This is a genomic window from Streptomyces sp. NPDC020875 (assembly GCF_040641415.1).
Taxonomy (GTDB): domain Bacteria; phylum Actinomycetota; class Actinomycetes; order Streptomycetales; family Streptomycetaceae; genus Streptomyces.
Window position 1 is genome coordinate 1 of the sequence record NZ_JBFADP010000039.1, and the last position, 86919, is coordinate 86919.

The 86919-nt window shown below is 73.1% G+C and carries 65 protein-coding genes; 42 read left to right on the forward strand and 23 right to left on the reverse strand.

The window, feature by feature from the left end; genetic code table 11:
• Positions 1 to 131: 131 nt before the first annotated feature.
• On the reverse strand, positions 132 to 665 hold the full coding sequence (locus AB0G74_RS22470) for a DUF6584 family protein (RefSeq protein ID WP_361148951.1): 534 nt from the start codon (positions 663 to 665) through the stop codon (positions 132 to 134).
• A 128-nt stretch (positions 666 to 793) separates the two neighbouring features.
• A complete protein-coding gene (locus AB0G74_RS22475; protein ID WP_361148953.1) occupies positions 794 to 1861 on the reverse strand; it encodes a protein kinase family protein in 1068 nt (355 codons plus the stop codon).
• Between the two features lie 360 nt (positions 1862 to 2221).
• On the opposite strand from AB0G74_RS22475, the gene fxlM reads away from it, so the two are divergent.
• The 4 genes from fxlM (at position 2222) to AB0G74_RS22495 (ending at position 7960) form a co-directional block, all read left to right on the forward strand.
• On the forward strand, positions 2222 to 3418 hold the full coding sequence (fxlM, locus tag AB0G74_RS22480; RefSeq protein ID WP_361148957.1) for a methyltransferase, FxLD system: 1197 nt from the start codon (positions 2222 to 2224) through the stop codon (positions 3416 to 3418).
• Between the two features lie 91 nt (positions 3419 to 3509).
• On the forward strand, positions 3510 to 3710 hold the full coding sequence (locus AB0G74_RS22485) for a hypothetical protein (RefSeq protein WP_361148960.1): 201 nt from the start codon (positions 3510 to 3512) through the stop codon (positions 3708 to 3710).
• An 82-nt stretch (positions 3711 to 3792) separates the two neighbouring features.
• Positions 3793 to 6672, forward strand: coding sequence for a lantibiotic dehydratase (locus AB0G74_RS22490; RefSeq protein ID WP_361148963.1), 2880 nt, complete (start codon positions 3793 to 3795; stop codon positions 6670 to 6672).
• Complete coding sequence (locus AB0G74_RS22495; protein ID WP_361148966.1) at positions 6665 to 7960, forward strand: lanthionine synthetase LanC family protein; 1296 nt, start codon at positions 6665 to 6667, stop codon at positions 7958 to 7960. The genes AB0G74_RS22490 and AB0G74_RS22495 overlap by 8 nt, the downstream gene beginning before the upstream one ends.
• A 16-nt stretch (positions 7961 to 7976) precedes the next feature.
• Here AB0G74_RS22495 and AB0G74_RS22500 read toward each other — a convergent pair whose 3' ends face one another.
• Both AB0G74_RS22500 and coaA read right to left on the reverse strand, forming a co-directional pair.
• The gene (locus AB0G74_RS22500; RefSeq protein ID WP_361148968.1) at positions 7977 to 8912 is read right to left on the reverse strand and encodes a DUF389 domain-containing protein; all 936 of its coding nucleotides are present in this window, start codon (positions 8910 to 8912) and stop codon (positions 7977 to 7979) included.
• A gap of 29 nt (positions 8913 to 8941) precedes the next feature.
• Positions 8942 to 9934 carry a type I pantothenate kinase gene (gene coaA / locus AB0G74_RS22505; protein ID WP_358823857.1) on the reverse strand — a complete coding sequence of 331 codons (993 nt, stop codon included), beginning with the start codon at positions 9932 to 9934 and terminating at the stop codon, positions 8942 to 8944.
• Between the two features lie 221 nt (positions 9935 to 10155).
• On the opposite strand from coaA, the gene glmS reads away from it, so the two are divergent.
• The 4 genes from glmS to AB0G74_RS22525 all read left to right on the forward strand — a co-directional run bounded on the left by glmS (position 10156) and on the right by AB0G74_RS22525 (position 15082).
• On the forward strand, positions 10156 to 12003 hold the full coding sequence (gene glmS, locus AB0G74_RS22510; protein ID WP_361148972.1) for a glutamine--fructose-6-phosphate transaminase (isomerizing): 1848 nt from the start codon (positions 10156 to 10158) through the stop codon (positions 12001 to 12003).
• Between the two features lie 11 nt (positions 12004 to 12014).
• Positions 12015 to 12383 (forward strand): holo-ACP synthase, encoded by a 369-nt coding sequence (locus tag AB0G74_RS22515; protein WP_361149096.1) that lies wholly within the window; start codon positions 12015 to 12017, stop codon positions 12381 to 12383.
• Positions 12384 to 12587: 204 nt separating this feature from the next.
• Positions 12588 to 13742, forward strand: coding sequence for a UDP-N-acetylglucosamine 2-epimerase (non-hydrolyzing) (gene wecB, locus AB0G74_RS22520; RefSeq protein WP_361148975.1), 1155 nt, complete (start codon positions 12588 to 12590; stop codon positions 13740 to 13742).
• Positions 13739 to 15082, forward strand: coding sequence for a glycosyltransferase (locus tag AB0G74_RS22525; RefSeq protein ID WP_361148978.1), 1344 nt, complete (start codon positions 13739 to 13741; stop codon positions 15080 to 15082). The genes wecB and AB0G74_RS22525 overlap by 4 nt, the downstream gene beginning before the upstream one ends.
• Positions 15083 to 15297: 215 nt before the next feature.
• Here the strand turns inward: AB0G74_RS22525 and AB0G74_RS22530 are convergent, their stop codons facing one another.
• Together AB0G74_RS22530 and AB0G74_RS22535 are read right to left on the reverse strand one after the other, a co-directional pair.
• On the reverse strand, positions 15298 to 17439 hold the full coding sequence (locus AB0G74_RS22530; protein WP_361148981.1) for an endoglucanase: 2142 nt from the start codon (positions 17437 to 17439) through the stop codon (positions 15298 to 15300).
• A 3-nt stretch (positions 17440 to 17442) separates the two neighbouring features.
• Entirely contained in the window at positions 17443 to 18033 is a 591-nt protein-coding gene (locus AB0G74_RS22535) for a hypothetical protein (protein ID WP_361148983.1), read from the reverse strand.
• A gap of 811 nt (positions 18034 to 18844) precedes the next feature.
• Here AB0G74_RS22535 and AB0G74_RS22540 point away from each other — a divergent pair.
• The 5 genes from AB0G74_RS22540 (at position 18845) to AB0G74_RS22560 (ending at position 24737) form a co-directional block, all read left to right on the forward strand.
• On the forward strand, positions 18845 to 20320 hold the full coding sequence (locus AB0G74_RS22540; RefSeq protein ID WP_361148986.1) for an NAD(P)H-hydrate dehydratase: 1476 nt from the start codon (positions 18845 to 18847) through the stop codon (positions 20318 to 20320).
• A 662-nt stretch (positions 20321 to 20982) separates the two neighbouring features.
• Complete coding sequence (alr, locus tag AB0G74_RS22545; RefSeq protein ID WP_361148989.1) at positions 20983 to 22218, forward strand: alanine racemase; 1236 nt, start codon at positions 20983 to 20985, stop codon at positions 22216 to 22218.
• A 154-nt stretch (positions 22219 to 22372) separates the two neighbouring features.
• Positions 22373 to 23596 (forward strand): alpha/beta hydrolase, encoded by a 1224-nt coding sequence (locus AB0G74_RS22550; RefSeq protein ID WP_361148992.1) that lies wholly within the window; start codon positions 22373 to 22375, stop codon positions 23594 to 23596.
• Positions 23571 to 24092 (forward strand): tRNA (adenosine(37)-N6)-threonylcarbamoyltransferase complex ATPase subunit type 1 TsaE, encoded by a 522-nt coding sequence (gene tsaE / locus AB0G74_RS22555; RefSeq protein WP_361148995.1) that lies wholly within the window; start codon positions 23571 to 23573, stop codon positions 24090 to 24092. Before AB0G74_RS22550 ends, tsaE begins: the two co-directional genes overlap by 26 nt.
• A 387-nt stretch (positions 24093 to 24479) precedes the next feature.
• On the forward strand, positions 24480 to 24737 hold the full coding sequence (locus AB0G74_RS22560) for a hypothetical protein (protein WP_361148998.1): 258 nt from the start codon (positions 24480 to 24482) through the stop codon (positions 24735 to 24737).
• A 132-nt stretch (positions 24738 to 24869) separates the two neighbouring features.
• Here the strand turns inward: AB0G74_RS22560 and AB0G74_RS22565 are convergent, their stop codons facing one another.
• On the reverse strand, positions 24870 to 25415 hold the full coding sequence (locus AB0G74_RS22565; RefSeq protein ID WP_361149001.1) for a hypothetical protein: 546 nt from the start codon (positions 25413 to 25415) through the stop codon (positions 24870 to 24872).
• Positions 25416 to 25704: 289 nt separating this feature from the next.
• Here AB0G74_RS22565 and tsaB point away from each other — a divergent pair, with 289 nt between their 5' ends.
• From tsaB to AB0G74_RS22600, 7 genes are all read left to right on the forward strand, one after another.
• On the forward strand, positions 25705 to 26394 hold the full coding sequence (gene tsaB / locus AB0G74_RS22570) for a tRNA (adenosine(37)-N6)-threonylcarbamoyltransferase complex dimerization subunit type 1 TsaB (protein ID WP_361149004.1): 690 nt from the start codon (positions 25705 to 25707) through the stop codon (positions 26392 to 26394).
• 155 nt (positions 26395 to 26549) lie between these two features.
• Entirely contained in the window at positions 26550 to 27014 is a 465-nt protein-coding gene (rimI, locus tag AB0G74_RS22575) for a ribosomal protein S18-alanine N-acetyltransferase (protein WP_361149098.1), read from the forward strand.
• Complete coding sequence (gene tsaD / locus AB0G74_RS22580) at positions 27015 to 28160, forward strand: tRNA (adenosine(37)-N6)-threonylcarbamoyltransferase complex transferase subunit TsaD (protein WP_361149006.1); 1146 nt, start codon at positions 27015 to 27017, stop codon at positions 28158 to 28160. It abuts the gene before it with no gap.
• A gap of 28 nt (positions 28161 to 28188) precedes the next feature.
• A complete protein-coding gene (locus AB0G74_RS22585) occupies positions 28189 to 28497 on the forward strand; it encodes a hypothetical protein (RefSeq protein WP_361149009.1) in 309 nt (102 codons plus the stop codon).
• 154 nt (positions 28498 to 28651) lie between these two features.
• Complete coding sequence (locus AB0G74_RS22590; RefSeq protein WP_361149012.1) at positions 28652 to 29020, forward strand: YciI family protein; 369 nt, start codon at positions 28652 to 28654, stop codon at positions 29018 to 29020.
• 96 nt (positions 29021 to 29116) lie between these two features.
• A complete protein-coding gene (locus AB0G74_RS22595; protein WP_361149014.1) occupies positions 29117 to 30427 on the forward strand; it encodes an RNA polymerase sigma factor in 1311 nt (436 codons plus the stop codon).
• Positions 30428 to 30960: 533 nt separating this feature from the next.
• Positions 30961 to 31611, forward strand: coding sequence for a hypothetical protein (locus AB0G74_RS22600; RefSeq protein WP_361149017.1), 651 nt, complete (start codon positions 30961 to 30963; stop codon positions 31609 to 31611).
• Positions 31612 to 31666: 55 nt separating this feature from the next.
• Here AB0G74_RS22600 and AB0G74_RS22605 read toward each other — a convergent pair whose 3' ends face one another.
• Positions 31667 to 32932, reverse strand: coding sequence for a methyltransferase domain-containing protein (locus AB0G74_RS22605; protein ID WP_361149101.1), 1266 nt, complete (start codon positions 32930 to 32932; stop codon positions 31667 to 31669).
• A gap of 120 nt (positions 32933 to 33052) precedes the next feature.
• On the opposite strand from AB0G74_RS22605, the gene AB0G74_RS22610 reads away from it, so the two are divergent.
• From AB0G74_RS22610 to groL, 3 genes are all read left to right on the forward strand, one after another.
• The gene (locus AB0G74_RS22610) at positions 33053 to 34105 is read left to right on the forward strand and encodes a polysaccharide deacetylase family protein (protein WP_361149020.1); all 1053 of its coding nucleotides are present in this window, start codon (positions 33053 to 33055) and stop codon (positions 34103 to 34105) included.
• Positions 34106 to 34399: 294 nt separating this feature from the next.
• Positions 34400 to 34708 (forward strand): co-chaperone GroES, encoded by a 309-nt coding sequence (gene groES / locus AB0G74_RS22615; RefSeq protein WP_004955293.1) that lies wholly within the window; start codon positions 34400 to 34402, stop codon positions 34706 to 34708.
• A gap of 119 nt (positions 34709 to 34827) precedes the next feature.
• Positions 34828 to 36453 (forward strand): chaperonin GroEL, encoded by a 1626-nt coding sequence (gene groL, locus AB0G74_RS22620; RefSeq protein ID WP_361149023.1) that lies wholly within the window; start codon positions 34828 to 34830, stop codon positions 36451 to 36453.
• Between the two features lie 517 nt (positions 36454 to 36970).
• Here groL and AB0G74_RS22625 read toward each other — a convergent pair.
• The 3 genes from AB0G74_RS22625 to AB0G74_RS22635 form a co-directional block, all read right to left on the reverse strand.
• Positions 36971 to 37957: a hydroxyacid dehydrogenase gene (locus AB0G74_RS22625; protein ID WP_361149103.1), complete on the reverse strand. Its 987-nt coding sequence runs from the start codon at positions 37955 to 37957 to the stop codon at positions 36971 to 36973.
• A 106-nt stretch (positions 37958 to 38063) separates the two neighbouring features.
• Positions 38064 to 38837 carry an SDR family oxidoreductase gene (locus AB0G74_RS22630; protein ID WP_358823875.1) on the reverse strand — a complete coding sequence of 258 codons (774 nt, stop codon included), beginning with the start codon at positions 38835 to 38837 and terminating at the stop codon, positions 38064 to 38066.
• A gap of 188 nt (positions 38838 to 39025) precedes the next feature.
• Entirely contained in the window at positions 39026 to 39718 is a 693-nt protein-coding gene (locus AB0G74_RS22635; RefSeq protein WP_361149028.1) for an MOSC domain-containing protein, read from the reverse strand.
• 79 nt (positions 39719 to 39797) lie between these two features.
• Between AB0G74_RS22635 and AB0G74_RS22640 the strand changes: the two genes are divergently transcribed.
• Positions 39798 to 40775, forward strand: coding sequence for a LysR family transcriptional regulator (locus AB0G74_RS22640; RefSeq protein WP_361149031.1), 978 nt, complete (start codon positions 39798 to 39800; stop codon positions 40773 to 40775).
• 243 nt (positions 40776 to 41018) lie between these two features.
• Here AB0G74_RS22640 and AB0G74_RS22645 read toward each other — a convergent pair whose 3' ends face one another.
• Positions 41019 to 41348 (reverse strand): WhiB family transcriptional regulator, encoded by a 330-nt coding sequence (locus AB0G74_RS22645; RefSeq protein WP_361149033.1) that lies wholly within the window; start codon positions 41346 to 41348, stop codon positions 41019 to 41021.
• A 415-nt stretch (positions 41349 to 41763) separates the two neighbouring features.
• On the opposite strand from AB0G74_RS22645, the gene AB0G74_RS22650 reads away from it, so the two are divergent.
• The 4 genes from AB0G74_RS22650 (at position 41764) to AB0G74_RS22665 (ending at position 46371) form a co-directional block, all read left to right on the forward strand.
• Entirely contained in the window at positions 41764 to 42375 is a 612-nt protein-coding gene (locus AB0G74_RS22650) for a response regulator transcription factor (RefSeq protein WP_003948568.1), read from the forward strand.
• 273 nt (positions 42376 to 42648) lie between these two features.
• The gene (locus AB0G74_RS22655) at positions 42649 to 43224 is read left to right on the forward strand and encodes a sigma-70 family RNA polymerase sigma factor (protein WP_358823879.1); all 576 of its coding nucleotides are present in this window, start codon (positions 42649 to 42651) and stop codon (positions 43222 to 43224) included.
• Positions 43225 to 43594: 370 nt separating this feature from the next.
• Positions 43595 to 45097, forward strand: coding sequence for an IMP dehydrogenase (gene guaB, locus AB0G74_RS22660; RefSeq protein ID WP_361149037.1), 1503 nt, complete (start codon positions 43595 to 43597; stop codon positions 45095 to 45097).
• Between the two features lie 149 nt (positions 45098 to 45246).
• Positions 45247 to 46371 carry a GuaB3 family IMP dehydrogenase-related protein gene (locus AB0G74_RS22665; protein WP_358823881.1) on the forward strand — a complete coding sequence of 375 codons (1125 nt, stop codon included), beginning with the start codon at positions 45247 to 45249 and terminating at the stop codon, positions 46369 to 46371.
• A gap of 330 nt (positions 46372 to 46701) precedes the next feature.
• Here AB0G74_RS22665 and AB0G74_RS22670 read toward each other — a convergent pair whose 3' ends face one another.
• Positions 46702 to 47925, reverse strand: coding sequence for a nucleotide sugar dehydrogenase (locus AB0G74_RS22670; RefSeq protein WP_361149040.1), 1224 nt, complete (start codon positions 47923 to 47925; stop codon positions 46702 to 46704).
• 424 nt (positions 47926 to 48349) lie between these two features.
• Between AB0G74_RS22670 and AB0G74_RS22675 the strand changes: the two genes are divergently transcribed.
• The 5 genes from AB0G74_RS22675 to AB0G74_RS22695 all read left to right on the forward strand — a co-directional run bounded on the left by AB0G74_RS22675 (position 48350) and on the right by AB0G74_RS22695 (position 60659).
• Positions 48350 to 50056, forward strand: coding sequence for a glycerol-3-phosphate dehydrogenase/oxidase (locus tag AB0G74_RS22675; protein WP_361149042.1), 1707 nt, complete (start codon positions 48350 to 48352; stop codon positions 50054 to 50056).
• Positions 50057 to 50529: 473 nt separating this feature from the next.
• Positions 50530 to 53037: a protein kinase gene (locus AB0G74_RS22680; RefSeq protein WP_361149045.1), complete on the forward strand. Its 2508-nt coding sequence runs from the start codon at positions 50530 to 50532 to the stop codon at positions 53035 to 53037.
• 217 nt (positions 53038 to 53254) lie between these two features.
• Entirely contained in the window at positions 53255 to 56224 is a 2970-nt protein-coding gene (locus AB0G74_RS22685) for a protein kinase (RefSeq protein ID WP_361149047.1), read from the forward strand.
• A 258-nt stretch (positions 56225 to 56482) separates the two neighbouring features.
• Positions 56483 to 58690: a protein kinase gene (locus AB0G74_RS22690; protein ID WP_361149050.1), complete on the forward strand. Its 2208-nt coding sequence runs from the start codon at positions 56483 to 56485 to the stop codon at positions 58688 to 58690.
• Between the two features lie 118 nt (positions 58691 to 58808).
• Entirely contained in the window at positions 58809 to 60659 is a 1851-nt protein-coding gene (locus tag AB0G74_RS22695; protein ID WP_361149052.1) for a serine/threonine-protein kinase, read from the forward strand.
• A 153-nt stretch (positions 60660 to 60812) separates the two neighbouring features.
• Here AB0G74_RS22695 and AB0G74_RS22700 read toward each other — a convergent pair whose 3' ends face one another.
• Positions 60813 to 61283, reverse strand: a complete 471-nt coding sequence (locus AB0G74_RS22700) for an NUDIX domain-containing protein (RefSeq protein ID WP_361149055.1) — start codon at positions 61281 to 61283, stop codon at positions 60813 to 60815.
• A gap of 38 nt (positions 61284 to 61321) precedes the next feature.
• Complete coding sequence (locus AB0G74_RS22705; protein ID WP_361149057.1) at positions 61322 to 62155, reverse strand: serine protease; 834 nt, start codon at positions 62153 to 62155, stop codon at positions 61322 to 61324.
• A 459-nt stretch (positions 62156 to 62614) separates the two neighbouring features.
• Between AB0G74_RS22705 and AB0G74_RS22710 the strand changes: the two genes are divergently transcribed.
• Both AB0G74_RS22710 and AB0G74_RS22715 read left to right on the forward strand, forming a co-directional pair.
• On the forward strand, positions 62615 to 64231 hold the full coding sequence (locus AB0G74_RS22710; protein WP_361149059.1) for a succinic semialdehyde dehydrogenase: 1617 nt from the start codon (positions 62615 to 62617) through the stop codon (positions 64229 to 64231).
• Between the two features lie 153 nt (positions 64232 to 64384).
• Positions 64385 to 66385, forward strand: coding sequence for a GMC oxidoreductase (locus AB0G74_RS22715; RefSeq protein WP_361149061.1), 2001 nt, complete (start codon positions 64385 to 64387; stop codon positions 66383 to 66385).
• Between the two features lie 204 nt (positions 66386 to 66589).
• On the opposite strand, the gene AB0G74_RS22720 is transcribed toward AB0G74_RS22715, so the two are convergent.
• Together AB0G74_RS22720 and AB0G74_RS22725 are read right to left on the reverse strand one after the other, a co-directional pair.
• Positions 66590 to 67738 carry an LPXTG cell wall anchor domain-containing protein gene (locus tag AB0G74_RS22720; RefSeq protein WP_361149064.1) on the reverse strand — a complete coding sequence of 383 codons (1149 nt, stop codon included), beginning with the start codon at positions 67736 to 67738 and terminating at the stop codon, positions 66590 to 66592.
• 1030 nt (positions 67739 to 68768) lie between these two features.
• Complete coding sequence (locus AB0G74_RS22725) at positions 68769 to 69140, reverse strand: chorismate mutase (protein ID WP_361149066.1); 372 nt, start codon at positions 69138 to 69140, stop codon at positions 68769 to 68771.
• Between the two features lie 502 nt (positions 69141 to 69642).
• On the opposite strand from AB0G74_RS22725, the gene guaA reads away from it, so the two are divergent.
• Complete coding sequence (gene guaA, locus AB0G74_RS22730; RefSeq protein WP_361149068.1) at positions 69643 to 71229, forward strand: glutamine-hydrolyzing GMP synthase; 1587 nt, start codon at positions 69643 to 69645, stop codon at positions 71227 to 71229.
• A 308-nt stretch (positions 71230 to 71537) separates the two neighbouring features.
• A complete protein-coding gene (locus tag AB0G74_RS22735) occupies positions 71538 to 72131 on the forward strand; it encodes a DoxX family protein (RefSeq protein ID WP_361149071.1) in 594 nt (197 codons plus the stop codon).
• Here the strand turns inward: AB0G74_RS22735 and AB0G74_RS22740 are convergent.
• Both AB0G74_RS22740 and AB0G74_RS22745 read right to left on the reverse strand, forming a co-directional pair.
• Entirely contained in the window at positions 72038 to 72433 is a 396-nt protein-coding gene (locus AB0G74_RS22740) for a hypothetical protein (protein ID WP_361149074.1), read from the reverse strand. The genes AB0G74_RS22735 and AB0G74_RS22740 overlap by 94 nt on opposite strands.
• Complete coding sequence (locus tag AB0G74_RS22745; protein WP_361149077.1) at positions 72420 to 74195, reverse strand: PspC domain-containing protein; 1776 nt, start codon at positions 74193 to 74195, stop codon at positions 72420 to 72422. The genes AB0G74_RS22740 and AB0G74_RS22745 overlap by 14 nt, the downstream gene beginning before the upstream one ends.
• A 209-nt stretch (positions 74196 to 74404) precedes the next feature.
• Here AB0G74_RS22745 and AB0G74_RS22750 point away from each other — a divergent pair, with 209 nt between their 5' ends.
• Both AB0G74_RS22750 and AB0G74_RS22755 read left to right on the forward strand, forming a co-directional pair.
• Complete coding sequence (locus AB0G74_RS22750; protein WP_361149081.1) at positions 74405 to 75721, forward strand: PspC domain-containing protein; 1317 nt, start codon at positions 74405 to 74407, stop codon at positions 75719 to 75721.
• Positions 75718 to 76434: a response regulator transcription factor gene (locus AB0G74_RS22755; RefSeq protein WP_361149083.1), complete on the forward strand. Its 717-nt coding sequence runs from the start codon at positions 75718 to 75720 to the stop codon at positions 76432 to 76434. Before AB0G74_RS22750 ends, AB0G74_RS22755 begins: the two co-directional genes overlap by 4 nt.
• A gap of 40 nt (positions 76435 to 76474) precedes the next feature.
• Here the strand turns inward: AB0G74_RS22755 and AB0G74_RS22760 are convergent, their stop codons facing one another.
• Complete coding sequence (locus AB0G74_RS22760) at positions 76475 to 77572, reverse strand: NlpC/P60 family protein (RefSeq protein ID WP_361149106.1); 1098 nt, start codon at positions 77570 to 77572, stop codon at positions 76475 to 76477.
• A gap of 267 nt (positions 77573 to 77839) precedes the next feature.
• On the opposite strand from AB0G74_RS22760, the gene AB0G74_RS22765 reads away from it, so the two are divergent.
• On the forward strand, positions 77840 to 78193 hold the full coding sequence (locus AB0G74_RS22765; RefSeq protein ID WP_361149086.1) for a hypothetical protein: 354 nt from the start codon (positions 77840 to 77842) through the stop codon (positions 78191 to 78193).
• 169 nt (positions 78194 to 78362) lie between these two features.
• Positions 78363 to 80840 carry a DNA helicase PcrA gene (gene pcrA, locus AB0G74_RS22770; RefSeq protein ID WP_361149089.1) on the forward strand — a complete coding sequence of 826 codons (2478 nt, stop codon included), beginning with the start codon at positions 78363 to 78365 and terminating at the stop codon, positions 80838 to 80840.
• A gap of 59 nt (positions 80841 to 80899) precedes the next feature.
• Here the strand turns inward: pcrA and AB0G74_RS22775 are convergent, their stop codons facing one another.
• Entirely contained in the window at positions 80900 to 82426 is a 1527-nt protein-coding gene (locus AB0G74_RS22775) for a peptidoglycan DD-metalloendopeptidase family protein (protein ID WP_361149092.1), read from the reverse strand.
• 280 nt (positions 82427 to 82706) lie between these two features.
• Positions 82707 to 83546, reverse strand: a complete 840-nt coding sequence (locus AB0G74_RS22780) for an alpha/beta fold hydrolase (RefSeq protein WP_361149108.1) — start codon at positions 83544 to 83546, stop codon at positions 82707 to 82709.
• A gap of 405 nt (positions 83547 to 83951) precedes the next feature.
• Between AB0G74_RS22780 and AB0G74_RS22785 the strand changes: the two genes are divergently transcribed.
• Entirely contained in the window at positions 83952 to 84362 is a 411-nt protein-coding gene (locus AB0G74_RS22785; protein WP_361149094.1) for a cobalamin B12-binding domain-containing protein, read from the forward strand.
• Positions 84363 to 85197: 835 nt separating this feature from the next.
• Here AB0G74_RS22785 and AB0G74_RS22790 read toward each other — a convergent pair.
• Entirely contained in the window at positions 85198 to 86811 is a 1614-nt protein-coding gene (locus tag AB0G74_RS22790; RefSeq protein ID WP_361149111.1) for a DUF5691 domain-containing protein, read from the reverse strand.
• Positions 86812 to 86919: the final 108 nt, after the last annotated feature.

Consider the following 86919-nt stretch of genomic DNA (forward strand, 5'->3'; position numbering starts at 1 on the left):
AAGCCCCCATCGCCGATCACTACTTGTTTGAGTGTAGTCAAGACTTGTCCTCTCCCGATCTGCCCGGGGCCCGCCCGTTGCCCCCGGGGTTACCCCCGGTCCGCCGGGGGGCACGGGTGTGTCCGGGGCGGTCAGAGTACGGAGATGAAGCCGAGCACCATGAACATCACCGCCGCGGCGGCGCCCGCCAGGCAGCCGAGCCCCATGACGATGTCGGCGGCCGTGTCCTTCCAGGTCCGCGGCGCTTCTTGGGACTCGTCGCACTCGTCGTCCTCGTCCAGTTCCCGGACGGATTCCCAGTCGACGTCCCGCCCGACCGCGTCGGAGCAGGCCGCCCGGACGGCCGTGAGCTGTTCCCAGGCGAACTCGGAGTGGGTGTCCGACTCGGGTCCGCGCCAGCCGAGTGCCCGCATCCGCCGGACCGCGCTGTGGTAGCGCGCTTCGAACGCGGCGGTCTCCTCGGGGTCGCGGTCCGCTTCGAGATACATCCAGCGGCCCGCCTCGGCCGGGTCCCCGTAGAGCCGGTAGACCTCGGCCAGCCGTCGCCGCGGCACCGGATCGCCGGGGTAGGACGACACCAGTCCGCGCAGCCGCTGCCGGGCCATCGGTATCCGCCCGGCGGCGAGGTCGGCGTCGACACGGGCAAGGGTCTCTCTCAGGGCCATGCGTGCATGATCGGACAGCGGGGCGACGGCCGTCGAACCGGTTTCCGGTCCGGCCCCGGTCCGGCTCAGCGGCCCGGCCCTGGTCCGGCCCCTGCCCGGCCTCGGTCCGGTCCCGGCCCCTGCCCGGCTCAGGGGGCCCGGAGCGCCCGGCCGATCTCCTCGGCCGGGTACGGGGTCTCCCGGCTCTCGTCCGTCAGCCTGCCGTGGAACTCGGTGACGACGGCCGCGACCCGCGCGTGCCGGACGATCGCGGACCGGGCGGCCTCGGGCCCCGGCGGTGGTACGGCCCCGTCGGCACAGGCCCGGATCAGGGCCTCGCGCTCCGGCCGCCGGTATCCGTAGACGGCGGTGATCAGCCAGTTCACCAGATAGCTCAGGGCGTACGCCGGGTCGTGGTCGCGGTGCCGGGCGGCGAAGTCGCGTTCGGCGGGGGAGAGGTCGAAGCCGGTGGAGAGGGCGAGCCCGAAGTCGGTGAAGTACAGCCGCCGGCCGTCGGTGAGGACATTGCCGAAGTGGCCGTCGAAGTGCAGCAGCCCCAGCTCGTTCATGGCCCGTACCCCGGCGGTCAGTCGCTCTTCCACGGACCGTACGGCGGCGTCCGCCGCGCCCGGACCGGCCGCGATCCGCTCGGACAGCCAGTCGTGCAGGGTCCCCGGCAGCCGCTTCAGGAACAGTACGAGACTCGCGGGGGAACCCCGCAGCCCCTCGATCCGCCGCCGGATCCCGGCCCCGCCGCCCCAGTACGCCACGGCCCTTTCGACATCGGCGAGTTCACCGGGCAGCGGCGCGGGATCCCCCGGCACTACCCGCCAGTGGTAGAGCAGCGGAAAGCCGTCATGGTCCCCGGCCAGCACCCGGTCGGTGGCCATCCGGTGCGCGGCCAGCTCCCGCCACGCCCCGAACCCCGGACTGCCGGGCATCCCGACCCCGTAATGGCAGTACGCGGGCAGCCCGAACACATCGGCGGTCGAGTACCGGTGTTCCGGCGCCAGCTCGTCGGCGGTGAGGGGTACGCGCTTGACGAAGACGGCCGTCCCGCCGACGTCCAGCACCCCCGCGGCACCCCCGATCCCCGCCCCCAGCGGCACAACCCCCGCCAGCACCTCCCCGAGCCGCCGCTCCCCGACCGCCGCGAGCCACCCGGCGACCTTCTCGTACGCGCCCAGCCGCGCGCCGCGGTCCGGTCCGGCGTCCATCGTGACTGTCCCTCCTCGGACGGGATGTCCGCGAACTGTACGCGAGCGGGGGATATCACGGTCCCCTCCTCGATCGCCGAGCCGGAGTACGGCACATCGGACGACGACGATCCCCGCCGCGCCCGCGCGAGGAACCTCACCGATCAGCGAGTCGAATTTCTCTTCGATTCTCGGGGCGCCGTCCGTGCGGTCCGGGTCGTGCCGGAGCCGTCCCGGGAGGTCGGGGCGGGTGCCCGGGGGCGTCGGCGCCCGCCGGGCCTTCGCGCGTCCGGGGGATTCGGCGCGCCGCTCCTCGACCCGGCGCTAACGGAATGTCAGGATGGGATAACTCGCCCTGCTTCCAAGGGTGTTGGAGGAGTGTTGGGTATCGGGTCGACGGCCGCGGAACTGCATGCGGGCCTGGTCGAGGAGTTACGGAAGAGCGGCAGGATCACCACTCCGGAGGTGGCGGACGCCTTCGCCGCGGTACCGCGGCATCTGTTCGTCCCCGGGATACCGCTGAAGGAGGCGTACCGCGACGACGCTGTCTTCACCAAGCGCGCCCCGGACGGCACCCCGCTCAGCTCCGTCTCCGCCCCCTGGCTGGTGGCCACCATGCTGGAACGTCTTGACGCGGCCCCCGGCGACCGGGTGCTGGAGATCGGCTCCGGCGGCTACAACGCGGCCCTGCTCTCCCGCATCGTCGGGGAGAAGGGCGAGGTGACCAGCCTGGACATCGATCCCGAAGTGATCGACCGGGCGGAGTCGGCGCTGCGGTCCGCCGGAGTCGACGAGGTCCGGCTGCTGACCGGTGACGGCACCCTGGCGGTGCCGGACGGCGGGCCGTACGACCGGACCGTCGTCACCGTCCAGGCCACCTCGATCGCCCTGGCATGGCTGGAGCAGTTGACGGCCGACGGCCGACTGGTGGTCCCGCTCAGGCTTCGGGGCCTCGGGCGGCTGCTGACCTTCGTCCGGGCGGGCGACCACTGGGTCGGCGACGGCTGGGACCTGTGCGGATTCGTCCGGATGCGCGGCCCGGCCGCCCTCGATCCGATGGCGACCACCCCGCTGGGCGAAGGAGTGCGGCTGCGATGGGACGGTGGCCCTCCGCCCGACGCGGACGCTCTCACGACAGCCCTGGTGGGTGAGCGGCACGAGGTGTGGACGGGGGTGACCGTCGGGGTCACCGAGGGCACCCGGCCCGTCGTCGATCTGTGGCTGGCGACCGTGCTGGACGTCTTCGGGCGGCTGCATACGACCGGAACGGCCCCGGCCGGAGTCCGGGCGCTGCCCGGCGGCTCGCCCGCGACCTGGGACGGCACCGGGCTGGCCCATCTGACGATGCGTCCGGCCGACCCGGGGGCTTCCCGCTTCGAGTACGGCGTCGTCCGGTACGGCGGCGACGCCTCCACGGCGGTGGAGTTCGCCCACCAATTACGGATCTGGGACCGCGATCACCGAGACGGACCCGGGCCCGTCCTGCGGATCTTCCCGCGGGGCGGGCCCGAGTGCGCCGCCCGCGTCTGCCGCCTCCTGGACCGCCCGGGCCCGGCCATGGTGCTGGCCTGGCCGTGAGGGCGTGACCGGACAGCCCGACGAGACCCCCGGACCGGCCGGGTCCGGGTGAGCCACCACCTTCGACGACGCAGGAAGGAGGTTGACCGAGATGAGCACGGATTCGACGCTGTCGGCAGAGCTGGCGGAGGTCTTTCGGCTCGACGCGGCCCACGTCGATCTGACGCTGATCCGGGACGGCTTCGCCGAGACCGACGGCGACGACGCGGACGGCGACACCACCGGCGACGGCTGCGGCCCGTCCCCGCCGCAGGGCCCGACCACGGGGTGCCTGTTCCCCGGCGCCCGGTGACCCGATGACGAACCGGCGGTAGACCGGGGCGGTACGGCCCAAGGGCTGTACCGCCCCGGAACCTTGGTGCCAGGGGGGTTTGATGGGAGTGTTCGGGTTCGGTCCGGTGGCCATGGGCCGGGTGCCGCTGACGGCGGCCGAAGGCGGCCCGCCCGACCCGGCGGGGCTCTTCGCGGAGGGGCTGCTGCTGGCCTCCCGGGCGACGGCGGACGCGGCCGGGTCGGACCGGGCCGCCATCACCCGTACCGCCTACGCGATCAGGGCCCGGACCCGGACCACCCCGCATGGCGTGTGGTGCGCGGTCGCCCCCGTCGTACTGGCCGACGGCCCGTCGCTGCTCCGGCTCGGTACGGACCACCGGCCGGTGAGCACCCCGGCTCCGCTCTGGCTCCGGCGCTGCGCCGACCGGCTGCTGGACGAACCGGAGGTGCTCGACCGGCTGGAGCTCACCACCAACAATCTGGCGGTGCGCCGCGGTGAACGGTTCGAGGCCGAGTACCCGGCGCCCGGCCGGGGGCGGCTCGGGAGCGTCCGGGCGACGGACCTGTCCCGGTGGCTGCTCGCCCACTGTGCCGACGGCGCCCCCGGCGGCGCCGTGATCGAGGCGATCACGGCCCGCTACCCCGGCGCCGACCCGGGCGCCGCCCGGGAAGCCGTCCTCCGGATGATCCGTACCGGACTGCTGCTCACCGATTTTCTGCCCCGGGATCCTCGTGACGACCCGCTCGCCCGGCTGCTGGCGAGGGTCCCCTACACCGCGGGCCCCCGCCCGGCCCTCGTCCGGCTGAGTCGCGCCCTGGCGCACGCCGACCGCCACCCGCCCGGCGCCGCCCGCCGGACGGCGCTGCTGCTCGCCGCCCGGCGGCTGGCCGACCGGCTCCACTTCGTCGACCGGCCGTTCGCCGTGGACACCGTGGCCGACGCCGGGCTCCGGCTGCCCGCCGATATCGGCCGCAGAGCGGCCGAGGCCGCGGAGGCGCTGTGGCGCGTCGGCGACCGGCCGCCCCCGCTGGGCGACTGGTGGGCCCGGTTCACCGGCGTCTACGGGTACCAGCGGGCCGTACCGCTGCTGGAGGCCGTCGACCCGGTGGCGGGCATCGGCCCACCCGGGCCAGCCGACGCGCTGGCCGCGCGCTCGGACTCCGGTGAACGGCGCGAGCGGGTCCTCGCCCGCCTGCTCGCGGAGGCGTGCGCCGACGGATGGGCCGATGTGGAGCTGACCGAGGCGAGGATCCGGGATCTGGCGGTTCCGGGCGACGGCGAGCCGCCGCGTACCGCCGAGATCCACGTCCAGGTCCTGGCCTCGGCGGCCGGCTCCTTCCGGCTCGTCGTCGGCCGCCACTCCGCCCAGACCGCGGGATCGGCGGCCGGACGGTTCGCCGCCCTCCTGCCCGGTCCGGCGCCCGGCCCGGTCGCCGGAAACGGGACCGGGGACGCTCCGGTGGTCGCGGAGATCGTCTCCGTGCCCGCCACGGCGGAGACCGCGGGGCTCGCCGTGGAGACCGGTTTCGCGCCCTACCGGATCCCCCTCGGCGTGCCACCCCGGGACGGCGACCTCCACCCCCGCGACCTGGTGATCGTTCCCGGCGGCGGAGGACGTCCGCTGCTGTGGTCCACCGCACTGGGGCGGCCGGTCCTGCCCGTACTGTTCAGCCGGATCACCCGCGAACTGCTGCCCGCGCCCGCCCGGCTGCTCCATCTGCTGGGCCATGCCGCCGAGCGCCCCTGGCACACCTGGTCCTGGGGGCGGGCCGAAGTGTTTCCGTACACGCCCCGGGTCACCTTCCGGGGAACCGTTCTCGCGCCCCGGCGCTGGCTGCTCCCCGACGAACTGATCGCCGCCGCGGCCCGTCGGGCGGCCTGGCACGGCCGGTTCGCCGACTGGCTCTCCGCCGTACGACCGCCGCTGCCCGGCGAGGTCGTCGCCGAGGAGTCCGACCGGCGGCTCCCCCTGCGGACCGCCGACCCGACGCACCGGGAGATTCTGCGCCGGGCCGTGCTGCGCGGGGCCCGCGCGCTGGCGGAGAGCTTCGGGACCGGCGCCGGGGAACCTCCCGTCACCGGACCCGGCGGCGGCCGTCACCTCCTGGAACTCGTGATCCCGCTCCACCGGTCGGCGCCCGCCGCGCCCGCGAGCCTCGATCCGCGGATCGCCGTACGGCCGCGCCGGGACGACCTCAGGCCGCCGGGATCGGAGTGGCTTTCGGCCGCCCTCGCCGTCCCCGCCCGGCACCAGGACGCGGCCCTGCGGCGGCTGCCCGCGGCCCCCGCCACCGCGCGGATGTACTGGCTCCGGTACCGGACCCCGGCCCTCGGGGACCAGCTGCGGCTGCGCTACCGCGCGACCCCCGGCACGCTCCGGGAGATCCGGGACGACCTCGTCTCCTGGAGCACCGACCTGGTCGACCAAGGGCTCAGCGCCGGGCATCTGCACCACGAGCCGTACGTCCGGGAGACCGCGCGCTACGGCGGACCCGGCGCCGTCGACGCCGCGGAGGACGTCTTCGCCGCCGACAGCGCCCTGGCGCTCGCCCTGCTGGCGACCGACCCGCCCGAAGGCGCGGCGGACCACCGGATACCGATCGCCGCCGCCGGGGCCGCGGCGATCGCCCTGGCCGTCGCCGCCCCCGGATCCGGTGCCGGGACAGCTGCCGGAGCCGTACGCGAGGCCGTTCGCCGGGCCCTCCGCGGCTCCCCGCTCACCCGCGCGGAACGCCGCGAACGGGACCGGCTCCGCCCGGCCGTACGGAATTACCGGGTGCCGTCCCGGATCGCCGGGGCGTGGGCGGCCCGGAGCGGCGCGCTCGTCGCCTACGGCGATGTCCTGCCCATCCCCGAGATCGCCGCACGCTGCGCGTCCGATCTCGTCCACCTCAGCTGCAACCGGCTGGTGGGCACCGACCCGGGACGGGAACGGATCGTCAGATCCCTGGCGACCGATCTGCTGTACGCCCATGGCTGACGCCGTTCGCCAGGTCGAGCGGACCGTCCGCGCCGTGGCCGACGCGGACCGGCTCGTCGCGGATCTCGGCCCCGGCCGGGCCGCCACCCTCAGCCACGGCCTGCCCGGTACGGCCGTACTGCTGGCGACCCTGTCGGCCGGGGACCCGGGCCTCGCCCGCCGGGCGGAACACCACTGGGAGACCGCGGCCCGGCTGCTGCGGGGCCGGGCGCCGGACGGGATCCACAGCGGGCCGGGGGCGCTGGCCGCGTCCGTCGTCGTCGGCGGGGCATATCTGCGCCGCGAACCGGCCGCCCTCGGCCCGGCGACGAGGTGGCTCACGGCCCGGGCCGAAGGGCTCGCCCGCCATCAGCGAAGACGGCTGGACGCCGGGGGCCGGGGAGCGCCCTGGGGGGTGTACGACACGGTCAAGGGGCTCTCCGGAATCGGCCGGGTCCTCCTCGCGGCGCGTACGGCCGGCCGTACGGCCGCCGCACCCGGGCTGACGGCCGCGCTGACCACCCTCACCGGCTTGATCATCCCGTCCGGGGGCGGCCTGCCCGGCTGGTGGCTGCCCGCCGAGGACCATCGGCTGCCCCTCGCCGGGGGCCCGCCGCCGTCCGGCGCCGCGACCACCGGTATCGCCCACGGAATCGCCGGTCCGCTCGCGCTGCTCTCCCTCGCCGCCGAAGCCGGACACACCGTCCCGGGTCAGACGGCAGCGGTCCGTACAGCCGCCGACTGGCTGCTGACCTGGTCCGACCGGGTCCACGGCTGCCCCGCCCATATCAGCGGTGACGCGCTCCGACGGCCGCCCGACGCCCGGCGGCTCGCCGCCGCGCCCGGCCGACGCCACGCCTGGTGTTACGGTGCCGCCGGAATCGGCGCCGCTCTGGCCCACGCGGGCCGGGCCCTGTCGGACGCCGGGCTGGTCCGGGCCGGTCGGGACACGGTCGCCGCGATCGGCCGGTGGCCCGAGGAGCGCTGGGACACCGAGGGCCCCGGACTCTGTCACGGCAGCGCCGGAATCCTCCAGGCCGCGCGGCGTGCGGGTACGACGGGCCTGGCCCGCCGGGCTCTGCGGCTGACCCCGGAACTGCTGACCCCGGAACCTTCGGCCTCCGTGCCGTCGGTCTCGGCGCCGCCCGGTGAGCCCGGCGGTGGAACGGACCCTGCGGATGCTCCGGGCGGGCCCGCCGGGATCGGCTTCCTCGGCGGGGCGACGGGGGCGGTCTGCGCGCTCGCCGACGCCGAAGGGCTGCTGCCAGCCCCGCATACCGCTTGGGACGCGCTGCTGTTGCTGAGCTGACCGGTCCGCTACGGCCTCAGGGCTTCGCCCGCTTCTTCTGGCGGGTCCAGAAGAGTTTCTGGGCGAGCAGGGTCAGGGTGCCCGCCGTCATGATGCCGAGGAGGTTGAGCAGGAGCTGTTCCGTGGAGCCCCATGCCTGGCGGTACTCGTCGAAGGAGAAGGCGACCGCCGCGTTGGCCGCCGCCGGGATCGTGGTGACCGAGATGGCGACGCCGACGAGGGCGCCGGATTTGGCGGAGGTGAGGGAGAGGGTGCCCGCGACGCCCGCGAGGATGGCGACGACGAAGGAGAACTCGTCGGGCTGGTAGATGAAGTTGGTGTTGGGGCGGGGGGCTTCGAGGGCCGCCGCGTCGAAGAGCTCGAACCAGGTCATCAGATGGCTGAAGCCGACGGTGACGGACATCGCGGTGGCGAAGCCGATCAGCAGGGCCAGCAGGGAGCGGGCCGCCAGGCGGGGCGCGCGGCGGATCAGGGCGGTGGAGAGGCCCGCCAGGGGGCCGAACTCGGGGCCGACCGCCATCGCGCCGACGATCAGGATCGCGTTGTCGAGGACCACACCGCAGGCGGCGATCATCATGGCCAGCGACATGAAGGCCAGATAGGTGGCGGAGAGGGTCGACTCCTCGTGGGTGGCGTCCTCCAGGTGGTCCCAGAGGACCGCGTCGGCGCTCTCGCCGGGGGCCTCGTGTTCGGCCTGGTCGGCGCGGCGGGAGACGGAGAGGTCGATGTTCTCGACGGCGATGCAGCCGGTCTCGTCGATACCGAGTTCCCGCAGGTCGGCGATCAGCTCGTCGGCGGCTTCCCGGGCCACGTCGCAGAGGACCAGATCGCCGGCCGGGTCCCGGGCGGCGCCCGGCAGGACGACCAGGTGGGCGGTGCCGACCGCGGCTTCGAGCAGTCGGGTGACGTCGGCCGTGCGGTCGGCGGGGGTGATCAGTCGCAGATGCAGCACGCCGGGCGGCTCCCCACGGTCCGGGACGGTCAGAGTTTGCGCAGGGAGAGCCGTCGCACCTTGTGGTCGGGGCCCTTGCGTACCACCAGGGTGGCACGGCCGCGGGTCGGAGCCACGTTCTGCAGGAGGTTCGGCTTGTTGACGGTGCGCCAGGTGGTGCGGGCGTACTCCATCGCCTCCTCCTCGGTGACCTCGGTGTACTTGCGGAAGTACGAGGACGGGTCCCGGAACGCGGTCTCCCGGAGCTGCCGGAACCGGTTCAGATACCAGGTCTCGATGTCCTCGGGGCGGGCGTCGACGTAGACCGAGAAGTCGAAGTAGTCGGCGAGCGCGACCCGGGTCCGGCCGTCCTGGCCGGGGAGGGCGGGCTGGAGGACGTTGATGCCCTCCACGATGAGGATGTCGGGACGGCGTACCACCAGCCGCTCGCCGGGCACGATGTCGTAGATCAGATGCGAGTAGACGGGGGCGGTGACCTCGTCCTTGCCCGCCTTGATGTCGGCGACGAACCTGGTCAGCGCCCGGCGGTCGTACGACTCCGGGAACCCCTTGCGGGACATCAGGTCCCGGGCCTTCAGCTCCTTCATCGGCAGCAGGAAGCCGTCGGTGGTGACCCGCTCCACCCGGGGGTGTTCGGGCCAGCGGGCCAGCAGGGCCTGGAGCAGCCGGGCGACCGTCGACTTGCCGACCGCGACCGAGCCCGCGACCCCTATGACGAAGGGTGTGCCGCGCTGGGGGACCTGGCCGCCGCCGGTGTCGCCGAGGAAGGTGTTCAGGGCTCCGCGGAGTTCGCCGGTGGCCTTGACGTAGAGGTTCAGCAGCCGGGAGAGCGGCAGGTAGACGTCCCGTACCTCGTCCAGGTCGATCACGTCCCCGAGGCCGCGCAGCCGCTCGACCTCGTCGGCGGTGAGCGGTAGCGGGGTCTTGTCGCGCAGCGCGCTCCACTCCGCCCGGGTGAGGTCGACGTACGGGGTGGCGTCGGCGGCCTTGCGGTGGGTGTTCCGTGGCGGCGTCGTGATCACAGGCCCATTGTCGGTGCCGGGCGGCGGAAGCGGGCCGTGGGGTCCGTCACGCGGGTGGTGGCAGGGGTGATAACAGGGGTCGGGCAGGGGTGCCCCTGGTGTTCTCGGTGCTTCCGGTGCTGAGGGGGCTAGTGGGGTCCGTGCGGGCCGGGCGGGTGGCGTGCCGCCGGGCGGCGGGTGGTGTGGTCGCGGTACGGCCCCGGCGCCGTACAGTGCGGCATATGTGCGGAATCGTGGGATATGTCGGAGGTCAGTCGGCGCTGGACGTCGTGGTCGCCGGCCTCAAGCGGCTGGAGTACCGCGGCTACGACTCCGCCGGGGTCGCCGTACTCGCCGACGGGGGCATCGCCGCCGCCCGGAAGGCCGGAAAGCTGGTCAATCTGGAGAAGGCGCTGGTCGACCGGCCCCTGCCGACCGGATCCACCGGGATCGGGCACACCCGCTGGGCCACCCACGGCGGCCCCACCGACGCCAACGCGCATCCGCACCTCGACAACGCGGGCCGGGTCGCCGTCGTCCACAACGGGATCATCGAGAACTTCGCCGCCCTCCGGGCCGAGCTGGCGGACCGCGGCCACCGGCTGGACTCCGAGACCGATACCGAGGTCGTCGCCCATCTCCTCGCCGAGTCCTTCTCCTCCTGCGGCGATCTCGCCGATGCGACACGGCTCGTCTGCCGGCGGCTCGAAGGCGCGTTCACCCTGGTCGCGGTCCATGCCGACCAGCCCGGTACCGTCGTCGGCGCCCGGCGGAACTCGCCCCTGGTCGTCGGGGTCGGCGAGGAGGAGTCCTTTCTCGCCTCCGATGTCTCCGCCTTCATCGCGTACACCCGCTCCGCGATCGAACTGGGCCAGGACCAGGTCGTGGAGGTACGCCGGGACGGCATCACCGTCACCGGCTTCGACGGCGCCCCGGCCGAGGTCCGCCCGTACCACGTCGACTGGGACGTGTCGGCGGCCGAGAAGGGCGGCTACGCCTCCTTCATGCTCAAGGAGATCGCCGAGCAGCCGCGGGCCGTCGCCGACACCCTGCTGGGCCGGGTGGACGCCGACGGGTCCCTGACCCTGGACGAGGTCCGGATCCCGGTACCCGAGCTGCGGGCGGTGGAGAAGGTCGTGGTCGTCGCCTGCGGGACGGCGTTCCACGCGGGTCTGATCGCCAAGTACGCGATCGAACACTGGACCAGGATCCCCTGCGAGGTCGAACTCGCGAGCGAGTTCCGTTACCGGGACCCGATCCTCGACCGGCGGTCCCTGGTGATCGCGATCTCCCAGTCCGGGGAGACCATGGACACCCTGATGGCGGTCCGGCACGCCCGGGAGCAGGGCGCGAAGGTCCTCGCGGTCTGCAATACGAACGGCTCCACCATTCCGCGCGAGTCGGACGCCGTGCTCTACACCCATGCCGGTCCCGAGGTCGCCGTCGCCTCCACCAAGGCGTTCCTCACCCAGCTCGTCGCCTGCTATCTGGTCGCCCTCTATCTGGGGCAGGCGCGCGGTACGACCTGGGGCGACGAGATCCGGGCGGTCATCCGCGACCTGGCCGGGATCCCGGCCGCGCTCGACCGCGTACTGGAGACCACGGAGCCGGTACGCGCCCTCGCCCGCTCCCTGGCCGGTCAGGACACCGTCCTCTTCCTGGGCCGCCATGTCGGCTATCCGGTCGCTCTGGAGGGCGCGCTCAAGCTGAAGGAACTGGCCTATATGCATGCCGAGGGCTTCGCCGCCGGTGAGCTGAAGCACGGCCCGATCGCCCTGGTGGAAGCCGGGCTGCCGGTGGTCGTCGTGGTGCCGTCGCCCCGCGGCCGGTCGGTGCTCCACGGGAAGATCGTCTCCAATATCCAGGAGATCAGGGCGCGCGGGGCGCGGACCGTGGTGATCGCGGAGGAGGGCGACGAGGCGGTGGTCCCGTACGCGGATCATCTGGTCCGCATCCCGGCCGTCCCGACCCTGCTCCAGCCGCTGGTCGCTACGGTTCCGTTGCAGGTGTTCGCCTGTGAGCTGGCCACGGCCCGGGGCAACGAGGTCGACCAGCCGCGCAATCTGGCCAAGTCCGTGACCGTGGAGTAGTGAGTCAACAGATGATCATCGGGGTGGGGATCGACGTCGCCGAGATCGACCGGTTCGCGGCGTCGCTGCGGCGTACGCCGGCGATGGCCCGGCGGCTCTTCCTGGAACGCGAGCTGCTGCTGCCCAGCGGTGAGCGGCGGGGGTACGCGTCCCTCGCGGCCAGGTTCGCCGCGAAGGAGGCGGTGGCGAAGGCGCTGGGTGCTCCGCCGGGTCTCCAGTGGACGGACGCGGAGATCTGCGTCGAGTCCGACGGGCGGCCCCGGCTGGAGGTCTACGGCACGGTGGCGGCGCGCGCGACGGCGCTTGGGGTGCGTTCCTGGCATATCTCCCTCAGTCATGACGCGGGTGTGGCGTCGGCGGTGGCGATCGCGGAGGGGTGACGGAGGCGGAGGGGTGACGGGGGAGGGGTGATCGCGGAGGGGCGGCGGGGTGACGCGATGACCGGGTAAGTAAGCGGTCCTATGCGGTCTGTCGCATGGCGATCCATGGCAAATCGGGCAATACGTGAGACATATCTATCAAATACGCTTTGCCCAGCCTTTAACTGCAAAACCTGGTCATCGCGCTCCTTAGTGTTGTATGCCATGAGCACGCTCCCTTCCCGCAGTGTCGCCGTCGTCCTCGGCACCCGCCCCGAACTGGTCAAACTCGCCGAACTGATCCGGCTGCTGGGCCCCGCCGCCCGGATCCTCCACACCGGCCAGCACTACGACCCGGAGCTGTCCGGCGGATTCCTCGACGAACTGCGTTTGCCCGAGCCGGAGTTCCTCCCCGGTGTCGGCGGCCGGTCGCGTGCCGTCCAGGTCGGAGCCGCCCTGGCGGCGCTCGACACGAACTTCGAGGCCGCGCCGCCGCTCGCCGTCGTCGTCCAGGGCGACACCAACGCGGCCCTGTCGGGCGCCCTGGCCGCCAACGCCCGTGAGCTGCCCCTGCTCCATGTCGAGGCCGGGCTGCGCAGCCACGACCGGGCGATGCCCGAGGAGCACAACCGCGTCATGATCGACCGGCTGGCCGACGTCCTCTGCGCGCCCACCCCCGGGAACCGGGAGCTGCTGCTGGCCGAGGGGATCGCGCCGGAGCGGATCGAGGTCACCGGCAATACCGTCGTCGAGGCGGTACGCGACCACCTTCCGCCGCCGCGTGAGCGGGCCGCCCTGCTGGCCGGACACGGTCTGACCGCCGACGGATACGTCCTGGCCACCGTCCACCGGCCGGAGAACACCGACGACATCGCCGCCCTCACCGCGGTCCTTGGCGAGCTGGCCCGGCTCGGCGAGGAGCTGCCCGTGGTCCTCCCGCTCCACCCCCGCACCCGCGCCCGGATCGCCGCGGCCGGTCTGGACCCGCTGCTCGAAACGGTGACCGTCCTGCCGCCGAGCGGGTACGGCACCTTCCTCGCCCTGGCCCGCCACGCCGCCGTCATCGTCTCCGACTCCGGGGGCGTCCAGGAGGAGACCACCGTCCTCGGCCGACCGCTGGTCGTGGTCCGCCGCTCCACCGAGCGACCCGAGGCGCTGGCGGACTTCGCCGAACTGACCCCGCCCGGACCGGGCATCACCACCGCCGCCCGGCGCAGGCTCGCCGAGGGCGCCGACGGTCTGCGCCGGCTCGCCGCTCTGCCCAGCCCCTACGGGGACGGCGGCGCGTCCCTGCGGATAGCCGGGCTGGTCGAGACCGCCGCGCGGGCCGGACGTACCGCCGGAGACCACAGCTCCGTACCGGCCGGGGCGGCGGCGTGAGCACCAGCCATCTCTTCTACGTCTTCCCCTTCCTCCTCCTCGCCTGCTTCTTCGTCTACTGGGCCGGATCCCGTACCGCGTACGCGCGCCGCCGCCCCGCGCCGAAGGGCGACCCCGCCGCCTTCGACTGGCACTTCTTCGTGCCGTGCCGCGACGAGGAGGCCGTCATCGCCACCACGGTCACCCGGCTGCGTACCGACTTCCCCACGGCCCGGGTCCGGGTCGTCGACGACGCCAGCGACGATCTCACCGCCCCGATCGTGGCCCATCTGGCCGAACGGGACCCGGACGTCCGGCTGGTCTCCCGCCGCCGCCCCGACGCCAGGACCGGCAAGGGCGCCGCGCTCAACGCCGCCTACGCGGCGCTGAACCGTGAACTCGACGGCACCGCCACCGACCGCGGCCGGGTGATCGTCTGTGTCGTCGATGCCGACGGCCGGCTCTCGCCCGACGCGCTCGACCGGGTCAGCGGCCCGGACGGCTTCGCCGACCCGGATACCGGCGGTGTCCAGATCGGCGTCCGGATGCGGAACGCCGAGGACCGGCGTCCCCTCGCCCACCGGGGGCGGCTCGCCAACGCCTACGCCCGGCTCCTGATCCGGATGCAGGACATGGAGTTCGCCACCTCCAACACCGGGATGCAGCTGCTGCGCCGCCGGACCGGCTCGGTCGGCCTGGGCGGCAACGGGCAGTTCACCCGGCTGACCGCGCTCGACCGGGTCGCCGTCGCCGAAGGCGGCAGGCCCTGGCAGCACGACGCGCTGCTGGAGGACTACGAGCTGGGTCTCCAGATGCGTCTCACCGGGCACCGGGTCACCCATCTCCACGACACCTGGGTGACCCAGGAGGCGCTGCCCCACACCCGTCGTTTCCTCGCCCAGCGCACCCGCTGGGCCCAGGGCAACATCCAGTGCGTCCGTTACACGGGCCGGATCGTCGCCTCGCGGCACTACCGGCCGTCGGGGGTACTCGAAGCCCTCTACACCTTCTTCCAGCCGATCGCCCATCTGGTGACCCTGCTGGTGACCGTGGTGATGGCCGCGGCCCTCGTCGTGGGCGGCAGTACGGTACTCGCCGCCTGGCCGCTCGCCGTCTCCCTCGTCGTCCTCTCCGTCATCCCCTTCCTCCTGTGGGGACCGGTCTACCGGCGCGACTTCGCCCCCGGCCACTCCCGGCTCAAGGGGCTGCTCTGGGGGCTGGCGCTCTGGCTGTACGCGTACCACCTCTTCGTCGTCTGCGCCCGCGGCTGTCTCCGGATCCTGCGGGGCCGGACCGGCTGGGCGAAGACCCGGCGGAACGCCGAGACGGCGGGTATCGGGCCGGTCGCCACCGAGTCCTGAGGCCGGGCTTTGAGGCCGGGGCGGCGGGCGGCGTGCGGCGACGGACGAGTACCGCGAACACCGATGCCGCCGCCCGTTCCCCGGGGAGGGAGGAGGGCGGCGGCACCGATGGGTCCCGCGGGGGGCACGGGGCCGGGACGGTCCGCGCGAGCCTTGCAGAGGCGCGCGGACCGTCCCGGCCGGGGTGTTCCGGCCGGTGGGGTGTCCCGGCCGGGTCAGGCCGTCCTGCGACGGCGGTGGACCAGGAACGTGGCCACGGCGCCCGCGACCGCGAGTCCGGCCGCCGCGCCGGTGAGGGCGAAGGCGTTCGTACCGGTGGAGGCGAGCGATCCGCCGCCCGATCCGCCGGTGGAGCCGCCGACGGTGCCGCCGGTGGAACCGCCGCCTGCCGAGCCGCCGCCCGAGGTGCCCGTCGTACCGCCGTCTCCGCCGCCCGTGGAGTGGCCGCCGGAGCCGCCGGAGGACGAGCCGCCCGACGAGCCGCCGGACGAGCCGCCGCCGGACGAACCGGACGAACCGTTGGACGAGCCGCCGGACGAACCAGGCGGCGGTTCCTGCGCGGCGTCCTTCACCGTCAGTACGGCCGGGGCGGAACGCAGGGACCCGACGGGGTTGGAGAAGACCGCCCGGTAGCGGTTCCCGTCGTGCTCCTTCGCCGCGGCGAAGGAGAGCTTCGGGCCCGAGGCGCCCGCGATCGGCAGCCATGTCGAGCCGTCCGAGCTGACCTCCCAGCCGTTGACGGGCGCCGGGACGCCCGTCGCCGCGGCCGTGAACTCGGCCTTCTTGCCCGCCGTGACCGTGACCGCCTTCGGGGCCCCGGTCACCGCCGGGGAGACCTGCCGCTGGGTACGGGTCACCTTGCCGTCGGCGACGGTGAAGACGCCGTGGGCCGTCGGGTCGAGGCTGATCCCGGAGGGTTTGTCGCCGACCTCCAGTACCTCGGTCTTCCCGGTCCGCACCTCGATCGCGGCGACCTCGGGCGCCTGGGTCCTGGCCACGTACAGCGTCCCGGTGGTCTCGTCGAACGCCATCGCCTTCGGGTTGGGCCCCGCGGGCAGGGTGTCGGTGACCTTGTTCGCCGCCAGATCGACGGTGAGGACCGTGCCCGCCGCCAGATTGGCGACATAGCCGGTACGGCTCTTCGGGTCGACCGTGACCCCCATACTGCCGAGCGCCGACGTGCCCAGGCTCAGCTCGCTCGTGAGCGCGCCGGTCTTCCCGTCGATGCCGTTCAGGATGTTGTGGAACGTCATCGGCGAGGTGGAGGTGTTGGGTCCGACATAGGTGGCGTACGCGCGGTCCGCCGAGGTGTCGACGGCCAGCCCCGCGGGCGGGAACCGGAGTACGGCCGGTGCGCCGGTCCGCTGCCAGTCGGCGGACGCCGTCTTCCCGGTGGTGAAGGTCGTGACCGACCTCCTCGACGGTTCGGCGGCGTAGACCCGCCCGGCAGCGGGGTCGACGGCCAGCAGACTCACATGGGCGTCCAGCCACGCCTTGTCCTTCAGGACACCGTTCTTGGTGTTATAGGTCGCCAGCCGCTCGTCGAAGGCCAGATGCAGGGCGCCCGCCCCGGAGTCCAGCGCCATCGCCGAGACCGCGCCGGGCAGTACGGCGGGCGTGCCGACGGCCTTGCCCGTGGTGGTGTCGTAGGTCGTCAGCCGCTGCTCGGTGCCGCTGTTGCTCGCCACGTACAGCCGCCCCTTCGCCGGGTCGGCCACCGCGTGGTCCGCGCCGCCCACCGGCGGGGTGATGGTCCCCAGGGCCCGGTGTTTCACGGTCCCGGCCGGGACCTCGGGCGAGGGCGTGCCGCCGCCCGTGGCGAAGCTGAACGGGACGATGACGTCCTGGTCGCGGTCGGAGATATGGGTGTGGTCCGCCCGGGTGACGACGGCACAGCGGGCCTGGGTGCAGTCCGCGCCGCTGTCCTTCGCCTTGAGGGTCAGATCGAGGGTGAAGCTCCCCTTGCCGTCGCCGCCGACGGTGAACTTCTTCACCAGGCCCTCGCCGTAGGGCGGCGGGTTGTTGGAGATCCAGTAGGAGGAACCGGAACTTCCGGAGAAATCGCTGCCGCCCAGGCAGGGGCTGGGCTGCTCGCCGGGCTCGGGAACCCGGCAGACCGCCAGGTAGATGCCCTTGGTGACGTCGTAACCGGTGCCGGAGACCCGGACCTTCTGTCCGGCCGGATCGATATTCGCCGTCTCGGAGACGGTCAGCTTCTGGCCGGTGGGCCCGGTGGCCTCGCCGGGCGTGGCCGCCGCGGCCGTTCCCGGCGCCGCCGCGGTGAGGGCCGCGGCGGCGAACAGGAACGGCGCGGCGAAGGCCACGAGGCGTCCGGCGCTTCTGGTGCGCGTGGGCATGGGTTAGGAGAACGTCACCGGGACGTAGACGTCGTACTTGCGGTCATTGGTGTCGAAGTGGTCGGCGCGAGTGACGATCGCGCAGGTCACGCCGCCCTGGCCGCAGGTGACGGAGGACGAGATCTGCGCCTTGACATGGATCTGGACGGAGAAGCTGCCGCGGCCGGCCGCGACCGTGTACGGCGAGGAGTTGTTCGGCGCCATCCAGTACCAGTCCTTGTTGACCCAGTGCGACGCGCCCGTCGTACCGGCCTGGTCCTGGCCGCCGAGACACGGCGTCGGCTTGGAGTTCCAGGTCGACGGGTCGGTGACGTTCACCCCGGCGGGCACCGCGCACAGACCCACGTAGACACCCTGCGAGGGGTTGTAGCCGGTACCGCTGACGGTGACGTTCTGCCCGGTCGCCGCAGCCGTGTTCGGGGCGGTGAGCGAGAGGTTGTACGTCGCCCCGTCCACCACCGTTCTCGTCACGGTCGCCGCGGACGCGGAGGAGGCGAGGCCCATGGTGAGGGCGGCGGCACCGAGCACGGCGACACCGGCGCGGGCGGCCGTACGGGTGGCCTTGCGGGGGGCCTTGGTGGCGGCAGAGCGCATGGGTGGGGGCACCTTTCGGTTTCGGGGAAGGCGGGGAGTGGTCGCGAGACGTTCACGACCACTTAGGTAAGGCAAACCTAAGTTCGACTTGAGGTCACGTCAACCCTGCGACCTGCGCGGCGCGGTGAGCGGTCGCAGGGGCCGCCGTGCTTCTTCTGGGGACCGTCGGCTACCCGGTCACGCCCGGCGCCATCGGGTATTCCCCGGCCTGCGGACCGCGGCTGGTTGCTCGCGCAGTTCCGCCCCTACGCCTCCGGCCATGGGGGGACCCACAGCGCCTTGGCTCTCCACGGCGTCGCCGACTACCCGGGTCGCGCCCGGCGGCCTGGTGTTGTTCGCGGTCCGCGCCACCGTCGTGGTTGCCCGCGCAGTTCCGCCCCCTATGCCTTCGGCGATGGGGGGACCCCCAGCGCCTTGGCTCTCCACGGCGTCGCCGACTACCCGGGTCGCGCCCGGGGGCCTGGTGTTGTTCGCGGTCCGCGCCACCGTCGTGGTTGCCCGCGCAGTTCCCCGCGCCCCTAGGTTGCCCTCCTGACCGCTCCTCCCAAGAGACGGGCCCTCCAAGACCGGAAACCCTTTCAGGGCGGTGCCGGTAAGAGCATTTAGGGGCGCGGGGAACTGCGCGACAAGCCATGACGGTGGCGCGGACCGCCGACAACATCAGGCCCCTGGGCGGGACCCGGGGTTGTGGGCCTCAGCCGGAGGGCCAAGGCGCTGGGGTCCCCCCCATTGCCGGAGGTACAGGGGACGGAACCGCGCGACCAGCCACAAACGGAGCGCGGCGCGGCGAAGCCTGGGGGAGACTCGGAGCATGCGTACCGCCCACACCGTGGACACCGTCCGCCGCGCCGAGGCCGAACTGATGGTCCGGCTCCCCGACGGCACCCTGATGGCGCGCGCCGCCGCCGGACTCGCCGCCGTCTGCGCCCGGCTCCTGCGGGGCGGACCGGGCGGGGGGCCCGGCGGCCGGGTCTACGGGTCCCGCGTCGTCGTCCTCGCGGGCGGCGGCGACAACGGCGGCGACGCGCTCCACGCGGGCGCCCGGCTCGCCCGCCGGGGCGCCGGGGTGAGCGCCGTACTCCTCGCCCCCGACCGGGCCCACCCCGGCGGCCTCGCGGCGCTGCTCGCGGCGGGCGGCCGGGTCGCCGACGATCCGTACGAGGTCCTGGCCGCCGCCGACCTCGTACTCGACGGGATCACCGGGATCGGCGGTCGCGGCGGACTCCGCCCCGACGCCGTGCCCGTGGCCCGGGCCGCCCGGGGCTCCCGGGCCGTGATCGTCGCCGTCGATCTGCCCAGCGGCGTCGAAGCCGACAGCGGCGAGGTGCGCGGCGAGGCGCTCGGGGCCGATCTGACCGTCGTCTTCGGCACGGAGAAGCCAGGGCTCCTCGTGGACCCGGCGCGCGAACACGCGGGCGCGGTGCACCTCGTCGACATCGGGCTGGGCGGCGTACTGCCGTCCGTACCGGCGCTGGAGGCCCTCCAGCACACTGACGTCGCCCGGCTGCTGCCCCGGCCGGGCACGGCCGACGACAAGTACCGGCGCGGCGTCGTCGGGATCGCCGCGGGCTCCGCGCGGTACCCGGGGGCGGCGGTCCTCGCGGTCGCGGGCGCGCTGCGGGGCGGCGCCGGAGCCGTACGGTACGTCGGGCACGCCGCCGACCAGGTGATCGCCCGCTACCCGGAGACCCTGGTCCACGCGGGCCCGCCGGGGAAGGCGGGGCGCGTCCAGGCATGGGTCGTCGGACCCGGACTCGGCGACGAACTCGACGCCGTCGCAGAGATCCTCGCGGCGCCCGTTCCCGTACTGGTCGACGCGGACGGACTGCGCCGCCTCGCCGACGAACCGGGCCTGGTGCGGGACCGCGCCGCGCCCACCCTGCTCACCCCGCACGCGGGCGAGGCGGCGGCGCTCCTCGGCACCACCCGCACCGAGGTCGAGGCCGGACGGCTCGCCGCCGTCCGGGAACTCGCGGGCCGGTACGGGGCGACGGTCCTGCTCAAGGGCTCCACGACCCTGATCGCCGACGCGGACCCGGCCGTACCGGTCCGGGCCGACCCGATGGGCACGCCATGGCTGGCGACGGCGGGCTCCGGCGACGTGCTCTCCGGCCTCGCGGGCTCCCTCCTCGCGACGGGCCTCCCCGCGCGGGACGCGGGCTCCGCCGCGGCGTACCTCCACGGCCTGTCGGCCCGCACGGCGGCGACCCGGGGCGGCACGCCGGTCACGGCCCCCGACATCGCCTCGACGCTCCCGGCGGCGTGGCGCGACATCCAGTCCCTCTGAAGCCCGCGGCCCCGCCTCCGGCGCCGGGGGTGCACGGGGGTGGGGTACCCCCGAGCCCCTCGGCCCGCCGGGGCACCGCCCCGAACTCCCCGGGCCGCGCCCGGCCACTGATTCTTGTTCGCGGTCCGCGGACCGCGGGTGGCTGCTCGCGCAGTTCCGCCCCCTATGCCTCCGGCATGGGGGGACCCCCAGCGCCACCTGGGTTGCCCTCCTCGTTGCCCTCGTCAAGAGGCGGGTCCCCACTTTTCAGGGCCGGTGCCGGGGAGAGCATTTAGGGGCGCGGGGAACTGCGCGACCAGCCACAGGCGGTCCGCAGACCGCCGACGACATCAGGCCGCCGGGCGAGACCCGGGTCTTGGGGCGGTGCCCCGGAGGACCAAGGCGCTGGGGGTCTCCCCATTGCCGGAGGCATAGGGGCGCGGGGAACTGCGCGACAAGCCACGACGGTGGCGCGGACCGCGAACAACATCAGGCCCCCGGGCGCGGCCCGGCGGCAACCCGGAGGACCAAGGCGCTGGGGGTCCCCCCATTGCCGAAGGCACAGGGGGCGGAACTGCGCGACCAGCCACAGACGTGCGGCAACCCCCGAAAAACATCAGGCCCGGCAGCCCGGACGCGGCGCTCCGGAAGGACCCGGCGGGGCCTCTGAGAGACTGGGGGGGATGAACGACACCGTCACCACCTCAGGCTTCTCCCGCGCCCGCGCCGAGATCGATCTCGGCGCGCTCCGCGGCAACGTCGCGACGCTGCGCGCCCGGACCGGCGGCGCGGCGCTGATGGCCGTGGTGAAGTCCGACGCCTACGGGCACGGCGCCCTGCCCTGTGCCCGGGCCGCCCGGGAGGCGGGGGCCGCCTGGGTGGGGACGGCGACGCCGTGGGAGGCGCTCGCGTTGCGCGCCGCCGGGCTGGACGGGCCGCTGATGTGCTGGCTGTGGACGCCGGGTGGCCCCTGGCGCGAGGGCGTGGACGCCGGGCTCGACATGTCGGTCAGCGGTATGTGGGCGTTGGCCGAGGTGGTCGCCGCAGCCCGGGAGGCCGGCCGCCCGGCCCGGATCCAGTTGAAGGCGGATACGGGCCTGGGCCGTAACGGCTGCCAGCCCGGTGACTGGCCCGAACTGGTCGCCGCCGCCCGCGCGGCCGAAGCGTCCGGCGCGGTCCGGGTGACCGGGGTCTGGTCGCATTTCGCCTGCGCCGACGAGCCGGGGCATCCGTCGATCCGGCTCCAGTTGGACATGTTCCGGGAGATGCTGGCGTACGCGGAGGGGCAGGGCATCGAGCCGGAGGTGCGGCACATCGCCAACTCCCCGGCCGCGCTCACTCTCCCCGAGGCCCATTTCGACCTGGTGCGGACGGGGATCGCGATGTACGGCGTCTCGCCGTCGCCGGAGGTCGGTACGGCCCGGGAGCTGGGGCTGCGGCCGGTGATGACGCTCTCGGCCCGGGTCGCTCTGGTGAAGGGCGTTCCGGCCGGACACGGCGTCAGCTACGGGCACACCTATGTCACCGGCGAGGAGACGACTCTCGGTCTGATCCCCGTCGGGTACGCGGACGGCGTTCCGCGTCATGCCTCCGGCCGGGGGCCCGTGTTGGTCGGCGGGGAGTTGCACACCGTCGCCGGGCGGGTCGCCATGGACCAGTTCGTGGTGGACCTGGGGCGGCACAAGGTGCAGGAGGGCGCGGAGGCGGTGCTGTTCGGCCCGGGGGACCGGGGTGAGCCGACGGCCGAGGACTGGGCGCGGGCCTCGGACACCATCGCGTACGAGATCGTCACCCGGATCGGCCAGCGGGTGCCCCGCCACTACGTCGGTACCGACACCGGGCCCGACACCGACACCGACACAGGGCCCGGCACCGGCACGCCCGCCGATCCGAACGGCGGCACGCCGCCCTCGGCCTGAGAACCGGGTCCGCGCGGAAGAAGCGGGAGGGCCGATGCCCGTCCCCGCCCCCCGACCGCGGACCGTGGTGCCACGGAGACGGACGACGACCCGGCCGACGAGGACGCCCCGCCCGGCCGGGACGACCAGCAGGACGACCAGGAGGAGCCGCACGGTGACCGAGACCAGTACGGGGGACGCCCTGGCCGCAGCCGCGGTCTCCGCCGGGACGGGCCCCTGGCGCCGGGCCGGGATCGCGGGCGCCGCGATAGGGGTGATCGCGGCGGGCGCGGCCGTGGGCGTCGCCGTCGAACGGCTCACCGTCAGCCGGGGGGTCCGCAAGAAGGCCCGGCTCGCCCTCGACGCCACCGGCCCGTACGGATCGGTGCGCGGCGTCCCCGGGAAGGCCGTCGCCGACGACGGCACCCTCCTCTATTACGAGGTCGACGATCTCGATCCGCAGGCCGCCGGGCCGCGTCGGCGCAGGCTCTTCGGCCGTAAGGCGCCCGCCCCGGTCACCGTCGTCTTCAGCCACGGCTACTGCCTCAGCCAGGACTCGTGGCACTTCCAGCGGGCCGCCCTGCGCGGGCTGGTCCGTACCGTCCACTGGGACCAGCGGAGCCACGGCAGGTCGGAGCGGGGCGCGGCCCAGCAGGGGCCGGACCGGCGGCCGGTCTCCATCGACCAGCTCGGCCGGGATCTGAAGGCCGTGATCGACGCGGCGGTCCCCGAGGGGCCCGTGGTGCTGGTGGGGCATTCGATGGGCGGGATGACGGTGATGGCGCTGGGCTCGCAGTATCCGGAGTTCGTCCGGGACCGGGTCGTGGCCGTCGCTCTCGTCGGCACCTCCGGCGGACGGCTGGGCGAGGTCAACTACGGGCTGCCGGTCGCGGGCGTGGCGGCCGTACGGCGCGTACTGCCGCAGGTGCTGCGGGCTCTCGGATCCCAGGCCGAGCTGGTCGAACGGGGCCGCCGGGCCACGGCCGACCTCTTCGCCGGGCTGATCAAGCGGTACTCGTTCTCGTCCCGCGACGTCGATCCGGCGGTCGCGCGGTTCGCGGAGCGGATGATCGAGTTGACCCCGATCGATGTGGTCGCCGAGTTCTATCCCGCCTTCTACGAACACGACAAGACTGGTGACCTGGGGGTCTTCGCCGATCTTCCGGTGCTGGTACTGGCCGGGGACAAGGATCTGGTCACCCCGAGCGCGCACAGCGAGTCCATCGCCGATCTGCTGCCGGACGCCGAGCTGGTGATCGTGCCGGACGCCGGACATCTGGTGATGCTGGAGCACCCGGAGGCCGTCACGGACCGGCTGGCGGATCTGCTCGCCCGCGCCGGGGCGGTACCGGCAGCGGCTAACGTTGGCCCGTATGGAAGCACCGCACAACCCGGCTGACGCCGTCCCCGCCCCCGCTGCCGCCGCCGGACTCGCCGTCGAATCGGCCGAGGAGATGCGCGACCTGGGGCGACGGCTGGCGAAGCTGCTGCGCCCCGGCGATCTGGTGATGCTCACCGGCGAGCTGGGTGCCGGAAAGACGACCCTGACCCGGGGCCTGGGCGAGGGCCTCGGCGTACGGGGCGCGGTCACCTCGCCCACCTTTGTGATCGCCCGGGTCCATCCGCCGCTGACCGGCGGCCCGGCCCTCGTCCATGTGGACGCCTACCGGCTGGGCGGCGGTCTGGACGAGATGGAGGATCTCGATCTCGACGTCTCCCTGCCGGATTCGGTGGTCGTGGTGGAGTGGGGTGACGGGAAGGTCGAGGACCTGTCGGACGACCGGCTCCATGTGGTGATCCACCGGGTCGTCGGCGACACGGACGACGACCGCCGGACCGTGACGCTGACCGGGTACGGGGCGCGCTGGACGGAGACGGATCTGCGGTCGCTCTGACGACGGCCCTGCTCCGTGCGCGCCGCCCGGAGTCGTACGAGTCGTACGCGGGCGACACCGGGCGGGCACCGGTGCCGAGCCGTACGCGGCGGAGGCGTCGTGCCCGGATCAGGGCGGCTGGTCGGCGCGGCGAAGGCGTAAGGCGTTCTTCAACGGCTCGGGCGTCGTCTCGTCCTGCCGGTGGTGCCTCGCGTCCGGTGGCGCACGGTCCCGGGCGGTGTCCGGGGCCGGATTCCCCGGATATTCCGACAAGCCGTCGGGAAACTGTTGCGCGGGGCGTGCCGGGCGTGGTGACATGGTACGGACGCTTGGTTAGGTGTACCTAACTACCCGACCGTCGACCGATGACCGTCGACCGAACCGGTCCTCGTGACCTGGGAGGCAGCCATGGCATCCGAGCGCGACACGGCACTCCGGCCGTCCCGGCGGCACCGGCCGCCCCAGCCGCCGTCCATGCGGGACCTGCTGGCCTCCTGCGCGGCGGCGACGGCGGTCTCCACGCCGCCCCGGCTCCACGACGAAACCGGGCACGATCACACCTACGACCACGAACGCGACTACGACGGTACGGGCGGGGCGGCGCACGCCGAGCCGGGCACCCGTGCCGACGGGAACCGTCCGCCGGTCCACCGCGACGCCGCCTGACCATCGGGCCGGGCCGGTGCGCGGGTGCGCCCGGAGCCGTACTCGTACCGCCGAGGAGGTACGGAACGCCCCGCCCGCCGGGTCCTCCGTACGGGCGGTTCTCGCCGCCCGTACGCGACCGGCCGCGACCGGTCAGGGGATGACGACGACCTTCGTCCCGACCGTCGCGAAGCTCCAGATCACATCGCCGTCGGCGCGCGTCATCCGTACGCCGCCGGTCTTCTTCTTCGGGTTCGGCGCCGCCATGGAGCCGTTGACCGCCGCGCTGAAGCCGATCGTCACCCCGTCGGCCTTGGCGAACCGCACCACGTGCTCGATCGCCACCCCGTCGGAGCCGGGGATCTTCCCCGCGCGCGAGGTCACCGAGTACGTTCCCGGCTTCGGGTTCACCGTCGACGGCATCACCTGGAAGGTGTGCTTGACCTTGTTCGTCTTGTTCTCGACGAGCCAGACGCGGCGCGACTGGAGGCCGTAGACCACCCGTTCGCCCGAGCCCGATCCGGTGGGCAGCGCCAGCGGGTTGACCGGCGTCTTGGGCGCGGTCTTCCCCGGGCTCGTATTCGCCCCCGGCCTGGCCTTCATGTCGGAGACGCTGGCCTCCGCCTTGTAGGCGAGGAAACCGACACCCGCCAGAGCGGCTGCCGTGAGCCCGGCCACCAGTCCCGAGCTGCGTGCCACCTGCGCCACCTTTCGGTCTTCTCCGGCTCTCCGGGTCCGTCGTTTCCGTCATGCCGACGTCCGGGCCGGGCGGGACGGTTCGGTCCGTCTTCCGTTCCGAATCCGTTCCGGCCTGACCGGTGCCGTTCTGTTCTGATCCGTTTCTGATCCGTTTCGTTCCGGATCGGCTCCGGGGTGTCGAAACGACTGAACGACTGTCGCATGGGATGTCTCCGTGGCGACGGTAGCAGCAGGCTCCCCCCTGGGAGGGGGAGCCGTGCCCGGGTCGCGGGAGCCGTAGGCTGTTCGCGTGCTCCTGCTCGCCGTAGATACCGCCACGCCCGCCGTCACCGCCGCCCTCCACGACGGCACGAACGTCGTCGCCGAGTCCAGCCGGGTGGACGCCAGGCGCCACGGCGAACTGCTGCTGCCCGCCGTCGACCGGGTCCTGACCGAGGCCGGGGTCGGGCTCGACGCCGTCACGGCCGTGGTGACCGGGGTCGGCCCCGGTCCCTACACCGGGCTGAGGGTCGGCCTGGTGACCGCCGCGACCTTCGGTTCGGCGCTGGGCGTGCCCGTGTACGGGCTCTGCACGCTGGACGGGATCGCCTACGCCGCCGGACGTGACGCGGGCCTCGAAGGGCCGTTCGTGGTCGCGACCGACGCCCGGCGCAAGGAGGTCTACTGGGCCCGGTACGACTCCCCGCGCGCCCGGGTCGAGGGCCCGGCCGTCGACCGGCCCGCGGACCTCGCCGACCGGGTCGCGGGCCTGCCCGCCGTCGGCGCGGGCGCCCTGCTCTACCCCGACGCCTTCACCACCGTGCTGCCCGGGCCCGAGTACGTGTCGGCCGCCGCCCTGGCGGCGCTGGCCGCCGACGAACTGGCCCGGGAGGCCGAGTCCGGCGAGCCGTCGGCGGTGTTCCTGCCGCCGCAGCCGCTGTATCTGCGCCGGCCGGACGCGCAGGTGCCGAAGAACTACAAGGTGGTCACCCCGCAGTGACCGCCCCGCACGATCCGGCCGGGGACGGCCGGGCCGACCCCGGACCCCCTCCTGTCGCGGAGCCCGCAGCGGCTCCGGCCCCCGGCGCCGACACGGCCCCCGACACGGACTCCGGCGCCGACGCGGAGCCCGCCTCCGGGCCCGTCCTGCGCGGGATGCGCTGGTGGGATCTCGGACAAGTACTTGTCCTGGAAAACGACCTCTTCCCCGAGGACGCCTGGTCACCGGGGATGTTCTGGGGCGATCTCGCCCATGCCAGAGGGCCCCGGGCCAACCGCCACTACGTGGTCGCCGAGGAGCCCGGGACCGGCCGGATCACCGGCTACGCCGGACTCGGCGCGGCGGGCGGCCTCGCCGACGTCCTCACCATCGCCGTCGCCCGCGACCGCTGGTCCACCGGCCTCGGCGCACGGCTGCTGACCGATCTCATCCGGCACGCCACCGCCTTCGAGTGCGAGGAGATCCTGCTCGAAGTACGGGTGGACAACACCAGGGCCCAGAAGCTCTACGAGCGCTTCGGCTTCGAGCCCATCGGAATCCGGCCCGGCTACTACCAGCCGGGCAATGTCGACGCGCTCGTCATGCGCCACCAGGTGCGCGGCACCGCGAAGGAATGTTGAGTGATGGCTGACGAACCGCTGGTCCTCGGTATCGAGACCTCCTGCGACGAGACCGGCGTCGGGATCGTCCGGGGGACGACCCTGCTCGCCGACGCCGTGGCGTCCAGCGTCGACACGCACGCCCGTTTCGGCGGCGTCGTCCCCGAGATCGCCTCCCGCGCCCATCTGGAGGCCATGGTCCCCACCATCGAGCGCGCCCTGAAGGACGCGGGCGTCTCGGCCCGCGACCTCGACGGGATCGCGGTCACCGCCGGGCCCGGTCTGGCGGGCGCGCTGCTGGTGGGCGTGGCGGCGGCCAAGGCGTACGCCTACGCCCTCGGCAAGCCGCTGTACGGGGTCAACCACCTGGCCTCCCATATCTGCGTCGACCAGCTGGAGCACGGCAAGCTGCCCGAGCCGACGATGGCCCTGCTGGTCTCCGGCGGCCACTCGTCGCTGCTGCTCGCGCCGGACATCACCAGTGACGTCCGGCCCCTGGGCTCGACCATCGACGACGCGGCGGGCGAGGCGTTCGACAAGATCGCCCGGGTGCTGGACCTCGGCTTCCCCGGCGGGCCGGTGATCGACCGGCTGGCGAAGGAGGGCGACCCGGCCGCGATCGCGTTCCCGCGCGGACTGACCGGCTCCCGCGACCCGGCGTACGACTTCTCCTTCTCCGGGCTGAAGACGGCCGTGGCCCGCTGGATCGAGGCGAAGCGGGCGGCTGGCGAGGAGGTGCCGGTACGCGATGTGGCGGCGTCCTTCCAGGAGGCGGTCGTGGACGTGCTGACCCGTAAGGCCGTCCGCGCCTGCCGGGACGAGGGCGTCGACCATCTGATGATCGGCGGCGGCGTGGCGGCCAACTCGCGGCTGCGGGCACTGGCCCAGGAGCGGTGCGAGCGGGCGGGCATCCGGCTGCGGGTGCCCCGGCCCAAGCTCTGTACGGACAACGGGGCGATGGTCGCGGCGCTGGGCGCGGAGATGGTGGCGCGCAACCGGCCCCCGTCGGATCTGGAACTGTCGGCGGACTCGTCGCTGCCGGTGACGGAACCGCATGTACCGGGCGCCGGGGCGGCGGAGCACGAACACGGCCATTCCCATGGTCACGGTCACTCTCATGACCACGACCATGTGCACGAGATCAGCAAGAAGAACCTGTACTCGTGACGGCCCGTCCGGGCCGAGGGGAGACGTCATGACGACGGAAGCGGGCACGGCGGCGACCGACGAAGCGGCGGGCCGGGGCCTGGTCGCCCTGATGTGGGAGGCCAAGGCGGCCCCCGGGCGGGGCGCCGAACTGCTGGCCTGGGCCCGTAGCCGGCCGCTGCCCGGCCCGGACCGGCGGGAGACCTTCGGCGCCGGAGCCGACCGGGTCCTGGTGATCAGCTGGTGGCGGACGGCCGAAGGGCTCCGGGCCGAGCTGCCCGAGCTGCCCGACCCCCCGGCGGAGCTGGTCTCCCGGCCCGTACACCGCTGGCGGTTCGAGTCGCTCGGCGTCGGCTGAACCCGGCAGGGACCGGTCCTGAACTGGGCTTTTCGGGTGCTGAAAAGTTTTTTCGCGGGTCGTGTCGAAAACGTCGTACCTCGATCGACGGAAGGGTGAGAGGCGGGAAGAACACCCCGCGCGAACTCTCATCCGAACCAACGAGGAGCCTGTCATGCCCCGCTTTCTGACCCTGGTCCGAGTCGACGAGAACAACGTGCCCGAGGAGGGCTTCTCCCCCGAGATGGGTGAGCGGATGGGGGCCCTCCTGAAGGAGATCACCGAGGCCGGGGTGATGCTGGAGACCGCCGGTCTCGCCCCCACCTCGGAGGGCCGCCGGATCACCTGGTCCGGCGGGAAGCTCTCGTACACGGACGGCCCCTTCACCGAGTCCACCGAGGTCGTCGGCGGCTACTCGATCATCCAGGCCAAGGACATGGCCGAGGCCGTGGAGTGGGCGAACCGCTTCCTCAAGGTCCACGACGACGTCTGGACCGTGACCTGCGAGGTCCGCCAGATCACCGAGATGACCGACGAGGGCTGACCCCGCACCGGGTCCCGCCCCGGGCCCCGCACCGAGTTCCGGGGCGCGCCCGGTCCGGCTTGCCGTCGCCGTCCACGGCTGCTCTGATGGGTGGCCGTGACGGCGGCGAGTGCGGTGGAAACGGTGTTCCGGATCGAGCAGCCGCGGGTGATCGCCGCGGCGGCACGGATCGTCCGGGACGTCGGAACGGCGGAGGAGATCGCACAGGACGCCCTGGTCAGCGCGCTCGAACAGTGGCCGGCCGAAGGGGTCCCGGCGAAACCCGGGGCCTGGCTCGTCGCGGTCGCCAAACGCCGGGCGATCGATCTCGTCCGCCGCCGGGAGAACTACGCGAACAAGCTGGCCGAGGTCGGCCGGGCGCGGGAGACCGCCGAACCGCCGCCGCCGGAGCCTTCGGACGACACCGGCACCGAGGCCGATATCGACGACGATCTGCTCCGGCTGATCTTCACGGCCTGCCATCCCGTGCTGCCGACCCAGGCCCGGATCGCCCTGACCCTGCGACTCCTCGGCGGACTGACCACCGACGAGATCGCCCGCGCCTTCCTGGCCTCCGAACCGGCGGTGGCCCAGCGGATCGTCCGCGCCAAACGCACCCTCGCCGGGGCCGGTGTGCCGTTCGAAGTGCCGTACGGGCCCGACCGCGCGGCCCGGATCGGCTCCGTACTGGAAGTCGTGTATCTCGTCTTCAACGAGGGCTATTCGGCCACCAAGGGCGACGACTGGGTACGTCCGGCGCTCTGCGAGGAGGCACTGCGGCTGGCCCGGGTCCTCGCCGGGCTGCTGCCGGACGATGCCGAGGTACACGGGCTCGCCGCCCTGCTGGAGATCCAGGCGTCCCGGATCCCCGCCAGGACCGGGCCCGGCGGCGAGCCCGTCCTGATCGCCGACCAGAACCGGGCCCGCTGGGACGGGCTGCTGATCCGGCGCGGCTTCGCGGCGCTCGACCGCGCGGGCGCGGCGGGATCGAGGGCCGGGGCGGTGCCGGGGCCCTATACGCTCCAGGCCGCGATCGCCGCCTGCCACGCCCGCGCGGTCCGGTACGAGGACACCGACTGGGCCATGATCGCCACGCTGTACGGGCGGCTCGCCGCCGTCGCGCCCTCCCCGGTGGTGGAGGTCAACCGGGCCGTGGCCGTCGGAATGGCCCACGGCCCCGAGGCCGGACTCGCGGTCGTCGACGCGGTCGCCGACGACCCGGGGCTGCGGGAGTACCACCCGCTGCCGGGCGTACGGGGCGATCTGCTGGCCCGGCTCGGCCGCACGGAGGAGGCGGCGGAGGAATTCCGCCGGGCGGCTGCGCTGTCCCGCAACGCGCGCGAACGCGCCCTCTTCCTCACCCGCGCCACCTCCCCCCACCCGCCCCCCGACCCTCCTTTCAGGGCCGGTGCGGGGGAGGGCTATTAGGGGCGCGGGGAACTGCGCGACCAGCCACGGCGGTGGTGCGGACCGCGAACAACATCAGGTCGCCGGGTGGGACCCGGGGCTGTAGACCTCAGCCGGAGGGCCAAGGCGCTGGGGGTCCCCCCATTGCCGAAGGCATAGGGGGCGGAACTGCGCGACCGGCAACGACGGTGGTGCGGACCGCGAACAACATCAGGTCGCCGGGCGCGGGCCGGGGTTGTGGACCTCAGCCGGAGGGCCAAGGCGCTGGGGGTCCCCCCATTGCCGAAGGCATAGGGGGCGGAACTGCGCGACGAGCCACGATGGTGGTGCGGACCGCGAACTACACCAGGCCGCCGGGCGAGACCCGGATTGTTGAGGCGGCAACCCGGAGGGCCAAGGCGCTGGGGGTCCCCCATCGCCGAAGGCACAGGGGGCGGAACTGCGCGACAAGCCACCGGCGGTCCGCAGACCGCCGAGAACACCAGGCCGCCGGCTACGGCCCGGCACTTCGGGGCCCGGGGCCTCGCCGGAGGCGGGTCCGCTAGTCTCCGCGCATGTCTGAGCTGCCCTCACCGCCACCGGACCCGGACGACATATCCCCCTGGCCGGACCGCGTCGCCCTGCTCGACGAGCGGCGGCGGGTGCTCGAACGGCTGGTCGGCAAGTCGGTGGGCCCGGTCCGGCTGCTCGGTCTGCTGCTGGTGGTGGCGGCGTTCGAGGCGGGCTGGGCGCTCGTGGGCGTCGGCCTCCGGGCCGTCGACGACACTTTGGACGGTTTCAATCTGGTTTTCGCCGCGTTCGTCGGCCTGGTCGGGGTGGCGATCCTGGTACCGACGCTGGCCGTTGTGGCGGCGGAGTTCCGGGAGGACCGGGCCGTACGGGGGCTGCTGCGGTCGTGGACGGCGCTCGACCGGGATCCGCGCGGCGACGCCCGGTTCGGCCGGGGCTGGCTCAACGCGGGCTGGCTGCTGGTGTCCCTGGGCTGTGTGGCGGCCGGTTTCCTGGTCTGCGGCACGCTCTCCGGCGCCCTGGAGGAGGGGCATCGCACCCCGTACTCGACCCTGGTCTACGTCCTGGGCGCGGGGATCGTGCCGATCTTCGCCGGGCTCGCGGGCCTGGTGAACACGGTCGCGCATCTGCGCTGGCTGGCCCGGACCCTCGATCCGGTCCCGGCCGCCAGCCGCCCCGGGGGCGCGCACCGCTGATCCGGGCGCACCCCGGGCCGGGCGTACCGTCGAAGCTCCCCCGTGTCACCCCGCGTCACCCCGGGCCCGCCGCCGCCGGGCGCCCGATCAGCATCGACGGCGCCCCGCTCACCCTGGTCAGGATGACCGTCGCCGCGTTCGGCCCGCTCGGCTTCACCTTCCGCCGTACCTCCTCGGGTTCGACCGCCGATCCCCGCTTCTTCACGGTCAGTGTGCCGACCGCCCGTTCGCGCAGCAGCGCCTTCAGCCGCTTGAGGTTGAACGGCAGTACGTCCGTGATCTCGTACGCGGCGGCGGACGGCAGCGCCCGCAGCTCGTCCGATGTGATGAACGCGATCGTCTCGTCGATCAGGCCGCCGTCGGGGAGCCCGGCCGCCGCCTCGGCCACCAGATGGGCCCGGATGACCGCGCCGTCGGGCTCGTACAGATAGCGCCCGACGGGCCGTACCGGCGGGTTCGGCAGCCCCAGCCCGGTGAGGGCATACGGCTCGGAGCCGTCGCCGGAGAGCAGGGTCGCGGTGACACCGCCCGGCGCCGGGTCGGTCGTACCGCGCCAGAGCACGGCTTCCTTGACCTCGCCCTCGTACGAGATCCACTCGGCCGAGAAGTCGGGCGGGATCAGCTCGTGCGGCACCCCGGGGGCGATCTTGAGGGCGGCGACGGGGCGGCGGCGGGCCGCGTCGAGCGCCCAGGACAGCGGCGGCGAGTACGCCTCCGGGTCGAAGACCCGGCCCCGGCCGCCCCGCCGGGCGGGATCGCAGAAGACCGCGTCGTACGGCTCGGTGTCGATCTCCGTGACATCGGCGCACCGCACCTCGATCAGCCCGGCCAGGCCCAGGGCATCGGCGTTGGCCCGGACCACGGCGGCGGTCAGCGGATCGCGGTCCACAGCGAGGACCCGGATCCCCGCCCTGGCCAGGGCGATGGCGTCGCCGCCGATTCCGCTGCACAGATCGGCGACGGACCGCACCCCGCTCCCCGCGAGCCGGGCGGCCCGGTGGGCGGCGACCGGGGCGCGGGTGGCCTGTTCGACCCCGTTGGGTGTGAAGAACATCCGCTCCGCGTCCGCCGCGCCGAACTTGGGTACGGCGCGCCGCCGCAGCGCGGCCTGGGCCAGCGCCGCCGAGACCAGTCCGGCCGGGTGGTCGCGGCGCAGCCGGGTCGCCAGCGCCAGCTCACCGGCCGGTTCGTACTCCCGTACGGCGTCGAGCACGGCACGGCCCTCGGGGGAGAGCAGGACCGCGAGGGGCGCGGGGACCCCGGCCGGGGCTTCGGCGGAGGCGGAGGCGGAGGAGGCGGGCACGTCGTTCACCCGGCCCATTGTGAGCCAGGTGTGGGCCAGGCGGGTCACTGTCCACAGGCCACGGCGGTGTCGTACGGATCCGGCCCGGACGGGCTGCCAGGATGCGGCTCCATGCGACTAGTACGACAAAACGGAAAGATGGCTGGTACGGGAGATATCGCGGACAGGGGTACGGCGAGGGGTGCCCCGGGCCGGTCCGGGTCCGCGGCCGGGCGCGGGACCCGGCCCGGTGCCCGCGGCGCCTTCGCCGGGGCGTTCGGGCGGCGGCTCCGCCGGAACGCGATCGCCGTCGTCCTGCTCGCCGGAGCCCTCGGTACGGGCTGTACCGTCCCCGGCCCGGAGGGCCACGGCGGCCCGGCCCCCCACTCCGGGGCCCAGGCGGAGAAGTCCCAGCTGGAACGGGCCGAGCAGGACGCCCACCGGGCGGGCCCCGCCGGATCGCGGGCCGACTACGTCGAACAGGTGGCCAAGGACCAGAAGGCCCGGGTGGCCGCCGCCCGGACCTGGGGCCTGGAGAAGACCCCGCTGCCCGCGCCCCAGCCGCCGGCGACCAAGCCCTTCCTCAACACCCGCCAGGGGTTCGAGGTCGAGGGCGGTGCGGCCCTCCCGCCGGTCTTCACCACCGTCCCGGTGAAGGAGAAGGTCGTCTTCCTGACGGTCGACGACGGCGCCGAGAAGGACCCCGACTTCATCCGGATGATGAGCGAGCTGAAGATCCCGTACAGCGCCTTCCTCAGCGACTACGTGATCAACGACGACTACGGCTACTTCCGGCGGATGCAGGACGCGGGGGTCGCCCTGCACAACCACACCCTCAACCACCGCTATATGCCCGGCCTCTCCTACGAGGAGCAGCGCCGGGAGATCTGCGGCCAGCAGGACAGCCTCCAGCGGCTCTACGGGAAGCGCCCGCCGCTCTTCCGGCCGCCGTACGGCAACTACAACCGGGACACCCTGAAGGCCGCGCAGACCTGCGGGGTCGAGGCGGTGCCGCTGTGGGCGGCGGAGGCGTTCCCGGACCATATGGAGTGGCGCGAGTGGGACCGCGATCTGCACCCCGGCGACATCATCCTGACCCACTTCCGGGGCACGGACGACTGGAAGGGCAGCATGCCGGACATGGTGCGCCAGGTGATGAAGACGATCACGGACAAGGGCTACGCCGTGGCCCGGCTGGAGGACTACGTCTGAGGCCGGGACGGCCGGTGAGGCGGCGGCGGAACGGGCGCGGAGCGCGCCGGGCTCCCGCCGTCGGCGCCCCGCTCGCGGAGGCGCACGCCCGGCGCGCCGGGTTCCGCCACGGGCGGACGGATTGGCACTCCGCTTGACCGAGTGCTAATCGCGGTCATAGTCTCGGTTCTGGCACTCCCCCCGGGAGAGTGCCAACACAGCGACGGGCAGGTCCGGCACCCGCGACGACGGATCGACCTGGTCGCCACCTCAGACAGTTAACCCCGTGAGATCTCCGAAGGGGGAGGTCGGATCGTGACGACCGCCAGCTCCAAGGTTGCCATCAAGCCGCTTGAGGACCGCATTGTGGTCCAGCCGCTCGACGCCGAGCAGACCACGGCCTCGGGCCTGGTCATTCCGGACACCGCGAAGGAGAAGCCCCAGGAGGGCGCCGTCCTCGCCGTCGGTCCGGGCCGCTTCGAGAACGGCGAGCGCCTGCCGCTCGACGTCAAGGTCGGCGACGTCGTGCTCTACAGCAAGTACGGCGGCACCGAGGTGAAGTACAACGGTGACGAGTACCTCGTGCTCTCGGCTCGCGACGTGCTCGCGATCATCGAGAAGTAAGCCGAGCCGTCTCCGCTTGTTCTTGATCCGCGCCCCTGGCTCCCGCCGACTTACTGAACCGGGCGCTGGGGGCGCGGCTTTTTTCACAGACCTTTTCAGAAGAGGACAGAAACGCTCCCATGGCGAAGATCCTGAAGTTCGACGAGGACGCCCGTCGCGCCCTTGAGCGCGGCGTCAACAAGCTGGCCGACACCGTGAAGGTGACGATCGGCCCCCGTGGCCGGAATGTCGTCATCGACAAGAAGTTCGGCGCCCCCACGATCACCAACGACGGTGTCACGATCGCCCGCGAGGTCGAGATCGAGGACCCGTACGAGAACCTGGGCGCCCAGCTCCTCAAGGAGGTGGCGACCAAGACCAACGACATCGCGGGTGACGGCACCACCACCGCCACCGTGCTGGCGCAGGCGCTGGTCCGCGAGGGTCTGCGCAACGTCGCCGCCGGTGCCTCCCCGGCCGCCCTGAAGAAGGGCATCGACGCCGCGGTCAAGGCCGTCTCCGACGAGCTGCTCTCCACCGCCCGTCCGATCGAGGACAAGTCCGACATCGCCGCCGTGGCCGGGCTCTCCGCCCAGGACCCGCAGGTCGGCGAGCTCATCGGCGAGGCGATGGACAAGGTCGGCAAGGACGGCGTCATCACCGTCGAGGAGTCCAACACCTTCGGTCTGGAGCTGGACTTCACCGAGGGCATGGCCTTCGACAAGGGCTACCTCTCGCCGTACATGGTCACCGACCAGGAGCGGATGGAGGCCGTCCTGGAGGACCCGTACATCCTGATCAACCAGGGCAAGATCTCCTCCATCCAGGATCTGCTGCCGCTGCTGGAGAAGGTCATCCAGGCCGGTGGCTCCAAGCCGCTGCTGATCATCGCCGAGGACGTCGATGGCGAGGCGCTCTCCACCCTCGTCGTCAACAAGATCCGCGGCACGTTCAACGCCGTCGCGGTCAAGGCCCCCGGCTTCGGTGACCGCCGCAAGGCGATGCTCCAGGACATGGCCACCCTCACCGGTGCCACCGTCGTCGCCGAAGAGGTCGGCCTCAAGCTCGACCAGGCCGGTCTCGACGTGCTGGGCTCCGCCCGCCGCGTGACCGTCACCAAGGACGACACCACTATCGTCGACGGCGGCGGCGACTCCGCCGACGTCGCGGGCCGCGTCGCCCAGATCAAGGCCGAGATCGAGGGCACGGACTCCGACTGGGACCGCGAGAAGCTCCAGGAGCGCCTCGCCAAGCTGGCCGGCGGCGTCTGCGTGATCCGGGTCGGCGCCGCCACCGAGGTGGAGCTGAAGGAGAAGAAGCACCGTCTGGAGGACGCCATCTCCGCGACCCGCGCCGCGGTCGAGGAGGGCATCGTCTCCGGTGGTGGCTCCGCCCTCGTCCACGCCGCCAAGGTGCTCGACGGTGACCTCGACAAGAAGGGCGACGAGGCCACCGGTGTCGCCGTCGTCCGCCGCGCCGCGGTCGAGCCGCTGCGCTGGATCGCCGAGAACGCCGGCCTCGAGGGCTACGTCATCGTCTCCAAGGTCCGCGAGCTGGAGACCGGCCACGGCTACAACGCCGCCACCGGCGACTACACGGACATGGTGAAGGCCGGCGTCATCGACCCGGTCAAGGTCACCCGCTCCGCGCTGGAGAACGCCGCGTCGATCGCCTCCCTGCTGCTCACGACCGAGACCCTGGTCGTCGAGAAGAAGGAAGAGGAGCCGGCGGACGCGGGTCACGGCGGCCACGGCCACTCGCACTGACCCCTCCCGCCACCAAGGCCCGGCGCCCCCACGGGGGCCCGGGCCTTGCGCGTTCCCGCCTCCCGCAGAGGGGGGACCCCCAGCGCCTTGGCCCTCCCGGGCACCGTCTCAAACCCGGACCCGCCCGGCGACCCGATGTCGTTTCCGGCCCGCAGACCGGCCGTGGCTGGTCGCGCAGTTCCGCCCCCTATGCCTTCGGCGCTGGGGGGACCCCCAGCGCCTTGGCCCTTCGGCTGAGGGCGATACCGGGGGACACCCCACACCCTCCCGCTATTGCCGACTACCTGCCGTATGTGGCTGGTCGCGCAGTTCCCCGCGCCCCTGAACACCTCCACCTGCCCCTTCTCCCGAAGGAGCCCGGCTCCGGGGCCGGGCTCCTCCTGAGGGACGGTGCTGGGGAGGGCATTTAGGGGCGCGGGGAACTGCGCGAACGGCCACAGGCGGCGCGCGGGCGCTCCGAAAGCGGTACTCCTACGGCGCTGCGCCCGGCACGAGAACAAGGCGGAGGCCCGGCGGCCTACGCCGAGTGGTGGAGCGACTCCCGGGTGACCGGCGTCGCGAACGGCACGCCCCGGGCGAACCGCTCCAGCTCGGCGAGCGCCGCGTCCGCCAGCCGGTGCAGCTCGTTCCCGAGCGACCCCGCCAGATGCGGGGTCAGCAGCACGTTCGGCAGCGAGTACAGCGGTGAGTCCGCCGCCGGAACCTCCGGCTCAGTGACGTCCAGGACCGCGTGGAGCCGCCCCGACTCCAGCTCCCGTACCAGCGCGTCCTCCGCCACGAGGGACCCCCGGGACGTATTGATCAGCGTCGCCCCGTCCGGCATCAGCGCCAGCCGCCGCGCGTCGATCAGCCGCCGGGTCTCCGGCAGCTCCGGCGCGTGCACCGTGACGACGTCGCCACGCGCGCAGAGTTCGTCGAGCCCGACCGCCTCCGCGCCGAGCGCCGCCGCTTCCGCGCCGTCCAGGTACGGGTCGTACACCAGGACGTCCAGGTCGAACGGGCGCAGCAGTCCGATCACCAGACGGCCGATCCGGGACGCCCCGACGACCCCGACCGTACGGCGGTGGTTGCCCGCCCCGGCCAGTTCGGCGCCCCAGTCGTGGGCGGTGCGCAGTTCCGCGTACCGCCGGGCCGACGGGAGTACCCGTTTGCCCGCGAAGAGGATCGCGGCCAGCGTGTACTCGGCGACCGGGACCGCGTTGGCCGCCGCCGCCGACGAGACGGCGACGCCCCGCTCCCAGCAGGCGGCCGTGATGTGGCCCCGGACGGAGCCCGCCGCGTGCACCACGGCCGTGAGCCGGGGGGCCGCCGCCAGTGCCTCGGCGTCGAGGACCGGCGCTCCCCAGCAGGTCAGCAGGGCGTCGGCGGTGGCCAGGGCGTCGCGGACGGCGGGGGAGGGGTGCCGTAGATCGTGGGCGACGAGCGCCGGATCGGTCCGGGCGATCGAGGTCAGCCGGTCCAAGTGACGGTCGGTGAAGAGGCGTTCCGCCAGGCCGGGTTCCATGGCCAGCAGCACCCTGGGCCGGGTTCCCCCACTGCCCCGCTCGGCGGCGGCGGCAGCGTTGCCGTTCGGGCCGCCCGCGGTGTCCGTGGTCCGCACGGGCGCGCCCCTACCGGGGACCGTACTTGCGGCCGGTCCTGGAGGTGAGTCCCCCCAGCAGTCCGCGCGGGGCCAGTTTCACCACCCCCATCAGCGCCTTGTACCGAGGGTCCGGGATCGAGACCGACTTGCCGCGCGCCAGGTCCGCCAGCGCCGCGTCCACCAGCTTGTCGGCGTCCAGCCACATCCAGCCGGGGATGTTCTCCGTGCCCATTCCGGCCCGCTGATGGAACTCGGTCCGTACGAAACCCGGGCAGAGCGCCATCAGCCGTACGCCCGAACCCGCCAGGTCCCGGGCCGCGCCCTGGGTGAACTGGACGACCCACGCCTTGGACGCGCCGTAGGTGCCGCGCGGGACGAAGGCCGCCACCGACGCCACATTGACCACACCGCCCCGGCCCCGGTCCCGCATCGGCCCGGCCGCCGCCGCGGTCAGCCGCAGCACCGCCTCGCAGTGGACCTTGAGCATGGTCAGCTCGTCGGCCATGGAGACTTCGAGGAAGCGGCCCTTGTTGCCGAAGCCCGCATTGTTGACCAGCAGGTCCACCGGGTTTCTGCGGTCGTCGAGCCGCCGTTCCACGGCCGCGATGCCGTCCTCCGCCGACAGATCGGCGGTCAGCACCTCCGCCTCGATGCCGTGCCGGTCGTGCAGTTCGGTGGCCTGCTCCCGGAGCCTCTCGGTGTCCCGGGCCACCAGGACCAGATCGCGGCCGTCGGCGGCGAGTCGGCGGGCGAACGCGGCGCCGATCCCCGCGGTCGCTCCCGTAATCAGTGCGGTCGTCATAGGCGGCACGTTAGTGCCCCGGCCAGGGCCGGGACGTACGCGCCCGCCCCGGCCGGGACCGGAACGGATGCCCGACGACGTCCCCGGCGGCCCAGGACGACGTACCCGAACGGTCCCGGACACCCCGCCCTCCGAAGGGCCCCGGGCGGTCCCCGTACGAACGGGCCGCCACCGTCCGGCCCGTGCCGTCAGGCGGACCGCGGCCGTCCGGCCTGCCGCGCCAAGTACTTGTCGATCTTCTCGGTCACCGACGGATTGAGTACGTCCCGGATGATCTGCAACGACGGCAGCAGATGCTGCTCCGTGGTGGCGGCCCGGAAGCAGAGATTGACCGTGATGCCGTGGTCCGGGCGGTACGCGATCTCCACCGGGTCGCCCGCGCGGACCTCGCCCGGCTCGACGACCCGCAGATACGCCCCCGGGTCCGCCTGCTGGGTGAACCGCTTCAGCCAGCCCTTCTCGGGCAGCCCCAGTTCGCCGAGCCAGCCCGCGAAGGTCCGGCACGGCACCCGGCCGCTGGTCACTTCCAGCAGGGCGCCGCCGATCCGCCAGCGCTCACCGATCAGGGCGCCGCTGACGTCGACGCCGAGCGTCGTGAGGTTCTCGCCGAAGGCGCCGTTGGAGATCGGCTGCCCCAGCTCGCGCTCCCAGCGGTCGAGGTCCTCCCGGGCGAAGGCGTACACCGCCTGGTGGGGGCCGCCGTGGTTCTCCGCGTCGCAGACCGTGTCCCCGGCCACCCCACTGCCCACGTTCCCCGCGCCGGGGTCCGCGAGTCCGACCGGCCCGTCGGCGGGCCGCTTGTCGATACCGGTGACCCCGCCGGGCGTACTCGTGTAATCGACTATCCGGGGGCGGGCCGTATTCACCGTCAGTAGCTTCATGTCCCTACGCTAAACCCCCGTGCTCAAAGCATCCACGGAGTAAGTCGCACAGCACCCAAGAATCTCTTATATTCGAAGGATGATCGAGGCGCGTCATCTCCGAGTCCTGCGCGCGGTGGCCGCCACCGGCTCCTTCTCCGCCGCCGCCCGCACCCTGGGCTGTACCCAGCCCGCGGTGAGCCAGCAGATGAAGGCCCTGGAGGGCTCTGCGGGCACCCCGCTGCTGATCCGTACCGGCCGTGAGATGCGACTCACCCAGGCCGGGGAGGCGCTGGTACGCCACGCCTCCGGCATCCTCGCCGGGCTCACCGCCGCCGAGGAGGAAGTCGCGGCGATCGCCGGGCTGCGGGCCGGCCGGGTCCGGCTGGTCTCCTTCCCCAGCGGCAGCTCCACCCTGGTCCCGACGGCCCTGGCCGCGCTCCGCGCCGCCCATCCCGGCACCCGGGTCTCCCTGGTCGACGCCGAGCCGCCGCGCTCGGTGGAGATGCTCCGCGAGGGCGACTGCGATGTGGCGCTGGCCTTCCGTTACGCGGACCCGGGCGGGGCCGCCACCGGATCCACCACCGGGTCCGCCGCGGGTTCGGGCTCCGGTTCCGGGGGCCAGGCGGCCGACCGTGCCGACCAGGCCGACCAGTGGGACGACCTGGTGGTCCGCCCGCTGCTCGCCGACCGGCTCGTAGGACTGGTCCCCGAGGGCCACCGGCTCGCCGACGCCGGGACCGTCGCCATCGGTGACCTCGCCGACGATCCGTGGATCGCGGGCTGCCCCCGCTGCCGCCGTCAGCTGGTCGATGTCTGCGAGTCGGCCGGGTTCACCCCCAGGATCGACTTCGCCACCGACGACTACCCGGCCGTCGCGGGGCTCGTCGGCGCCGGACTCGGCGTCGCCGTCCTGCCCGAACTGGCCCTGGAGTCGGTCCGGGCCAAGGGCGCGGTCACGGTCACGCTCGCCCCGCGGGTCGAACGGGAGATCGTCGCCCTGACCCTGCCCGACCTGGCCCAGGTGCCCGCCGTCGCGGCCACCCTCGACCAGCTGACCCGGGCCGCCGCGCGCTGAGCCGCCGTACGGCCCCGGGCCGCCGTACTCCGGCCACGGCCGGGCCGTCGCGGGACGTGCCGGTACGAGCGCCCGCGCCGGGCGGCCCGTGCCGAGGGGCGGGGGCCGTCCTGCCGCAGACCCCCGGGGCCACCGCCGCCGCGAAGCCGCGAGGGCGTGAAGGCGCGAAGCTGCGAAGGCAGGAAGCCGCGAGGGCGCGAAGCCGTAAAAGAAACGTTTCTGCGCTGTCCGGGGCCGGTCCGGTCAATGTCGCCGGTCGGTCTCCCCGGCGCCGCTCCCGGCGGATACCAGCCGGTGCCGCGCCCGCCCCATCAGCTCCTCGCGCTCGTCCTCGGTCAGCCCGCCCCAGACGCCGTAGGGCTCCCGCACCGCGAGGGCGTGGGCCGCGCACTCCGACCGTACCGGGCACCGCATGCACACCTCTTTCGCCGAATTCTCACGGGCGCTGCGGGCGGCGCCCCGCTCGCCCTCGGGGTGGAAGAAGAGAGAGCTGTCCACCCCGCGGCAGGCGGCGAGCAGCTGCCAGTCCCACAAGTCGGCGTTGGGTCCCGGAAGGCGGGAGAAATCTGCCATGGCTTGCCCCTTGAATCCGTGCTCAGTGGGTCCGGTCGGGACGTACGGGCGTGTGGCCGCCGCGCCGCGCCGATGTCCGCACCATGTCTCACGACCGTGCATCTACTATCTAAGTAGATGTAAATATGATTCATTGCGAATCTAGCCATAGACACTGACGAAAGTGAAGAAAAAGCATCTAAATGGGGCATAGCTTTCAGGTAAACCCCGCCGCCCGCGCGGTCCCGCCCGGATGCCGAAGAGGCCCCGGGAACCCGTAACTCTTTCGAGTGACCGTCGTTGGTAGGTCGAGGCGGTTGAAGGAACGAGCGCTCGGGCACATGTCCGAGAGCGTTCAACCGCACAGGTGACGATACGTACCAGCCTGGAGGCTCAAGGTGACGCGCATCAGCTGCGAGCGCCGCGGAGGTCAGTCATGACGTCCGTCCTCGTCTGCGACGACTCCCCGCTCGCCCGAGAGGCGCTCCGCCGCGCGGTGGCAACCGTGCCCGGCGTGGAGCGCGTGACGACCGCGGCCAACGGGGAGGAAGTCCTCCGCCGCTGGGGTGCCGACCGCTCGGACCTCATCCTGATGGATGTCCGCATGCCCGGCCTCGGCGGGGTCGAAACCGTCCGGCGGCTGCTCTCGGCCGATCCGGGCGCCCGGATCATCATGCTCACGGTCGCCGAGGACCTCGACGGGGTGGCCCTCGCGGTCGCCGCCGGGGCCCGCGGCTATCTCCACAAGGACGCCTCCCGCGCCGAACTGCGGGCGACCGTCACCCAGGCGCTGGCCGACCCGACCTGGCGGCTCGCCCCCCGGCGGCTGCGGTCGGCCGAGATGGGTGCCGCCCCCACGCTCACCGCCCGGGAGATCCAGGTTCTGGAGGGCATGAGCCACGGCCGGTCCAACGCCGAGATCGGCCGGGAGCTCTTCCTCTCCGAGGACACGGTCAAGACCCACGCCCGCCGCCTCTTCAAGAAGCTGGGCGCTTCGGACCGGGCGCACGCCGTCGCGCTCGGATTCCGCTGGGGCCTGGTCCGCTGAGGGCATATCCCTCGACGCTCCTTCGTGGGACTCCGGTCCCCGGAGGCACCGAGTACCCCGCTCGCCGTACGGTGGTGGGCGGGGAGACGGAGCCGACGGGCGTTCGTTTCCTCCGCGATGCCGCATCCTTGAGGTGTGGAGTTCCTCGGGGAGTCGGTCGAGCGGAAGGGGAGGGCGCTAGCGATGAGTTCCGGCGCACCTGCTCATAACGCTTCGGTGCACAACATGGGGCGCGGTGCCACGGACGAGCGGCCACCGAGGCACCATGGACCGATGCGTGACGACAGAAGCACGGTGATCGGTGCCCTCGTTCGCCACGCCGTCGACGGGGACGAACGGGCCACCCGCGATCTGCTCGCCCATGTTCACCCCCTCGCGCTGCGCTACTGCCGCACCCGGCTGAGCAGGCTCCCCGGTGATGCCCGCCACTTCGTCGAGGACCTGGCGCAGGAGGTCTGCGTCGCCGTGCTGATGGCCCTGCCGCGGTACCGGGACACGGGCCGTCCCTTCGAGGCGTTCGTCTTCGCCATCGCCTCGCACAAGGTCGCCGACCTGCAGCGGGCCGCGATGCGGCACCCCGGTTCGACGGCCGTGCCCTCCGACGAGATGCCGGAGCGGCCGGACGACTCCCTCGGCCCCGAGGAGCGGGCGCTGCTCAGCAGCGACGCCGAATGGGTCAAGAAGCTGCTGGCCAATCTGCCCGAGACGCAGCGCGAGCTGCTGGTGCTGAGGGTCGCGGTGGGGCTGACGGCGGAGGAGACCGGCCAGATGCTGGGGATGTCACCCGGTGCGGTCCGGGTCGCCCAGCACCGCGCGCTGAGCCGGCTGCGGGCCCTCGCCGAGCAGTAGCCGTACGCCTCCTGAGCCGTACGCCTCCCGGAACGAGCCCGAGCGAGCCAGGACGAGGCGGGGCGAGCCGCGCCGGGATGAACCGAGCCGCGCCGGGATGGGCTGTGTGCGGCCCGGCGCCGGCGGTACGGGGCCGGGCGGGCAGGCCGGTTCCGATGCCGGGCCGACTCCGCGAGAGCGGGGCGCGTACGGCATTCGTACGGCCTCCGGGCGTCGCGCCTACGCCATCCGTCTGCCGCCCGCAAACCATTCGTACGACATGTGGACCATCGCACAAAGTGGCCGGGTGATCTTGATCGTGGAATGGGACGGGTCTCCGGGCCGTTAGCATGGACATCCGCACCGATCAAGGCCATTTGGGGAAGGTGTCATGACCAACGTCGACGGAGTGCCCGAGAAATTCGCGACACTCGGGCTGACCTACGACGATGTGCTGCTGCTGCCGGGCGCGTCCGATATGGCTCCCGACCAGATCGACACCTCCTCGTACATCTCCAGGAACGTCCGGGTGAACGTCCCGCTGCTCTCCGCGGCCATGGACAAGGTCACCGAGTCCCGGATGGCCATCGCGATGGCCCGCCAGGGCGGCGTGGGCGTACTGCACCGCAATCTCTCCATCACCGACCAGGCCAACCAGGTCGACCTGGTGAAGCGGTCCGAGTCCGGCATGGTCACCGACCCGATCACGGTGCACCCCGACGCCACGCTCGCCGAGGCCGACCTGCTCTGCGCCAAGTTCCGGATCAGCGGCGTCCCGGTCACCGACCGGGGCGGCAAGCTGCTGGGCATCGTCACCAACCGCGATATGGCCTTCGAGTCGGACCGGGGCCGCCAGGTCCGCGAGGTCATGACCCCGATGCCGCTGGTCACCGGCCGGGTCGGGATCTCCGGTGTGGACGCCATGGAGCTGCTGCGCCGCCACAAGATCGAGAAGCTGCCGCTGGTGGACGACGCCGGGGTGCTCAAGGGCCTGATCACGGTCAAGGACTTCGTCAAGGCCGAGCAGTACCCCAACGCGGCCAAGGACAGCAACGGCCGGCTGCTGGTCGGCGCGGCCGTCGGAGTCGCCGGTGACGCCTTCGAGCGCGCCCAGGCCCTGATCGAGGCCGGGGTCGACTTCATCGTGGTCGACACCGCGCACGGCCACTCCCGGCTGGTCGGCGACATGGTCGCCAAGATCAAGTCGAACCACGGCGGCGTCGACGTCATCGGCGGCAACGTGGCCACCCGCGACGGCGCCCAGGCGCTGATCGACGCGGGCGCCGACGGCGTCAAGGTCGGGGTCGGCCCCGGCTCCATCTGCACCACCCGGGTGGTCGCCGGTATCGGCGTCCCCCAGGTCACCGCGATCTACGAGGCGTCCCTCGCCGCCAAGGAGGCCGGGATCCCGGTCATCGGCGACGGCGGCCTCCAGTACTCGGGCGACATCGCCAAGGCCCTGGTCGCGGGCGCCGACACGGTGATGCTGGGCTCCCTGCTCGCCGGGTGCGAGGAGTCCCCGGGCGAGCTGCTCTTCATCAACGGCAAGCAGTTCAAGTCGTACCGCGGCATGGGCTCCCTGGGCGCCATGCAGTCCCGCGGCGAGCAGCGTTCCTTCTCCAAGGACCGCTACTTCCAGGAGGGCGTCGCCTCCGACGAGAAGATCGTCCCCGAGGGCATCGAGGGCCAGGTCCCGTACCGGGGTCCGCTCTCCGCCGTCGTCCACCAGCTGGTCGGCGGGCTGCGCCAGTCGATGTTCTACGTCGGCGGCCGTACGGTCCCCGAGCTCCAGGCCAACGGCCGGTTCGTCCGGATCACCTCGGCCGGGCTCAAGGAGAGCCACCCGCACGACATCCAGATGACCGTCGAGGCGCCGAACTACAGCCGTAAGTAATTCGCGCACCGGTACCCCGTGACGGTGTGCGGACCGTCACGTCCCCGGGAGGGGCGGTACGGGGCGTTCCGCGAGGACGCCCGGGCCGCCCCTCCGTCATGTGTCGGGGATACTGGTAGGCGCTGACTCAGAGGAAAGGTCCGGACAAGGTGACTGAGATCGAGATCGGGCGCGGCAAGCGCGGACGGCGGGCGTACGCGTTCGATGACATCGCCGTCGTACCGAGCCGTCGTACGCGGGACCCGAAGGAGGTCTCGATCGCCTGGCAGATCGACGCCTACCGCTTCGAGCTGCCCTTCCTGGCCGCCCCCATGGACTCGGTGGTCTCCCCGCAGACCGCCATCCGGATCGGTGAGCTGGGCGGACTGGGCGTACTGAACCTCGAAGGGCTCTGGACCCGGTACGAGGACCCGCAGCCGCTGCTCGACGAGATCGCCGAGCTGCCCGCCGAGACGGCGACCCGGCGCCTCCAGGAGATCTACGAGGCCCCGATCAAGGAAGAGCTGATCGGGCAGCGGATCAAGGAGGTGCGCGACTCGGGCGTCGTCACGGCCGCCGCGCTCTCCCCGCAGCGCACCGCGCAGTTCTCCAAGGCCGTGGTCGACGCGGGCGTGGACCTCTTCGTGATCCGCGGGACCACGGTCTCCGCCGAGCACGTCTCGGGCGCCGCCGAGCCGCTCAACCTCAAGCAGTTCATCTACGAACTGGACGTTCCGGTCATCGTCGGCGGCTGCGCCACCTACACGGCCGCCCTGCACCTGATGCGGACCGGCGCGGCCGGTGTCCTGGTGGGCTTCGGCGGCGGCGCCGCGCACACCACCCGTAACGTGCTGGGCATCCAGGTCCCGATGGCGACGGCGGTGGCCGATGTCGCCGCCGCCCGCCGGGACTACATGGACGAGTCCGGCGGCCGGTACGTGCACGTCATCGCCGACGGCGGGGTGGGCTGGTCCGGCGACCTGCCGAAGGCCATCGCCTGCGGCGCCGACGCCGTGATGATCGGCTCCCCGCTGGCCCGCGCCACGGACGCCCCCGGCCGGGGCCGCCACTGGGGCATGGAGGCCGCGCACGAGGACGTCCCGCGCGGCAAGCTGGTCGACCTGGGCATCGTCGGCACCACCGAGGAGGTCCTCACCGGCCCCTCGCACACGCCGGACGGCTCGATGAACTTCTTCGGCGCCCTGCGCCGGGCGATGGCCACGACGGGCTACAGCGAGCTGAAGGAGTTCCAGCGCGTCGAGGTCACGATCGCGGACTCCCAGCACCGCCGCTGATTTTTCCGCCTCGCGTTACGCGAAGGGGCCCGACACCTGCGAAGGCGTCGGGCCCCTGGCTTTTCCGGCGCGGTTCCCGCCGTAGGGCTGGAGCCCGACGCGCCCTACCAGGAGATGCCCGGCCTTTCGAAGGGGGTGAGGAGGAGGATTTAGGGGCGCGGGGAACTGCGCGACCAGCCAGGGACGGCGCGCGGTCGCCGGACGATATCGGCCCGGCAGGACATCCGGCGCAAAGGCCCCACCCGGAGGGCCGAGGCGCTGGGGGTCCCATTGCCGAAGGCATAGGGGGCGGGACTCCGGCTCGGGGCCCATCGCGAGAACCGCCCCTGATCAGAGGCGCTGCGCCGCCCCCGTCGGCGTCGCCCCCCTCGTGTCGAGGAAGAGCTGCGCCTTCACCGCGAGCCCCTGGAGGTCGTAGGTGCGGTGGTTCTGGAGGAGGACCGTCAGATCCGCGTCGGCCACGGCCTCGTAGAGCGATTCGGCCCGGGGTACGGGTGCGCCGTCGACCTGCCATTCGAGGATGTACGGGTCGTGGTAGCCGAGGGTCGCGCCGAGCCCGGTCAGCCGGTGGGCGATCTCGGTGGCGGGGGTGCCCCGCAGGTCGGCGAGATCGGGTTTGTAGGTGACGCCGAGCAGCAGGACCCGCGCGCCCCGGGCCGATTTGCCGTGCTCGTTGAGGAGTGTCGCGCACCGCTGGACGACGTACCGCGGCATCCGGCCGTTGATCTCCCGGGCCAGCCCGGTCATACGGAGGGCGGGGCCGGGGGCCCGGCCGGGGTCGAGCGGCGCGCCGTGGCCGCCGACGCCGGGGCCGGGGCGGAAGGCGTGGAAGCCGTACGGTTTGGTCTCGGCGCAGCGGATGACGTCCCACAGGTCGACGCCGAGTTCGTGGCAGAGCACGGCCATCTCGTTGACGAGGGCGATGTTGACCTGGCGGTAGTTGGTCTCCAGCAGTCTTACGGTCTCGGCCTCGCGCGGGCCCCTGGCCCGGACGACCCGGTCGGTGAGCCGGCCGTAGAAGGCGGCGGCGGATTCGGTGCAGGCGGGGGTGAGGCCGCCGATGACCTTGGGGACGGTGGTGTAGTCGTGGGTCCGGCGGCCGGGGTCCACCCGTCCGGGCGAGTACGCCAGATGGAAATCGCGTCCGGCCCGCAGCCCTGAGCCCTCTTCGAGGAGGGGCCGCAGAAACGTCTCGGTGGTGCCGGGCGCGACGGGGGACTCCAGCAGGACGGTGGTGCGGGGGCGGAGCCGGGCGGCGAGCAGTCGGGTGGCGTCGGCGAGGCCGGTGAGATCGGGGTCGCCGACGGGGTCGAGGGGGGTGGGGACGCAGAGGGCCACGGTGCGTACCCGGCCGAGTCCGGCGGGGTCGGTGACGGCTTTGAAGCCGCCCGCGACCATCCGGCGGACATCGGCGGGGGTCCGCCCGGCCGCCGGTTCGGCGAGGCGGGCGGGGTCGGGGTCGTAACCGATGGTGGCGATACCGGCGGTCACGGCGGCCTGGGCGAGCGGGAGGCCGTCGGTGCCGAGTCCGATGACGGCGAGATCTGCGGGCATGGCGTGGGCCGTCCTTCCCTTAACCGGAGGGGGTTGTCGGCGCAAGCCCGGTGGGCTGCATGGGCGGGCGCAATGTCAGACTAGGCGTAAATATGAACGTTATGTCGGATTGTGCGGCTGTGGGATACGGAGTGTTATCCACAGGCGGTGGCTGAAGTCGCGGAGCGGGGACAGAATCGAAGAGGTGGACCGGGCTGGATCTTCCGGCCGGACCACCGGACCGGTCCCGGACCGGTGCGGTTCGAAACGGTTCGACGCGGTTCGACATGGTTCTGTGCGGAACGGTGCGGAACGGTGCGGAACGGTGTGCGGGCCGCCGGGCGCGGCGCATGGGCGCGGTGTGCGCGGGCACGCGCATATCGGGGCCCGCGGCCCGCGGCTTCGCGGGCCGGGCAGGGCAGACGGGGGCGACGGGAGGCATGCGGTGAAGACAGCGGCACTTGGACCCGAGGAGCGAGCCGAGGCGCTCGCCGCGATGGCGGAGCGGGAGCTGGACGTCCTGGTCGTCGGCGCGGGTGTGGTCGGCGCCGGTACGGCGCTGGACGCGGTGACCAGAGGGCTCTCCACCGGTCTGGTGGAGGCCCGTGACTGGGCGTCCGGGACGTCGAGCCGGTCGAGCAAGCTCATCCACGGGGGGCTGCGCTATCTGGAGATGCTGGACTTCGCGCTGGTTCGCGAGGCGTTGAAGGAGCGGGGGCTGTTGCTGGAGCGGCTCGCGCCGCATCTGGTGAAGCCGGTGCCGTTCCTCTATCCCCTCCAGCACAAGGGCTGGGAGCGGTTCTACGCGGGCGCGGGCGTCGCGCTCTACGACACGATGTCCATCTCCTCAGGCCACGGCCGGGGCCTGCCCGTCCACCGCCATCTCTCCCGGCGGCACGCTCTGCGGGTGGCGCCCTGTCTGCGCAAGGACGCCCTCGTCGGCGCCCTTCAGTACTACGACGCCCAGATGGACGACGCCCGGTTCGTCGCCACCCTGGTGCGGACCGCCGCGACCTACGGTGCCAGGGTCGCCAGCCGGGCCCGGGTGATCGGCTTCCTGCGGGAGGGCGAGCGGGTCGTCGGCGCCCGGGTGCAGGACGTCGAGGGCGGCGGGGAGTACGAGATCCGGGCCCGCCAGGTGGTGAACGCCACCGGGGTGTGGACGGACGACACACAGGCACTGATCGCCGAGCGCGGCCAGTTCCACGTCCGGGCGTCCAAGGGCATCCATCTCGTCGTCCCCAAGGACCGGATCCACTCCACGACCGGACTGATCCTGCGGACCGAGAAGTCGGTGCTCTTCGTCATCCCCTGGGGACGGCACTGGATCGTCGGCACCACGGACACCGACTGGGATCTCGACAAGGCCCATCCCGCCGCCTCCAGCGCCGATATCGACTATCTGCTGGAGCATGTGAACTCGGTCCTGGCCACTCCGCTGACCCGGGACGACGTCCAGGGTGTCTACGCCGGGCTGCGGCCCCTGCTCGCCGGGGAGTCCGATGCCACCAGCAAGCTCTCCCGGGAGCACACGGTCGCCCATCCGGTCCCCGGCCTCGTGGTGGTGGCGGGCGGCAAGTACACGACGTACCGGGTGATGGCGAAGGACGCGGTGGACGAGGCCGTGCACGGGCTCGACCAGCGGGTGGCCGCCTGTGTCACCGAGGAGACGCCCCTCGTCGGCGCCGAGGGCTATCCGGCCCTGTGGAACAAGCGTGCCGGGATCGCCGCCAGGACCGGACTCCATGTCGTCCGGGTCGAGCATCTGCTCAACCGCTACGGCTCGTTGGCGGAGGAGGTCCTCGCCCTGATCACCGAGGACCCGGGGCTCGGTGAGCCGCTGGGCGGCGCGGACGACTATCTGCGGGCCGAGGTCGTCTACGCCGCGTCCCACGAGGGCGCCCGCCATCTCGACGACGTCCTCACCCGCCGGACCCGGATCTCCATCGAGACCTTCGACCGGGGGACCCGCTGTGCCCGGGAGTGCGCGGAGTTGATGGCGCCCGTACTGGGCTGGGACGCCAAGCAGATCGAGAAGGAGGTCCAGCACTACGAGAAGCGGGTGGAGGCCGAACGGGAGTCGCAGCGCCAGCCTGACGATCTGACGGCGGACGCGGCGAGACTGGGCGCGCCGGACATCGTGCCGCTCTGACGGGGAGGCGGGGACACGGGGGTCCGGCGCGGCGCCCGGTAGCGGGCCGACCCGCGCGGCGGTGGTGTGAGGCGCGTCCGGTACGGCGACGGCCGGGCGCGTCCGGGGCGGGTGGGTGCGCCGGGAGCGGGGTGCCCCGGTGGGGCGGATGTTTCCCATGAGTTGGGAGCGACGGTCAGGGCTGTAGTTTCCGGCGGGATTCTTCTCATCGGCCGTCCCGTGATGGGGAATTCGCCACGGGCTGGTGGCCGCCGCCGGGGGCGGGGGTGTACCACCGCGTGGGACGGTGCCCCGCCGAGGGTGGGGGCCCGGCGGGTTCCGTACTACTCTCGCCAGAACCCACGGGTGTGCGGCGGACCCTGAAGACATGCCCTGCCCGGAGTGAGAGACAATGAAAGCTCTGCCAGGGCGTGTTACCGCATCGCGCGGGAGCGACAGGCGCGGGCGAAGACCAGGGATCGCAGAGGGGACGCATGTCGGAGGCAGAGCAGTCGCGGAAGCCCCAGCGGGACGGCTCCGAGGAGCGTGCGTCTGCGGTGGACGGGGCGGGCGGCGGACCTGACGGCAGGCCGGCCGCGGACCCGGGCTCCGGCCGGGGCGGCGGTGCGGAGCCGGCCCGGGAAGAGCCCGCCCGCAAGGATGCGACGGCCGGGGGCGAGCGGACGGCGGAACCGGTCTCCGCGGACGCGAAGACCGCCGTCGTGGGCGCGACCGCCGGGTCCCGTAAGGCCGGTGGCCCGTCCGGAGAGAGCGGCGCGGGTACCGGGAAGGGTGCGTCCGGCGCGCGGTCCGGCGGCGACAAGGAGCCGGTGATCGGAGCCCAGGCCGACCGCCGTTCAAAGGGCCGCCCGGCGGTAGGAACTGACTCAGGCTCCGGCGGCGAGGGCGACGGACCCGGGGCCGGTCCGGACGGCGGCGGCGACACCGGCACCGACACGGACGATGACGTCGACGAGCCGAAGGCCACCGCGACGGCCGGGGGCGCCGGGGAGTCGGCGAAGCCCGCCAAGGCCGACGCGGGCGGCGAAGCCCGTAGGACGGGGAAGAACCCCGCTGATTCCGCCGCCTCCGCCGACTCCGGGCGCAAGGCCCGGGGGACCGGCCGCGCCGAGTCCGAGGGGCGGCTGCTCGCCGGGCGCTACCGGCTGGGCGGGGTGCTCGGCCGGGGCGGTATGGGCACGGTCTGGCGGGCCGAGGACGAGACCCTGGGCCGGACCGTCGCCGTCAAGGAGCTGCGCTTCCCCAACCAGATCGACGAGGACGAGAAGCGACGGCTCATCACCCGGACGCTGCGCGAGGCCAAGGCGATCGCCCGGATCCGCAACACCAGCGCCGTCACCGTCTACGACGTCGTGGACGAGGACGACCGTCCCTGGATCGTGATGGAGTTGGTCGAGGGCAAGTCCCTGGCCGAAGTCATCCGCGAGGACGGCATCCTGACGCCGCGCCGCGCCGCCGAGGTCGGCCTGGCGATACTCGACGTCCTGCGGTCGGCCCACCGCGAGGGCATCCTGCACCGCGATGTGAAGCCGTCGAACGTGCTCATCGGCAAGGACGGCCGGGTCGTCCTCACCGACTTCGGGATCGCCCTGGTCGAGGGCGACCCCTCCATCACCTCCACCGGCATGCTCGTCGGCGCCCCCTCGTACATCTCGCCCGAGCGGGCCCGGGGCCACCGGCCGGGGCCCGCCGCCGACCTGTGGTCGCTGGGCGGCCTGCTCTACGCCAGCGTCGAGGGCACCCCGCCGTACGACAAGGGCTCGGCGATCGCCACCCTGACCGCCGTCATGACCGAACCCCTGGACCCGCCGAAGAACGCGGGCCCGCTGGAGGAGGTCATCTACGGACTGCTCGCCAAGGACCCCGCGCAGCGCCTCGACGACGCGGGCGCCCGCACCCTGCTGAGCCGGGTCGTCAACGCCCCGGACGAGCCGGTGGCGCCGCTCCCGGTCGACGCCACCCGCGCCATGGCGCTGCCGACCATCCCGCCGCCCGAGCCCGCCGCCCCGGCCCGGCCGCCCGTCGCCGAACGGCCGCGCGGCCCCCGGCGGCCCGCCCGTCCCGGCGGCCGGGGCGCCGCCGCCACGGGCGCGGCGGCCGGAGGCGCGGGCGCCGTACAGCAGCCCGCCCGGCCGCCGGAGCCGCCGGTGCAGCGGGCCGCGCCCCGCCGGGCGCCCCTGACCGATGTCGTCCCGCGCCGTACGCTGATCCTCCTCGCGGTCGGGATCGTGCTGGCCCTGCTCGGCACGATCCTCTACCTGACCATCGGCCGGGACGGGAACAACGGCGACGCGGCGAAGACCGGTACGGGCAAGCCGCCCGCGTCCGCCGGGGCCGAGGAGGGCACCAAGGGCGACGGCGAGCAGAAGACCACCGGCGGTACCGGCAAGGAATCGCCCGCGGGTGACCCCGCGAAGGACGGCGACAAGACCGGCACCACCCCCGGCGGTACGGCCCCGGGGGCGTCGAAGCCGCCCGCGAAGGGCGAAACGGGCAAGGGCGACCCGGCGAAGGGCGAACTGCCCGCCGGATACGCGGCCAAGTCCGACGACCGGTTCCGCTTCTCCATGGCGATGCCGAAGGAGTTCCGCCGGACCCAGATAGCCGGGCGCAACTCGGGCGGCATATTCAACGACCGCCGGGGCGCCTACCCCCGCGTCCAGGTCGACTTCAACAACAGCCCCGGCGACGACGCGGCCGCCGCCTGGCGGGCCGCGGTCCCCGCGACCCAGGGCAGCAGCCGGAACTTCAAGCAGCTCGGTATCGAGACCGTCCAGTACCGGGGCTATCCGACCGTCGCCGACTGGCGGTTCGAACGGGACCACAACGGCGAGCGCATCCGCTTCCTCAACCGGGGCTTCAAGGTCGACGAGCGGCGCGGCTACTCGATCATGGTGTCCTGCCCGGTGGCCGAGTGGGACGGCCCCGAGTGCCGGACACTGCGGGACACCGCGTTCGCGACATTCGAGCCCAAGGACTGAGCGGGTACACGTATCGTGAGAAGTCCCGGACGGAACGCCGCCGGACGGACGTTCGGAGCACCGTCCGGACAACCGGAGGGACCGGCGGACGACCCGGCCGCCGACACGTCCTGACGGACCGTGCGGATCCGGTCGGCCGCCCCCGGCGCGGGTGACGGGCGAACGGACCGGCCGTGCGGGCCGGGGAGCGTTGACCACGGGCAGGAGGGGAGGCGGCATGGACGACTACGCGGGCAGGGTGCTGGCCGACCGCTACCGCCTGCCACTGCTCCCCGCCGACGACACCGAGCCTCATGAGGCCGCCGAGACCCGGGCCTTCGACACCTACAGCGGCCAGGAGGTACTGGTCCGTCAGGTGCCGCTGCCCGAGGTCGTGGAGGCGGAGGTGGTCGGCCCCGACGAGTACCCGGGGCCCGCGGGCGGCCCCGGCGGCTACGGGGGCGGCCGGGCACACGGCAGCGCCCTCAGACCCGACGACCCGGCGGTCCAGCGGGCCGTCGAGGCGGCCAGGGCCGCCGCCCGGGTGCCCGACCATCCGCGCCTCGACCAGGTCTTCGACGTCTTCGCCGAGGACGGGTCGCTCTGGATCGTCAGCGAGTGGGTCGACGCCCGGCCGCTCGCCGCTTTCCTCGCCGAGCAGCCGATGACGCCGTACCGGGCGGCCGAGGTCGCCTCCGACGTCCTCACGGCCCTCGGCGCGGTGCACGCGTACGGCTGGACCCATCGCAATGTCACCGCCCGTACGGTCCTGGTCTGCGAGGACGGCCGGGTGGTGCTCACCGGCCTGGCGGCGGGCGCGGCCGAGGAAGCGCTCTGCGGCTACGCCCCGGTCCCCGCCGAGCCGCCCGGCGAGCCCTACGGGGACTTCGCCGACGGCGAGGACAACGGGGACTACAGGGACGACGCGTACGACGCCGATGGCCGAGGTGCCGAAGGTGTCGAGGACGCCGAGGACGAGTACGGGGACGGGGGCTACGAGGACGGCGGTTACGAGGACGACGACGAGCCCGGCGGGACCGTCTACGACGCCCGCGACCCGGACGGCGACGGCCGGGGCGAGGCAGCCGGATCCGGCGCGTACACCGTCGAGCCGTGGCGGTCGGGTCCGGACGTCCGGGGCGCTCGGCGCGGGGCCGTCGCCGCCTACCGGGCCGGAGCCCGGGCCGCGGGCCGGGGTGCCGACGGCCGGACCCCCGAAGGCGATGGGCCCGACTGGTGGGCCACCAAGCCCGGCGCCCCCGCCCTCCCCGCCGGACCGGACAGCACCGGACCCGACGGCGGACACGAGGGCCCCCGCTACCACGACCACGTCACCCCCGGCACCGACACCGGACCGGGTGACGACCCCGCCCGCCCCGGCGGCGACGACGATCCGGCCGGCCCCGAGGCGCCCGGCGGCCACGAGCCGCACCGCCACGACCCGTACGGCACAGAGGCGTACGGCCGCGATCCGTACGGCACCGGCGGCCCGGGCCCCGCACATCTCACCGGCAGCTGGCACGACGGCCCGACCGGCGCCGAAGGGCCCCGTTCCCTCCCGGCGGGCGGTACCACCCCCGCCCTCCCGCCCCCGGCCGACGGCACCTCCGCCCCCGGCCGCCGCCCCCAGCGCCACAGCGACCCGTACGGTGTCCGCGCCCTCCCGCCGGGCGACCCCGCCCCGCCGTCCGGCGGACTCCCCGCCCTGCCCGTCGCCCGCGCCGGACGCCCCGGCGGCGCCCCGGCCCCCCGCGACGACCGGCCCGGGATCCCGCCGCCCGCCACCGCCTCCGGCTGGGACCGCGGCGGCGCGGGCCGCGAGGCGCTCCGCGCCGACGCCCGCCGCGAACCCGGCCCCGACCGCCCGGCACCACCCGCCCCCGGCGGCTGGGACGAGTCGCCCGCCGCCCCCGGCGCCCCCGCCCACCGGGGCCCGGCAACCCCGCTCGCGGCCGAACGCGCCCGGCAGGCCAGGATCACCGTGGTCGGCGCCGTCACCGAGCGATGGGCGCCCGAACAGGCCGGACCCGTCCACGAGAACTGGCAGCTCGCCGCCCCCGTCGGCCCCGCCACCGACCTGTGGGCCCTCGGCGCCCTGCTCTACCGCTCCGTCCAGGGCCACGCGCCCTACCCCGAGGACAGCGCCGCCGAACTGGTCCAGCTGGTCTGCGCCGAACCGCCCGCCTTCGCCGAGGAGTGCGGACCGCTCCGCCCGGTCGTGGAGTCCCTGCTCCGCCAGGACCCCACCGAGCGGCCCGACACCGAGGAACTCCGCGGCTGGCTGCGGTCCCTGATCCGCTCCGCGCCCGAACCCGACGCCGGACTGGACGTGGTGGCGCTGCCCGCCGCCCGGCCCGAGCGGGGCGGCAGCCGGCTGCCCATCCTGCGCCGCCGGGGTGAACTGGTCCGCAGACGCCGGACCTCCGCCGAGGTCGTCCACGGCCGCCACCGCCACAAGAAGCCCCGGACCGGCCGGGAGCGCGGCCCCAGGTCCCTCGGCCGCAGGCTGCTCGTCGTGGTCCTGCTGCTGATGACCGCCGCCGTGCTCTACGCGGTGCTGTTCATGCCGAAGGCGGACGACTCGGCGGACCGTACCGCTCCGGGCGGCGATCAGCGCCCCACGGCGACGACCGGTACGGCCCCCGGCGGCGAGCCGCGCCCCTCGGGATCCCCTCGGACCTCACCCGACGGCGAGAACACCGGAGGCGACACCGGGGCGGGCGGCACACCGGACGCGGGCACGGGCACGGGTGACGTCGCGCGCGGCTACGCCCTGCGGAACGACGCCGAGGGCTTCACCGTCGCCGTGGACCAGGGCTGGCAGCGCCGCCCGATGAACGACACGGGCCAGGTCAGATACGGCGACGGCGACTTCACCCTGATCGTCGTCCCCGGCCGCGACCGGGTCCGCGACGGCGAGGACCCCCTCGACTACCAGCGTGACCGGGAGCGGGAGCTGGAGCCCTTCCGCAACTCCTCCTGGGCCACGTCGAGCGGGCTGCGCCGGATCGAGGTCGGGCAGCGGGTGATGGCGGAGGGCCAGTACACCTGGCAGGACAGCAGCGGCCGTGAGGTCTTCGTCCGCAACCGGGTCGTGGTGATCGGCGACCGGTACCACGTGATCCAGGTGATCGGTCCCGGCGACCGCCGTGACAAGGTCTCGGAGGCGTACGACCAGGCCGTCGCGGTCTACCGGGGCAGGGGCTGAGCCCCGGGCCGACGGGCGATGGCGACTGACGGACAGTCATCACGGCGGCTGTGCGGGTCACTCCGGCCCATCGGCGGAGCACCCGTCAGGAACCGCCCCGTCCTTCTCGTCGTCCCCTTCCATGGCCCGGATTCCGGGGTCCGGGCGGTGGGCGGCCGTTCCGGGAGCCGGAGCGGCATGACAGGGTGTGGGACGGGGCGACGGGGCCACAACGGGGCGGTCAGCGTACGGAGAACGGGGCGGGGAGACGTCGGGCACGTGGAGAACACGAGGAACACGGGCGAGGGAGTCGTACTCGCCGGGCGGTACCGGCTGGGCGAGTCCATCGGCAGGGGCGGCATGGGCCGGGTCTGGCGCGCCCGTGACGAGGTGCTGCACCGGGTGGTCGCGGTCAAGGAACTGACCGCCGGAATGTACGTCTCCGAGTCGGACCGGGCCCGGCTGCACGCCCGGACGCAGAAGGAGGCCAGGGCCGCCGCCCGAATAACCCACCCCGGGGTCGTCACCGTCCACGACGTTCTGGAACACGACGACCGGCCGTGGATCGTGATGCAGTACGTCGAGGGCTCGTCCCTCGCCGACGCCGCCAAGGAGTCCGGCGGGCTGCCCGCGCTGGAGACCGCGCGGATCGGGCAGCGCGTCCTCGACGCGCTGGGCGCCGCGCACGCCGCCGGAGTGCTCCACCGCGATGTGAAACCGGCCAATGTGCTGCTGGCCCGGGACGGCGGCGTACTCCTCACCGACTTCGGTATCGCCGTGATCGAGGGCGACTCGACCATCACCAGGACCGGCGAGATCGTCGGCTCCATCGACTACGTCGCCCCCGAACGGGTCAGGGGCGGCGACCCCGGGCCCGCCTGCGATCTGTGGTCCCTGGGCGTGACCCTGTACTCCGCGGTGACCGGCGAGTCGCCGTTCCGCCGGACGTCCCCGCTGGGCACGATGCGGGCGGTCGTCGCCGAGGAGCCCGAAATGCCGCGCGGGGCCGGTGCGCTGGGCCCGGTGGTGATGGCCCTGCTGGCGAAGGAACCGGAGGCCCGGCCGGACGCGGCGGAAGCGGCCCGGATGCTGGCGGCGGCCGTCGCCGAGCTGGAGCGGGCGGGAACGGGCGGCTCCGAGGGGACGACCGCGGTCTCCACGGCCGTGCTCCCGCCCGAGCCCGGCTTCGGGACAGGCTTCGGCACCGGCTTCGGGTCCGGCGGAACCCGCGCGCCGGGTGGGTCCGGTGCGCCCGGTGGCGGACCCCACGGTTCCGGCGGCGGCTCGTTCGCGGACTCGTCCGGTACGGCCGTTCCGGCGGGCTCCGGCGGCCTGTTCGACGCCGCCGACCAGGGCCGGTACGGCGACCCGTACGGCTCCGGCGGTACCGCGGGTTCGTCTGGCCCAGCCGGTACCGGTGACTACTTCCGGCCGGGCGGGGCGGTGGGCTCGCCCGAGTACGCGGGCCCCGGCGGCCCGTTCGGCCCCGGTGACGGGCAGGCAGCCGACGCCGCCCCCGGGTCTCTCGCCGGTTCGGGAACCGGCGCCTCCGGAACCGCCCTCCCCGGCACGTCCGCGACCTCGTCGACACCCCTGGCCCCCGCGCCCATTGCGGCCACCGGCACGCCCGGGGCGCCCGGGACTTCTGTGACGACCCCGAACGCGGTCCCGCAGACCGGCCCGGACACCGGATCCCCGGCGGGCGGCGGCCGGGGCCGGAAACGGAACGCGAAGGGCACCGGCGGAGGCCGGAAGCGCGGGCGGACCCGCCTGGTCGCGGCCGTGGTCGCGCTCTCCGCGATCGTCGGCGCCACCGCCGGAATCGTCGCGATGCGGTACGCGGACGGCGACGACGAGAAGAACGGGACGGGCACCCGTACCCCCACGGCCGCGACCGCCGGTGCCGACGGCTCCGGCCAGGGCGCCGGGAAGCCGCTCGCCTCCACCGAACCCGATAAGAAGCCCGAAACCGACTCCGGCTCCGTTCCCGGCAACGGCTCCGACACCGACGCCGATCCGGCCGGAGAGGTCCCGCCGGGCTGGAAGCGGGTCGAGGACCCCCTCGGCTTCTCCCTCGTGATGCCGAAGGACTGGCAGCGGATCGCGGCGAAGGAGGGCCAGGTCGACTACTCGCCCGACGGTGGCCGCCATCTGCTCCGGATCAATATCAACAAGGCCCCGAAGTTCATGGACCAGTACGAACACGCGCTGGTACTGGAGAAGAGCTTGCGGCAGCTGCCGGACTACGAGCGGGTGACCCTGGAACGGGACACGTTCCGGGGGCACCAGAACGCCGCCGTGCTGAAGTTCACCTGGACCGAGAAGACCGGCTCCCCCGGACCCCGCTACGGAGCCGACCAGCTGTATGTGGACGCCGCCGGAACGGAGTACGCGATCTTCCTCGCCGGGCCCGTCGAGAGCCGCGAGAAGACCCGGACGGACTTCGAGACGATACGGAAGAGCTGGCAGGGCCCCGCCGACCGGTGACCCCGGCTCCCGCGACCAGGCCCCGGGGAGGCGCCCCCGGGTCCCGGTCTTGTCACGGCTCCGCATCCAGCCGGGGCAGGGGTGGCATCCGGCCACAATCGCCACAGAGGATGTGGGCATGACGAACGACGGACGCCGGGCGGCCGAGCCCACCAGTTACGACCTCAGGCCACCGCAGGCACCCGGGGCACCCGCCCCGGACCGGACTCCGGCCATGTCGCCCGACCCCTCGGCCGCCGTACGCCCCGTCGCGCCCGCGCCCCGCTCCGAACCGTCGGACGCCGGGCCCGCGCCGGTATCCCCGGTAGCCCCGCCCGCGCCCGGCGCTCCGTCCGGGGCCGCGCCCGCCTCCCAGCCCGCCGGGGGCGGCGCCGACCCGGTCACCGGGCGGCTGATCGGCGGCCGCTACCGGCTGGTGTCCCGGCTCGGCCACGGCGGTATGGGCACCGTCTGGCGGGCCCATGACGAGACCGTCGACCGTCAGGTCGCGGTCAAGGAACCCCGGGTCCCCGAGTCCCTCCCCGCCGCCGAACGCGAGACGGTCCATCTGCGGATGCGGCGCGAGGCCCGCGCCGCCGCCAGGATCGACCACCCGGCCGTCGTCACCGTGCACGACGTCGTCGTGGAGGACGGCAGGCCGTGGCTGGTCATGGAGTGGGTACGCGGCCAGTCGCTGGCCGTCCGGCTGGCCGACGGCACCCTCGACGTCCGCGAGGCGGCCCGGATCGGACTCGCCGTCCTCGGCGCGCTGGAGGCCGCACACGCCGCCGGAGTGCTCCACCGGGACGTCAAACCGGACAACGTCCTGCTCGGCGGGGGCGAGGGCCCGGCCGGTGACGAGCGGGTGGTCCTCACCGACTTCGGCATCGCCCGGGTCGAGGGCGAGCAGGGACTCACGGAGACCGGCGCGTTCGTCGGTTCTCCCGAGTACGTCGCCCCGGAACGGGTGCTGGGCCAGCGCCCCGGCCCCGCGTCGGACCTCTGGTCCCTCGGAGTCGTGCTCTACACCGTGGTCGAGGGCGTCTCACCGTTCCGCCGGGCCAACGCCCCGGCCACCCTCCAGGCCGTCCTCTCGACCGAACCCGCCGCGCCGTCCCGGGGCACGGGCCCCTTCGCCGACCTGATCGGCCGGATACTCCGCAAAGACCCGGCGCTGCGCCCCGGCGCGGCGGAGATCCGTCAGGTCCTGGAGTCCGTGGCCCGCCCGCCCCAGCCGGTCCAGCCCGCCCGGCCGACACCGGTCGCGTACGACCCGACGGTACGGTTCGGCAGCCACCCCGCCCCCGTACCCGCCCCGGCCCCCGAGGCCCCGGCAACGAAGGGCGGCCGGTGGGTGCCGCCTGCCCTCCAAGGCAACCGGAAGGCCGGATTCGGCCTGGCGGGCGGCGCGCTGGCACTCGCCGCCGCGCTGGTCCTGGTCGTCCTCAAGCCCTTCGGCGGCACCGACGACGGAACACTCCCCGACGGCTGGGAGGTCCGCAACGACCGCGAGGTGCTGTCCGCCTCGGTGGCCGTCCCCTCCGACTACCGCCGCGTCCAGGACTCCACCGAAGCCGAGGTCACGTACTACGACCCCAGCGGCGTCTTCCGGGTCTACCTGGAGAAGGTCGACCCCTCCGAGCCCGGCGACAAACGCAAGGCGACCCCCACGGCCTGGCGCCAGTTCTACGAACGGGGCGGCAAGGACGGCCGCGATATGAAGGACCAGTCGGTCACAGTCCAGGAGACCACCCACCAGGGCGTGAACGCCTTCGACTCCACCGTCACCTTCTCCCCGTACTACGCCTCGGGCCCGGAGGAAGAGCAGGTCCGCAAGCGCTGGCGCGAACTCGTCGTCACCACCGAAGGGCCGGGCCCCGAGGTCTACTGGTGGCTCCGCGTCGCGGGCCCCTCCGACGGCTGGGCGGCGAAGGAGGGCGACCGCCTGTTCGAGGGCATCGTGGCGAACCTGAAGATCGAGGGCCTGTAGGGGCGGAGCGTAAGGAGCCGCGACGGGCTCCTCACCGGACCACCGGAGCCCGATACCGCCCGGTGCGGTGTCTGCGGGCGGACGACGACCGTGCCCGTCGAGGTCGGGCCCGGGCGCGTCACCTGCCCCGAGCACATCATCAGTATCGGCGGATCAGTGCTGGATCAGGCCGCCGACCGGGACCGGGGCGACATGGCCCGTCGCCGGGAGAGTTCGGGCGAGGGTGAGGCCGATGTCGACCAGTGACGACCGGCGCAGGCCGGGGACATCGGCGAAGGGGGTCCAGACCGACTCCGCCGTCTCGCCGTTCGGCTCGGGGCGGAGTCGGCCACCGGTGATCCGGACCTGGTAGAAGATCCCGACGTTCTGATGCTCCGGCGAGCCGGGTATCCGGCGTTCGGCGGCGGGGATGATTCGGGAGTCCACGCCCAGCAGGCGTTCGACCACGGCGGTGCAACCGGTCTCCTCGGCGACTTCCCGGATCACCGTGTCGAAAGGATCCTCGCCTTGTTCGACCCGGCCGCCCGGCAGGGTCCAGGTGTCGCCCGTCGGTGCGACGTGCCGGGCGAGCAGTACCCGTCCGTCGGTGACACATACGGCATACGCCGCCAGTCGAAAACTCATGTCCCGTACCTCCTGCCAGACCCTAACCCCCGGTCAGATCAGTTGCGGGCGCCCTTCGGGGGGACGTGCGACAGGCCGTGGGAGGCGAGCGGTCCCCGGAAGGGCTGCCATATCGCCGGGTCGGCCAGATTGGTGAAGAGGCTCGTACAGGTGTTGGTGTCCCCGGTCACCAGGCCGTGAACCACGGCCTTTCCGGACTTCGACGGGGCGAACAAGGGGCCTCCGCTGTCGCCGGGTCCGACCCGCTTCTGTTCGGTGCCCGCGCACAGGAACTCCTTGTCCCACATGCCGCCCTCGGTGTCGAACTCCTGTACCGAGAGCGCCGCTTCACGCATGCGGGACGGCTTGCTGTCGACGTCCTCGAGGACGGTCCGGCCCCAGCCCGCCGCCTGGAGGACGCGTCCCGGCTCGGGGCGGCTGCCCGCCGGGGGAAGGGACGCGGCCCGCTGCCGGACGGGCCGGTCGAGCACGATGAGGCCGAGGTCGGTATTGGTCGCGGTCGAGAACTCGGGGTGGCTGTAGACGGTGAACGCGTCGTCGTTCACCACCGTGCCCCGGGGGCTGTTCATGTCGGCCCGGCCCAGGACTACCCGCATCTTGATATGGCCCGACTCGACCCACTTGGAACAGTGCGCGGCCGTGGCGACGACCCGCTCGTCGATGAGTGCCGCGCCGCAGAAGTGGCCCCATGTCCCGTCCGCATTCCGCTGTTCGAGCTGGACGACATAGGAGTACTTACCGTTCGGCACCGGTGTTCCGCCGACGATCGCGGACGCCGAAGGCGCCGTGGTCAAGACGATTCCCGACGCGGCGACCGCCGCGAGGCAGGCGGTGATCCGTCGGCTCATGGGCTGGCGCGTGGTCTGGTGCAAGGAGACTCCTCGGCTCGGAGGGGGAGGCCGTCGATCGACCGGTTGTACCGGTCGCACCGGGCATCCGGGGACTCATCGGAGTCCGCCCGTCTGCCCGGTCGGCCGTGTTCCATCGCTTTGAGTGAACGGCACAGCGCATTCCGTCAGCGTCTCGATTTTTCGATACGCCACCGATAGGTCCGCGGTGATCCCATGGAGTCGGATGCCGGGCCCCGCCGCCGCAGCCGCCCTACCCCCGCCCCCCCCGGGGGTCCGGCCTCTCCGGCGCGTGAGGCTGCTGAGAACCCCGTGGATCCCAGGGGCCCCGGGCGTCCCGGCGTGATCACTCTCGTCCGAATTTTCGAACAACCCGCTGATCAGGACCGATGCGGTGTCGGTCCGCCGGGCCCGGGTGCGGGTCCGGCCAAAGGTGTTACCGGCCGGTACCCAAAGAGTCGGAGGAGGAATACCGTGGGTCCCATGACGGACGTGAAGGCCCCCGCCGCCCCTGTCGGAACCAACCCCCGAGCCACCGCGCCGACCGGTGTCCGCACCGCCGCGGATGTGGTCACCCCCGAGGTGGTGGCCCAGCTCACGCGGGGCGTCGTCGGCTCCGGGCGGACGGCCAACCACACCCCCTTCACCGGGGAGAAGCTGGCCGATCTGCCCGAGTCCACCCCGGACGACGTGGCGGAGGCGTTCCGGCGGGCCCGGGCCGCCCAGCCGGTGTGGGCCGCCGTGCCGGTCCGGACCCGGGCCGCCGTACTGCTCCGCTTCCACGATCTGGTGCTGGAGCGGCAGGCCGAGGTCCTCGATCTGATCCAGCTGGAGACCGGCAAGGCCCGGCTGCACGCCCATGAGGAGATCCAGGCCGTCGCCGTCGCCGCCCGGCACTACGGCCGACGGGCCACCGCCTATCTGAGGCCCCGGCGGCATACCGGGGTCGTCCCCGTGCTGACCAAGACCACCGAACTGCGCCAGCCGCGCGGCGTCGTCGGCCAGATCGCGCCGTGGAACTACCCGCTGGAGCTTTCCGTCGGCGACGCGCTGCCCGCGTTCGTCGCCGGGAACGCGGTGGTGATGAAGCCGGACACGGAGACCGCCCTCACCGCCCTGTGGGCCCGCGATCTGCTGATCGAGGCCGGGCTGCCCGCCGACGTCTTCCAGGTCGTCCTGGGCGAGGGCCCGGTGGTCGGCCCCGAGGTCGTCCGGCACGCGGACTACGTCTCCTTCACCGGCTCGACCCGGACCGGCCGCGAGGTCGCCCGGGGTGCCGCGGAGCGGCTGGTCGGCTGCTCCCTCGAACTCGGCGGCAAGAACGCCATGCTCGTCCTCGCCGACGCCGATGTCGAACGGGCCGCCGCGGGCGCGATCCGGGCCTGTTTCTCCTCCGCCGGGCAGCTCTGTATCTCCATCGAGCGGCTCTACGTCCACGAGTCCGTCGCCGACGTCTTCATCGAGCGGTTCGTCGCCCGGACGAAGGCGATGCGCCTCGGCGATTCCCTCGCGTACGGCGCCGAAATGGGCTCCCTCGTCGGCGAGCGGCAGCTGGCGACCGTGGTCCGCCATGTCGACGAGGCCGTGGCCAAGGGCGCGACCGTACTCGCGGGCGGAGTCGCCAGGCCCGACATCGGCCCGCTGTTCTACGAGCCGACCGTGCTGGAGGGCGTCGAGGAGCCGATGGCCGTCTGCGCCGAGGAGACCTTCGGCCCGGTGGTCTCGGTCTACCGGTTCTCCGACGAGGACGAGGTGATCGAGCGCGCCAACGCCACCCCGTACGGCCTCAATGCCAGCGTCTGGACCCGGGACGGCAGGCGGGGGCATGCCGTCGCGACCCGGCTGCGGACCGGCACGGTCAATATCAACGAGGGGTACGCCCCGACCTACGGCAGTGTGCAGTCCCCGATGGGCGGGATGAAGGACTCCGGTCTGGGGCGGCGGCACGGCTCGGAGGGCATCCTCAAGTACACGGAGGCCCAGACCGTTTCGCAGCAGCGGGTGATGCCGATGGGCCCGGCGTTCGGGATGGACGACGAGAAGTACGCGGACCTGATGAACCGGTCCCTGAGGTTGATGAAGGTGTTCCGGCTCCGCTGACGGGGCGGGGGAGGTCCGACGAGGACCGAGGCCCGGTGCTGGATCCCGGGCCCGGTCCCTGACACCGACCCCGTACCCCGGCGGAGGTCCCCGCCTCTGACACCGTGTCCCGGCCCCGCCCGAGAGGCCGGTCGTTCCGTATGGAGGAGAGCCATGTCCGCGGTACCCCCTGCCCGTCCGGCCGACGAACCCGCGAGCGGCGACGAGACGTACGACGACGAACACAACGACGCATACGACGTCGATGACGACTACGACGTGATCGTCATCGGCTCCGGCTTCGGGGGCGCGGTAGCCGCCCTCCGGCTCACCGAGAAGGGCTACCGGGTCGGCGTCCTCGAAGCCGGGCGCCGCTTCACCCGCGCGACCCTGCCCCGTAACTCCTGGGACCTGCGGAACTTCCTGTGGGCCCCGGCGCTCGGCCTCTACGGCATCCAGCGCGTCCACCTCCTCGGCAAGGTGATGGTCCTCGCGGGCGCCGGGGTCGGCGGCGGCTCCCTGAACTACGCCAACACCCTCTACATCCCGCCCCCGGCGTTCTTCCGCGACCCGCAGTGGCAGGACATCACCGACTGGGAGCACGAACTCGGCCCCTACTACGACCAGGCGCGACGAATGCTCGGCGGCCGGCTGAACACCACGACCACCGCCGCCGACGTCCATCTCAAGGCCACCGCCGACGCGATGGGCATCGGCGACACCTTCCACATGGCCCCGGTCGGTGTCTTCTTCGGCGACGGCGATGACGGCAGCGACCGGGGCGCCGGAGTACGGGCCGCCCCGGGCGACGAGGCCCCCGACCCGTACTTCGGCGGTACGGGCCCGACCCGCCGGGCCTGCGTCCAGTGCGGCGAGTGCATGACCGGCTGTCGGCACGGCGCCAAGAACACCCTCGGCGAGAACTACCTCTATCTCGCCGAGCGCGCCGGAGCCGTGATCCACCCCATGACCACCGTCCGCACCCTCACCGAGGACGGCCGGGGCGGCTACGCAGTCGGCACCCTCCCCACCGACCGGCCGCGCAAGGGCCGGGGCCGGGTGTTCCGGGCCCGCCGGGTCGTGGTCGCCGCCGGGACGTACGGCACCCAGACTCTGCTCCACCGGATGCGGGACACGGGCGCCCTGCCCCGGCTCTCCGCCCGGCTGGGCGAACTGACCCGGACCAACTCCGAGGCCCTGGTGGGGGCGCGCACCGACGACCGGCGCTATCGCGCGCGCCACGGTACGCCCCGGGTGGACTTCACCCGGGGCGTCGCCATCACCTCGTCCGTCCACCCCGACGAGCACACCCATATCCAGCCCGCGCGGTACGGACGCGGCTCCAACGCCATGGGGCTGCTGACGACCCTCCAGGTGCCGTACCGCCCCGGCGGTTCAGGTGGATCCGGTGGTCCGGGTGGTCGACGAGGCGGGCGCGGCCGGGTCGCGGGCTGGTTGGCCGGAATGGTCCGCCGCCCCACGGTCGCCGCGCGATCCCTCTCGTACCGCCGCTGGTCCGAGAAGACCCTGATCTGGCTGGTGATGCAGTCGGTGGACAACTCCCTCATCGCCTACCGGCGGCGATCGGGCCCGGGAAAGGGGCTGCTGACCGCCCGGCAGGGGCACGGCGCGCCCAATCCGACACAGATCGCCGAGGCCACCCGGGCCGCGAGCGTCCTGGCCGAGGAGATCAACGGCTTCGCGGGCTCGAACATCGGTGAGCTGCTGGGCATGCCGATGACCGCGCATTTCCTGGGCGGCTGCCCGATCGGCGCGGACGCCGCGTCGGGGGTGATCGATCCGTACCACCGGGTTTACGGCTACCCCGGCCTCTCGGTCGTGGACGGCGCCGCCGTCACCGCCAATCCAGGGGTGAACCCGTCGCTGACGATCACCGCCCAGGCCGAGCGGGCGATGTCCCTCTGGCCGAACCTTGGCGAGGAGGACCCCCGCCCGGCGCAGGGCGAGCCGTACGTCCGGCTCGCGCCGGTGGCCCCCGAGTCACCGGTGGTGCCGGAGGCCGCGTTCGGCGCGCTGCGGCTGCCGTTCCTGGGGATACCGGCCGTCCCGCCGCCGAAGCCGAAGCCGAAGCCGGAGCGGGGGCCGGATTCGGAGCCGGACGCGGGGCCCGGCGGCCGGAAGCCGGAAGCCCGGAGACCGGGCGCGGGGTCGTAGGGAGACGTACAGCCCGGGGGACGCACCGGCCAGGAGACATACGACCCGGGAGACGTACGACCCGGGAAGCATACGGACCCGGGGACGTAGCGGCGGGGAGGGAGGCGTGCGGGCTCGAAACGGCGTACGGAATCCGGAAAAGGCGGTGGGGCCGCTGCGCCCCCCTCCGAGCGCAGCGGCCCCACCGGTTCATGGGCCCGGACGTCAGGCCGTGGCACCGTCCCGGCGGCGCTTGAGCGCGAAGACGACACCGGCACCGGCGACGATCGCGATACCGCCCGCGATCCCGATCACCGGGAGGACGTCGGAGGAACCGGTCTGCGCGAGGTTGCCGGTCACCGGCACCTCCTTGCGCTCGCCCTGCGGCGCGGTGTTCTTACCGGAGTCGTTCTTGCCGGAGCCGTCCGACGAACCGGGCTTGTTCTTGCCCGGCTTGCCCTCGGCCTCCTTGTCGTCCGGCTTGCCGCCGACCGGAAGGACCTCGAACTCGTAGTCGACCGGCTCACCGAAATCGCAGCTGCCGTTCTGGTTGACGACCAGACCGATCGTCAGCAGGAATCCGGTCGCCGCCGGGGCCTTCGCATCGGCCTTCATCCGCAGTTCGACCTCGGCGAATTCACCATCGCCCAGATCCTCGACCTCGCCGAGATATCCCTGGCCGATCTCGAACTTCTCCCAGGTGCCGTCGTACTTCGCCTCGATGGTGATGTGACGGCCGGCGTCCTCGCCGTTCTCGTCGGAGGCGTCCGCGTCGAGGACGGCCGTGACGGAGGCGATGTCCTTACCGGTCTCGTTGGAGATCCGGTAGGTGAAGTTCCGCCAGCCGCCACCGGCGACGATCTGCGAGGGCGCGCCGCGCAGGGACGTCTTCAGACCGTCGACGTAGTCACCCTCGGTGCACTCGTCCGGGTTCGGCGCCTCTTCCCCGGTGCCGCCCTCGGAGCCCTTGGGAGGCTGGCCGCCGGTGCCGGGCGCGGTACCGGGCTCGCCCTGCTCGCCCTTGCCGGGGGTCTCGGTACCGGGCTGCTTCTCGCCGCCCGGCTGCTCCCCGCCCTGCCCCGCGGTCCCGCCGGTCTCCTTGCCGGGCTCGCCCTGCTCGCCCTTGTCACCCTCGCCCGGCTCGGTACCGGTACCGGGGGTGGTGGTGCCGCCGGTGGAGCCGGTGCCCTCCTGCTTCGACGGATCCGTCGTCCCCGGCTCCGGCGAGTTCGAGCCCGAGCCGGTGGTGCCGGTGCTCGTGCTGGACGCGGGATCGGTCACACCCGTGGCAACGGCGGCCGGGGCGGAGAGCAGGGCCAAGGGGGCCAGGACGGCGGACGCGGCGGCGACGGCCGCGGCACGGCGGAGCTTCATGGGACCTCGGTGATCGAAGGGGCGGCATTCCGCGGGGTTGCGGAAGGCGCGGTTACTCGCGTGCTCCGTGGGATCCCTGAAATAGGTGTGTCCACGGATACGCCCGGTTCGACCCGGCACCCGGTCAGAAGGTTGTAAGAAAACTGACAAGAACTTTATGTGGCATAAATCACCGCTATCACCGTGATAGGTGCCATCGCTGTGATCTTCGCGATCCGTCGTATCGCGGACGGGGGATGAGGCATGGGGGATACGGGACGCGGGAGATGAAAAACGGGCCGTACGGGATCGGAGCCGTAGGGCACAGGTCCCGTACGGGCTCGGAGCCGTACGGGAAAAGGCAAAGGCAAGGGCCCCGCGGGGCGCGCGCCGCGGGGCCCTTGGGCGGCACCGACGCCAGGGCTGCGTCGGTGCCGGAGCGCGGCGCCGGGGGGTGCGCCGCGGAGGAGGGTCGGGTGGATCGGGTGGGCCGGTGCCGCCGACCGGCGGGCCGGGGGTCCGGGTGACACGGCACGGACGCGCGTCCGGACCGGATCGGTCGTGCTCGGGGCCGGGCGGCACCGCGCGTGGGCGGGTGCGGGCGCGTCCGGCGGTCCGGTGGTGATGGGGGCTCCGGTGCACCGGCGCCCGTGGGGCATCGTGGTGGAGCGGCCGCGGCGTACGCAACCGTTCCGACGGGATCGCGGCCGGTTCCGGGCGTCCCCGGAACCGGCCGCCGGGGTGACCGGGCTGCTGTCCCCTGCCGACCGGTCACGCGTGCTGGCGCGAGGTCCCACGACGTACTCGCGTACGTCACACGCTCCAGCTGAGCCACGCGTGGTTTTCCTGCGGGGCCGGGCCTGGCTGGCTCGGACATCGGGACCAACGAAGCCCTGTCGCCAGCGGTCACGCGCCGTACGGGTGAGACGGCACCCGAACTCAAATGCGGTTCGCACCCCGGTGCCGCCGCGGCCCGGCGGACGCCGCGCGCGGATCCGGGGGAGTGGGCGGCGCGGCGGCGGCCCTGGCGCCGCGCCCGCCGCCTCCGGGGTCAGATCCGGCCCCGGCACAGCTCCAGGACGGTCATGGCGAGCGCCGTCCCGGGCTTGCCGAGGGCGTCCCGGAAGTGGCTGAGGACCTCCATCTCGCGGGAGAGGCTGACCCGGCGCCCGCCGGAGGCGATCCGGGCGTCCTGGATGACGGCGGAGATCGCCATCCGTTCCTGGACGAGGCCGATGATCCGGTCGTCCAGGGCGTCGATCCGGTCCCGGGCGCCGGTGATCAGTTCGACCGCCTCGGGGGTACGGGCACCGGTCGCCTCGGCCGACGCGGCGGTGGTGGCCGCGGCTGCCGAGGCCGAGCTGACCGGGGTGGCAGAGGTGACGGCGGTGACAGTGGTCGTGGTGGTGGATGTGGTGGACACGTGGGCTCCTCGGAGGATCGGGGCGCCCGGTCCGGTACGGCTCCGGAACTGCACAGCGCCCCGGGCCTTTTCCCGGCCCGGGGCGCTGTGGCGAAGTCGCTTGTCAGTAGCTCAAGCAGCACGACCATGGCAGCCGGACGGGCCGGTGCCATAGGTAAAGACGAAGGTCGAGTGCTGACGCATGGGGACAGTATGGACCCGGCCCCACCCGAGGCCAAAGCCGGCCCGGATCGTGGGACGCCCTCCCCGGACCCTTCCGGCCGCGGTTCCGCTTCCTCCGGGTGCGGGGCGCCACCGCCCCGGCCCGTCCCCGCCCCGGCCCGTCCCCGCCCCGGCCCCGGCGTACCGCCGTCCCCGTCCCCGCCCCCGGGCCCACCGCCCCCGCCCCGCCCCCGACCCCTCGTGGGCGTCCCCGCACCCTCCGTGTCCGGCCGAAGGGCCCGTCCGGCCCCAGTAGAATCGGGTGTACGCCCCCCGCCCAGCCCCCGCCGGAAGGCCGCCAGTGTCCTCAGTGTCGCCCGCCGCCGCGCCAGATGTCGTACTCGTCGTCGACTTCGGCGCCCAGTACGCCCAGCTCATCGCCCGCCGCGTCCGTGAGGCCCGGGTCTACTCCGAGATCGTCCCGTCCACCATGCCGGTGGCCGAGATGCTGGCCAAGAACCCCAAGGCGATCATCCTCTCCGGTGGTCCCTCCTCGGTCTACGCCGACGGCGCGCCCCGGCTCGACCGGTCGATCTTCGAGGCCGGGGTCCCCGTCTTCGGTATGTGCTACGGCTTCCAGCTGATGGCCACCACCCTCGGCGGCACCGTCGACAACACGGGCGCCCGTGAGTACGGCCGGACGCCCCTCGCGGTCTCCAAGACCGGCTCGACGCTTTTCGAGGGCACCCCCGCCGAGCAGTCGGTGTGGATGTCGCACGGCGACGCCTGCTCGGCCGCGCCCGAGGGCTTCACCGTGACCGCGTCCACGGAGGTCGTGCCCGTCGCCGCCTTCGAGAACGACGAGAAGAAGCTGTACGGCGTGCAGTACCACCCCGAGGTGCTGCACTCCACCCACGGCCAGCAGGTCCTGGAGCACTTCCTCTACCGGGGCGCGGGCATCGAGCCGTCGTGGACCACCGGCAATGTGATCGAGGAGCAGATCGCCGCCGTCCGCGAGCAGGTCGGCACCAAGCGCGCCATCTGCGGCCTCTCCGGCGGAGTGGACTCCGCGGTGGCCGCCGCTCTTGTGCAGAAGGCCATCGGCAACCAGCTGACCTGCGTCTACGTCGACCACGGCCTGATGCGCAAGGGTGAGACCGAGCAGGTCGAGAAGGACTTCGTGGCCGCCACCGGCGTCCAGCTGAAGGTGGTCGACGCGCAGGAGCGGTTCCTGAGCGCGCTCGCCGGGGTCTCCGACCCCGAGGAGAAGCGGAAGATCATCGGCCGGGAGTTCATCCGGGTCTTCGAGCAGGCCCAGGCCGAGATCGTGGCCGAGGGCGCCGCCGACGGCGAGGATGTCGCCTTCCTGGTGCAGGGCACCCTCTACCCGGACGTCGTCGAGTCCGGCGGCGGTACCGGCACGGCCAACATCAAGTCCCACCACAACGTCGGCGGACTCCCGGAGGACCTGGAGTTCCAGCTGATCGAGCCGCTGCGGAAGCTCTTCAAGGACGAGGTCCGGATGGTCGGCCAGGAACTGGGCCTGCCGGACGAGATCGTCCAGCGGCAGCCGTTCCCCGGCCCCGGCCTGGGCATCCGGATCGTCGGCGAGGTCACCCGCGACCGGCTCGACCTGCTGCGCGAGGCCGACGCCATCGCCCGTGAGGAGCTGACCGCCGCCGGGCTCGACCGCGAGATCTGGCAGTGCCCGGTGGTCCTGCTCGCCGATGTCCGCAGCGTCGGAGTCCAGGGCGACGGCCGCACCTACGGCCACCCGATCGTGCTCCGCCCGGTCTCCTCCGAGGACGCGATGACCGCCGACTGGACCCGGATGCCGTACGACGTCCTGGCCCGGATCTCGACCCGGATCACCAACGAGGTCGCCGACGTCAACCGGGTGGTGCTGGACGTCACCAGCAAGCCCCCGGGGACCATCGAGTGGGAGTGACCCCGGAACCGGCCCTTCGGGGACCGGCATCGGGACCGTCCCCTTCGGGGTGACCCCGACCTCCTGAACGCCCGGCGCGCCCCTCGCGGAACCTTCCGCGAGGGGCGTCCGTGTTTCTGGGCCGCGGCGTGTGCGGCGTACTCGGCGAACCGTCCGTCGTGGCGCGGGCGGTGCTTCCGGGGGAATTCCGGCGACACTCCGGGTGAGCCGTCCGGCCGTCCCGTACGTATGGGTAACGACTGGTCGGCGACGGCACCCCCGGGTACGACGGCAGGGCAGCCGGTCCGGCGGGAGAGAGGGTACGGGTGATGGCGTACACACGGCATGACACGGCGGGGTACGGCACCGGAGACAGCGGCTCCCCCGGCGCCGGGGGAACGGGAGGCAGCGGCGGCGGTTTCCGTGCCCGGCTCGCCCGGTTGCGGCACCGGGCCGACCGGCTGCGGGAGCTGGGCGCCCGGCACGCCCTGCTGCCCCTGCGGATCTTCCTCGGTCTGACCTTCGTCTACGCCGGGCTCGACAAGCTGGGTGACAGCACGTTTCTGGCCGCCGAGGGCACCGGCTCGATCGGCGCGACGATGCACGCCGTCCGGGACGGTTCGGCCGTGCCGTGGCTGGTCGACATCGGATTGGAGGACCCCGTGGCCTTCGGCAAGGCGATCGCCTGGGGCGAGCTGGCCGTCGGCGTCGGTACGCTGCTCGGTCTGCTGACCCGGGTCGCCGCGCTCGGCGGGGCGCTGATCTCGGCCAGCCTCTGGCTGACCGTCAGCTGGCAGACCGAGCCGTACTACTACGGCAACGACCTCGTCTATCTGATGGCCTGGCTGCCGCTGGTACTCGGCGGGGCGGCGCTGTTCTCGGTGGACGCGCTGCTCGCCGAGCGGCGGCGGCGCAGCCCGTAATGGGCCAGGCCCAGCGCGCCCGCGACCGCGAGACCGCCGAAGACCACCGGGAAGACCACGAACCACGGGGTGCTCCAGCTGCCGGCCGCGTCCCCGGCGTAGAGCAGCGTCGCGACCAGTGCGGCCGTACCGGCGGCGGCCCGGCCGGGGCGGAAGCCGTGCAGCATCCGCCACCGCCCGGAGGCGGACGTACGGCACGCTTGCCCGCCTGGCGCGCCGGGCGCACCGGACGCGGCGGATCCGGCGGACGCACCGGACGCACCGGGCTTGGCGGACCGTATGGCCGGGTCAGGACGCGGCACGGGCACGGGTCACCTCCACCTGTCCGACGCTCACCTGGACGAACAACTCGACGGTACCCGCCTTCGCCGTCGCACCGGGCCCCGGCGGCCCCGGCGGCCGGGGCGCGGGCAGTATCTCGTTCCGCTCCTGACCGGGGGAGATGTCGATATCGTCCTTCGGATCGCCGGGGAGTCTGATGTCGCCGACGCCCGCCTCCGCCCGCAGCCGGACCTCCACCCCGGCCGGGACGATCACCTCGGCCTTGCCGATGCTCACCGCGGCCGAAGTCGTCAGGGTCTGGCCGGGTGCCAGGGCCACCCGGGAGAGATCCAGTACGCCGACCCCGGTCCCCAGTTCGTACCGTGTCTCGACCGCGGCGGCCGTCGCGGGCCGCCAGGTCGTCCGCCGCCAGTCGGTGCCGATGTTCTCGGGCAGGGACGCCGCTCCGGCCAGCAGTAGGGCGGTCACCACCGTGAGGAAGACCGTCCCGAAGCCGGTACGGCCCAGGAATGAGCTGACCACCAGGCCGAGGCCGAACACCCCGAGCGCCGCCGCGAGGCCGATCTGGAGACTGATGCCCAGCGGCTGCTGGGTCCAGCTCAGCTGGACCCCGAGATAGCAGGCGAGGGCGGCCAGACCGAAGACCGTGCCGCCGATGGAACGGGGACCCTCCCGGTCCCGGGGCCGCCGTGCGGCACTTTTCTTGTCCCGGCCGACGCCGCTGACGTCCGCGTCCTCCGGGCCCCACAGATAGCCGGGGGCCGCCGGGCCGTCGGCGCCGGGTCGGGCCGGCGGATCGCGCCACCAGGACGGGCTGTCGGGCGCGGGCGGCGCCTTCGTCTCCGGCGGCGCGTCCGGGACGGCGTGCGCGGACGGCCCGGCGCCCGGCGCCCGGACCGCCCCCTCCGGCGGTGCCGTACGCCGCCGGGACCAGACGGCGACCCCGGTCGCGGCGATCGCCAGCTGGGCGGCGAAGGCGAGGGTGCCGCGGTTGTTGAGCAGGGTCAGGAAGATTCCGCAGCCGATCAGGGCCAGGAACACCGCGGTCAGCGCCGCGCCGTCGACCCGGCCGCCGAGCAGCTTCCGTCCCTCGGACTCCTCCTCGCCCTCGGCGGGGACGAGCAGCCAGGCGAAGCCGTAGAAGATCAGCCCGAGGCCGCCGGTGACGGCGAGCACGCCCAGCACGACCCGGAAGATCACCGGGTCGAGGTCGCAGTACCGGCCGAGGCCGCCGCAGACCCCGCCGATCACCCGCTGCCGTCCGTCCCGGCGGAGCTGCCGGGGGCGGATTACGCCGCCGCCGCCGTCGTCGCCGACCGGGCCGGGCTGGTCGTCGTACGCACCGGCCCCGGTTCCCGCTCCGGCCCCGCCGCCCGTTCCGGACCCATCGGATGCGCCGGACCCGCCGGACCCGCCGCCAGTTCCGGACCCGCCGGACCCGTGCCCGGGGGCCGTCGAGGGACCATCAGCCGTACCACCGGCGGAGGTCGCGCCGAGCGGACCGCCGGAGGATCCGTTGGCACCGGCGGCCGGTCCGCCGCCGGTAGCGGGCGTACCCCGGTCGGTTGTCCGGTCGGTCGTCCGATCGCTCGCCGGACCGGTCCGGTCTGCCCGAACGCCCTCCCGTACGTCCGCCGAGCCCCCGACCTCACCGACCTTGTCGGCCCGGTCCGCCCGGTCCGTCGGGTCGTCGGCCACGGCACCGGCCCGGTCGCCGGACGGGGCTTCGGCCGGGCCGTCGGGCGGTCCGTCGGAGGAGGCGGTCGGGCGCGGCTGCTTCATACGTCCATGGTGACGGCCCGGGCGCCCGGAAGGGACCGGGGGCGACCCTGGCCCGTCCCTGATATCGCCCCGGTACCACCCCCGAAAACCGCCTCCGGAAACCGCCCCGGTGTCATCCCCGGGTATGCCCCCGGCCCGGCCGCGCTCAGGGTCGTTCTCGGGGTCGCCCCCGATACCGGAAGCCCGCCGTTCCGTGTGACGATCGAACCATGCCCGCCGCCGCCCCGCCCCGCCCGGCCACCGACTCCCCGCGGTCCGCGCGCGCCACCGCGCCCGCCGAGGAGGACGTACCGCTGCGCAGGCTCTACCGCAGCGCCGACGGACGGCTCCTCGGCGGAGTGGCCCGCGGCCTCGCCGGTCATCTGGGCGTTCCGGTCGCCTGGGTGAGGCTGGTCTTTCTCGCCCTGCTGCTCGCCGACGGCCTCGGGATACTGCTCTACGCGGCCTTCTGGGTCTTCGTCCCCCTCGGAATCGGGGGCCGGGCCCCCGAACACCGCCCGCTCTTCGAAGTCGCCCCCGACGGCCGCCGCAAGCTCCGCAAACCGGACAAGGGGCAGATCTTCGCCCTGGCCGCCCTGGGCATCGGCTGTCTGATCTTCATCAGCGACCTCGACACCACCAGCCGGGCCGACCGCTATATCTGGCCGACGTTGTTGATAGGCGCCGGGGTGGTGCTGGTGTGGCGGCAGGCGGACAACGCCCGCCGGGCCCGCTGGACCGCCGCCGACTCCCGGCACCGCCGCTTGTTCCAGTTCGCCCGCGCCCTGGTCGGCGTCGCCCTGGTCGGGACCGGGCTCACCGCCTTCATGGTCGTCCGGGGCTCGGCCGCCCAGCTCGGCAACGTCCTCACCGCCGCCGTCGCCGTCATCGCCGGAATCGCCCTGCTCGCCGGGCCGTGGCTGGTCCGGATGACCCAGGACCTGTCCGAGGAGCGGACGATGCGGATCCGGGCCCAGGAACGGGCCGAGGTCGCCGCCCACGTCCACGACTCCGTACTGCACACCCTCACCCTGATACAGCGCCGCGCCGATGACCCCGGCGAGGTCCGCAGACTCGCCCGCGCCCAGGAACGGGAGCTGCGGAACTGGCTCTACAAACCCGAGGGCACCGGCCAGGAGGAGGAAGAGGAGCCCGACACCCTTGCCGAGGCGGTGAAACGGGCCGCCGCCGAGGTCGAGGACAAACACGGCGTACCGCTGGAGGTCGTGGTGGTCGGCGACTGCCCGCTGGACGAACGGCTCACGGCCTGTATGCAGGCCGCGCGCGAGGCGATGGTCAATGCCGCCAAGTACGGTGGCGAGGGCGGCCCCGTCCAGGTGTTCGCCGAGGTCGACGGCCGTACCGTCTTCGTCTCCGTCCGCGATCGCGGACCCGGATTCGACCCCGAGGCCGTCCCGGACGACAGAATGGGCGTCCGGGAGTCGATCGTCGGCCGGATGCGGCGCAACGGCGGGACGGCCCGGCTGACCTCGGCGCCCGGGGAGGGCACGGAAGTGGAGCTGACCATGGAGAGGGCGGACGGATGACGGCGGAGCGGGCAGGACGGCCGGGGGACGGGCGGACGGACGGCGAGCAGCCGCGCCGGGTACGGGTGGTCCTCGTCGACGACCACCGGATGTTCCGTACCGGGGTCCAGGCCGAGATCGGCCGGACCGAGACCACCGGCGTCGAGGTCGTCGGCGAGGCGGCCGACGTCGACCAGGCGGTCACCGTGATCACCGCGACCCGGCCGGAGGTCGTCCTCCTCGACGTCCACCTCCCCGGCGGCGGCGGGGTCGAGGTACTGCGCCGCTGCGCCCCGCTGATGGGCGCGGCCGAGCATCCCGTACGGTTCCTGGCGCTCTCGGTCTCCGACGCGGCCGAGGACGTCATCGGTGTCATCCGGGGCGGCGCGCGCGGCTATGTCACCAAGACCATCACCGGTACCGACCTGATCGACTCGATCTTCCGGGTGCAGGAGGGCGACGCGGTCTTCTCGCCCCGGCTCGCCGGGTTCGTCCTCGACGCCTTCGCCTCCACGGACGCCCCGCCGGTCGACGAGGACCTGGACCGCCTCACCCAGCGGGAGCGCGAGGTGCTGCGGCTGATCGCCCGGGGCTACGCCTACAAGGAGATCGCCAAGCAGCTCTTCATCTCGGTCAAGACGGTCGAGTCGCATGTCTCGGCGGTCCTCCGGAAGCTCCAGCTCTCCAACCGCCACGAACTCACCCGCTGGGCCACGGCCCGCCGCCTGATCTGACCGCCCGCCCCCCGGCTCGCCCCGGCGGCCAGGGCTCCGGCTACGCCGGTCGTACCGCCCCCGCGAACGGCATCTCGTCCACCCGCGCGAACCGCACCACCCCGCCCGGCCGGGGCGCGTGGATCATCCGGCCACCGCCCACATACATCCCGACATGTGTCACCCCGGGATAGAAGAAGACCAGGTCACCGGGGGCGAGTTCGGACCGGGCGACTCGCCGCCCCGCGCCGATCTGGGTGTACGTGGTCCTCGGCAGGGACACCCCCGCCGCCCGCCACGCCGCCTGGGTCAGCCCGGAGCAGTCGTACGACGCCGGGCCCGTCGCGCCCCAGACGTACGGCTTGCCGAGCGCCCCGTACGCGTAGGCCACCGCCCGCGCGGCCCGGGGCGTGGGCGCGGTCGCCCCGGCGGCGTCCGCGACCGCCCCGGCCCGGCCGTCGCCCCGCCCCGGCGCCCCCGGACCCGAAGCGGCCCCGGGACCCGTACCGGCACCCGCTCCGGTACCGGCCCCCGGCTCCGTCGCCTCCAGCCGCTTCAGCATTCCCTCCGCCGTCGCCAGCTTCCGCCGCACCTCGGTCTTGCGGCGGGCGAGTTCGTCCCGCCGCTCCCGGAGGTCCTCGAACTGCCGCCCGGCCCGGTCCCGCAGCCCGTCGACGGCCGCGAGCTGACCCCGTACGTCCATCACGGCCGCCGCGGTCCGCCGCCCGACGAGCCGGTCGATCGCGGCCCGCTCCAGACAGCCGTCCGGGTCGGAGTCGAGGGCGAACCGGATCGCCGGGTCGACGGCCCCGGCCCGGTACTGCGCCCCGGCGACGGCGCCGAGGACGGACCGGCTCGCGTTCAGCCGCTCGGTCCGCCGGGCGGTCTCGTCCCGCAGCCGGTCCAGCTCCTCCCGCGCCCGGTCGGTCCGGTCCTTCGCGCCGTTGTACGCCTCGGTGGCGGCCTCCGCCTCCTGGTAGAGCTGGTCGACCCGGGCCTTGATCTGCGCCGGGGTGAGTACGGGGTCGGCGGCGGCGGTCCCGTTGAACGCGGTGGCGGTCGCCGCGCCCGCGAGCGCCAGGGTGGTGGCGGTCCTGGCGGCGGGCCGTACGGCGAACGGGTTCCGCCGGGCCTGCTTCGGTTTGCGGTGCGCTGCCACGAGGGCGTCCACGTCCTTCCCCGGTCGTGCTCGGTGGTGCTCGGCCGCCGTCGGCGGCCGTCTGGGTCATCCGGGGCAGGACGCTAAGCCTGAGGTCACGGCGTAAAGGCGGAATGACGGATTCTGCTCGAAGGTGGCCCTGGAATGAAGCTTTCCGTAAGGGTTACGTCACGCCGGGTATCGATCGCTGTCGGGCTCTGACCGAAGCGATGAACGAGGCATACCCGGCCGAAGGGGGGTGCTACGGCGGTGGCTAGGCTCCGCCGTATGGACGTACTCATCAATGTGTTCGTGGCGCTCCACATCATCGGTATCGCGTCCCTGCTCGGTGGATTCCTCACCCAGATGAAGGCGATGGGCGAGGGCGCCGCCCGCTTCAGCCCCGCGATGCTGCACGGCGCGCTGACGATGCTGGTCACGGGCGTGGCCCTGGTCGGTCTCAACCAGGCGGACGACCAGACGGTCAACAACCTGAAGATCGGCGTCAAGATGGCCGTCCTGGTGGTGATCCTGGCGCTGGTCTACGTGAAGCGCGACGAGGAGCGGGTGGAGAAGCCGGTCTTCGCCGCGGTGGGCGGACTGACGGTCGTGAACATCTTCATCGCGACGCTCTGGACCTGACCGGTCACGCCGGGCCCGCCCGGCCCGGCTCCCCGTTTCGTCACGGCTCCCCGGCCACCGCCCGGCCGTCGCGCGTGCGGTGGCCGTAGCGGCGGTCGTGGCCGTCGTGGCGCGGATTCCGCCGGAGCGGACCCGGGCTGTCAGTGGCCCGGCATAGACTCGGAGAGCGATGAGCAGCCTCTTTGACGAAGACTTCCTGGCCCGCCTCCAGCAGCAGCCGGAGGAGCCGCCTCCGCCGCCCGAGGACCGGGAGGGCCCGGCGGATCACGCCCCCGAGGAGATCCCCGACGGTCTCTTCCAGGGCGACTACGACCTGCCCCCGGACCGTGACGCGTACCACCGCGACGGCGCTCCGCGTACGGTCGTCGACCCGGACGCGCTGCTCGACGGGCTGAACGAACAACAGCGCGCTGCCGTGACGCACACCGGCTCGCCGCTGCTCATCGTCGCGGGTGCGGGCTCCGGCAAGACCCGGGTACTGACCCACCGGATCGCCCATCTGCTGGCCACCCGCCGCGTCCACCCCGGCCAGATACTGGCGATCACCTTCACCAACAAGGCCGCCGGTGAGATGAAGGAGCGGGTCGAGCAGCTGGTCGGCCCCCGGGCCAACGCGATGTGGGTCTCCACCTTCCACAGCGCCTGTGTCCGGATCCTCCGCCGCGAGTCGAAGAAGCTCGGCTTCACCTCCTCCTTCTCGATCTACGACGCCGCCGACTCCAAGCGCCTGATGGCGCTGGTCTGCCGCGATCTCGATCTGGACCCGAAGAAGTTCCCGCCGAAGTCCTTCAGCGCCAAGATCTCCAATCTGAAGAACGAGCTGGTCGACGACGAGTCCTTCGCCGACCGGGCCGCCGATGGTTTCGAGAAGACGCTGGCCGAGGCGTACCGGATGTACCAGTCGCGGCTGCGCGAGGCCAACGCGCTGGACTTCGACGACATCATCATGACCACGGTCCATCTGCTCCAGGCGTTCCCGGATGTCGCCGAGCACTACCAGCGGCGCTTCCGCCATGTCATGGTCGACGAGTACCAGGACACCAACCACGCCCAGTACACCCTGGTCCGGGAGCTGGTGGGGACGGGGCAGGAGGATCTGCCGCCCGCCGAACTGTGCGTGGTCGGCGACGCCGACCAGTCGATCTACGCCTTCCGCGGCGCGACCATCCGCAACATCCTCCAGTTCGAGGAGGACTACCCGGACGCGACCACGATCCTGCTGGAGCAGAACTACCGCTCCACGCAGACGATCCTCTCCGCCGCCAACGCCGTGATCGAGCGGAACGAGAGCCGCCGCCCCAAGAACCTGTGGACCAACGCGGGCGAGGGCGCCCGGATCACCGGCTATGTCGCCGACACCGAACACGACGAGGCCCAGTTCGTCGCCGACGAGATCGACCGGCTCACCGACGCGGGCGACGCCAAGGCGGGCGATGTCGCCGTCTTCTACCGCACCAACGCCCAGTCCCGGGTCTTCGAGGAGATCTTCATCCGGGTCGGGCTGCCGTACAAGGTCGTCGGCGGGGTCCGCTTCTACGAGCGCAAGGAGGTCAGGGACGTCCTGGCCTATCTGCGGGTACTCGCCAACCCCGAGGACAACGTCCCGCTCCGGCGGATCCTCAACGTCCCCAAGCGGGGCATCGGCGAACGGGCCGAGGCGATGATCGACGCCCTGGCGCTCCGGGAGAAGATCACCTTCCCGCAGGCGCTGCGCCGGGTGGACGAGGCGTACGGAATGGCCGCCCGCTCGGCCAACGCCGTCAAGCGGTTCAATGTGCTGATGGAGGAGCTGCGGACGATCGTGGACTCCGGCGCCGGACCCGCCGTTGTCCTGGAAGCCGTCCTGGAACGGACCGGCTATCTCGCCGAACTCCAGGCGTCCACCGATCCGCAAGACGAGACCCGGATCGAGAACCTTCAGGAACTGGCGGCGGTGGCGCTGGAGTTCGAGCAGGCCAGGACCGAGGAGGAGGGCGCGGGCACGCTCGCCGAGTTCCTGGAGCAGGTCGCCCTGGTCGCCGACTCCGACCAGATCCCCGACGAGGACGAGGAGGGCAGCGGGGTCATCACCCTGATGACCCTGCACACCGCGAAGGGCCTGGAGTTCCCGGTGGTCTTCCTCACCGGCATGGAGGACGGCGTCTTCCCGCATATGCGGGCCCTCGGCCAGACCAAGGAACTGGAGGAGGAGCGCCGGCTCGCCTACGTCGGGATCACCCGCGCCCGGGAACGGCTCTACCTCACCCGGGCCTCGATGCGGAGCGCCTGGGGCCAGCCCTCGTACAATCCGCCGTCCCGCTTCCTGGAGGAGATCCCCGGGCAGCATCTGGAGTGGAAGCGGACCGGTCCGATGGGCGCGCCCGCCGGGGCGGTCTCCGGGTCCGGATCCCGGCTGCCGTCGATGCCGTCCGCCCGCGCGGGTTCCCGTACCACCGCCGCCACCGGCTTCGCCACCCGGCGCGGCGGCGCGTCCGAACGGCCGGTGATCGCCCTGGCGATCGGCGACCGGGTCACCCACGACCAGTTCGGCCTCGGGACCGTGGTCGAGGTCAGGGGCGCCGGTTCGGACGCCCAGGCCACGATCGACTTCGGCGACGCCAAGCCCAAGCGGCTGCTGCTGCGGTACGCCCCGGTCGAGAAGCTGTAGGGGGGGCGTGAACGAGGGAACCGGCCCCGCGGGCGGGGCCGGTTCCGGAGTCGTACGCGTCAGAGGGGGTTGAGGCCCTTGCTCTGGAGCCAGGTCAGCGGATTGATGTGGGAGCCGCCGCCGGGCCGGACCTCGAAGTGGAGATGGGGACCGGTGGAGTTGCCGGAGCTACCGGCGTAACCGATCACATCACCGGCCTTCACCTTCCCGGAGCGGACCTTCGCGGACGCCAGATGGCAGTACCAGGTCTCGGTGCCGTCGGGCGCGGTCACAATGACCATATTCCCGTACGCCCCGTTGTACTGGGTCCTGACCACACCGTCGGTCGCGGCCATCACCTCGGCGCCGTAGTCGACCGGGAAGTCGATCCCGGTGTGCAGGGCCATCCAGTTGACCCCGGACTCGCCGTAGTAGGTGCTCAGACCCTTCTGCGCGACCGGCAGGGCGAACTTCGGCCGGAGCGCTTCCTTCCGCTTGGCCTCGGCCTCGCGTTTCTGCCGCTCCGCCTCCTGGCGGGCTTTGAGGTCGATCCGCTCCTGGGTCCGGGACGCCCGGTCGCCGAAGTCCCGGGCCTCCGCGCTGAGCGCGGCGAGCTGGGTGTCCATCCGGTTGTTCGCCGCGACCTGCTCGACGGCGCCCGTATCGGCGGCGGCCAGGGTCGTGGTGTCCGTCTTCTTCTTCGGCTCGGACCCGAGATCGCCCACGGAAGCGGCGGCGATCCCCGCCACGCCCATCACACAGGCGGACGGCACGGCGACGGTCAGCAGCGCCGAACGCTTGGCGGGCGTACGGCGCCGACCGCGGCCACCGCCGCCCGCGCGCCGCACCGGGCGCGGGGTGACGGGCGCGGTACCGGTGATCGTGCCGTACGCGGGGGTGTCGTCCGGGGCCCCGCCGTCGTCGGTGGTGATCTCGCCCAGGTCGTGCCCGTGGCTCTCGTAGTCGACGGCCGGTACCACCGCGGTCTCGTCGACGCCCGGATCGGCCATCAGCGCCGGGTCGAATTCCCGCGTCCCGTAGTCGGGGACACCGGGGGTGCCGAACTCCTGCTCCGGCGCGTACTGCTGGGGGACCAGCGGCAGCGGCTCGGCGACCCCGTCGAGCGAACCGGAGTCGAGCACGGCACCGGCGCCGGTATCGAAACCGGTGTCCGGCGCGGCCGTGTTCCACGCGGTGGCGTCATAGCTGCCCGACTCGAAGACGGGCGCGGCCCACTGGCCGCTTCCGGAGTCGTAGCCGAAGGTGGTCGCCGCGCCCTCGTACGGCGCCGACTGCGCCTCGGGGGCAGCCTGGTTCCAGGCCGAGGCGTCCCACTGGCCGGTGGTGTCGTACGTCGTGTCGTATCCGGCGACGCCCATGACATCCGGGGATCCGTAGTCGCCCGTGCCGTACGACTGGTACTCCCCGGCATAACCGGCGGCAGTCGTCGTCTCATGGGAACCGGTGACCCACTGGGTGGCGTCGTACTGGATGCCGGACTCCGAGCCGGCATCCGGAAGAGCGCCGAAGAGGGGGTCGGTCTCAAAGCCGCCGGTGGGGTATCCGTCGTGGCCGACGTACCCGGCGTGGGCGTGCTGGTCGTTCACCAACTTCTCTCTCGCCTCGGCAGCAGGACCGCTGGAATCCAGGTCATGAAGCACACGGGACCCAGAGGGAAACCAGTGGCGCGACTGTACCCGGCGGTATGCGACGGCGACAATCTTCCACAGGTTTTACGCCGTCAGGAAACGGGCATTCGAGCGCCTTTCGGCGAGGCGTGCACACACCCTTGGCCGTACGTTCGAAATTCGTTCGACAAGGCGTCACTTGGGGTGAGGCTCTGCGGTACACCCCGCCACCGGAGCCGTACCGAAGCGGCGCCGCCGGTCACCCCACCCGGACCGGCTCGCCGGTGACGGTCCCGGGCGCCCCGGGACCCGCCGCCCGGCCGTTGTCCGGCCCCGCCAGCACCTCCCGGATCCGCGCCGCGACGGCCGGATGGACGGGCAGGGCGAGATGGCCGATCCCGGTCACCCGGACGTTCTCCGTCCGCAGATCGGGATGGTCCAGCCGGGCCGTCTCCACCGGAGCCATCAACCGGTCCAGCTCGCTCCAGAAACTGGTGAAACGCGTCCGGCAGCCGGGCGCCGGACGGCGCAGCTCCGCGATCAGCGGCGAGTCCGGCCGCATCTGCCGCACGATGGGATGCGCGCTGGCCAGCGGGGCGACCGAGGTGCCCTCATGCGGGGTACCGAGCGTGACCACATTCCGTACCCGCAGGTCACCGCCGAGACACTGGGCGTAATAACGCGCGATCAGACCGCCCAGACTGTGCCCCACCAGATCCACCCCGTCCCGGCCCGTCCGGGCACACACCTCCTCGACATGGCGGCCCAGCAACTCGGCCGCGACCCGGATATCGCAGGTCAGCGGCGAATAGTTCAGACACTGCAACTCCCGCCAGCCGTGCCGGGCCAGCGAGCGGCGCAACAGGACGAAGACCGAGCGGTTGTCCACGAAGCCGTGCAGCATCAGCACGGGCCTCGGCTCCGCCGCCCCGTCTTCCCTGGACCGCCGGGGCGCGCCCGGCCCGGGCGCCTCCACGGCCGCCCCGCCCACCGGGCCGGAACCCGGGCGCTCATCCGTGAGACCCGAGGGATACAGCACCAGATGCCCGGCCAGGATCGCCAGCTCAAGCGCCGTCGACCGCAACGCGGCGGCGGGCATCCTCGGCTCGCAGAGATCCCACAACTGCCCGAACGTACGACGGCCCGTCGACACCAGGCCGACGGCATCCGGAACCCCGGAAATGAAGGACAGGACCTGCATGGACCCACCTCCGTACGGCACACGGGAGGCGACACCGGCTCCCGTTCGCCCTCACGGCACCGCGCCACACGGTCCGCGCGACCCCGGACGGCTCGGGGAGGCTCGCCGCGCGGGCCCCGGAAGCGGCACCTTCGCGAACGCGCCCGCACGGAAAGCCGAAGGGCCCCCGAAGCGGGTACGCCACGAGTCGAACTGGTCCCACATGTGATTTCCCCCTCCAGATCCACCGCGAAACGGCCCCGTGCGGGATGCTGGGGATAACGATCGTTCACTCGGTGGCGCAGGCAGGGTGTGGAGGCAGAAATGGGTGTGACCGGTCCGATCCGGGTAGTAGTGGCCAAACCGGGCCTCGACGGCCACGACAGGGGTGCGAAGGTGATCGCACGGGCCCTCCGGGACGCCGGAATGGAGGTCATCTACACCGGCCTCCACCAGACCCCCGAACAGATCGTCGACACCGCGATCCAGGAAGACGCCGACGCGATCGGCCTCTCCATCCTCTCCGGCGCCCACAACACCCTCTTCGCCCGTGTCCTCGAACTCCTCAAGGAACGGGACGCGGAAGACATCCGGGTCTTCGGCGGCGGCATCATCCCCGAAGCGGATATCGCTCCGCTGAAGGAGCAGGGGGTGGCGGAGATCTTCACCCCCGGCGCGACGACGACGTCCATCGTCGACTGGGTCACCACGACATTCCGCACCGCGACGCCCTGACGTTGTTCCCGGTCTGCGGCCCGCCTGTGGCTTGTCGCGCAGTTCCGCCGCCTATGCCTTCGGTGCTGGGGGCCCCAGCGCCTCGGCCCTCCGGCTGAGGCCCACAACCCCGGGCCGCGCCCGGCGGCCTGCTGTTGTTCGCGGCCCGCGGACCGTGCGTGGCTGGTCGCGCAGTTCCCCGCGCCCCTGGCCCCTTCCGCCGAGCCGCCTTCGGGAAGGGGGCGCCCTCCGGGCGGGGGTGGATAGTGCCTCCTCCGGAGGAGTTCCGGCCGCACCACCGTCGTGGCTGGTCGCGCAGTTCCCCGCGCCCCTAAATGCTCTCCCCAGCGCCGGTCCTCAAATGGATCCCGGCCCTGGGAGAAAGGGCTGGGTCCTTTCCTATGGGTCCCGGCCCCGGGATGAGGGGCGGGGACCGTTCCAAGGCCGTTCAGGAGGGCGACCAGGGGCGCGGGGAACTGCGCGACCAGCCAGCCACCCAGGCGCGGGTGGACCGACAACACCAGGTCGCACCCTTCCCCTCCCCCGGGACGGGCTCCGGCCCCGGGGGACATGTCCGGTCGGCGTGGTCGGGGGGTGCAGGGTCGCCCCCGCAACGGGCGGCGGAAAAGAAACGGGTCTGCCTCTCAGGAAACCCCACTTCCGCCGTCCGTGAGGAGGTGAGCCCGGAGGCCACCGACCCTCCCGACGCTGAACAAGACCGCCCGCATACCGCTGGAGTGACGGTCACATCTTCAACAGCCCCTTGGGGGTCCCCCCAAAGGCAGCTTTGGGGGAGGCTGAGGCGCGAACACCCCGCACGCCGCGAGGAACCCCCACACCAGGCGGGACGCGCCCGTCACCCCAGGAGCTCCCGGTGCATCGCCTCGCGGAGCCGCAGCGTCGAGACCAATCGGTGGAACGCTTCCGACCAGTACGTGCCCGCGCCCGGTGACGATGTCTCCGTTTCCTCGGGGGGCGCGGTGAGGAGGTCCAGGCGGGATGCTTCCGCCGGGTCGAGGCAGCGTTCCGCGAGGCCCATCACGCCGCTGAAGCTCCAGGGGTAGCTACCGGCTTCGCGGGCGATCTCCAGTGCGTCGACGACGGCGTGTCCGAGAGGTTCGGCCCAGGGGACGGCGCAGACGCCGAGGAGTTGGAACGCGTCGGAGAGGCCGTGCGCGGAGACGAATGCGGCGGCCCATCGGGCTCGCTCGTCCGGGGGGAGGATGTTGAGGAGTTTGGCGCGTTCGGAGAGGGAGGCGGTGCCGGGCCCGGTCTCGGGGGATGCGGCGGGGGCGCCGAGGAGCGCCCGGGCCCATTCCGCGTCGCGCTGGCGGACGGCGGCGCGGCACCAGGCGGTGTGGAGTTCGTCGGCCCAGCCGTCGGCGACGGTGAGGGTGACGATCTCGCCCGGCGCGCGGCCGTCGAGGATCCGGCTCCAGACGTCGAGCGGGGCGGATTCGACGATTTGGCTCAGCCACCAGGCTCGTTTGCCGCGTCCGGTCGGCGGGTTGGGGGCGACGCCGTCGCGCTGCATGCCGGTGTCGCATTCCCGGGGGGCGTCGACGGTGATGGTGTCGGGCGCGGTGCCGGGCCGTACGCAGGCGGCGGCGCGGGTGGCCATCCGTTCCGCGAACGCGGACCGGGGCAGGGCGGAGAGGAGTTCGGCCGCGGCGGCGCGGACGTTGCGGCTGCGGTCGCCGAGGGTGTGTTCGAGGAAGTTCTCGTCGTTGTCGGAGAGCCCGGTCCGCAGGGTGTCGAGGAACATGAGCCGGTCCTCGGCGCGTTCGGTGCGCCAGGTGCCGGTGAGGTGGGCGAGGGCTCGGGCGGGGGCCACGGTGCGGATGGATTCCAGCAGGGCGACGCGTTCGGCGAACAGGCCCTCTTCCCAGAGTTGCTGCACGGCGTTGGCGTCGTCGGCGGCGGGGAGGAGGACGCTGCCGCCGACCGCGCCCCGCAGGGCGTATTTCCAGTCGGGGTTGAACCGGGCGAGCCACAGTCCGCGGGCTCCGGCGAAGGTCAGGGTCTGGGGGCGGAGGTCGGCCCGGGCGCGGGCGGCGTCGAGGAGGGCGGGCAGCAGGGGGGCGGGGGCCCGGTAGCCGTGTTCGTTGGCGGCGGCGAGCCATTGGGGCAGCAGTTCGGTGAGGTCGGGCGCGGCGCCTCGGCGGCCTCCTGCGGCGGGGGCGGCCCGGTCGGTGAGGAACTGGCGGAGTCGGCGGTGGGCGGCCGGGGGCAGCTCGGGCCGGTCGTCGGCGGGTGCGGGGTCGGGCCGGGGCGCGGCTGTGGCGGGCCGGAGTCCGGCCCGGCGGCGGACGGTGTGGACCGCCGCGGCGTCGAGTAGCGCGGTGGGCGCGTCTTTGCCCGGGGTCAGGGTGGATGGGGGCGGCTCCCGCCGGTCCGTGCCGAGCAGGGCCGCGGTGACCAGGTCTTCCCACGGGGCGGGGCCCGTGGTGTCGGTGTTGCGCTGCGACATGGTGGTGAGGGCCTTTTCTCCCGAGGACGGGTGGTGTGTGGTGTGCCGGGCCGCTCGCTCAAGGACGCCTCGGAGGGCATGGACGCCACCTTCGACGACATCGAGGCC

Bases quoted from the DNA above. Each gene is read 5' to 3' on its own strand.
- AB0G74_RS22540 (WP_361148986.1), top strand. From the start codon at position 18,845: ATGCGTACCGCCCACACCGTGGACACCGTCCGCCGCGCCGAGGCCGAA.
- alr (WP_361148989.1), top strand. From the start codon at position 20,983: ATGAACGACACCGTCACCACCTCAGGCTTCTCCCGCGCCCGCGCCGAG.
- AB0G74_RS22750 (WP_361149081.1), top strand. From the start codon at position 74,405: ATGCCCGCCGCCGCCCCGCCCCGCCCGGCCACCGACTCCCCGCGGTCC.
- AB0G74_RS22685 (WP_361149047.1), top strand. From the start codon at position 53,255: ATGGACGACTACGCGGGCAGGGTGCTGGCCGACCGCTACCGCCTGCCA.
- AB0G74_RS22475 (WP_361148953.1), bottom strand. From the start codon at position 1,861: ATGGACGCCGGACCGGACCGCGGCGCGCGGCTGGGCGCGTACGAGAAG.
- pcrA (WP_361149089.1), top strand. From the start codon at position 78,363: ATGAGCAGCCTCTTTGACGAAGACTTCCTGGCCCGCCTCCAGCAGCAG.
- AB0G74_RS22790 (WP_361149111.1), bottom strand. From the start codon at position 86,811: ATGTCGCAGCGCAACACCGACACCACGGGCCCCGCCCCGTGGGAAGAC.
- AB0G74_RS22630 (WP_358823875.1), bottom strand. From the start codon at position 38,837: ATGACGACCGCACTGATTACGGGAGCGACCGCGGGGATCGGCGCCGCG.
- AB0G74_RS22485 (WP_361148960.1), top strand. From the start codon at position 3,510: ATGAGCACGGATTCGACGCTGTCGGCAGAGCTGGCGGAGGTCTTTCGG.
- AB0G74_RS22785 (WP_361149094.1), top strand. From the start codon at position 83,952: ATGGGTGTGACCGGTCCGATCCGGGTAGTAGTGGCCAAACCGGGCCTC.
- AB0G74_RS22605 (WP_361149101.1), bottom strand. From the start codon at position 32,932: ATGGGCCGGGTGAACGACGTGCCCGCCTCCTCCGCCTCCGCCTCCGCC.
- AB0G74_RS22600 (WP_361149017.1), top strand. From the start codon at position 30,961: ATGTCTGAGCTGCCCTCACCGCCACCGGACCCGGACGACATATCCCCC.
- AB0G74_RS22560 (WP_361148998.1), top strand. From the start codon at position 24,480: ATGGCATCCGAGCGCGACACGGCACTCCGGCCGTCCCGGCGGCACCGG.
- AB0G74_RS22715 (WP_361149061.1), top strand. From the start codon at position 64,385: ATGTCCGCGGTACCCCCTGCCCGTCCGGCCGACGAACCCGCGAGCGGC.
- rimI (WP_361149098.1), top strand. From the start codon at position 26,550: ATGCGCTGGTGGGATCTCGGACAAGTACTTGTCCTGGAAAACGACCTC.
- AB0G74_RS22765 (WP_361149086.1), top strand. From the start codon at position 77,840: ATGGACGTACTCATCAATGTGTTCGTGGCGCTCCACATCATCGGTATC.
- AB0G74_RS22515 (WP_361149096.1), top strand. From the start codon at position 12,015: ATGATCATCGGGGTGGGGATCGACGTCGCCGAGATCGACCGGTTCGCG.
- tsaE (WP_361148995.1), top strand. From the start codon at position 23,571: ATGGAAGCACCGCACAACCCGGCTGACGCCGTCCCCGCCCCCGCTGCC.
- AB0G74_RS22755 (WP_361149083.1), top strand. From the start codon at position 75,718: ATGACGGCGGAGCGGGCAGGACGGCCGGGGGACGGGCGGACGGACGGC.
- AB0G74_RS22645 (WP_361149033.1), bottom strand. From the start codon at position 41,348: ATGGCAGATTTCTCCCGCCTTCCGGGACCCAACGCCGACTTGTGGGAC.
- AB0G74_RS22745 (WP_361149077.1), bottom strand. From the start codon at position 74,195: ATGAAGCAGCCGCGCCCGACCGCCTCCTCCGACGGACCGCCCGACGGC.
- AB0G74_RS22535 (WP_361148983.1), bottom strand. From the start codon at position 18,033: ATGCGCTCTGCCGCCACCAAGGCCCCCCGCAAGGCCACCCGTACGGCC.
- AB0G74_RS22720 (WP_361149064.1), bottom strand. From the start codon at position 67,738: ATGAAGCTCCGCCGTGCCGCGGCCGTCGCCGCCGCGTCCGCCGTCCTG.
- AB0G74_RS22710 (WP_361149059.1), top strand. From the start codon at position 62,615: ATGACGGACGTGAAGGCCCCCGCCGCCCCTGTCGGAACCAACCCCCGA.
- guaB (WP_361149037.1), top strand. From the start codon at position 43,595: ATGACCAACGTCGACGGAGTGCCCGAGAAATTCGCGACACTCGGGCTG.
- AB0G74_RS22585 (WP_361149009.1), top strand. From the start codon at position 28,189: ATGACGACGGAAGCGGGCACGGCGGCGACCGACGAAGCGGCGGGCCGG.
- wecB (WP_361148975.1), top strand. From the start codon at position 12,588: ATGAGCACGCTCCCTTCCCGCAGTGTCGCCGTCGTCCTCGGCACCCGC.
- AB0G74_RS22590 (WP_361149012.1), top strand. From the start codon at position 28,652: ATGCCCCGCTTTCTGACCCTGGTCCGAGTCGACGAGAACAACGTGCCC.
- groL (WP_361149023.1), top strand. From the start codon at position 34,828: ATGGCGAAGATCCTGAAGTTCGACGAGGACGCCCGTCGCGCCCTTGAG.
- AB0G74_RS22700 (WP_361149055.1), bottom strand. From the start codon at position 61,283: ATGAGTTTTCGACTGGCGGCGTATGCCGTATGTGTCACCGACGGACGG.
- AB0G74_RS22680 (WP_361149045.1), top strand. From the start codon at position 50,530: ATGTCGGAGGCAGAGCAGTCGCGGAAGCCCCAGCGGGACGGCTCCGAG.
- AB0G74_RS22780 (WP_361149108.1), bottom strand. From the start codon at position 83,546: ATGCCCGCCGCCGCGTTGCGGTCGACGGCGCTTGAGCTGGCGATCCTG.
- glmS (WP_361148972.1), top strand. From the start codon at position 10,156: ATGTGCGGAATCGTGGGATATGTCGGAGGTCAGTCGGCGCTGGACGTC.
- AB0G74_RS22655 (WP_358823879.1), top strand. From the start codon at position 42,649: ATGCGTGACGACAGAAGCACGGTGATCGGTGCCCTCGTTCGCCACGCC.
- AB0G74_RS22530 (WP_361148981.1), bottom strand. From the start codon at position 17,439: ATGCCCACGCGCACCAGAAGCGCCGGACGCCTCGTGGCCTTCGCCGCG.
- AB0G74_RS22470 (WP_361148951.1), bottom strand. From the start codon at position 665: ATGGCCCTGAGAGAGACCCTTGCCCGTGTCGACGCCGACCTCGCCGCC.
- AB0G74_RS22695 (WP_361149052.1), top strand. From the start codon at position 58,809: ATGACGAACGACGGACGCCGGGCGGCCGAGCCCACCAGTTACGACCTC.
- AB0G74_RS22610 (WP_361149020.1), top strand. From the start codon at position 33,053: ATGGCTGGTACGGGAGATATCGCGGACAGGGGTACGGCGAGGGGTGCC.
- AB0G74_RS22670 (WP_361149040.1), bottom strand. From the start codon at position 47,925: ATGCCCGCAGATCTCGCCGTCATCGGACTCGGCACCGACGGCCTCCCG.
- AB0G74_RS22635 (WP_361149028.1), bottom strand. From the start codon at position 39,718: ATGAAGCTACTGACGGTGAATACGGCCCGCCCCCGGATAGTCGATTAC.
- AB0G74_RS22640 (WP_361149031.1), top strand. From the start codon at position 39,798: ATGATCGAGGCGCGTCATCTCCGAGTCCTGCGCGCGGTGGCCGCCACC.
- AB0G74_RS22735 (WP_361149071.1), top strand. From the start codon at position 71,538: ATGGCGTACACACGGCATGACACGGCGGGGTACGGCACCGGAGACAGC.
- AB0G74_RS22625 (WP_361149103.1), bottom strand. From the start codon at position 37,957: ATGGAACCCGGCCTGGCGGAACGCCTCTTCACCGACCGTCACTTGGAC.
- AB0G74_RS22495 (WP_361148966.1), top strand. From the start codon at position 6,665: ATGGCTGACGCCGTTCGCCAGGTCGAGCGGACCGTCCGCGCCGTGGCC.
- AB0G74_RS22490 (WP_361148963.1), top strand. From the start codon at position 3,793: ATGGGAGTGTTCGGGTTCGGTCCGGTGGCCATGGGCCGGGTGCCGCTG.
- AB0G74_RS22650 (WP_003948568.1), top strand. From the start codon at position 41,764: ATGACGTCCGTCCTCGTCTGCGACGACTCCCCGCTCGCCCGAGAGGCG.